Raw genomic sequence first — 112,433 nt, forward strand, 5'->3', positions numbered from 1 at the left:
GCCGTCGTGCTCGCGAAACGGCACGGCGGACGGCGGCGCCGGCGGCGGCGCGAAGGCCGGCGCCGGCATCGCGCGTGAGCCGTCGGCGCCGGTCAGCGCCAGCGCGAACGCATCGATCTCGACGGCCGACACCGGCTGCGCCTGCGGATCGGCGACGCGCACCAGCAGGTCGACGCCGGCGAGCAGCACGTCGACGTGCGTGGCCGTCAGCACGATCGTGCCGGCCTGCGCGGCGACGAAGCATTCTTCCATCCGGCCCGCGATGTCGACGCCGAGCGGCACGCCGACGATCCGCGCGGCGCCCTTCAACGAATGCGCGGCGCGCATGCAGGCCTCGAGCGCGGCGGCGTCCGGCTCGCCCGCTTCGAGCGCGAGCAGGCGCTCGGACAACGCCTGGGTCTGCGTGCGCGTTTCCTCGCGATACAGCTCGAGCAACGACAGGTGGCTCAGATCGTCGTCGCCGCTCATCGCATGCTCCGTGTGACGGCGTCGAACAGCCGATCGTCGTCGAGCAGGCCCACCGACTTGCCGCGCCACGACAGCACGCCGCGCGACAGCCCGGCGCTCGCGCGCCCGACCGTCGCCGGCACGGGCACCCACTCGGACGCGCCGAAGCGCAGCACGCCCTCGACTTCGTCGACCGGAAACACCACCGGCTCGCCGTGGTGCGCGGCGACGAGCAGCCGCGTGAAACGGCCATCGGCGCCGCGTTCTCCGCTCCTGCCCGCGTCGAGGCCGAGCAGCGCGCCGATCGAGATCGCGATGCGCAGCGTGCCGCGAATGTTGACCACGCCGCGCACGGCCGAATGACGGCGATACGGCAGCGAATGGATTGGGCGCGTGCCGGCGATCTCGCGCAGCACGCCGATCGGCAGCGCGAGCCATTCGTCGGCGACGCGAAACGCGAGCGCGGCGTGGCGCGTATCGTCGTCGGCGTGTGCGCGCGGCGCGTCGGCCGCGCTGATCCGCTGCGTGGCGTCGGCCATCTCGGCCGCGCCGAGCGGACGCTCGAGCAGCTTCGCCGCGTGATACGCGTAGACCGGGCAGTTCAGGCAGCGCAGGCAGTCGGCCAGCCGCTCGCACGAGCGGTCGCCCCGCGTGCCGATCCGGTTCCAGCAGTCGTCGACGCCGATCGTCGTGACGTCAGCGGCCACGGCGTCGCGGTTCATTGTTTCGTCGGTCATCCCGATGTCGGCTCCCAACCCGTCTTCTCATCATCCGGCCGAGCGCCGTGCGCGCTCGAGCAGCCATTGCGCGCCGGCGCCGTCGCCGACGACGTCCAGCAACGTCGCGAGATGCGTCAGCGCTTCGTGATGCGTCGGCCGCAGATACAACGCCTTCCGGTAGAAATCGCCCGCTTCGGCGGCGCGTCCGCGCGCGTCCGCGATCAGCCCGTTCAGGTAGAACGCGTCCGCGTGCGGCCCGGCATGCGCGGAGAACCGTGCGAGCACGCGCTCGGCCTCGTCGAACGCGCCCGCGTTCGCCAGCGCCTGCGCTTCCTCGAGCGTCGGCGCGGTGCTGTCGGCGAGCGGAGCGGCGGGCGCGTCGGCTGCATGCACGACATTCGCGACGTTCGCCGCGTTGATCGCATTGGCCGCGTTGATCGCGTTGATCGCGTTGATCGCGTTGATCGCATCGCGCGGCGAGCCGCCACGGATGTCGGCCGGCGGCTCGAACGCCGTCGCGCGCTCGGCCGGCGCACGCGCGCCGAACACCGGCGCGGCGCCCGCCCATGCCGGCGGCACGTCAGCCCGCAACGGCCGTGTCGCGGCCGGCGGCGCGACCGCGAAGCGCTCCGCGCGCCGGTATGGCGCGGGCGCCGGCATCGGCGCCGCATGCCCGGCCGCATAACCGTCCGCCGTGCCGCCGTGCGCGCGATGGAACGCGAATGCGAGCGGCACGCGCGCCGAGCGCATTCCGTGCCGCATCGCGACGCCCGTTTCGGCCGGACCGACGAACAGCATGCCGTCATCGACGAGCCGGCTTTCCAGCGAACCGATCACGCGATCCTGCGCGTCGCGGTCGAAATAGATCAGCACGTTGCGGCAGAACACGAAGTCGTAGCGGATGCCCGTATCGGCACCCGGCTCGATCAGGTTCGCCTGACGAAACTGCACGCACGCACGTACGCGTTCGTCGAGCAGCCAGCCGTCCGCGACCGGCGTGAAGTAGCGGCTGCGAAACTCGGTCGCCGTGCCGCGGAATGCGTTGCGCCCGTAACAGCCGAGCCGCGCGTGCTCGATCGCGCGCGTGCTCAGGTCCATCGCGTCGATCGCGAAGCTGGCCGGATCGAGCCCGGCGTCGAGCAGCGCCATCGCCGCCGAATACGGCTCCTCGCCGGTCGAGCATGGCGCGCTCAGCACGCGAATCACGCGCCCGGGCGTGGCGGCGACGCGCTCGGCTGCAAGCCGCGCGAGCGTCGAGAATGCTTCGCGGTCGCGGAAGAACCACGTTTCCGGCACGACGAACAGCTCGATCAGCGCGCGCCGCTCGTCGGCCGACGCGTTGAGCTGCTGCCAGTACGCATCGAGCGCTTCCGGCGTGAGCGGCGCGCGCGCCGCCGACGGCAGCCGTTCGCCGTCGCCCTGCAGCGCGTGCACGCGTTCCGTCAGCGCGCGGAGCAGGAAATCGTTGCCGAGCGAATCGGGATCGATGCCGGTTTCGCGCAGCAGCCAGTCGCGAAATCGCGAATCGGACGCTTTCATGTGGACTCCCCCCGGTGGCCCGGCAGACCGTCGAGCAGATACGGGCGCGCGACGTCGCCGATCAGTTCGGACACCGACACCTGCTGCACGATCCCGTCGGGCGTGTGCGCGACGCGCCCGAGCCAGCGCGTGCGCGCGGTCGAGATGCCGCTCGCGCGGAACGCCGTGCGGTCGATCCGCAGCGTCTGCGTCGCGCGCTCGACGATCAGCCCGATCACACGCGCACGATCGAGCGGCTCGGCGCGGTAGCGCACCATCACCAGCCGCGTGGAACGCAGCGCATGCGCACGCCGTCCGAGCGCGAGCATCGGCACGTCGATCACGGGCACCGGCTGGCCGCCTCGCATCAGCAGCCCGGCGATCCATTCGGGCGCGCCGGGCACGGCCTTGGCGGCCGCGAGCGGCAGCACCGCGTCGATGTCGGCCGCGTCGAGCGCATAGCGCTCGCCGTCGAGGTCGAACATCAGGAACAGCGCGTGCGCGCCGCCGTGCGGCTCGGCGCGCATCATGCGTCGACCTTGAAGCGCGACACGCTGGTGCGCAGCTGGTTCGCGACGAGCGTCAGGTCGTCGATCGCCTGCGACGATTGCCGCAGCGATTCGGCCGTCTGCTGCGCGGCCTCCGACAGCTGCGACAGCGCCTGCGTGATCTGCTCGGCGCCGTTCGCCTGTGTCTGCATCCCTTCGTTGACCATCTGGAAGCGCGGCGCGAGCGTCTGCACCTCGGCGATGATCTGCGACAGCTGGCCGCCGACCTGCTGCACGTCCAGCATCCCGCGGCGTACTTCCTCGGAGAACTTGTCCATCCCCATCACGCCCGCCGACACGGCCGACTGGATCTCCTTCACCGTCTGCTCGATGTCGTAGGTCGCCACCGCCGTCTGGTCGGCCAGGCGGCGGATCTCCGTCGCGACGACCGCGAAGCCGCGGCCGTATTCGCCGGCCTTCTCGGCCTCGATCGCCGCGTTCAGCGACAGCAGGTTGGTCTGGTCGGCCACCTTGGTGATCGTCGCGACGACCTGGTTGATGTTCAGCGCCTTCTCGTTGAGGATCGCGAGCTTCGCGTTCACCGAGCCGGCCGCGTCCATCACGCTGCGCATCGTCTCGCCCATCCGCGTGAGGCCGCTCTGGCTCACGCCCGCGAGCGTCGCAGACTGTTCGGCCACGCCGGCCACCTCGTTCATCGTGCGCAGCAGGTCGCGCGACGTCGCGAAGATCTCGCGGGACGTCGCGCCGATCTCGGTCGTCGTCGCCGCGGTTTCGTTGGCGGTCGCCTGCTGCTCGCGCGACGTCGCCGCGATTTCGGCGACCGACGTCGTCACCTGCAGCGACGACTGCTGCGCACGCGCGACCAGCTCGGTCAGTTCGTCGGCCATCCGGTTGAAGCCCGTCTCCAGCGTGCCGAACTCGTCGCGGCGACGCAGGTCGAGACGGCGCGTCAGGTTGCCGGTGCGCATCACGTCGTGCACCTCGACGAGCCGCGCCATCGGCACGGTGATCGCGCGGAACAGCCCGTAGCCGAGCGCGAGCGCGGACAGCAGCACGACGCCGAGCGCGGCCGCGAGCACGATCTCGGTATCCTGCACCGACCCGCGGATCAGCTTCGCGGACTGGTCGGCGAACTTGCGGTTCTCCTGCACCAGCGTATTCGCGTTGCGCACGACCTCGGCCCACGCGGGTTGCACCTTCGCGTACGCGGCGACGGCTTCTTCGTGCGACAACCGGTGTTTTTCGAGCGCATCGTTCAACAGCGGCAGGTAGCGGTCGAACGATGCGCGGAACGTCGCGAAGCGCTGGCGGTCGTCGTCGCGGAACGTGGTGTTCTGGTAATCGACCGACAGCGACTCGACGTCCTTCACCGCATCGCCGATCTTCGCGAGATCGCGTTGCACGGCCTCGGGATCGCTTTCGACGAACGTCGCCTGCTGCAGCAGCGTGAAGGATTCGTTGACCGCCGCGCGCAACGACGCCGCGAGATAGACGCCGGGCAGCGAGTCGCGCTCGATGCTGACGGCTTCCGCGTTGATCGCGCGCAGACGCTCGTAGGACACGCCGGCGGTCACGAGCATCAGCACGAACAGCACGCCGAAGCTGAGCAGAATGCGGTTGCCGAGCGTCAGCCGGGCGGCGCCGCCGATCGTCGGATGCAGGCTTTCATTGGTCGCGCGAGGTGTCACGGTGGCCATGTTCGTTATGGGCTTTCTAAATTTCAGCGTTGAAAAAATCCGCGCCCGCCCGCGCGCCGCACGGCACGCCACGAGCACATCGGGGTCTCTCGGGCAGCGCGGCACCGGCAGGCCGCGCCACGGCATCACCGCTCCGCCTGCGCCGGCAACCGCAGCGCGACCATGAAGCCGCGCGCCGTATTGCGCATCAGGATCTGGCCGCGATGCCGCGCGGCCGTCGCGCGGACGAACGCGAGCCCGAGGCCGAAGCCGCTGCGCGCCGCGCCGTGCGCGGATTCGAGCCGCACGAACGACTCGGTCGCGGCCGTGCGCTGCTCGGGCGCGATGCCGGCGCCGGCGTCCTCGACACCGATCAGCCACGCGCCGCCGTCGCCGCTCAGCGTGCAGTGCACGTCCGTGCCGGCCGGCCCGTACTTCAGCGCGTTGTCGATCAGGTTCGCGACCGCGCGCGTGAGCATCATGCGATCGCCCATCGTCACGCATTCGGTGCCGGGCACGTGCGCGACGACGCGGCTGCCGAAGCCGGCCGCCTTCTCCCACAGCTGGTCGACGGCATCGAGCACGATCTCGTTCAGGCTGACGACCTCGTGCGCGCGACGCTCCGACTGCGCGCGGGTCAGATGGATGAAACCGTCGGCGAGCGCGAGCGCGCGCCGCGCATGGCCGGCAATGCGCTCCATGATCGCCGGCATGTCGCCGTGCTCGTTCCGGTAGACCTCGAGCAGCGCGAGGATCGACGTCTGCGGCGAGCGCATGTCGTGCGACAGGAAATCCAGCGCCTCGTCGCGCTGGCGCGACATCAGATATGAATTCGAGTGATAGCGGATGCGCGCGGTCAGTTCCATCGCATCGGGGAGCTTCACGAGATAGTCGTTCGCGCCGGCGATGAACGCCTCGCGCTTGACGATCGGCTCCTCCTTCGCCGACAGCACGATGATCGGCACGCGCGCGGTATCGGCGTCGGCGCGCCATGCGCGAACGAGATCGAGACCGTCGATGTCCGGCATCACGAGATCCTGCAGGATGACCGTCGGCTTCACGTCGCGCGCGACCGCCATCGCCCGGTGCGCATCGGTGCATACATGCAGGTCGATATCGTGCTCGCCGCGCAGCGCGCGGCGGATCACCTCGCCGACGAACGGCTGATCGTCGACGAGCAGAACCGACAGCCCCGATTCAAGACAATCCGGCGCATTTTCACCGCTCGATTCTTTCATAAATACCGTTTCAAACGCCAAATCTCCAATTGATTCTTTCATGGGAGTTGTTTATCCGACTTGGACGCCATCTTAATTTGGCGGTCGAGAAATCCGCCTGTGGTTGCCGATCTGGCCCGTCGGCATTGGCTCGCGGAGATCCGAACGCCGATTTTCCCCCGACGACGGTCGCATTACCTCCGCGCGCTTTCTCTAAATAAAGATAACCGGCTGATTCTAAATGAAATTAGAACACAGCATCTATCTCGTTACGGTTTAGTTTTGCCAAATATGGTGAAAGTCCGGGATTCAGATAAATCGGATCATTTCCCGACGCGAAAGACGATAACGTTTGCGAAGCCGGCGCCACGAGGCTTGCATGCGCTGCAAGGGTGGCGGGTGGGATCGTATCGGGGCCGGATTCCGGCAACGCGCAATCCGGCAAGATGGACGAGAAGCCGGGGCGCCGCGACCGGCTCGGCCGCAGCGCGAACGCGTCGACGTGCGGTTGAGCGCGGGCGCGGGGGTGGCGCGCGCCGTACCGCCCGCGCACCAGGCGCGTGACTGGCTTACCCGCGCGCGTGCTGCGCGGACACTTCCTGCAGGTCGAGATCGCGCTCGACCATGTGCAGCATCTCGTCGTGAATGCGGCCGGAACGATGCAGGCGCAACAATTCCGCGCGGCCGGCCTTGATCGCCGCGAGCACGACGTCGTAGTGCGCGACGCGGACCTCCGCCGGATACTCGGGCTCGTTCTTCGCGCGCTCGGTCAGCTCCGCGCGATACGTGTATTGCTCGAGCAGCCGCGGATGAATCACGTTGCCGCTGTCGTCGCGCACCAGCGGCTGAATCGCCGCAAGCTGCGCCGCCTCGATATAGGCCCACGTCTGCGGCTCGGTCAGGTGATGCGCGGCGCGCGCTTCGCTCGGCGGCACGCGCAGCAGCCGGATCAGCGGCCCGATGGTCGTGCCCTGCAGCAGCACGGTGACGAGGATCACCGCGAACGACGCGACCAGGATCACGTCGCGGCCTGGCATCGCCTCGGGCAGCGACAGCGCGATCGCCAGCGTCACGACGCCGCGCATGCCGGCCCAGCTCATGATCGTCGCGGCCTTCCAGTCGGGCGCGCCGCCGCGCCGCACGATCCCGCGCACCGGCCACTTCAGCGCCTCGATCGCATAGACCCACACGAAGCGCGACACGATCACGGCGGCGAGCACCGCAAGCACCGCCGGCATCATCGTGCCGAGCACCTGCTCGAAGCCGCCGAGCCGATGAATCGCGCCGCGCAGCGACAGCCCGATCAGCACGAACACCATCGCCTCGAGCAGGAACACGATGACTTGCCAGAATGCCGTGCCGCGCGTGCGCACGGCGGCCGAAAACACTTCGTGCTGGTGCCAGCCGATGATCATCCCGGCCGTGACCGTTGCGATCACGCCCGACACCTCGACCATTTCACCGGCGATGTACGCGATCCAGCCGGCGATCACCGCGACGGTGATCGTCAGATAGTCGTCGTCGAGCTGCTTCAGGAACCACACGACGAGCTTGCCGACCAGGAAGCCGACCACGACACCGCCGAGCCCGAGTTCGGCGAAGCGCACGACCGCGTGCTCGAAGCTGAACGCGCCCGTCAGCGCGGCCGCGACCGCAAAGCGGAACAGCACCAGGCCGGCCGCGTCGTTCAACAGGCTCTCGCCTTCGAGCAGCACCATCAGCCGGCGCGGCAGCGCGACCCGTTCGAGCACCGCCTTCGCGGCCACCGCATCGGGCGGCGACACGATCGCGCCGAGCGCGAAGCACGCGGCCCACGGCAGCGACGGCGCGACCCAGTGCACCGCGAAGCCGACCGCGAACGTCGTGAACACGACCGCGCCGATCGCAAGCAACAGGATGCCGCCGACATTGCGCTTGAACTCCTCCCACACGGTGAAGTACGCCCCGTCCATCAGCAGCGGCGGCAGGAACACGAGCAGCACGAGTTCCGGATCGAGATTGACGGGCGGCAGGCCGGGAATGAACGCGATGCCGATGCCGCCGATCAGCAGCGCGGCCGCGGGCGGCAATCGCAACCGCTTGGCGATGCACTCGAGTGCGACGATCGCGAGGAATGACAGCAGAACCAGCTTGAATGCCGAGACGGGGGACATCGATCGACCTCGTGAAGAATGAATGCGCACGCCAGCAGGTGTCGTACCCCGGATGGCCGTGTCGCGCGATTACATCACGATGCGATGCCCGCAGTCGAGCGCGTTGGGGCGTTGGTGCATTGGGTGCGTTGGCACGGGCGACCTCATGCGCCGTCACGCGCACACGTGCGAACCCCCCGCCGCTCGCCCGCGTGCGTGCGCCGAAACGAAAACGGCACGCGGGCCGGCGCGATCGCTCGCCCGCGTGCCGTGCCGCTGCGGCACCGCGCCGCCCGCCGTCTCGCTAGCGGCGCCGCACGACCATCAGCCGCGGCTCGGTCATGTCCTCGATCGCGTAGCGGATCCCTTCGCGGCCGAGCCCGGAATCCTTCACGCCGCCGTACGGCATGTTGTCGACGCGGAACGACGGCACGTCGTTGATCACGACCCCGCCAACCTCGAGCTCGTCCCACGCGCGCTGCGCATGCGCGAGCGAATCGGTGAACACGCCGGCCTGCAACCCGAAGTCGCTGTCGTTCACGCGCGCAAGCGCATCGTCGAAGCGGTCGAACTTCTCGAGGATCGCGACGGGGCCGAACGCCTCCTTGCGGTACAGATCCTGATCGCGGCCGACGTTCTCCAGCAGCGTTGCCTCGAACATCGCGCCGTCGACCTTGCCGCCCGCGACGATCTTCGCGCCCGCCGCCACGGCCGCATCCATCCAGCCCGACAACCGGCGCGATTCGGATTCGGAGATCATCGGGCCGACGAACGTCGACGGATCCTTCGGATCGCCCATCTTCAGCGAACGCGTCTTCGCGATCAGCTTGTCGCGCAGCGCGTCGTACAGATCCGCATGCACGAGGATCCGCTGCACGCCGATGCAGCTCTGGCCCGACTGGTAGTACGCGCCGAACGCGAGACGATCGACCACGTAGTCGAGCTGGTCGCGCTGATCCGCGTCGACGATCGCCGCCGCGTTGCCGCCGAGCTCCAGCACCACCTTCTTCTTGCCGGCCTTCTCCTTCAGCGCCCAGCCGACGGCCGGCGAGCCCGTGAACGACAGCAGCCGGAAGCGCTCGTCCGTCGTGAACAGGTCGGCGCCGTCGCGATGCGCGGGCAGCACCGAGAACGCCCCCTTCGGCAGATCGGTTTCCGCGAGCACCTCGCCGATGATCAGCGCGCCGACCGGCGTGCGGCTCGCGGGCTTCAGCACGAACGGACAGCCGGCGGCCAGCGCGGGCGCGACCTTGTGCGCGGCGAGGTTCAGCGGAAAGTTGAACGGCGAGATGAACGAGCACGGGCCGATCGGCACGCGCCGCGTATAGCCGGTGTAGCCTTGCGCGCGTGCCGAGATCTCGAGGTTGAGCACTTCGCCGTCGATGCGCACCGCCTCTTCGGACGCGACGCGGAACGTATCGATCAGCCGCGTCACTTCGCCCTTCGAATCGTTGATCGGCTTGCCGGCCTCGATGCACAGCGCTTCGGCCAGCTCGTCGAAGCGCTCGCGAAAACGCGCGACGCAGTGGTCGAGCACCGCCTGCCGCTTGTAGGCCGGCAGTTCGCGCATCGGCTTCGTCGCGTCGACCGCCGCGCCGATGGCCGCATCGATCGCGTTCGCATCGGCGAGCGCGACGCGCGTCGCGACCTTGCCGCTGAACTTGTCGGTCACTTCCAGATCGGTGTTCGCGTAGACGGCCTCGTTGGCCAGGTAGTACGGATAGGTGTCCTTCAGCATGGAACGCTCCTTCCAGTGAACTGCGGATTCAGAGTTGCGCGGACAGGCGCTTGATTTCGCGGTTGAGCACGCGCTCGTTGTCCGAATAGTCGATCGGCACGTCGATCAAGTGCACGCCCGGCGTCGCGAAGCAGTCGCGCAGCAGCGGCTCGAGATCGTCGGCCGCGCCGATGCGATGCCCGTGCGCGCCGTAGCTTTGCGCATACGACACGAAATCGGGATTCTTCAGCGTCATCGCGAAATCGGGGAAGTTCATGTTTTCCTGCTTCCAGCGGATCATCCCGAACGCATCGTCGCGCAGGATCATCACGACGATGTCGAGCTTCAGCCGCACGGCCGTTTCGAGTTCCTGCGAATTCATCATGAAACCGCCGTCGCCGCACACGGCTATTACCTTGCGCTGCGGATGCACGATCTTCGTCGCGATCGCCGACGGCAGGCCTGCGCCCATCGACGCGAGCGCGTTGTCGAGCAGCAGCGAGTTCGGCTCGTGCGCACGCCAGTAGCGCGCGAACCAGATCTTGTACATCCCGTTGTCGAGGCAGACGATGCCATCGACCGGCAGCGCGTTGTACAGGTCGTTGACGATCCGCACCGGATACATCGGAAAGCGCGGATCGTGCTGGCCCTTCTGCAGATGCGCGTCGAAATGCTCCTTGATCATCGTGAAGCGCTCGAAATCCCAGTGCGGCTGCGGCGTCACCGCTTCCTTCATCTGCCACACCGCGTTCGCGATGTCGCCGACCACCTCGATCTGCGGGAAATAGACGGGATCGACCTGCGCGCCGAGGAAGTTCACGTGGATCACGGTCTTGTCGTCCGCGCGCATGAAGAACGGCGGCTTCTCGATCACGTCGTGGCCGACGTTGATGATGCAATCGGCATGCTCGATCGCGCGGTGCACGAAATCGCCGTCGGACAGCGTCGCGTTGCCGAGCCACAGCGGATGCGTTTCGTCGATCACGCCCTTGCCCATCTGCGTCGTGAAGAACGGGATGCCCGTCTTGTTAACGAATTCGAGCAGCATCTTGCAGGTCGTCTTGCGATTGCCGCCCGCGCCGATCATCAGCAGCGGATGACGCGCGGCCTGGATCGCGTCGATCGCGTGCGCGACCGCCTTCTCCTCGGCCACCGGCCGGCGGCTGTAGCTGCGCGGAATCGGCTTGCCGTCGCCCTCCTCGTGCGCGATGTCCTCCGGCAGTTCGAGGTGCGCGGCGCCCGGACGCTCCTCCTCCGCGCGGCGGAACGCCTCGCGCACGGCCGCCGGGATGTTGCCGATCGACACGATCTGCCGCGTGAACTTCGTGAGCGGCTGCATCATGTCGACGACGTCGACGATCTGGAAGTGGCCCTGCTTGCTCGACTTGATCGGCTTCTGGCCGGTGATCATCAGCATCGGCATGCCGCCGAGCTGCGCGTACGCGGCGGCGGTCACGAAGTTCGTCGCACCGGGCCCGAGCGTCGCGAGACACACGCCGGTACGGCCCGTCAGACGGCCGTAGGTGGCGGCCATGAACCCGGCCGCCTGCTCGTGCCGGGTCAGCACGAGCTTGATTTTCGATCGTCGCAGCGATTCGAGCAGATCGAGGTTTTCCTCGCCGGGAATGCCGAACACATACTCGACGCCTTCGGCTTCCAGCGCCTTCACGAACAGATCCGATGCTTTCATGGGTGGGGACTCTCGGTTGATGCCGCCTGCCCGGCTTACGGGCGCGCGACGTTCAGAACGCGCGCCGGCCTACGGCGCGCGGACGCTTTACCTACCGGATACAACCACTGCACTGCCCGCCGTGCGTCGCTCGGCGGCACGGCGGCGCCTCCCTGGGCGGGAGGACGAACGGATCCGCCCGCGCGCGGCAAACCAGGAAAGCATGCGCGGGCGGCAAGGACGTTTTTGATTGTAGACGGATTCGCGGCATTGCGACTTCGACCGGATGGCCAGGGCCGGCACCCCGCAGCATCGGCCTGACGGCCAATTCGGCCTCAAACCGCGCGCGCGGCCCTGCTGTAGCGGGAACCGAACGCTATTCAATCAATCTGTGAACCATGGTTTACATGCTGCGATCCATGCCCCACAGTGCGCCTGCGTACAGTATCCGGACCACCGACGCCTTCGACGCGTGGTTTGCCGGCCTCACCGCTCGCGTCGCGCGGCGGCGCATCCAGGCGCGCATCGACCGCCTGTCGATGCGCAGCCCGCGCGACTGGAAATCCGCCGGCTCGCCCGTCGTCGAAATGCGTATCGACCACGGCCCGAGCTATCGCGTCTACTACGCGAGGCGCGGAACCATATGGGTGATCCTGCTCTGCGGCGGCAACAAGTCGACGCAACAGGCGGACATCCGCGCCGCGCACGCGATGCTCGAGCGGCTCGACATGGAGTAAGCGATGGACAAGATCAAGACCCGGCCGCGGGATTCGGCCGAACACCTGAAAACCGACGACGACATGGCCGACTATTTCGAGGCCTGCCTGCAGGAAGCCGGCGACGACCCGGCCTTCATCGCGCATGCGCTCGGCGTGATCGCCCGCGCGCGCGGGATGTCGCAGGTCGCGCGCGACGCCGGCCTGTCGCGCGAAGGGCTGTACAAGGCGCTGTCGCACGACGGCAATCCGAGCTTCGGCACGATCCTGAAGGTGATCAAGGCACTCGGCCTGCAACTGCACGGCGCGAAAGCGCACGCGTGAATCGAGCGCGCGGCGGTCCGGCATCCGCGCGATGCGTGCAACCGCATCAATGCAGCCACGCGCCCGCCCAGCGCGGCACCAGCGACACCACGTACAGCCCGAGTCCGATCAGCCCGCCGACCAGCGTCCCGTTGATGCGGATGTACTGCAGGTCCTTGCCGATGTTCAGCTCGATCTGCCGCGACATCTCGCGCGCATCCCAGTTGCGCACCGTATCGCGGATGTGACGCATCAGGAAATCCGCGAAATCCGGCGCCATTTCGTGCACGGCCCGCTCGATGTGCTCGTTCAGCGACGCGCGCAGCGCCGGACTTTCCGCGAGCCGCGCGCCGAGCCAGCCGCCAAGCGTCGCGGCCTGCCGGTGCAGCGCCGAATCGGGGCGCGCGAGATCGGCCTTCAGCCATGCGCGCAACTGATCCCACAAGTCGCGCACATAGTCGTTGAACGCATCGCCATCGCGGATGTAGCGCTTGATCTCGTCGCCTTTCGCAATGAACACCGGGTCGTGCTTCAGCCGTTCGGTCAGCCGCACGACCGTGCGGTCGAAGCGCTGCCGCAGTTCGTGTTCGGGATCGGCCGCGACGCCCTTGAGCACGCGGCTCACCGCGCTCGCGAGCATCCGCGCGCCGTTCTCGCCGAACCACTGCGTCGGCATGATCTTCTCGACCTTCGGATATTGCGTCTTCAGCCATTCGACGATGAAGCCCGCGATCACCTCACGGTTTTCCTCCTTGTCGAGCACGTCGACCACCTGTTCGATCGCATCGTCGAGCAGCGCCTGATGGCGGCCGTCCTTCGTCAGCGTGTCGAGGACCGCGCCGGCCGATTGCGACAGGTCGATCCGGTCGATCACCGCGCGGAACGCGTCGTGGACGAACGACTGGATCCGCGCGTCGTCGGTCATGTCGAGCGCAAAGCTCATCAGCTTCGTCACGTAGCCGCCGAGCGCGTCGGTGTTCGCGGGCTCGCCGAGCCACGCGCCGAGCTTCTGCGCGGGATCGTGCTGGCGGATCTGCGCGGCGAGCGCGTCGGGACCGAGGAATTTCTCGCGCACGAACACCGCGAGATTGTCCGCGATCTTGTCCTTGTTCTTCGGGATGATTTCGGTGTGGCGCGACACGAACGGGATCGGCACGCGGCGAAACAGCGCGACGACCGCGAACCAGTCGGCGAGCGCGCCGACCATCGCGGCCTCGGCCACCGCCTTGAAGCCATCGACCCACGGGCCGCGCGGCAACAGGATCGTCGTCACGAATACCGCGACGGCGGCCAGCAGCAGCCAGAGCGCACGGCGCTTGCTGCGTTTCAGTTCGAGGGCTTTGTCTGGCGTCATGGGCGACCGGTGAAACGGCAATGCCGCTAATATGCACCGATCGCCGACCGACGACAAACCCGCATGCCAGGGCATGTCGTCCGCAGCGGGCGTCCGCCCGCGCGCCACTTGACGGACCAGGAAGCGATGCGCGAACGCAGCCATGCCGGCCGCGCTCGCGCATCGCGTCACAAAAACGTTTTCAGGTTCACCGCCGGATCGGCGAGCTTCGCCGGATCCGGCACGGCGCCTGCCGCGATCAGCCTGCGCGACGCGCCGATATCGCGCCCCAGGTTCGCGGCCGCCACCGCGACGATCCTCCCGTCGCCGCCGAGCCCGAACACCGTGAACGGTCCGTTCGCCGGATCGCCGCGCACGACGGTGGTCCGCTCGCCACCGAAAAGGCCGAGCATCTGCAGGTTGCAGTCATACTGATCGGACCACAGCCACGGCAGCTCGGCATACGTTTCGTCCGCGCCGAGCAGGTTCGCGGCCGCGACGGCCGGCTGGTTCTCCGCGACCTGCCACGACTCGATCCGCACGTGACGCCCGAGCAGCGGATTGAAATGCATCGTCACCTCGCCTGCCGCGAAGATCGCGCGATCGGCCGTGCGGCAGCCTGCATCGACACGGATGCCGTTGTCGACGTCGAGCGCGGCCGCGTGCGCGAGCTCGGCGTTCGGCACGACGCCGATGCCGACCACGACGACGTCGGCCCGCACGTCGCCGCGATCGGTCTCGACGATCGCGCCGCCCGCCGGCGCGCGGCGAATCGCACGCGGCAGCGTCGCCAGCTTGAAGACCACGCCGCGCGCGTCATGCAGTTGCCGCGCATACGCGCCGACGGCCTCCGGCAACGCACGCTGCAGCAGGCGCGGCGCCGGATCGATCACCGTCACGTCGCAGCCGAGCTGGCGCGCGGCCGCGGCCACTTCGAGGCCGATGAAGCCGCCGCCGAGCACCGCCACGCGGCGCCCCGGCGCGAGCTGCGCACGCAATGCGCGCGCATCGGCGACGGTCCGCACGTAATGCGCAACGACGCCTTCGTCGACCGGCCCGCCGAACGTGCGCACGCGCGATCCCGTCGCGAGCACGAGCTTCGCGTACGGCAGCGTCGCGCCGTCGTCGAGCCGCACCCGCTGCGCATCGCGCTCGATCGCGTCGACGCGCGTGCCGAGCCGCAGCTCGATGCGCTGCGCGTCGTACCATCCCGCGTCGCGGATGAACGCGCGCTGCTCGCCGCCGTCGCTCAGCAGCGCATCCTTCGACAGCACGGGGCGATCGTACGGCAACTCGCGTTCCGCGCCGATCATCACGATGCGCGCGGCGGCATCGCGCTCGCGCAGCGCCTCGGCCGTGCGCCGGGCCGCATGGCCGGCGCCGACGATCACGAACGGGTCAGTCGACATTCACTTCCACCTGCCCGTCGACGACACGGATCGGATAGACCCGCACCGGCTCGGTGATCGGCGCGCATTTCGGCGCGCCGGTGCGAATGTCGATCAGCCCCTGGTGCAGCGGACATTCGACGCAGCCGTCCTCCACATAGCCTTCCGACAGCCGCGCGTGACCATGCGAACACAGATCGTGCATCGCGAACAGTTCGTCGCCGATGCGGAATACCGCGATCGGCTTCTGGCCGGCGACGCGCGCCGCCGGTTCGTCTTCGGAGAATTCGTCGAATGCGCCCAGCGGATGCCATTGCGCGAGCGTTGCTTCAGTCATGTCGATTCCTTGCTTCGTCAGATCGGTCAGATCGGGGTCGCGAGCAGCGTCTGCACGCGCGACGTGTCGTAGATCACGCGCTTGGTCTTGTAGCGCAGCCCGTCGGGCGTGCGCACGACCGTGTCGTAATACTTGCCGGCCTGGTACACGTTCGATTCGCCGTTGCTGCGCGTCTGCACGACCACGTAGTTGCTCTCGGTGTCGATCTCGCCGTCGCGCTGCGCGACGATCGCCAGACCCGACGTCATGTGCCGGTACGTGTGCTCTTCATAGATGTTCGCGTGCCGCAGCGACACCACGCGATCGCGCAGCATCCGCTGGTTCGTGCAGTGGACGATCCCGACCGGCAGGCCGAGATCCGCGTTCTCCTTCGGCACGATCTCGTACGTGCAGTCCTCCGTGAACATCTCCGGCCAGTGCTCGAGCCGGTCGTTGTCGAGGTGGCCGATGTAGCGGTTCTGGAGCATGTAAATCTCGAACCACGTCTTCATGTCTTCCGTCAGGTTTTCCATCGTTGCGCGCTCCCGCTTCAATAGCCCATCAGCTTCTGATAACCGACCCAGAACTTGCGGATCAGGCTTTCGGTGATCACCGTGTCCTGCTGGTCCGGATTGCCGCGCGACATCTCGATCACCGACGTCGCGTCGGCGTCGCGCACGGTGCCGCGCTGCACCAGTTCGGTCGCCTCGGTGTCTTCCATCGAGATGTAGCCGGCCGGGCCGACCAAGTTGGCCTGCTTGATGCGCAGCGCGCGCAGCTCCGGCGTGTCGTCCGCGTAGCCGAAGAAGTGGAAGATCAGCTCGAAGTTGTCCGGCCCCTTCGGCAGGATCTGCCGCGCGACCAGCGTGTTGTGGATCTGCTGGATCACGAGCTGCGGGAAGATCGGCTGGATGTGGTTCGTGCAGTCCTCGTCGTATTCCGGCACGAGATCGAGGATCGATTCGTCCTCCAGATGGAAACCTTCGTCGAACGAGCGGATGTTCTGCTGCTTGTATGCGGCCGACGTGTCGTCGCCCGTCTTCGTCACCGTGATGATGCTGTGCAGCCCGTGGTTCGCATCCGGGATCGAGCGCGCCTTCATCCCGACGCGGAAGATGTTGAAGGTCGTATGGAACAGGTGCAGCATGCTCGCGTGATACGGATCCTTCACGTTCTCCATGTACAGCTTCCAGTTCGACTTCGAATACTGGCGCGTGCAGCCGAGATACTCGATCGGCTTGTGGAAGATCCGGTCGATCCACGGGCGCATCTGCTCGCCGAGATAATCGGGCAGCGGCGCGACTTCATCGCTGAAGGTCGCGAACACGAGCCCGCGATAGCTGTCGACGCGCAGCTTGCGCAGCCCGTGCTGCTTCGGGTCGAAGTCGGCCGGCATCCCGGTCATCCCCTTCTGGCCGCGCCGGAACGGCACGCCGAGCAGGTTGCCTTGGTTGTCGAAGCTCCATTGGTGGTACACGCACGTGTGCGAGCTCGCGTTGCCGCGCGACTTGCGGCACACCTGCGCGCCGCGATGCGCGCAGCGGTTCACCCACGCGGACAGCGCGCCGTCCTCCGTGCGCGTGACGACGACCGGCGTGTCGCCGACGAACGTGCTCTTGAAGTCGCCGGCGTTCGGAATCTCCGCCTCCAGCGCGACGAAGTTCCACGTCGGCCCGCGGAAGATGCGCTCCTGCTCGCGATCGTAGACGGCGCGCGAGCTGAACACCTTGTACGGCACGCGCGAACCGTCGTCGTGCGGAAAATGCACGCCGGATGCATCGTCGCGCGCGGCGAAGACGACGGGCGATTCTGTCTGCTCCATGTCGGACTCCTTGTGGTTCCGGTTCGTTGATTGCATGGACCCGATTTTTGAAAAGCTAATATTCGGCGTCTATCCGGAAAGTGCGATTGCGGCGGCGCAATATCCACTTTCGGCGGATTTCTGCGCTAGCATGGCGACACGCGCGAGCGGTGCACGATCGCGACTCGTTCGCCGGCGCGACGCGCGCGTCCACACCAAGGCCGATGCCCATGTCCCCAACGCCGTTCGAGCCGCTTGCGCTGCGCGCGCACCGGCTGTTCGAATCCCGCGATCTCGACGAGACACGCGAGCGGATCTCGCGCGTGATGCAACCGCACGCGCTGGTGCCGAGCGGCCGCGTGCAGCGCGCATCGCATATGGATTTCGTGCGGCTCGGCGGCCTCGGGATCGGCACGATCGCGTTCGGCGACGCGATGCGCGTGCAGGTCGACGCCGTCGACGGCTATTACCTGCTGATGTTCTGCCTGTCCGGGCAGGCCGAAGTCCATGCGATGGGGCGCCGGCTCGGCGTCGACGGGCAGACGGGCGTGCTGTGCGCGCCGGGCGAGCGCTTCGACGCGGCGCTGTCGGCCGACTGCGAGCAGTTCGTGCTGCGCATCGATGCGGCGACCGTCGGTTCGCTGACCGGCGACCCGCGCGCGACGCTCGACCCGGTGCTGCACATCAGCGACGCCGCGCTCGCTGCGTGGCGCCAGCAGCTGATGCTGGTCGCGCGCTCGCCCGAACTGCTCGAACGCGCGAACGCGAACCCGCGTGTCGCGTCGCAGCTCGAGCATCTGCTGATCGACCTGCTGATCGAAGGTCACCCGCCGTCGGTGCCGGAGCGCTCGCACCACGATCCGGCGCCGGGCTTCGTGCGGCGCGCGCAGGAGTTCATCGCCGCGCACTACGCGCAGCCGTTGCAGCTCGCCGATATCGTCCTGGCCGCGAACGTGCCGGAACGGACGTTGCGCGACGCTTTCCTGCAGTTCCGCGGAATGAGCCCGATGCAATATCTGCGCGCGACGCGGCTCGATCATGCGCGGGAGTTGCTGCGCGGATCGGGATCCGAGCGGCGGATCGCCGACATCGCGCTCGATTGCGGATTTACGCACCTCGGCCGGTTCGCGATCGCGTATCGGGAGAAGTTCGGCGAATCGCCGTCGGACACGCTCGACGGCCGGCGCTGAACCCGTACGCGCGCCGACCGGCGCGCCTGTCGTTGCGCATTACCGCCCGCCGGCGGGCCGCCGACGGGCCGCCCGTCACGAAAGCGCGTGCCCGCGCTGCGGCTCGGGACGGGGCGCGGCCGCCGCAGGCGGCGCGGCGGCCTCGCCGAGCCGCGCCGACGCGCATGCCAGCGCGCGTTCGACCTGTTCGGCCATCGTCCGCGTGGCCCGGCTGTCAGGACTTGCTTGCAGCAACAGCTCGAGCCATTTCAGCCGCCGCGCGAGCATCGGCACGACCAGCGTGCGCACGATCAGCCGCTGATCCTGATCAGACGAATCGAAGCGCGCACACGCGTCGATCAGCGCGTCCAGCGTAAGCACTGCGTGGGTCGGATGCGTCATGATCGTGCCCGCTCAAAACGCATGCCAATCGGCGGACCCGGCCGGCGCCTGCACGGCCTGCACAGCTGGCACAGCCGGCACCGGCGCCGCGGCCGGCGCTTTCGTCCGCACCCGCACCCGGACCGGGACCTGCGCAAGCGCGGGCGCGGGCGCCGCGTCGCCGCCCACTGCGGCAAGCTTGAACGCCGACATCGCCACCTGCAGATGGCCTGCCTGCTCCTCGAGCGAATGCGCGGCCGCGGCCGCCTGCTCGACGAGCGCCGCGTTCTGCTGCGTCACGCCCTCCATCTGACCGATCGCCACGTTGACCTGCTCGATCCCCTGGCTCTGCTCGTGCGACGCGGCCGCGATTTCGGCGACGATATCGGACACCTGCTTGATCGCGTGCTTTACCTGCCCCATCGTCTCGCCGACGTCCGTGGCCTGCTGCGCGCTGTCGCGGATCATGGACACGGACGCGCCGATCAGTTCCTTGATCTCCTTCGCGGCGGTCGCGGAACGCTGCGCGAGATTGCGCACCTCGCTCGCCACCACCGCGAAGCCGCGCCCTTGCTCGCCCGCCCGCGCCGCTTCGACCGCCGCGTTCAGCGCGAGGATATTGGTCTGGAACGCGATGGCCTCGATGACGCCGGTGATGTCGGAAATCTGGCTCGAGCTGCTGCTGATCCGCTCGATCGTCGCGACCATGTGCTGCACCGCATCGTTGCCGGCATCGGCCATCCCGGTCGCGCGCGTCGCGAGCGTATTGGCCTGCTGCGCGTTCTCGGCGTTCTGCTTCACCGTTTCGGTCAATTCCGTCATGCTCGCCGCGGTTTCCTCGAGCGCGCCCGCCTGCTGTTCCGTGCGGGCCGACAGATCGGTATTGCCGCTTGCGATCTGGTGCGACGCGATCGCGACCGATTCCGCGCTGCGCTTGATGCCGCGCACCGTCGTGCCGAGCTGCCGGTCCATCGCCGCCAGCGCACCGAGCAACTGGCCGAATTCGTCGTGCGAGTCGATGTCGATCCGATTGTCCAGCGTGCCGCCCGCGATCGAGTCGGCCACGCGCACGGCCTTGCCGAGCGGCGTCGAGATGTGCCGCAGCAGATGCGCCGACGCCCACGCCGCGATCAGCATGCCCGCGCCGATCAGGCCGAGCGCGATCCACAGAATGTTGCGGAAGGTCGACTCGCTGTCGTCGACGAACGACTTCGCCTGCTCGACGTTCAGCGCGATGTCGTCCTCCAGCGTCTGCCTGAGCAGGCGCGCGGCCGGCGACAGCCGCTCGATCGCCGCGCCGATCGCGTCATGGTCCCCGCCGCGCATCGCGTCGACCACGTCGCTCACGCCCGCCCTGAACTGCGGCAGCACGCCGCGGATGCGCTCGGCGATCTCACGTTCCTTGTCGCTCGTGATCGATTCGTCGTAATAGCGGTTCCAGACCGTGTCGAGCCGGTTTTGCTGCGCGCGGATGTCGTCGACGCCGGCGCGCGTGCGCGCGAGATCGCGCTCGGCCTGGATCCGGCGCATCTGCAGTTGCATGCCCAGCGCGATGGCGCGAATTTCGGTCAATTCGCAAATCGGCAGCGTATTGCCCGAATAGGCGCGATGGAGATTCGAATTCAATCGAGACAAGCCGAATACGCTGAACATGCCAATGATCATCATTAACGCGACGCACGCGGCCAGCGCGGAAAAAATCCTGAATTTAATGCTTTTTGCAAATCGACTCACGTCGCTTTCCCCCGGTTTCTCGGATCGATACGGGGCGGAAGCGCCCCTCCATGACCGGGGTTTACGGAGAAAAAACCGAATGGTTTAGTCGTCGGCCTCGAAATAATTGAAACGCAAAACAGCAAGAATCAGGAATTCAAGCCGATCCGATCTCCCTCTTTATCTCATTAACATCCCGTCCGCATTAATAGATTAAGCAAATCCGGACGAGAGTTGCTTCCATGCCATCGCCAACATATCCCATTAATAAACCCACCGGCGTTCGGACGGCGGCGCAATGCCACGGCGGCGAGCCGGATTTTCGTTCCGAAAGAGTCTGAGAGATAGGCCGTTAGTTGCAGTTCTTGGGGAGAACGGGGTCGCCACGGAGGCGGCTCCCGTTACGCCGCCGCGGCAATCATCTGCCGTGCAATCGCGCAGAACGCCGTCGTCGCCGCGCTTTCGCCGTGCAGCCGACGGCTCATGATGATCGGCGACGTCGCCGTGGGCTCAGGCAGCCGCCGGTACACGACGCCCCTCACCCGCACGCCGTCGACGCTTTCGGGCACGAGCGACACGCCGACCTGCGCGGCGACGAGCCCGAGCGCCGTCTGCAGCTCGCGCACCTCGTGAACGGCCGCCGGCACGAACGCGCCGTCGCGCAGCGCGGACAGCTGCTGATCGGCAAAGCTCGGCCGCGGCGTGCTCGGATAGACGATCAGCGTTTCGTTCGCGATGTCGGCGAGCGTCAGCGGCCGGCCGGGATCAGCCAGCGGGTGCCCCGCCGGCAGCGCCGCGATCAGCTTTTCCTCGATCAGCGCCTCGCGCACGAGCTGGTCGTCGTCGAAGCGCAGACGGCCGAACCCGACGTCGATCCGCCCGCCCTTCAGCGCGCCGAGCTGTTCGAGCGTGAACATTTCGACCAGCGACAGCTCGACGTCCGGCTGCGCGTCGCGAAACGCGCGGATCACGTCCGGCAGCGCGCCATAGAGCGTCGACGGCACGAACCCGATCACGATCCGCTCCGACAACTGCGCGAGCCGCCGCGTCAGCGGGCCGAGCTCGTCGGCCTGCTCGACCACGCGCTTCGCCTGCGCATAGAACACGCGGCCCGCGTCGGTCAGTTTCAGCGGCCGCGCGCCGCGCTCGAACAGCGGCAACCCGAGCGCCTCCTCGATCGCCTGAAGCTGGCGGCTGAGCGGCGGCTGCGTCATGTGCAGCCGCTCCGCCGCCCGCGTGATGTTCATTTCCTCCGCGACGGCGATGAAGTACCGGAGCTGGCGCAATTCCATTTCATGCCCCAAAGGTATGGAAGTAGTCGGAAAGAGTGTTGGACGACGCGCAGCGGAAATTCCTACCATGTGCGCCAACAGGAGGAATCGCATGATAGCAACAGCCGCCACCATCGAACGCGTCGAGACGCTGCTCGTCGACGTGCCGACGATTCGGCCCCACAAACTGTCGGTCGCGACGATGAATTGCCAGACGCTCGTGCTCGTCCGCGTTCGATGCACGGACGGTATCGAAGGCGTCGGCGAGGCGACGACGATCGGCGGTCTCGCGTACGGCGACGAGAGCCCCGAAAGCATCAAGGCCAACATCGACACGTACTTCGCCCCGCTGCTGCAACGCATGGACGCGACGCGGCCGGGAGCCGCGATGGCGCGTGCGCGCAAGCTGTTCCAGGGCAACCGCTTCGCGAAGTGCGCGCTCGAAACGGCGCTGTTCGACGCGCAGGCGCGCCGCGTCGGCGTGCCGCTGTCCGAGCTGTTCGGCGGCCGGACGACCGATGCGCTCGACGTTGCGTGGACGCTCGCGAGCGGCGACACGCAGCGCGACATCGCGGAAGCGGAGGCGATGCTGGACGCGCGCCGCCACCGCGCATTCAAGCTGAAGATCGGCTCGAACGCGGTCGACGACGACGTCGCGCACGTGATCGCGATCAAGCGCGCACTCGGCGAGCGCGGCGACGTTCGCGTCGACGTGAACCAGGCATGGAGCGAAACCGACGCGATCCGCGCCGGCGCGCGCCTCGCCGACGCCGGCGTGAGCCTCGTCGAACAGCCGATCGCCGCGGCCAATCGCGCGGGGCTGAAGCGGCTCACGCAGCTCGCGCACATCCCGATCATGGCCGACGAAGCGCTGCACGGCCCCGTCGACGCGTTAGCGCTCGCGCAGGACCGCGCGGCCGACGTGTTCGCGGTGAAGATCGCGCAATCGGGCGGCCTGCTCGGCGCGGCGGGCGTCGCATCGATCGCGACCGCGGCCGGCATCGATCTGTACGGCGGCACGATGCTCGAAGGCGCGGCCGGCACGATGGCGTCCGCGCAACTGTTCAGCACGTTCGGCGCGCTGAAATGGGGCACCGAGCTGTTCGGCCCGCTGCTGCTCACGGAGGAAATCCTCGTCGAGCCGCTGCGCTACGAGAATTTCAAGCTGCACCTGCCGGCCACGCCCGGCCTCGGCATCACCTTCGACTGGGCCCGCATCGAACGGATGCGACGCGGCGCCCGCTGATCCCACACGACACGACAACCGAACCTGGAGACACGGATGAACAAGCAAGCCATCGACGCGCTGCTGAAGACCTTCGACGACGCCGCGGAAAAGCCCGGCAACGCGCGCGTGCGCGCGATCGTCAACCGGATCGTGAGGGACATCTGCTACACGATCGAGGATTTCGACGTGCAGCCGAGCGAGTTCTGGACCGCGCTGAACTACCTGAACGAAGCCGGCCGCGAATTCGGGCTGATCGCGGCGGGCCTCGGCCTCGAGCGCTTCCTCGACGTGCGGATGGACGAGGCCGAGGAGAAGGCCGGCTTCCACGGCGGCACGCCGCGCACGATCGAAGGGCCGTTGTACGTCGCGGGCGCGCCGGAATCGGTCGGCCATGCGCGTCTCGACGACGGCACCGATCCCGGCCAGACGCTGGTCATGCGCGGCCGGGTGCTCGGCCAGGACGGCACGCCGCTCGCGAACGCGCTCGTCGAGGTGTGGCATGCGAACCATCTCGGCAACTACTCGTACTTCGACCCGTCGCAGCCGGCGTTCAACCTGCGCCGCTCGATCCGCACCGACGCCGAAGGCCGCTACAGCTTCCGCAGCGTGCTGCCCGTCGGCTACAGCGTGCCGCCCGGCAGCAAGACCGAGCAGTTGCTCGACCTGCTCGGCCGTCACGGCCATCGTCCGGCGCACATCCACTTCTTCGTTTCCGCGGACGGATATCGTAAGCTGACGACGCAGATCAACATCGAAGGCGATCCGCATATCTGGGACGACTTCGCATTCGCGACGCGCGAAGGGCTGATCCCGAAGATCGCGCGGGCCGAGGGCGCGGAAGGCAAGCCGTATGGCATCGACGGGCAGTTCGCGCTGATCGACTTCGATTTCACGCTTCTGAAGGACAAGCAGGACGTGCCGGCGAGCGAGGTCGAGCGGCCGCGCGCGCAGGCCTGAGCGGCCGTCCGGTTCGACGCATCGACAACGCAAGGAGCACAGGATGCTGTTTCATGTGGAAATGACCGTCCGTCTGCCGGCGGACATGGATCCGGTCAAGGCGGCCACGCTGAAGGCCGAAGAAAAGGCGATGTGCCAGCGGCTGATGAACGAAGGCGTGTGGCGGCATCTGTGGCGGATCGCGGGGCAGTACGCGAACGTCAGCATCTTCGACGTCGACAGCGTGCAGCAGCTGCATGACGTGCTGAGCCAGCTGCCGCTGTTTCCGTATATGGAGATGGAGGTGCGGGCGCTGTGCCGGCATCCGTCTTCGGTGCGCGACGACGATCGGTAGGCGGCGGTCAAGCGCGCGGCCGGCGGGCGGCCGCGGCACGCATCACACGGGCGGCCGGCGATTTTCTCGCCGGCCGCCCGCGTCGTTTTGCGGCGCGGGATTCCGGCGGCGCGCCGCATCACGGCGATGCGCCGGCGATCACCGCGCCGCGGCCAGATGCGCGGCAAACCCGACCGTCCCCGGCGCGATGTCCGGCTTCAGCGTCAGCGCAGGAATCTCGTAGTCGCCCGCGTTCTGCCGCCGGAACGGAATCGGCTGCACGGTCCACAACTCGTCCAGACGCTTGCCGAGCGCCGCCCGGATTTCATCGAAGCGCGCGTCGTTCATTTTTCCCGCGCGGTAGATCACGAACGGCGGCAGCACGTCGAACCCCGGGTAATACAGAATCCCGTGCTGGATCGGAAACAGCACGTCGTCGATCGGCCCGTTGATGCCGCGCGCGCTGTAGTGCGACTCCCATCCGCCCGTCGTCACGATCACCATCGCGCGCTTGCCCGCGAGCGAACCCTCGCCGTAACGATCGCCCCAATGCCGGTCGGAATGCTCGCCGACGCCGTACGCGAAACCGTACGCGTACACGCGCTCGACCCAGCCCTTCATGATCGCCGGCATCGAGAACCACCACAGCGGAAACTGCAGGATCACCGCGTCGGCCCAGTTGAGCTTTGCCTGTTCGCGCGCGATGTCGTCGCGCTGCGTGCCCGTCTCGAACGCGCGCTTCGAATCGAGCGCGGGATCGAAGCGTGCGTCGGACGCACGGTCGGTCACGTCATCGGCGTCGAACGCGGCCTTCCAGTTCATCGCATACAGATCGCTCACTTGCACCGCATGACCCGCCGCTTCGAGATGCGCGACGGCGAAGTCCCGCAACGCGCCGTTCAGCGATCGCGGCTCCGGATGGGCATAGACGATCAGCACATTCATGTTCGTTGCTCCGTGGATGGAATGACTGCAGGATGCCGCCACCAACGGTATATTTGAAATGAATTCCTGACATTCCAGGTATAGACATGAATAATCTCAGACGACTCGATCTGAACCTGCTGGTCACGCTCGATGTGCTGCTCGCCGAGCACAACGTCACGCGCGCCGCGGAAAAGCTGAACATGTCGCAGCCGTCGGTCAGCGTGCAGTTGCAGAAGCTGCGCGACCTGTTCGGCGATCCGCTGCTGCTGCCGGGGCCGCGCGGGATGCGGCCGACCGCGCGTGCGGAAACGCTGCGCGAGCCGCTGCGGGATGCGCTCGAGGCGGTCGAGCGCGCGGTGCTGACGGCCACGCCGTTCGATCCGGCGACCGCGACGAACACGTGGCGCGTGGCCGCGACCGACTACGGCGAATCGACGATCGTGCTGCCGGCGCTGAACACGCTGCGCTCGGCCGCTCCCGCGACCCGGCTCGCCGTCGTCGAGCTCGTGCCGCCGCGCATCGAGCAGGATGCCGAACGAAACGGCATCGACCTGGCGTTCCATACGTCCGAGGGCTCGCCGCAAGGGATGCGGCGCCTGCCGCTGTTCACCGAGCGCTACGTGCTCGTCGGCCGCGCCGGCCATCTGAAGCTGAAGCGGCGGCCCACGCTCGCGCAGTTCGGCACGCTGGAACACGTGATCGTGTCGCCGGACGGCGGCGGCTTTTTCGGCGTAACCGACGAAGTGCTCGCGCAAGCGGGCGCCACGCGGCGCGTCGTGCTGTCGGTCCCGCATTTCCTGTTCGTGATGTCGGCCATTGCCAGCACGGACCTCGTCGCGATGCTGCCGGAGCGGCTGGTGCGCAACACGCCGGCGCTGCGCGTCGTGGAGGCGCCGGTCGACGTCCCCGGCTACGAAATGTCGATGCTGTGGCACGAGCGCGTGCATCGCGATCCCGCACATCGCTGGCTGCGGGAGACGATCGCCGCATCGGTGTGAAAGACGCGGGTCCGGCGCGCGCGGCCGCACCGCGCGACCGGCCGGAAGCGGCCGCCGCACGCACACGTTCATTCGGGACTTGATACGGCGCCGAACACTGTATATATTTACAGTGCTTTTGCACCATTTGACCCGAATTCCGTCACTCATGACGGACGGACTTTTGTGAGGCGACCATGTTCCAGTCATCCGCATTCGATCCCGAGCAACCCGGCTTCAATCCCGCCCACTTCGAGCGCGCTGCGCAGCGGGCGGTCGTCGATCTGCAGCGTGTCGTCGGCGGCCCCGCGCAGCGCGCGCTCGGGCTGCGGCGCCGCACCCATCCGGCCGCCGCCCGGACGATGAGCTGGCAGGCGCTGCTGAACGTCGAGGAGCTCGCGTTCTCGAATGCCGGTTTCCTGAGCCGCAACGATCCGGCGGTCGTCGATGCATTCATCCGCCTGCGCGACAGCCGCCTCGTCGCGGCGGACCTCGACGAGCCGGTCGACTGGCGTCGCGACGACGACGACCTGCCGGCCGTCTACCTGATCGTCAGGGCAATGCTCGAAGCGGAAGAAGAAGAGCGGGCCGAAGCGGCGTGATGCATGCCGGCCACCAGCGGCGCCGGCTGCCGGAATCGCGCCGCCACGTCGCATCGCGACGCGGGCCGCATCCGTTCGACGTCGTCGGCATCGAACGGATACGAAATGGCTGGAGCGCGCGTCGCAGGCCATCGCGCGACGCGCTTCGCCGCGAAGGCCGGAACAGCGCCGCGTTACAACCGCGCGGCCAGCCGCGAGCCTTGGTCGATCGCACGCTTCGCGTCGAGTTCGGCGGCCAGTTCCGCGCCGCCGATCAGGTGCACCGGGCGTCCGGCCGCCTGCAGCGGCGCGAGTAGCGCACGCTGCGGCTCCTGCCCCGTGCACAGCACGATCGTGTCGGCCTCGATCAGTTCGTGATCGGTGCGCTGCTCGCCGTACGACACGTGCAGCCCGCGCGCATCGATCAGTTCGTAGTTCACGCCGCCGATCATCTTCACCTGCTTCATCTTCAGCGTCGCGCGGTGAATCCAGCCGGTCGTCTTGCCGAGCCCCTTGCCGAGCGGTGCGGCCTTGCGCTGCAGCAGCGTCACTTCGCGAGCGGGCGGCGCGACGTGCGCACGCGTCACGCCGCCGCGCGTCGCGGCCGGATCGGTCACGCCCCACTCCGCTTTCCATTCTGCGAGATCGAGCGTCGGCGACTGGCCGTCCTGCACCAGATATTCGGCAACATCGAAGCCGATACCGCCCGCGCCGACCACCGCGACACGCCGGCCGACCGGCTGGCGGCCGGCAAGCACGTCGATGTAGCTGAGCACGTTCGGCCCGTCCTGGCCGGGAATCTTCGGATCGCGCGGCGCGACGCCCGTCGCGAGCACGATCTCGTCGTAGCCGCCGGCGATCAGGTCGCTCGCATCGACGCGGCGATTCAGGTGCAGGTTCACGCCGGTCAACTCGATCTGCCGGCCGAAGTAACGCAGTGCTTCGTCGAACTCCTCCTTGCCCGGAATCCGCTTCGCCATGTTGAACTGGCCGCCGATCTCCGCCGCCGCGTCGAACAGGTCGACACGATGGCCGCGCTGCGCGAGCACGGTCGAGCACGCGAGCCCGGCCGGCCCCGCGCCGACCACCGCGATGCGCTTCGGCTGCCGCGCGGGCGCGTAGATCAGCTCGGTCTCGTGGCATGCGCGCGGGTTCAGCAGACATGACGCGATCTTGTTCTTGAACGCGTGGTCGAGACACGCCTGGTTGCAGCCGATGCAGGTGTTGATCTCGTCCGCGCGCCCCTGCGCGGCCTTGACGACGAATTCCGGATCCGCGAGCAGCGGGCGCGCCATCGACACCATGTCCGCGCAGCCGTCCGCGAGAATCTGCTCGGCCACTTCGGGCCGGTTGATCCGGTTGGTCGTCACGAGCGGAATGCCGACCTCGCCCTTCATCTTCTTCGTCACCCACGCGAACGCGCCGCGCGGCACCGACGTCGCGATCGTCGGCACGCGCGCCTCGTGCCAGCCGATCCCCGTGTTGATGATGGTCGCGCCGGCGCGCTCCACGGCCTTCGCGAGCTGCACGGTCTCGCTCCAGTCGCTGCCGTCCGGAATCAGGTCGAGCATCGACAGCCGGTAGATCAGGATGAAATCGCGCCCCACCGCTTCGCGCGTGCGCTCGACGATCTCGATCGGCAGGCGGATCCGGTTGTCGTACGAACCGCCCCACTGGTCGCGGCGCTTGTTGGTGTGCATCGAGATGAACTGGTTGATCAGGTAGCCCTCGGAGCCCATGATCTCGACGCCGTCGTAGCCGGCTTCGCGTGCAAGCTGCGCGCAGCGGACGAACGCGCGGATCTGCCGCTCGACGCCGCGCGCACTGAGTGCATGCGGCGCGAACGGCGAGATCGGCGACTTGATCTTCGACGGCGCGACCGCGAACGGATGGTAGCCGTAGCGGCCGGTATGCAGGATCTGCAGCGCGATCTTGCCGTCGTCCGCATGCACGGCGTCGGTGATCACGCGGTGCCGGCGCGCGCCGGCCGACGTCATCAGCGTGCCGCCGAACGGCTTGGTCCAGCCGGCCACGTTCGGCGCGAAGCCGCCGGTCACGATCAGGCCGACGCCGCCGCGCGCGCGTTCGGCGAAATAGTCGGCGAGCCGCGGCAGCGTCTTGCGGCTGTCCTCGAGGCCCGTGTGCATCGAACCCATCAGCACGCGATTCTTCAGCGTGGTGAAACCGAGGTCCAGCGGCGCGAGCAGGTGCGGAAAAGAGGTCGTCATCATCGTTCTGCGGTTGGGCGATGGATCAGATCGTAGGCCGCACGCCAGGTTGAACGTGAGGGGGCAAACAGCCATAATGCTTGTCATTTCCGGCCAAAAACACATGACCTCCCCGCGTCGCAAGGATCACCTCGGGCTGCGCCGGCCGACGATTCCGGTCGCCTATACGCGCCTGCTGCTGCAGGCGCTGGCCGCGCGCGGCGTCGATCTGGGCGCGGTGCGCGCGGGCACCGGGCTGCGCGACGCAGTACTGGCCGAACCGGACGCGCGCGTCGCGCCGTCGCAATGGGGGCGGCTCGTGCTCAACGCGATCGAGATCGGCGGCGATCCGGGCATCGGCCTCGCGTTCGGGTTGCTGCTGAAGCCGACCGTTCACGGCTTCCTCGGCTATGCGACGCTGACCGCGCCGGACATCCGCGCGGCGCTCGTCGTCACGCAGCGCTACTTCCGGATGCGCAACCGGCAATATCGCCTGACCTATGCGGAAGACGACCACGGCGCGACGCTCGAACTGCACGGCGTGCAGGCGAGCCCGGTGCTGCAGCATCACGTGATGTTCGAGTTCGTGCTGACCGGGCTCGCGCAGAACATCTCGCAGTGGTCCGGGCGCGCGTCGCCGCCGATCTCGCTGCGCTTCGCGTGGCCGGAGCCGGACTATTTCGCGCGTTATCGCGACCGGCTTCCGCCAGTCGAATTCGGCTGCGCGGCGAATGCGCTGTGGATCGCGCGCGACGTGCTCGACTGGCCGCTGCCGCTCGCCGACGAAGTCGCGCACCGGCAGGCGCTCGTGCAGGTCGAACGCGAATATGCGCAAGTGCGCCAGGAGGAAGGCGACCTGGTCGAGCGCGTGCGCGCGGAACTGGCGCGGACGGCCGGCCGCTATCCGAACCCCGACGCGCTCGCCGACGCGCTGCTCGTGTCGACGCGCACGTTGCGGCGCCGGCTCGAGGAAGCCGGTTCGAGCTATCGGCAACTGCTCGACGAAGCGCGGTTTCGCGACGCGAAGCAGTTGCTGTCCGCGTCGGATCTCGACCTGAAGACGATCGCCGAGCGGCTGCAATTCACCGACCCGGCGAACTTCACGCGGGCGTTCCGGCGCTGGGCCGGACAGACGCCGAGCGCGTATCGGGAAACGGCCGGCGCGCCGGCGCGCGAGTAGGCCGGGCGCTCAGCCGCCGACGCGGATCCGCGCGGCGCCGTCGCCTTCGCGTGCGTCGATCCGCACGCCGCCGCGCGCGGCGACGATCGCGTCGTACACGGCATCCGTCACGCACACGACCGGCACCGCGATCGCATACAGCTCGGCGGCGACGATCGCGCCGATCGAGATGATCAGGTCGCGCTCCTTCAGCACGATCCCGACGGGCCCCGTGCCGTTGCGCACCGCTTCCGCGAGCACGCTGCTGCTCGAGCTCGATCCCTTCGCGTGCGGCATCACCATGATCCGGCCGGCGAGGCTCGCGCCGGCCTGCGGATGCCCGCGATCGACGATCTTGCCGGCGCCGGAATCGTAGCCGCCCCAGAAGCTGAGCGGCTTGTCGAGGACGATCGTGTGCGCGCAGGCGCTGCCCGGCACGAGCGTATCGCCCGTCAGTGTTCGAACCATCGCGTCAGTCATCGAATCGCACCCTTCCTTCGAACGCGGAACGCACGCACTCGCGCATGCTGCCGTATGCAACCGTGACGCCGATGTTCGCGGGCGCATACGACGCCCATTTCCCCGAATTGGTCATCACGAGGCCCGACAGCTGCTTCATCACCGGCGTGATGTACGTGCAGGTGTCGACGACGATCTGCACGCCGCGCGCGTCGAATTTCTCCGCGAGCCCGAGCTCGCCGAGCTCCCACAGGATGAAGCGGCTCGTATTCACGTAGAAATCGCATTTCGGCCGGCCGTCGAACTGGTCGAGCAGCGCGTCGAGCGTGCGGAATTCGGCCAGCGAGAAATGCGGCGTGCCGAGCGCGACCGCGACGAGCGCGTCGCCGGCCGCGCCGTGGTTCAGCGTGCGGCGGATGTCGTCGAGATCGGCCATCGCGACGTCGACGATGCGCTCGGCCGCACGGCCGTGCAGCGCGGCGTCGAGCGTCGGCGCCTCGGGCGTGACGCCCACCGCATGGAACAGCGCGACGGCCCCGCTCGACGCGGCCGCCGCGCCGAGCGCCTTCAGTTCGTCTTCGGTGGTGTCCGCAGGCAGCCCGACGATCGCGGGCACGACCGCGCCCGCGATCCGGCCGATCAGCAGCCCGAGCGCCGCGAAGTAAATGTCGCGCGACGCGCGGCCGCCGAAATCCGGCGCGTTGAACACGATCCGCGCGGCGCGATTCGCTTCGACGTGCAGCCCTGCATACGGCGCGCGTCCGGTGATCGCGGCGGCCAGATCGAGAAAGTCGCCGTAGCGGCTGGTACGCGCGCCGAGCACCGAATTCGCGAACACGATCGCATTGGATTCGGCCCATGCGATCTGCTCGCCGAGCCGCGGACGATTCTTCAGCTGATACGGCGCGCACGTGAAGCTCGATTCGCAGCCGAGCTGCAGATGCGCATCCATCAGCCGCTGCGCGTCGCGCCGGATCGTGCGGTCGCCGCGATACAGCTCGGGATGGATCAGGTCGAGCGACCCGACGTTCAGCGTGGTCGGCACCGCGACCTGCGCGCCGGTGTCGACGAAATATTCGACGAAATCGAGGCTCGTCCGGCCGTGGTAAAGACAACCGTCGATATGCGCGGACGTGATGTCGATCAGGTGCGGCGCAGACATCACGTCGGCCGTGCGCGCGACGATCCGCATCGCGCGCGCGACGCCGTCGCCGAATGCGCCGCGCAACATCGCGTCGTCGCGCTCGCTCAACTGCAGCATGGGAGCTCCTCGTGTCTCGTCCGGTGGATCCGGATCGCTTTCGTCATACTACCGCGCGCGTCGCGCCTAACGCATCGCCGTCAGGCTGAACAGCTCGTCGCGCAGCGCCTTGGCCCGGCCGCGGCCGAACTGCGTCTCGAACTCGTCCTGCGCGGCCTGCCATGCGACTTTTGCGTGCGCGTAGGTGCGCTCGCCGAGCTTCGTCAGGCTCAGCGCATGCGCGCGCGCGTCATGCTCGGCTGCGGCCGCGGCCACGAGCCCGTCGCGCTGCAGCGGCTTGAGCGCACGCAGCAGCGTCGTGCGGTCCATCACGAGCGTCTCGGCGAGTTCGCTCATCACGAGACCAGGCTGACGCGCCAGGTTCGCCATGATCGAGAATTGCGCGGGCGTGACCCCGACGGGGGCCAGATGCCGCTCGTAGAGCTGCGTGACGAAACGCGCCGCCTGACGCAGCGCGAGGCAATTGCAGACCTGGGCTATCTGGGTATCGTTCATGTGCGGCAATTTATATGTGCATATGCATAAAGTCAATGTACACTCCGCGGTATCGTGGTGGGTCGGCCGCGTGCGCGAAGCGCCGCAGCGCCGGCTCGAGGAGACGGACATGGACTACATCGACAAGCTGCGGATCTTCCGGTCGGTGGTGGAAATGCGCAGCTTCACGCGCGCCGCCGACATGCACGGCCTCGCGCGGCCGGTCGTGTCGCGGGCGGTCGCGGATCTGGAGGCGCGCTTCGGCAGCCGCCTGCTGCACCGGACCACGCGCCAGGTCTCGCTGACCGAAACCGCCGAGCGCATCTACGAACGCTGCGCGGCCGTGCTCGACGAGCTCGATTCGCTGGAAGCGCAGGCGCAGTCGCACACGCGCGAGCCCGAAGGGCTGCTGCGTCTCGTCGCGCACACGACGGCCGCGCTGAACCGGCTCGTGCCGCTGATCGCCGGCTTCAAGGCCGCGCATCCGCAGGTGCGCCTCGACGTCACGCTGACCGAGCGCCCGGTCGATCTCGTCGGGGAAGGCTACGACATCGGCATCGTCGTGCCGTACATGCTGACGAGCGAGACGACCGTCGTGCGGCTGATCGAACGCATACCGGTCGTGATCGTCGCGACGCCTGCGTATCTGCGCGCGCATCCGCGCCCCGACACGCCAGCCGCGCTCGCCGGTCATGCGTTCGTGCCGATGTCGCCGTCGCTGCGCCGGCCCGCGCTGTCGTTCCGCGTCGACGGCGACACGCTGACCGTGCCGCTCGACTTCGACATCTCGTCGAACAGCCCCGTGTTCAATCGCGAAATGGTGATGCACGACTTCGGCATCGGCGTCGTGCCGAAGACGCTCGTCGAAGCCGAACTCGCGTCGGGCGCGCTCGTGCAGCTGCTCGAAGACGCGGACCTCGTCGACGCGTTCGTCGACATCAAGCTCGCTTACGCGAACCGCGCACTGCTGCCCGCGAAGGTCAAGGCGTTCATCGACTACACGGCCGCATACTCCGGCCGCGAAAGCGGGATTGTTCCGGCCGCTGCGTGATCCGGCGCGCAATCGCGGCGTTCCGCCGTCGATTGGTACAGCCGCGACACCAATCTGATCCCGCGCCGCCGCTCGCTTGCCGCCTGCAGCCCGCCTAATATGTGCACATGCACACGACCATGCTCACCGATGACGATTGCTTCGCGGTCCGGCAAGCCGCGCGGCGCATCTCGCAGTTCTACGAACGCTACCTGTCGCGCGCGGGCGTCACGCCGTCGCAGTACAGCATTCTCGCACTGCTGCGGGAGCGCCCGGGCCTGACGATGGCGACGCTGTCGGCGGTGCTGGTGATCGAGCGCACGGCGCTGTTGCGCGCGCTGAAGCCGCTGGTGGGCGCGGCGCTCGTGACGGGTCGGATCGAACCGCGTTGCCGCCGCCAGACGTTCGCGCTGACCGCGCACGGCGAAACGAAGATCGCCGCTGCGCACGTGCACTGGCTCGCCGCGCAGCAAGCGTTCGAGCAGCGGTTCGGGTCGGCCCGCGCGGCCCGCCTCCGGGACGAACTGTTCCGGATCACGCACCACCTGCCGGAACGCGATTGACGACTTCCCCGATCGGCGACGCGTCGCCGGTCGTTTCAATAAGTGCATATACATAGGTGATTCGATGGACACGACCCAGACCGCTGCCTCGCGCGAGGCAGCCACAATTGAACCGCCGGCGAAGCAGCAGCGCCGCGTGCCGTGGATGCGGATCGCGGTGGGCGCCGTCGTCGTCGCGGTCGCGGCCGCGACGCTCGACTGGCTGTTCGTGCTGCGCTTCCAGGAAAGCACCGACGATGCGTATGTCGGCGGCGACGTGACGGTGCTCGCGCCGAAGGTGAGCGGCTTCGTCGACAGGATTCTCGTGACCGACAACCAGCGCGTGAAGGCCGGCGACGTGCTCGTGCAGCTCGATGCGCGCGACTACGAGGCGAAGCTCGCGCAGGCCACCGCGGAAGTCGACAGCGCGCGCTCCGCGGTGACGGAGCTGGAAGCGAAGCAGCAGCTTCAGTACGCGGTGATCGGTCAGCATGCGGCGGACAGGAACGCGTCGGCGGCCGAACTCACGCGCGCGTCGTCCGATCGCGTGCGCTACCGCGAACTCGTCAAATCCGACGCGGTGTCGAACCAGATCGTCGAGCGCGCGGACGCCGACTATTCGAAGGCGGACGCGGCCGTCGTGCGCAGCGATGCCGCGCTGCTCGCCGCGAAGCGCCAGCTCGACGTGCTCGGCGCGCAGCTCGCCGATGCGCGGGCGCGCGTGAACACGGCGCTCGCCGCGCAACGCGTCGCGGCGCTGAACGTCGAATACACGACGATCCGCTCGCCGGTCGACGGCTACGTCGGCAACCGCACCGGCCGCGTCGGGATGCTCGCGAACGTCGGCGTGCCGCTGCTGACGGTCGTGCCGGCTGCCGGCCTGTGGATCGACGCGAACTTCAAGGAAGACCAGTTGCGCAAGATGCGCGCGGGCGATCGCGTCGACGTCGCGCTCGACGCATCGACCACGCGCCTGCACGGCCGCGTCGACAGCCTCGCGCCCGCGACCGGCGCGACGTTCAGCGTGCTGCCGCCCGAGAACGCGACGGGCAACTTCACGAAGATCGTGCAGCGCGTGCCGGTGCGCGTGCATCTCGATCCGCAGCCGGGAATCGAGCACGTGCTGCGCCCGGGCCTGTCCGCGGTCGTGACCGTGCATACCGGCCACCACGCGAGCTGAACGGGAGCCGACGATGACCACCGCGTTTTCCGGCGACCCCGCGTCGCAACCGACGAAGCAGCGCGTGTTCGCGTTCGCGCTGATGTGCGTCGGCTTCTTCATGGCGACGCTCGACATCCAGATCGTCGCGTCGTCGCTGCGCGACATCGGCGGCGGGCTGTCCGCGAGCCAGGACGAATTGTCGTGGGTGCAGACGGCCTACCTGATCGCCGAGATCATCGTGATCCCGATGTCGGGCTGGCTGTCGAAGGTGATGTCGACGCGCTGGCTGTTCGTCGCGTCGGCCGTCGGCTTCACGATCACGAGCATGCTGTGCGGGCTCGCGTGGGACATCAACTCGATGATCCTGTTCCGCGGGCTGCAAGGCGCACTCGGCGCCGCGATGATCCCGACAGTGTTCACGACCGCGTTCGTGCTGTTCCCGGGCAAGCAGCGGCTGATCGCGTCGACGACGATCGGCGCGCTCGCATCGCTCGCGCCGGCGATCGGGCCAGTGATCGGCGGCTGGATCACCGATCAATGGTCGTGGCACTGGCTGTTCTACCTGAACCTCGTGCCGGGCATCGTCGTGGCGGCGCTCGTGCCGCGCTACGTGCACATCGACGAACCGGACCCGAGCCTCGTCAAGCGCGGCGACTATCTCGGCATCGCGCTGATGTCGGGTTTCCTCGGCTGCCTCGAATACGTGCTGGAGGAAGGCCCGCGCAAGAACTGGTTCAGCGACGACGCGATCCTGTTCTGCGCGTGGATCTCCGCCATCTGCGGCTTCCTGTTCATCGTGCATGCGCTGACCGCGAAAGATCCGATCGTCGACCTGCGCGCACTGGCCGTGCGCAACTTCGGAATCGGCAGCCTGCTGTCGTTCGTGACGGGCATCGGGATCTTCGTGACGGTGTTCCTCACGCCGCTGTTTCTGGCGCAGGTGCGTGCGTTCAGCTCGCTGCAGATCGGCATCGCGCTGCTGTCGGTCGGCGTGTTCCAGCTGATTGCGCTCTGCGCGTACGCGTTCGCCGCGCGCCATTTCAGCATGCGCGCGCTGCTCGTGTTCGGGCTGATCTGCTTCGGCCTCGGCTGCTACATGTACACGCCGATCACGCACGACTGGGGCTGGCGCGAGCTGCTGCTGCCGCAGGCGCTGCGCGGAATCGGCCAGCAGTTCAGCGTGCCGCCGATCGTGACGATGGCGCTCGGCTCGCTGCCGCAGTCGCGGCTGAAATCGGCGAGCGGCCTGTTCAACCTGATGCGCAACCTCGGCGGCGCGATCGGCATCGCGGTGAGCGCGACGATGCTCAACGACCGCGTGAACTTCCACTATCTGCGCCTGAACGAGCACGTGAGCGCCGGCGAGCCGCAGGTCGCATCGCTGCTCGACCGTCAGGCCGCGTACTGGACGTCCGTGGCCGGCAACACGCTGGATACCGCGCAGGCCGGCCTCGCGAACCTGCACCGCCTGGTCTATCGCGAAGCGCTGACGCTCACCTACGCCGACGCGTACTACGCGCTGTCGCTGTGCTTCGTCGTCGCGCTGGCCGCCGTCGCGTTTTCGCGCCCCATCACCCTGAACGCGCCGCCGCCGGATGCGCATTGAAGCAGAGAGCCCCGATCATGAAAAAGCTACTCGTCGCGCTGGCCGTCAGCGCATTCGCCGCCGGCTGCGCGGTGCAGCCCGCGCAGCATCCCGCGCTGCACGACTCCGTTCAATCGCTCGCGCCGGCCGCGTGGGACATCGACGTGCCGCGCGCCGACATCGACGCCGCCGCGTGGTGGGCGCAGTTCGACGATCCCGTGCTCGACCGGCTGATCGCGACCGTGCTCGACGGCAACCTCGATCTGCAGGCCGCCGCCGAGCGCGTGAAGCAGGCGCAGGCGCTGACCGTGCAGAAGCGCGCGGTGCTGCTGCCCGAACTCGACGCGACCGCGCATGCGTCCGACGCGCGTCAGAACACGCCGCCGCCGCTCGGCTACGTGCGGCAGGCCGGTGCGGGGCTCGCGCTGAGCTGGTCGCCGGACGTGTTCGGCGGCGCACGGCTCGACCTGCTGGCCGCGCAGGCCGAGCTGGTCGGGCAGAAGCACGCGGAAGATGCGATGCGGCTCGCGCTCGCGGCCGATGCGGCGTCCGCGTATGTGGATCTGCGCTGGGCACAGCAGGAGCTGAAGATCCTGCAGGACAACGCGGCGATCCGCCGGCATGCGCTCGAACTCACGCGCAAGCGGCAGGCGTTCGGGCTGTCGACCGAACTCGACGTCACGCGCGCGCAGAACCAGCTCGATGCGCTCGAAGCGCGAATTCCGCCGACGCGCGCGCAGATCGCGCATCAGCTCAACCTGATCGCCGTGTATTCGGGCCGCACGCCGGAATCGGTCGACCGGCTCGTGCTCGCGCAGGGCGGCGCGATTCCGGCGCCGCCGGCCGGCTCGCCGGCTACGTTGCCGTCACAGGCGTTGCTGCGCCGGCCGGACGTGCTCGCCGCGTATGCGCAGGTCGAACGGCGCGCGGCGCAGGTCGGCGTCGCGAAGGCCGAGCGCTACCCGAAGTTCTCGCTGAACCTGGCGGACGGAATTCTGGCCGCGTCGTACCTCGGATTGCCGACGCTGACCGACAACCTGTTCAGCGCGGCGTTGAGCGCGACGAGCCCGATCTTCAATGCGGGGCGCATCACGGCCGACATCACGCAGAGCGAGAGCCGGATGCGCGAGTCGGAACTCGGGTTGCGGCAGACGATGCTGCAGGCACTGCGGGAAGTCGAGGATGCGCGAGCGAACCTCGTCAGCAGCGCTGACGCGACGCGGCGGCTCGATAGTGCGCTCGCCGCGTCGGACAAGGCGCTCGGGCTCGCGAACCAGCTCTACAAGGGCGGCGCGACGGATTTTCTGGACGTGCTGTCCGCGCAGGAGGTGTATCTGCGGGATTCGGACGCGCTCAATCAGGTCAGGCGCGAGCATGCGCTGGCGGCGGTCGCGCTGTATCGGTCGCTTGGCGGCGGATGGAGCCGGAACGATGCGGCGGGCGGGACGGAGACGGAAGCCGTGGCGGTAGCCACCACTGCCGCTACCACTGCCGCGGAGCATTGACGGCGGGCGTCCGGCGATAGCCGACGCAAGGTTTTACGCGTATCACGCGTGTCGGGCGCGCGGTGCAGGCTGGCGGCCGATGCAGGCCGCCGCCTGCACCGTCCGGCCGCAACGGGCGCAACGGGCGCACTGTCGCGACGAACGCGGGCGAGCGCGGCGCCCGGGCAGCGCAGACGAGTGGCTCGGCAATCGCTGCGCGGATCGATATGACGCGCTCAGCCGGCGTCGGGCCACCGGTAACCGATCACTTCGCCCAGCGGATACGCGAGCTCGCGCACCTCTTCCAGCTGGTTGCCGCCGAACAGGTGCACGTGCCGGTCGTCATGACGCAGATAGAAGCCGACGTGGCCCTTCCAGCTGGCCGGATCGTCGCGTGTGAGGATCGCGATGCAGCCGTACACCGGCCGCTCCAGCGGGCGGCCCCATTCGAGCCACGAACGCGCGAGCGCGGAACCCGTGCCGCGGATGCCGGCGTGCGTCATGCACCAGTTGACGAACGACGAGCACCACGAAATCTTGTCGTCGTAGCCGACGAGGTTCGTGTGGTTGTTGTATTCGACGATGCGGGGATTGATGCTGCCGGGCGGGAAACGGCGGATGCCCAGCTCGGCCAGCGCGACGGCCATCCACGGCGGATGGCCGGCTTGCGGGTTGCGCTCGGGGGGCGATCGGGTCACGGGGGTCTCGAGGTCGGGTGTCGGAGCGAAGCACCAATCTTCGCACGAACGATGCGACATGGCAGCGCGGTCCCGCCCGGTTGCACACGGGCTGTCATCGGCCGCCCGACCTTTCCGATCCTCGACACATCCGAAACAATGCGCCGGATTTTTTCTCTCCCGTTCGACCTCGGATGCCCAACGCGAGCCGCTCCTCGAGATCGACTACCATCCGAACAATCGCTCGACTTCGGAAACAGGCTCCGAAAAAGGAACCGCGCGCCATGACAACCCGCTTTGACGATACCTCGTCGTGCAGCCCCGATAACGCGTCGCACACATCACTGAGCCCGGGCACCGCCGCGACACCGCGCGTCATTACGTTGCCCGCCCATCTTCGGCACATACCGTCATGCAGCGGCATTCCGGACCGGTCCAGCACCTATGTGGCCAATATCGGCTTACTGCTGTTCTTCGGCACAATGTTCTGCGGGTTGCTCGTCGCGCCTTTCAAAGATGCGTCCTTCGCGCGGATCGGGCTTTTCGGGTTCGGACTATGGACCACCATGCTTGGGGTCGCCGCATGGGCAGTGGTGCTCGTCATTCGAGCCGCGATGAATATCGGCGCGTGGTTCGAGGTCGACTCAACCGGTTTCCGGTACGGCATCGGCAAGCGCGCGAATGCGAACGCCGTGCAGCAAGAGCAGCGCATCGAATGGCGGGAAATCGTGCCGAGCCCGGATCTTCGCTGCGACGTCGAGTACAACGCCGCCTCCCACGTGACCATGCGCCCGGCAAGCTTCCAGTTCTGGCGACGCGACGGCAAGCGCGAACCGGCAAAACGATATACGTTGCGCACGAATCTCGTGGATTACGGTTCGGACAACACCATTCTTTGCGTTCGCTTCAAGAATCGGCATGAACTGCTTGTCGCACTGCTGTGCGGCCTGGCGCATCAGGGGCTGCGTTTCAATCCGGAGACGTTCGTCGCCGCCGGAATTCACCCTGAAACCTGGCAACCGCTTGCGAAAGCACGGCGACCGGCTTTGCTCTGGCTTTTGGTCATCGTCGTGCTCGCGTCTCTCGCCTTCTGGGTATGGGGACGCATGTCGCTGCCTTTCTCCATGGCGATTCTGGTCGTGTCCTTCGGGTACTACTGGACCGCGGGCAAGTATGATTTCTCTCCGGATATCAAGCACTATCCGCGCGAGCCAATCATGTTCCGCGTCGATCGAGACACGCCTTTCGACGACGCGGAGGCTTGACGGCGCGGGCGATGTCGTTCGCCCGCCAACCCTCGTCCGGGACCAGCCACCCTGCGATGCGAGCGCCGGTGCCCCTCTCCCGTCACTCCACCGTCACCGATTTCGCGAGATTCCGCGGCTTGTCGATATCCGCGCCGCGCAGGCACGCGGCGTGATACGCGAGCAGTTGCAGCGGCACGACGTGCAGGATCGGCGACAACAGCCCGTAGTAATCCGGCATCCGCAGCACCGACACACCGTCGCCATTGTCGATCCGCGTGTCGGCATCGGCGAACACGTACAGCTGCCCGCCGCGCGCCCGCACTTCCTGCATGTTCGACTTCAGCTTCTCGAGCAGCGCGTCGTTGGGCGCGATCGTCGCGACCGGCATCGCGTGCGTGACGAGCGCGAGCGGCCCGTGCTTCAGCTCGCCGGCCGGATACGCTTCCGCGTGGATATACGAGATCTCCTTCAGCTTCAGCGCCCCCTCGAGCGCGATCGGGTAATGCAGCCCGCGCCCGAGAAACAGCGCGTTCTCGTGCCGCGAGAACTCCGCCGCCCAGCGCCCGATCTGCGGCTCGAGCGCGAGCACGTCCTCGAGCGCGTCCGGCAGCCGCCGCAGCTGCGTCGTGTAGCGCGCGAGTTGCGCGTCGTCCACGTAGCCGCGCAGCCGGCCCAGCGTGACCGCGAGGATGAACAGCGCGACGAGCTGCGTCGTGAACGCCTTGGTCGACGCGACGCCGATTTCCGGGCCCGCACGCGTGAGAAACCGCAGGCCGGTCTGACGCATCATCGCGCTGGTCGGCACGTTGCAGATCGCGAGCGTGTCCATGTGGCCGAGCGCCTGCGCGTACTTGAGCGCGGCGAGCGTGTCGGCGGTCTCGCCGGATTGCGACACGCCGACCACCAGCGTATTCGGCAATGCGAGCGCGTCGCTGTAGCGATATTCGCTCGCGATCTCGACCTGCGCGGGCAGCCGCGCGATCGTCTCGAGCCAGCGGCGCGCGGTCAGCCCCGAATAGTGGCTCGTCCCGCATGCGAGGATCAGCACGTTGTCGATCTGCCCGAACGCACGCGCGGCATCGGGGCCGAATGCCGCCGGATCGAACAGCCCCGCATCCGGAATCGTCGCGGCCACGGCCTGCGGCTGCTCGAAGATTTCCTTCTGCATGAAATGCCGGTACGGTCCGAGCTCGACGACGCCCTGCGTCGACGCGACGGTCTGGATCGGGCGCTCGACCGGCGTGCCGTCGCGTGCGAGCACCCGCACGCCGCCCGGCGTCAGTTCGACGATGTCGCCTTCCTCGAGAAAGATGAAGCGGTCGGTGATGCCGGCCAGTGCGAGCGCGTCGGATGCGAGAAAGCACTCGTCGTCCTTCAGCCCGACCACCAGCGGCGAACCGGCGCGCGCGCCGATCAGCCGCTGCGGCTCGTGCTTGCTGAACACCGCGATCGCGTACGCGCCGTGCAGCTGCGACGTCGCATCGCGCACGGCCGCGAGCAGGTCGCCGCGATACTTGCTGTGGATCAGGTGCGCGACGACCTCGGTGTCGGTCTGCCCGTCGAACTCGTAGTTCTCGTCGGATAGTTGCCTGCGCAACGTCTCATGATTCTCGATGATGCCGTTGTGCACGAGCGCGATCTCGTCGCGCGAGAAGATCGGATGCGCATTGCAGGTCGCGGGCGCGCCATGCGTTGCCCACCGTGTGTGCGCGATGCCGGTGCTGCCGGCGAGGCCGGCGCTGCGCACGTGCGCGTCGAGATCGGCGACGCGCGACACGCTGCGTTCGCGGCGCGCCTGGCCGTCGACGACGGTCGCCACCCCGCATGAGTCGTAGCCGCGATATTCGAGGCGGCGCAACCCTTCGATCAGAATCGGAACGATGTTCCGTTGCGCGACCGCGCCGACGATGCCACACATGACACGTCTCCTTCCCTTTGCCCTTTGATGGACCGTGCGCCGTCATATCAGCGCGATCCGGTCACCGTTGCATCTGCCGTCGTGAACCCGCAGGTGGCGGGTGCGAGCGGGTCGGTCATCCGGCTTTCGAATGCCAGGTACAGCGCCTCCTCCAGCACGTTCCAGTGCGCGCCGTGACGATACGGTCCCGAGCGCGCATACCAGCACGCGACGGTGCTCCAGTCGTTCATCTTGAATGCGACCAGCGCGATCAGCCCCCACGGAAAATCGGACCCCGCGAGCTGCATCCACGTCTTGCCGTACTTCTGCATCCACTGCGCATAGATCCGCTCGTTCGACTGATCGGGCACGTGAATGCCGGACAGGATCGGGAAGATCTGCGCGACCTTCGCCGGATAGAAGCTCGTGTCGCTGATCTTCTGCGTGCTCGCGCGGAAACCGGATTGCGTGCCGCGCCAGAACACCTTCACGATCGCCGACGCCAGCCGGTCGGCCCGCTGGGTCCACGGCGCCGCACGCGCGTTGTCGCCGTGGCGCAGGTAATACGCGGCGAGCGCCTGGAACGCGCTGTGCACTTCGACGTTGTCCATCAGCAGCGCGACGTGCAGCGTCGACGAGATCTGATAGACGCCGGTCGCCTTGTCGAGCAGCGTGTCGAGATGCGCACCCGCGCGGGTCAGGCTCGCTTCCCACGCGGCGGGCATCCCGTCGGGCGGCGCAAAGCGTGCGAGCAGCTCGATCCAGGTTGCCATCATCGCGTCGTCCGCATCGGCTTCCGCGCACGAGCCGACTTGACCGCCCTTCACGCAATAGCGGTCGAAACCGCCGTCCGGACGCTGGCGCGGCAATACCCATGCGATCCACGCAAGCGCGGACTGACGGGCGTCCATCCGCGTATCGGCCGCGGCCAGCAGCGCCTTCGCCGCGAAGTACGGGTCGATGCCGGCGCCGTTCAGGCGCACGGTAATCGCGCCGTCCGGGCGTTGATACAGCCCGTTGAGCTGGAGCTCGGCGGCGCCCGCGTGCGGCACGGAGCAGCACGCGGCGACGCAGCAGGCGACGCGCGCGAAACGCAGCAGCCTGGCGGTGGCCGCCGCGCATGCGCGGGCGGCGGGGAGAAGCGCGGGCCGGTTCATGATCGGGGCTCCTGCGCGGTAGTCCTGCGCAAATCGTCGCCGGGCGCGGCGTTGGCCGCACCGCGTCCGGCGAACGTGTCGACGTTGCGGCTCAGTTCATCTTGACGCTGGTGAACTTGAGGCTGGTCCCGCTGCTCGCGGTCACGAGCCAGTACTTCGAGTCGGTGATGCCGATGGTGCCGAGGCCTTGCGTGATGACCGGCGTACCGAACTTCGCCTTCGGCAGCAGCCACGTCATGTTCGCGAGACTCGTCGGGTGGCTGGCCGAGAATGCCCAGCTGGAGCCCGTGTCGGTGGCCGACCACGTGACGTTCAGGCGCGCGCGGTCGAACACCGTGATGTCGGTCATCGTGTACCAGCGGAACTGCCCGGTGAGCTTCAGCATATTCGCCTGCGAGAAGATCGCGGACAGCGTCGACGTGTACGACGACGCGCCGAGCGGGTGCGCGTAGATCAGCCGGCTCGTGCGGTTCGCGACGACGAAGTTCATCAGCGCGGCGTACCAGTTGTTCACGTCCGTCGTCGGCACCGCGTACTGCTGGAACTCCTCGAACGTCGCGTACTTGCCGAACGGCATCACCGGGTAGGCCCACAGGCCCGGGTTCAGCAGCGCACCGTTGCGATATGCGCGGGTCGGCGCCGAACCGGTGTGGCCGGTGAAGTAGTACCCGTTGAAGCCGTTGCTTTCGAGCCAGTTCACCGACCACGTCGGCGTGTTGCCTTCCGGCGCCGCGTATTCGACGTCCGGCTGCAGCGTCGCCGCCTGCACGGCCTGGTGGTTCATCACCAGGTATTGCGTGAACGTGCTTGCGTTCGTTTCGCTCGCATTCGCCCCCCAGTAGTCGTGGATCCACCCGCCGTGGCTGCCGACGCGATGGCCCTTGCTGACGAAGTACTTGAGGAGGTTCTGCGCGGTCGGGTTGTTCGCGAGATTGATGCCGCCGCCGTCACCGAAGGCCGCCTCGTCCGGGCCAGCCGTCACCACGAGCGAGAACGGGCCGTTGTTCCATACGCCGAGGTTCTTCAATTGAAGTGCCGGCTGGATCTGGTCGCCCGCGCAGAAGTGCCAGTTGAACACGAGGCCGGCCTGCGCGTTCGGCAGCGGCGACAGCGACGGCAGGTTCAGCAACTGCGTGCCGAAATAATGCAGGTAGCCGTGAATCAGCATCCCGTCGGTCTGCCCGTCGAGGTACGCGAGCGGCAGGTTGACGAACAGCACGCCGCCGTTGCCGTACGGGTTGTAGCCGGACACCAGCCCGAAGTTCGGCGACGTCAGGATCGTCGTGCCCGAATACGTGCCCTGCGTGACGAAGCTCGGATAGGTCAGGAAGCCGTACACGTAGCCGGAGATGCCTTCGAGCGTGTCGGTCGTGGTCGCAAGCGTCGACGCAAGCGCGGTGGCCGTCGTGCCCGTCGCGGTGCTCAGCAGCGAACCGGCGCTGTACGACGTGGTCTTTTTCAGCTTGCCGGTCACGGTGCCGGTCAGCTTCGGGAGCGTCTGGCTCACCAGCCCGCTGCCGGTCGGCGGCGTCGTGTACTGGAACCATGCGCCATGGTTGTAGTTGGCGAGGCCGCCCGGGTTCGACGGGCTCGCGGACAGGAACAGCGCGTTGGTGCCCGACGTCGACCCCGAAGTCTTCGACGTGCCCGAGCTGCTCGTCGACGCGAACGACGTCGTCGGGCTGGCGGCCGTGGTCGCCGAAGTGGTCGTCCATGGCATCGACTTGCCGGGAGGCACTTGCAGCGTGCGCAGCCAGCTGCTCATGCCGGTCACGTTGCCGAGGCCGATCATGTTGCCGCCGTATTGGTCATACAACACGTAGTCGACGCCGGCCATGCTGCTGAAGCGCGATTTCGGGCTCACGTAGAAGCCGGCGGAATTCAGCACGCCGAAATCGTAGACGAGCATCACCTTGCCGCCGTTCAGTGCGTAGTTCTGGATCGCCGTCACGAGCGTGTCGGCTGCCGTCGTATGCACCTGGTCCGGCAGGATCAGGCCCGGATACTGCGACAGCGTCGACCCGGCGGCCAGGAACTGGCTGTCGGTCATCACCTTGATCTGCAGCCCCTCTTCCTGTGCAGTGTCGAGCCACGCGGACACGCGAGGATCGGGCAGCGTCAGCGTGTCCGGCACCAACAGCAGCAACTGGTTGGTGGCCGCCCGAACGCCGCCCGGACTGAATGCGAATGCGAGCGCGAACAACGCGAACAGAATCCGCAACAACTTGCCTGACTTTGCCAACATGGTGTGCTCCTCGCTTAAGGAATGGGTTGTGCGCGGCAGCGGTGCGCGTGCCGGCCGATCAACCAACCTTGCCCGGTAGATGTGTGAGGCTGCCCAATTCGTCGAGCATCGAACGGCACCGGCCGCCGGCAGCCGGACCTGCGAACCGGCCCCGGCGAACCGCACCGTTTTCTCCGCTGAAAACGCATCGATGCGACGTGGTGAGTCAAGCGAACAACGTGCCATTGGCGCCGGAGGCCCGGTCGTGCGCGCTTCGTGTGCCGCGGCGCCGCGCGGGCGGGCCGAAAACGCGCGCGAATCGTTTCATCGCTGATACGGCGGCTTTTGTCGGCGCTGTCAGTGCGGGCCGTCGGACGGATTCGTCAGCGCGCCGGGCCAGCTCGCGCAGTACGTGTAGAGCGTGACCAGCAGGCCGATCAGCAGCGGGCCGCCGAGCAGGAAATAGCAGAACGGCAGGAACAGCAGCGAGCCGTGATGGATGACGACGGCGTGCAGCAGCATCACGAACGGCAGCGCGAACACGAAGTAGCCGACCACGAGCACCGACGCGGCGACCTTCTGCGGCAGCGAGAAATCGAGCGGATAGTAGAGCGCGGCCATCACCAGCGGAATCAGCGCGATCGCCGCGCCGTCCAGCACGAACATGTCGCGCAGGTGCAGCATCGGCACGTACGGAAACGCGCCCGGGGCGAGCCAGAAATACGCGCAAATCAGCATCTGCGTGAAGCTCGCGATACGTAACAGATATGCAACGGGCAGCCAGTTCGCGCGGCGGAAGAACGACGCGCCGAAGCCGGCCGCACAGATCGCCGCGGTGACGGCAAGTTGCGTGCCGCTCGGCATGCGCGCGGCGACGTCAATCGACAGCAGCGGCACGCGCGGCGCATCGGGCGGGTACCCGAGCACGACCACGTGCAGCGCCGGATCGATCTGCCGCGCGCCCCAGATCATGACGGCGCGCCAGTAGCGCCACGCGAGCGGCAAGCCGGCCCACAGCAGCGCGTAAAGCGTCGGCGTCAACAGCGCGATCGACAGCAGCCAGTGCTGCGGATGCGGATGAATCCGCAGCGAACGGTCGACGGGTGGACGGCCGGGATGCGTCTGCATGGCGCCCGCCCCCGTTACCAGCGATAGAACACGCTCAGCTCGCCGCCGATCCGTGAATAGTAGGGATTATGGTAGTAGTCGAATTCGAGCTGCGTGCCCCACTTGCGCGTGACCCAGTAGCGCCATTTCGCGATCACCTCGTGGCTGCGGAAGTCGGCGATCTGCGAACCGGAGCCCGTAACCTGGTATGCCTCGCGGCCGAACCCGGCGCGCAGCACGATCACGCTCTTGCCGACTTCGCCGTACGTCACGGCGCCGTAGTATTGGGGCGCCTTCACCGAGCCCGGCGAATCGACGGTGTAGTTCGTGCCCGCCTCGAAGATCCACTTCGGCAGCGCATACCAGATCACGCCCGCGTGATACAGCTGATCCTTGTGGCCGCTGCGGTTCCATGCGTAGCCGGCGCCGAGCGACACGATCAGCGACCGGTTGGACAGCAGCTTGCGGTTGATCGACAGGTCGACGCGCGCGCTCGGCAGGATCGTGCCGGACGTCGTGCCGGAAAAACCGATTCCGCCGAACCAGTCCGGTCCCAGATCCTGCACGTACGTCAGCGAGCCGAGCTGCGTGTTTTCGCCGAAGCGGTGCAATTGCGCGAGCTCGCCGAGTATCGTGCGGCCGCCGTCCTGATAGACGCCGCGCACGTGTACGCCGTACCAGTCGCCGTAGCCGTGCGTCAGGTGCGCGCTCGACACGCCGAGCGACATCTCGGCATGCGGTTCGCCCGGCGCCTGCACGTGCGCGATCACGGCGTCGGGCAGCGGCGGCCGGTTCGTTTCGTCTGGCGAGAATTCGGCGAGCGTCGTGCCGTCCGGCACGCCGTCGGGCGACACGCGCACGAATACGGGCCCGTCGAGCGTACGCGGCACGATGACGGGCGGTGCGGCGTCAGCCGCCTGCGCGGGTGGCGAAACGTCGGCGTCATCGGGCTGCGCCGCGCGCACCGGAAGCGGGCCGGCGGCGACGCCGCACAGCACCGCCAGGGCGGCGACCGGAGCGCGCGAGCCGCGACGGCGGGAACGATCGGACATGGGGCGCTCCTTAACGGGATGCGTGGAACCAGCCGCTGCGGCATGCGACGAGGTCGCCGTGCACGCACGCATGGCCGATCACCGAGACGTCGCGCGCGCACGCGCTGACAGGATGGCCGGCCACGCCGATGCGCGCGCCGGTCAGGCGCAGCAGGCCGCCGGCCGACACGACGCCGTCGATGCAGCTGCCGCTCGCGAGCAGCACGTCGTCGCGCGCGAACACGCCGCCATGCAGGAACGCGTGGCGTTCGAGTTCGACGCGATGCGCCTTCACGCTGCCGTGCAGCACGCAGCCGTCGCCGAGCACGAGCGTGCCGTCCACCACCAGATTGCCCTGCATGGCCGTATGCGCGGGCAGGCGCACGTCGCACGGCAGCAGATAGCGGCCGTGTACGTAACGATGCGGCAGCTTCGCGAAGTGGCGTGTCAGCGACACGGCGCGGCGCGGCGGATCGGGCAGGTCGGCGGACGCCGCGTCGAGCGCCGCGTCCGCGGTCTTGCCGAACACGATCGGCTCGCCGTACAGGCATGCGAAGCCGCCCGCGCCGTGCAGGACCATCGTGCCGCCGACCACGGCGCCGCGCAGCACCGCGTTGTCGACGTCGATGTGCGGCGCGTGCGCGAGCATGCCGACCGTCGCGCCGGCGCGAATGTCGATGCGCTGCTCGGCGAACGCATACGCGGCCCGCGTGCCGCCGTCGAGCGTGATCGTGCGCCGCGCGTACAGCACGTCGTCGCAGTGTTCGCCGCGCACGACGCGAATCTCGTCGTCGTCCCGCACCACGAGCCCGAGCGCGTGCCACGGCGGCGCGGCGGCCGGGTCGGCCGTAGCGGCGGGCTGCGCGCCGCCGGCGTGCATGCGCAGCGCATCGCGCCAGCGCGCGGCGAGCAGCGCCTGATCGACGAACGGTCCGTCGCCGATCGGCAGCGCGGCCACGTCGCTGCGCCGGATCAGTTCATGCAGCAGCGGCAGGAACGGCAGCGTAAGCACGCCGGCCACCGGCACCATCACGTTGAAGGTCGTCATCGTTCATCGCCCCGGTTTCAATTGCCGGCGAAAGCGCTCGGTCTTGTCCCATTTCAGTTCGCGACGAAACGCTGCGTCGAGCGCGAGCCCCCACAGCGCGGACACCACCGCCGCGATCGTCACGCAAAAGCCGACCACGTTGACCGGCACGAGCCGCAGCCGCGTCGCGCGGCCGTCGAGCCGGGCGGCGACGACGATCTCGAAGAACACGCCGAAGTTGCCGAAGGTGCTGAACCCGAACAACGCGAACAGCGACACGAGCAGGCCGAGCGCCGTCGAATTGACGCCGTTGAGCAGGTACAGCGCGATCGCGGTCGCCCATGCGATCGCGAGCAGCGCGGGCATCAGGAACACGCCGAGCAGCAGCGCGCCGTCGAGCCGGCAACGCCGCGAGATCAGCGGATTGCGCAACACCGGGCCCAGATAGCGCAGCAGCGTCTGGTTGTGCCCCTTCGCCCAGCGCGTCAGTTGCCGCGCGCGCACCGCCCAGCGCTCGGGCACTTCCTCGTAGCATTCGGCGTGATTCAGGTAGACCGTGCGCCAGTCGCTCAGCAACAGGCGGTACGTCATGTCGGTGTCCTCGGCCAGCGTGTCGTCGCACCAGCCGCCGACCGCATCGAGCGCGCCCTTGCGGATGCCGCCGACGGTGCCGCCGTACTGCGGCACCAGGTTCAGGTTGTTGCGTGCCTGCTGATTGACCTGGTAGCCGCCCGCGCGCTCGAGATCGAGCAGCCGCGCGAGCAGGTTGCTGTCGGCGTTCTGCGGCACGACGCGCCCCATCACCGCCCCCACTTCGGGATCGAAGAACGGCGCGACGAGCTCCTTCAGCAGGCCGGGGCGCGGCAGGTAGTCGGCGTCGAAGACGACCATGATGTCGCCGCGGATGAAGCGCAGCGCATCCTTGAGCGCGGCCGCCTTGCCGGGCTTGCCGCTTTCGCGGTGAAACGGCTTGATCAGGTCGGGCGCCAATGCTTGCACGTCGTCGATCAGCGCGCGCGTGTTGTCGGTCGAACGGTCGTTGACCGGAATGATCGTCAGCCGGTCGCGCGGATAGGTCGTCGCGAGCAGCGCCGTCAGGCAATCGACGACGACCGCTTCCTCGTTGTGCGCGGCGACGAACACCGTGAGCCGCGGCCACTCGCCGTGGGTAATCGTCTGATAAGGCGCGTGCTGCGGCTTGAACAGCCGGTCGAGACTGAACACGTAATGCCGCGCGGCGTACACGCAGGTGAGCAGCGTGAACAGCCACAGATACGCGACGCACGGGATCAGCAGTATGTCGGGATCGAACGCGATGCTTGCGGCGTCGGCGGGCGGCGGCTCGAGCAGCGCGTTCGCATCGGTCGATGCGCGCACCGCGAGCGGCTCGGGATCGACGTAGCCGGCGATGCGCCCCGCTGCATCGCCGGCCGGCATGCCGGCGCGCACCGCTTCGTCAAGCGGCCGCGGTGCGGTGTCGTGCAGCGCCTGCGAACACGCAAGCACGATCAGCAGCAGAATGCCTTCGGCGCAGAGCGACATCGTCCGACGATTCTTCATGTGCTGGCCCCCGTGCCGGCGACGGCGGCCGATGAACGCTGAGGCACGGGCCGTGAGTCGCGCGGATGTCAATGGGAAGCGGCACACGTTCGGCGCGCCGGCGCGGCCATGGGGCGCGCCTGACGAGCGTGTCGTGCCGCTTTCCGGATGCGTTGCTGTGGCGCCCGGTCCGTCTGCCGCGTTCGCACGCGTCGGGAAGCGCCTTGTGCGGCTAGAACAAGCAAGCGGCGAGCCATCGGCCGCGCGGCCCCGTGCGGCAAAGGCCTGCAGCCCCGCGGCCGGCGCGGGCCGGGTTGCGGCCGGGCTTTTTTGATTCACCGGCGAATCAGCTTTGGCGCACGCTCTGCGACCGCGTATCGCGAGCCGTTCGCATCGCGCGGCGAATCGTCTGCTGATCGCGCGCGCATCGCTTTGCACGACGCGGCTTCGGCATGCAATCAAACGTGAATCGCCAATGGACGGACCGTGACCGGAAGCCGCGCGCGCGGCCCGCCGTGGCGCGGCTTCGGCGACCGTCATACCGATATCGCGGCCGCGGCCCGCCCGTACGTTACAGATACGCAACATTTCGCAGCGGCCGGCCCGGACGGCACCGCGCAGCGCACGGCGGAGAAACCGTTGACGAACCACCGGAATCGGCCCATCGACGGCGCGCCCTGCATTGCCCATACGGAATTCGTAGAGCGAAGCGATTCAACGCGCTTCGAAAATTGCGTGCACGACGATCGGCCGTCGACACGCGACATGCGCGGCCATTCGTCGAACCACGCGGGCGAAGCGATTCCGCGATGCGTCGCACGTTTCCCTGTATCGCCGCGTGCCGCCGACACGGTGCCCGTAGCAGTTGTGAAACGTTCCGTAACGAACCGCGCGCGCCGCTCGAAGCGGACCCGTCAGCAGGGGCCGTTGGTTTGAATATTGCTGTATCGGAATCGGGATCACCTGTCGGACGCGCGGCCGCACGGCCCCGCGAACGATATGACGAAGACGTGGCGATCGACACAGCGAGGAACGCTCATGACGTGATTGATCAGGGCCAACGGGATGGCCGTCGTCCGACGATTGCGTGGCGCAGACCGCGCGGACAAGAACGGTGCGCTCGCCCCGCCACACCGCTGCTCGTCGCGCGGCCGGAAGGGGCCGGCGCGAGCCGCGCGTGAACGGGACGACCGCCTGCAACGATGCTTGGCGCCAGGCGCCGGATCTTCCGGCGCGAAGAAGCTCAACGAGGATAACGATGAAGAAGATCTTGCTTGTGTTCGGGACGCGCCCGGAAGCCATCAAGATGGCGCCGCTCGTCCGCGCGCTGAAGGCGCGCAAGGATGTGGACGCCAGAGTCTGCGTGACCGCGCAGCATCGCGAAATGCTGGACCAGGTGCTCACGTTGTTCGACATCAAGCCCGAATACGACCTCAATCTGATGCGTCAGAGCCAGACGCTGACCGACGTGACGACCGGCATTCTCCAGGCGATCGGCATCGTCTTCGACGACTTCAAGCCGGACGTCGTGCTGGTGCACGGCGATACGACCACGACGCTGGCCGTCAGTCTCGCCGCGTTCTACCGATATCTGCCGGTCGGCCACGTGGAAGCCGGCCTGCGCAGCGGCGACATCTGGTCGCCGTGGCCGGAGGAACTGAACCGCCGCGTGACCGACGCGGTGTCGTCATGGCATTTCGCGCCGACCGGTCAGGCGCGCGACAACCTGTTCAGCGAAGGCGTGCCGGTCGGTGCGGTGGTGATGACCGGCAATACCGTGATCGACGCGCTGCACGACGTCAAGCGAATGCTCGATCGCGATGCCGAGCTCCACGACAAGATCGCCGCGCATTTTCCGTTTCTCGAACCGTCGCGCCGCGTCGTGCTGATCACCGGCCATCGCCGCGAGAGCTTCGGCGAGCCGTTCCGGCATTTCTGCGCGGCGCTGTGCGCGCTCGCGAACCGCTATCCCGATGCGCAGTTTGTGTACCCGCTGCACCTGAATCCGAACGTGCGCGAGCCGGCGCGCGCGCTGCTCGGCGACGTGCCGAACATCTACCTGATCGAGCCGCAGGAATACCTGTCGTTCGTGTTCCTGATGTCGCGCGCGCATTTCATCATCACCGATTCGGGCGGCATCCAGGAAGAAGGGCCGGCGCTCGGCAAGCCCGTGCTCGTCACGCGCGAGACGACCGAGCGGCCCGAAGCGATCCAGGCCGGCACCGCGCGGCTCGTCGGCACCGATCAGGAGCGGATCCTGTGGGAGGCGTCGCGGCTGTTCGACAGCGAGAGCGCGTACGAGGAAATGGCGCGCGCGAGCAATCCTTATGGCGATGGGCATGCGAGCGAACGGATCGTCCACGCGCTGATGCACATGCCGGGCGCGAGCGCGAATGCGTCGAGCTTCCTGATGGGCAGTGCGGCGATGCCGTTGAACGCGCTCACACTCGGGCTGATGGCGTTGCGCTCGCCTTGAAGCCTCGCGTCCGGCCGCAGGAGCCTGTGAGACGGCGGCGCGATCGCGTCGCCGCCTGTCGTTCATCCGGCGTGAACGCCCCGCGCATCACGCGCCGTGCGGTCGGCGCGCACTCCGCCGGCGCCGCCGCGGCTTCTTCCGCTACGCGAGATACGCATCCGGCGGCGAGGCGATCACGTTCGTGCCGACCGCGGCGCGCACCGCCGCGATCACCCCGCCCCTGCGCCGGTCTTCAGTCCTGAAACGCGTTTCATCGTGATGACGTCGGCGCAGGCCGCGCCGGCAGCCGTTACCCGGACGCGTCATTCATCGACCTTGAACGCCGATACCAGACGCGTCAGTTCGGCCGCCTGCTGCTTCAGACTTTCCGCGGCCGCCGCGCTTTCCTCGACCAGCGCCGCGTTCTGCTGCGTCATCTGGTCGAGCGACTGCACCGCGTCGCCGATCTGGCCGATGCCGGCGCTCTGCTCGACGCTCGCCTCCGCGATCTCGCTCATCATCGCGCTGACGCCCCGCACCTGCGACACGACATCGCGCATGACCTTGCCCGCCTCGCCGACGAGCCGCGCCCCGGTGTTCACCGTGCCCGCGCTGTGCTCGATCAGCGCCTTGATCTCCTTCGCCGCGTGCGCGCTGCGCTGCGCGAGATTGCGCACCTCCGACGCGACCACCGCGAACCCGCGGCCCTGCTCGCCGGCCCGCGCGGCTTCCACCGCCGCGTTCAGCGCGAGAATGTTCGTCTGGAACGAGATGCTGTCGATCATCACGATGATCTCGGAGATCCGCTGCGACGCGTCGCTGATCTGCTCCATCGTCGTCACGACTTCGCCGACCACGTGCCCGCCGCGCGTCGCGGTATCCGCCGCGCCGGTGATCAGCTTCGCGGCCGTCGTCGCGGTTTCGGTGTTGTTGCGCACCACCGCCGTGATTTCCTCCATCGACGACGCCGTGCGCTCGAGGTTGCTCGACTGTCCTTCGGTGCGCCCGCTCAAGTCCGCATTGCCCGACGCGATCTGCGCGGAGCCGGTCGCGATCGACGCGGATGCCGTGCGGATCCGGTGCACGAGCGTCGACAGCGACGACACGAAACGGTTGAATGCGTCGGATAGCTGGCCGATTTCGTCGTGGCTCTCGACCGTCATCCGGCGCGTCAGGTCGCCCTGGCCGCTCGCGATCTCCGACAGCAGCGTCGCCGCACGCCGGATCGGCGCGGCGATCGCGCGCCCGACCAGCCAGATCACGACGAGCGCGACGCCGAGGCCGACGATCGCGGCGACCAGCGCCGCGCTGCGAATCGCCCGCGTCACCGGGCCGAGCAACTCCGCCTGCGGCACTTCGACGACCACGTACGCATTCAGCTCCGGGATGAACGACGTCGCGATGAATCGCGCAGCGCCGTCGCCGGCGACGCTCAGATACGCATACGGCTTGCCGGCCAGCAGCGTCGCCGATGCGTCGCCCGGCAAGCCCGGCGCGTCCTTCAGGAAATGCTTGCCGTCGATCAGCGACGTATCGCGATGCATCATGATCGCGCCGTCCGGCCGCACGAGATACGCGAACCCGGTGTCGCCGATCCGGTACGCGGCGATGCCCTTCGCGAGCGCGTCGACGGACAAGCTCATGCTGGCCGCGCCGACCGCCGCGCCGTCGAGCTCCACGCGGCTGTTGATGAACATCATGTAGCCGCCGAGCGTGACTTCGCGATCCATGTTCACGTCGTACGCCTTGCCCGACGCGAGGAAGCGGGTCAGCCACTGATCCTGGTCGGTGATCTTGCGCTGCAGGCCGGCCTCGTTGTAGTAGTTGCCGCTCTTGACCGACACCCACTGCACCGACGCGGCGTTCTGCTCGCCCTTCACGTTCTTCGCAAGCTGGATCCAGTTGCGCGTGCCGGCGTCGGGCTCGCCATCGGCTTCCCACTGCAGCAGGAACGCATCGCGCGCGAGGATGCGCGACGCGGCGATCGGCCCGGCCATTTGCCGCTGCACGTCGGCGCGGATACCGTTCACCGCGGTCGGCAGTTCTTCGCGGACGACGCGCTCGCGCACGGCGTCGCCGATCAACCGTACGCTCAACCCGCTCGAAATCGCGACGAACACGAGCAGGCAGCTCGTCATGCTGAGAATCAGCTTGTTCTGAATGGACAGCTTGCGCCAGAAGTGCATGGGGAATCCTCGATAACCGCTCGGTCTGAGCCAGCTTGGGTTATCGGCACGCGGCGCGCGAAATCGCATCGCCGGCGTCACATAACGGCCATGCGGGATCCGTTATGTCGCTGTCGTTGGCAAACGTGCATCGCGCGGCGATCGACCGTCGCGCGACGCACGCATCAGTACGCGACGAAGATCGTCACGCGCCGGTTGCGCGCTCGCGCGGCCGCATCGTCACCCGCGACGAGCGGCTGCGTATCGGCCCGGCCGATCGCCGCGAGCCGATGCGGCGCGACGCCGCGCTCGGCCAGATAGCGGACGACGCTGCCTGCGCGCGCGGACGACAGCTCCCAGTTCGATTCGTATTTCGCGTTCGCGATCGGCACGCTGTCGGTATGCCCCTCGACGAGGATGTCGCCGGTCGCGTGCGTGCTCAGCGCACGCGCGATCTCGCTCAGCACGGGCGCCGCATCCGGCAGCAGCCGCGCGTCGCCGACGTTGAACAGCACCTTCGCGTCGATTCCGATTTCGATCCCGTGCGACGCGCGCACGAGCGAAATGCGGCCGTTCGTCTTCAGTGCATCGAGCGAGGCGAGCCATGCAGGCGCACGATCCGGCAGCGCTGGCGCGGCGGCCGCCGCGCTCGCCGTGCCGCCGTCGTGCCGCGCGAGTGTCTGATACCGCGCATCGAGCGCGTTGTATTTCGCGAGCTGCAGCACGTACAGCGCGAGAAACAGCACCATCAGCGTCGTGATCAGGTCTGCGTACGAAATCAGCCAGCGCCCCGATTGCGCGCCTTCGGCTTCATCGTCGTCGCGCGCGGCCGCGGCCACGCCCGCGCGCGCCGCGTCAGTTCGAGCCGTCATGTCGAAGCTCCCCGTGCATCATGCGAGCGACTCCGACGCACGGCCGCGCACGTCGCCGGTCAGGCGCGTTTCGATCGTGTGCGGCGACTCCTTGCGCGAGATCGCGAGCAGGCCGTCGAGATACAGCTTGCGAAAACGCAGCTCGCTGTCGATCTGCGCGCGCAGCTTCCCGTAGAGCGGCAGAAACACGAGGTTCGCGAACGCGAGGCCGTACAGCGTCGCGATGAACGCGACCGCGATGCCCGGGCCGAGCTGCGCCGGTTCGAGGATATGGCTCGTCACCTGCACGAGCCCGAGCACCGAGCCGAGAATGCCGAACGTCGGCGCGTAGCCGCCCGCCTGCTGCCACACGCGCGCGGCGGCGAGCCGGCTGCGCTCGTACGCGTCCAGGTCACGATGCAGCGCGTCCTCGAGCACGGCCGTCGACACGCCGTTCGCGAGCAACTCCAGCCCGCGCCGCGCAAACGGATGAATGCCCGTCACGTCCATCGATTCGAATGCGAGCAGCCCGTCGAGCTTCGCGCGATCGCCCCATTCCAGCAGGTCGGTCAGGTGCTTGCGATCGACCTCCTGCGCGCGCACGAACGCGAGCCGCAGCTGCTTCACGGCGTCGAAGAAGCGCGCCCACGTGTTCTGGATCATCACTGCGCCGAGCGTGCCGCCGAGCACGATCACGAGCGCCTCGAGCTGGAACAGCGTCGAAAAATGCCCGCCTTCGAGCGCGAAGCCGAACACGATCGCCGCGCCGCCGACTACCACGCCCACCAGGGTCAACAGGTCCATATGCGTCTCCGTCGTGCGTGCGTCATGCGTCGGACGAAGCCAGCGGCGCTGCGGCCGGCGCCTTGGCCGCGCGCACGGCATCCAGCACGCGCCGCTCGATCTCGTCGACTTCGATCGGATCGAGCTTCAGCTCGCGGCGCATCACCCACGACACCTCGTTGCGCCGCGCTTCCGTCATCACGGAGAACAGCTTGTCGGCCACCGCGCGATCGTCGAGGCTCGCGATCAGCTTCGCGAGATCGTACGTGTCGAATGCGCTGATCACGTCGAACAGCGTGCGCTGGTCGACCCACACGATGTCCTCGAGCGCGCGCACGTCGCCGCCGGCACGCGGGCTGCGCCGTGAAAAATACGCGACGCCCTTCTGCTCGACGTAGCCGAGCACCTTCGACTTGCGGAACGCGAACACCTCGTCCGCGATCTCGCCGTGCGACAGCTTGTTGAGCAGCAGCTTCCGGTCGACGCCGATCAGCGCCTCGAGATCGGCGAGCTCGATGACCTCGAGCTCGCTGTTGATCGATACGTCGAGATCGTGATCGGCAACCTGCTGCGCGCGATCGACCACGCGCGCGGCGTCGAACGTGACGACCTGACGCGCATCCGCCGACACGCCATGATCGGCCGCACCGCCGGCGTGGTCGGCGTGCGCGGCGCCGATCGTGACGAGATTGAGCTTCTCCATGCGGCGCAGCATCGCGAGCACGTGCGGGCGCGAATGACCGGCGATCGCGCGGCAGCGGCGGATCACGTCCGCGAGCGGCACCGACGTTTCCGCCGCGTGGGCCTGCATCGGCCGGCGCGACCATGCGTCATCCGAGCCGCGCGTGTCGGCGCCCGCCATCAGCGACAGCACGTGCGCATACGACAGCACACCCGGCATGAAGTCCGCATGCGTATAGGTCGCGAGCTGATCGTCCTTGCGCTTCACGCGGCGGATCATCGTGCGCACGATATGACGCAGCAGCGCGGACACGTGCTCGATTTCGTCGTCGAGCATCGCCGCCGGCACGACCGTGAGCTGACAGAACGACAGCGCCTTCGCGGTATGCGCGCGCGGCTCAGCGGCGAGTAGCGCGGATTCGCCGAAGAACTCGCCGCGCCCGAGTGTCGCGACGACGACGCGCTTGTCGTCGCAGCGGGTCGACAACTCGACCTTGCCGTCGGCGATCAGAAAGATGACGGGCTCACCGGCGAAGCCCTCCGAGTAGATGATCTCTCCGGGCGCGGCCGTACGCGTCCACGATTGCTGACGATTCAAGTTGGTTCCCCTGCTGCGCTGGTTGTTGCAGACTGCGCGTCGCATGTCGGATGCGTGCGATCGCGAGTCGTCCCCGTGACCCGTTTACGTCATCGCGCGCAACATCCTTTAGGGAATTCGCACTCGTTTCGGTGCGCAATCGAAGCCAAACGTTTGCGAACCGATCGATCGCAGAGGCAGTTCGTTTCGATGCCCGCTTGTCAGAACTCCATGTCGAGTTCGTCGATGTCCTCGTGCTCCGCCTTCGCCGCATCGATCCACTCCGCAACGAACGGATGCGCGAGCATGCGCATGCAGTAGTCGGCGACATCGGGCGGCAGTTTCACGTCGTAGGTCAGGAATCGGGTGACGACGGGCGCGTACATGGCATCCGCGATGCCGATCTGCGCGCCGAACAGCCACGGGCCGCCATATGCGGACAGACATTCGCGCCAGATCGTCACGATCCGCTCGATGTCGTGCTGCGCACGCGACCAGATCCGGAAACCCGGAAAATGCGCACGCAGGTTCATCGGCAACGCGGAGCGCAACGCGTGGAAACCCGAATGCATTTCGCCGCAGATCGAACGGCAATGCGCACGCGCACGCCGATCGTCGGGCAGCAGCCGCGCCTGCGGGCGGATCTCGTTCAGATATTCGGCAATCGCGAGCGTGTCCCACACCGTGCTGCCGTCGTGCGTCAGGCACGGCACGAGGATCGACGGCGACAGCAGCAGCAGCTCCGCGCGCGATGCCGCATCGATCGGCACGCTGACCGTCTCGAACGCGAGCCCGCTCAGCTTCGCGAGCAGCCAGCCGCGCATCGACCACGACGAATAATTGCGGCTGCTGATGGTCAACGTCGTCTGTCGGGTCGATTCCATGTCACTCCCCTGCTGATTGCCGTTCGTGCCCCTGCACCGAAAGCGCACGCCGCGCCGTGCGAACCGCACCACGCCCGTGCGGCGCATTCGCCGAAGTGGCGCAATCTCGCACGGCGCAGCGGACGGATCGGCACGCATGCGGCACGTGCGGCCGTGCGCCGCGTGCGCGCATGCGGTCGCACGTGCCGCATGCGCGCCGCCGTTCGCGCCGCGTTGCGGAACTGCTGCAACCGGCGTGCCAGCGCACTGCTGGCACACCGCTTGCCTCGCTCAATGCAACGTGACGCACCGAGCGACGGCCATGAACCTGCTTGCCTATCCGCTTTACCAATGGTCTGCAGAATGCCTGCGCCCGGCGCGCGCATGGGCGGCCGCCACCCGCGCGGCGATGTCGGTGTGGCCGCCCGCCACGTCGACACCGGCGGGCCGCATGATCGACGCGCTGTGCGAGCTGCTCGAATGCTGCGCGTTTTCGCACCGGCGCCCGCCGTTCGGAATCGCGTCGATCGTCGTCGACGGCAACACGATACCCGTCGTCGAGGAAGCCGCCGCGGCGACGCCGTTCGGCACGCTGCTGCATTTCCGCAAGGCGCGAACGATGGCACGCCAGCCACGCGTGCTGATCGTCGCGCCGATGTCCGGGCATTTCGCGACGCTGTTGCGCGGCACGGTCAGCACGATGCTCGCCGATCACGACGTGTACATCACCGACTGGCACAACCCGCGCGACATCCCGCTATCGGCCGGACGCTTCGGCTTCGACGAATACGTCGAGCACGTGATCGATTTCATTCGGCACATTGGCCCGGACGCGCACGTGCTCGCGATCTGCCAGCCGACCGTCGCCGCGCTTTCGGCGGTCGCGCTGATGGCCGCCGCCGGCGATCCGGCACAGCCCGCGAGCCTGACGCTGATGGCGGGGCCGATCGACTGCCGCGTGAATCCGACGAAGGTCAACGCGCTCGCGACGAGCCGGCCGATCGAGTGGTTCGCGCGCAACCTGATCAGCGTGGTGCCGCCCGGTTTCGTCGGCGCGCAGCGTTGCGTGTATCCGGGCTTCGTGCAGGTCGGCGCGTTCATGTCGATGAATCCGGATCGCCATGCCGCGTCGTTTGCCGATCTGTACTTCGAGCGTGCGAAAGGCGATCCGGCGAAGGCCGACACGCTGCGCCGCTTCTACGACGAATACTTCGCGACGGCCGATCTCACCGCGGAGTTCTATCTGGAGACGGTCGAGAAAGTGTTTCAGCAATACGCGCTCGCGCGCGGCGAACTGACCGTCGGCGACCGGCTGGTGGAGCCTGCGGCGATCCACCGCACCGCGCTGCTGACGATCGAAGGCGAAAAGGACGACATCTGCGCGGTGGGCCAGACCGTGGCCGCGCAGGAGCTGTGTTCGGGGTTGCCGTCGTATCTGAAAACGCACCACGTGCAGACGGGCGCGGGCCACTACGGCGTGTTCAACGGCAGCCGCTGGGAAACGCAGATCTATCCGATCGTGCGTGCGACGATCCACGACAACGAGCCGTACGACCGCACCGCTGATTCCGACGGCGATGCGAGCGGTGCGCACTACGTGACGCTGCGCGCATTGCTCGATACGCGTGCGACGCTTCGCGACTCGGCAACGCCCGTCACGTAAGCCGCTGCCGTGCGCTGAACGCGTGCTGTCGCGACGCGTGGCGCGGCGCTCGATATCGCGGCGAATCTCCCCGCCGAGCCGACGGCGGGGCGCAATGCCCGGCGGTGCGCGGGCGGGGACGGCCCGCGCGTGCCGCCGGTGTTACGAACAGCCCTTGCCGTGCGACGCGTGATAGCCCTTGGCCTTCGCGTCGGCTTCCGACATGTAGCTGCCGTGCTTGGTCTTGCCGTAGTATTTGTCGGTCGAGCAGTGGTAGACCTTCGTGCTGTCGTTGGCCCACACCTTGCCCGCTCCGCCGCCGGGCGCTGCCGCGGCGGTCGTCGCGGGCGCGTTCTTCGCCGGTGCGGCGCCGGGTGCCGCCGACGCGGACGCTGCCGCCGCAGGCGCCGCGGCCGGCGCGCTGGCCGCGACGGCCGACGACGCGCCGTACCATGCCTTCACACCCTTGTGACCGGCGCACGCGCCCTTCTTCGACGCACCCGAATAGAACGACCCGTCCTTGCACAGGCCGGTCGTGCCGGCCGGCGCGCTCGCCGGAACCTGCGCGAACGCACCGAGCGACACACCCATGCCGGCGACGAGCGCGGCGATCAACATCGTCTTTTTCATGATCCTCTCCTGATTTGCCTGAATGCTGGAAGCATCCCGACGCGATGTCGGGCATGCCGCGTCGCGGGTCAACGTACCCAGCGGCAGATGCGGTGATGGTGGTGGTCGAAATGGCACACGCGGTGCGAATGGGCTTCGGCCAGCGCCGGCGTGAGGACGGCGCATGCGACGGCCGCCACGGTCAGAATCTTCGCGATGCGGGTCATGACTTTCTCCTGGTTGGTCAGCCGGTGGCCCGGCTGTCCTTCCTTAACGCCCGTCGCGCTGACGCCGTGCACGGCAGGGCGTCGAATTGACCATCTTTGACACGGTGTAACGAAACATCACGCGAAGCCGACGATCCGCTGACTGTTTTTTCATTTTCATGACGTGCCCGATGCGTTCGGATCCCGAAGGACCGGCGCGGCACGGACGCGCCCGACCAAGGCCTGTCGCAGCCTGCGGATGCCCCGCGCGCAAAGCGACGACGACTTACGCGCCCGCGTCGCCCCACGGCGTCGGCGCGGGCACGTCGCACGGCCCTTCGACGTCGATCGACTTGAAATCGGCCGGCCCGACGATTTCCAGGTACTCCATGTCCGGCGAGTAGTCGAACAGGTAATGGACGATGCCCGGCGCCTGGTGCACGCAGTCGCCGGCATTCACCAGCGTCTCGCGCTCGCCGTACATGAAGCGCGCCCAGCCTTTCAGCATGATCACGATGTGGAAGTCGGCCTCGTGACGGTGCCAGCCGGTGCCCGCCGCCGGTGCATGATTCGCCCTGACGAGTTGCGCGACGACCCGGCCATTGGTCGCGCCCGCGATGCCGAGATCGCGATACAGGAAGAAGTCGCGCAGGCCTTCGCCTTGATACGGCGTGTCCTGCGGCTTCACGTGGGAAAACGCGGTAGGGGTCGGCGTGCTCATCGCGGCGCTCCTCGATCGAAAGAGTCGTCCGGGACAAGCATTTACCGTTCCAGTTTCAGCAACGCCCGCTTACTTCAGCCGCCCGGACAGGAACTGCCCGAGCCGCTCGCTCTTCGGGTCGACGAGAATCTGCTGCGGATCGCCCTCTTCCTCGATCTTGCCCTGGTGCAGGAAGATCACGTGGTTCGACACGTTGCGCGCGAAGCCCATCTCGTGCGTGACGACGACCATCGTGCGGCCTTCCTCGGCGAGCTGCTGCATCACCTTCAGCACTTCGCCGACGAGCTCCGGGTCGAGCGCCGACGTCGGCTCGTCGAACAGCATCACTTCGGGCTCCATCGCGAGCGCACGCGCGATCGCGACGCGCTGCTGCTGGCCGCCCGACAGGTGCGACGGATACATCCGTTCGACGCGCGGCGCGAGCCCGACCTTCTCCAGATACTTGCGTGCGCGCGCGACGGCCTCGTCCTTGCCGATCCCGAGCACGGCCATCGGCGCCTCGATCACGTTCTCGAGCACCGTCATGTGCGACCACAGATTGAAGTGCTGGAACACCATCGACAGCTTCGTGCGCATTCGTTGCAGCTGCTTCGGGTCGGCCACGCGCAACGAGCCGTTGCGGTCGCGCGCGGTATGGATCGGCTCGGCGCCGATCGTGATCTGCCCCGAGCACGGCTGCTCGAGGAAGTTGATGCAGCGCAGGAACGTGCTCTTGCCGGAGCCGCTCGAGCCGATGATGCTGATCACGTCGCCGGCCTTCGCCTTCATCGACACGCCCTTCAACACCTCGTTGTCGCCGAACTTCTTGTGCAGGTTTTCAACGGTGAGCTTGTACATCCCTGATCTTCCTTGCGAATCGTTCGAATGCGTTAGCGGCCGCGCGGCGCGAGGTACGCGAGCCAGCGCGTCTCGAGCTTGCGGAACGCCCAGATGAGCGCGAACACGACCACGGCATACAGCACGGCTGCGATGCCGTACGCCTGGAACGACATGTACGTCGCGGAGTTCACGTCGCGCGTGACCTTCAGGATGTCGGGCACGGTCGCGGTGAATGCGAGCGTCGTCGCATGCAGCATCAGGATCACTTCGTTGCTGTAGCTCGGCAGCGAACGGCGCAGCGCGGACGGCAGGATGATCCGCATGTAGAGCTTGAAGCGCGACATCCCGTATGCCATCCCGGCCTCGATCTCGCCGGCCGGCGTCGCCCTGATCGCGCCCGCGAAGATCTCGGTCGCATACGCGCATTCGTTCAGCACGAACGCGAGCAATGTGCAATTCATCGCGTTGCGGAAGAACGTGTCGAGCAGCACGTGGTCGTGCACGACCTGCAGGCTGTAGATGCCGGTGTAGCACATCAGCAGTTGCACGTAGAGCGGCGTGCCGCGGAACACGTACGTATAGAGCCACACCGGCCCGGCGATCCAGCGGTTCGACGATGCGCGCGCGATCGCGAGCGGCACGGCGAGCGCGAAGCCGAGCGCGATCGATACGACCAGCAGCCACAGCGTGATCGCGAGGCCGCTGAAGCGGTAGCCGTCGGTATACAGAAAGTTTTGCCAGTACTGGCTGACGAGTTCGATCACAGTGCAAGCCTCCGGACGCCGGCGGAATAACGCTTCTCGAGGTGGTGCAGCACGACGTTCGACACCGTCGTGATCGCGAGATAGATCGCACCGGCCGCGAGCGTGAAGAAGAAGAAATCCAGCGTGCTCTTGCCGGCGTCCTGCGATGCCTTCACGACGTCGGCAAGCCCGATGATCGACACGAGCGCGGTCGCCTTCACGAGCACCTGCCAGTTGTTGCCGATGCCCGGCAGCGCGAAGCGCATCATCTGCGGGAACAGGATGCGGTGGAACACGCGCCAGCCGCTCATCCCGTATGCGAAGCCGGCTTCGAGCTGGCCGCGCGGCACCGCGAGAAACGCGCCGCGGAACGTCTCGGTGAAGTACGCGCCATAGATGAAGCCGAGCGTCACGACGCCGGCCACGAACGGGTCGATGTCGATCTGGTCCCAGCCGAGCAGGTCGGTCACGTTGTTCAGCAGGATCTGGATCCCGTAGAACAGCAGCAGCATCAGCACCAGGTCGGGCACCGCGCGGATCAGCGTCGTATAGAACGTGCCGAGCGACTTGAGCATGCGGTTGGCCGACAGTTTCGCGGCCGCCCCCGCGAGGCCCAGTACGAGCGACGCGGCGAGCGACAGCACCGCGAGCTTCACGGTCTCGACCGTGCCGGCCCACAGCAGCGGGCCAAATCCTTGGAAGATCATGTAAGGGGTCCAGAACGATGTGGCTGGATTGTCGGCAGCCATTAACCGCGCATCAAACGAGTTCTGCGCACGACGTGATGCGGGCGGCTCATCAAGCCGGGACATCGCGCGAAACGCACGGGCGCCGTCCGCCGGCACCGCCGCGAACGCGTCCAACCCGGACGCCGCCGGGTCGAACGACGCCCCAAGTTGTACATACAACTTTGCCTTTTTACGCCTGGCACCAGCAATCCGTGTTTATCTCTAATTGTCGGCGGATTGTTTCCATGGGCGGATTTACCCCGAGATTTCAATTCGCCACGCATTCCGTTTCGCTGAAACGCTGCTTTCGGCGATGGTCCGAGCCGCCGTCGGCCGCTGCGCATTTGTCTATACTTTTGGCTTTGCCGGATTCTGGCGGCCGCCGGCCGCGCGATCCGCCAGCGGAGCGCGCGGCTGCCGCTTGCGGTCGCAGGAAGGCCGGATTAACCCGGATCACCGGCCTACAGGCCGGCCCGCGCGGCGTCGAACCCGGTACACTCGCCCGGGCACCGCACGAAGGCCGCGCTGCGACGGCACGCGGCCGCCGTCTCTTGAACAGCAATGCAATGACCACACCGATCTATCAGGAAATCAAGGATTTCATCCTCGCGCGCATCCATGCGGGCGAGTGGGCGGAAGGCGACCAGGTGCCGTCGGAGAACGAACTCGCGCGCGAATTCAACGTCGCGCGGATGACGGTCAATCGCGCGCTGCGCGAGCTGACGGCCGAGCAGGTGCTCACGCGTACGCGCGGCTCCGGCACGTACGTCGCGTCGCCGAAATACGAATCGACGCTGGTCGCGATCCGCAGCATCTCCGACGAAGTGGCCGCGCGCGGCCATGCGTATCGCGCGCAGGTGCTGCAGGTGGGTGCGGCCGTCGCCGACGCGAAGCTCGCCGACGAACTGCGGCTCGACACGGGCAGCCCGATCTTCCATTCGCGCGTGCTGCACTTCGAAAACGACACGCCCGTGCAGCTCGAAGAGCGCTGGGTCAATCCGGCCTGCGCGCCCGAATACGCATTGCAGGACTTCACGACGACGACGCCGAACCAGTACCTGACGCGCGTCGCGCCGCTGCAGCGCGTCGAATACCGGATCGAGGCCGCGATGCCCGATGCGGAAACGCACCGCCATCTGGCGATGGACGAACGCGAGCCGTGCCTGCTGCTGCATCGGCGCACGTGGTCGCAGGGAATGGTCGCGTCGGTCGCGAACCTGTGGCACCCGGGCAGCCGTTACCGCTTCACCGGGCATTTCTGACGCGCGGCCCGCGCGATGAGCGCGTTCAGCCCCCGCCGCGGCGCGCCCAGCGCTCGACCGCGTCCACCGCTCGCCGCAGCCCGTCCTCGCGCGCGATTCGCGCACCCAGTTCGGCGGCACGCGCCTGCGTGTCGGCACGCGCCGCGAACGCGATCGCGCGGACGAGCGCGGCGCCGTTCACGCGACGCCCGGCCACCGGCGCATCCGCGACACCGAGCCGCCGCAGCCGATCGGCCCAGAAGAACTGATCGCCCGCGAACGGCACGACGACCGAAGGTTTCCCCGCCCGCGCGGCCGAGTGCGTCGTGCCCGAGCCGCCGTGATGGATCGCCATCGCGACATGCGGAAACAGCCAGTCGTGCGGCGTGTCGCCGATCACGTGCACGTGCGCGGGCAGCAGCGACGCATCGATGCCGCTCCAGCCCGGATAGAACAGTGCGCGCCGGCCGCCGAGCGCCTGCACCAGCGCGTGCGCCATCGCGGCCCGATCGAAGCCGGCCATGCTGCCGAAACCGATGTACACGGGCGGCTCGCCCGCTTCGAGAAAGGCCGACAGCGCGGCCGGCGGCGTCCACGCCTGCGCGTCGATGCGCCACTGTCCGCATGCCAGCGCGTTCGACGGCCAGTCGGCCGGGGCGGACAGCAACGCGGGCGACACGCCATACAGCATCGGATGATCGGTCCACACGCGCTCGCGCGGCGGCAGTCCGCACACGCTTGCGCGCGCCGCGTTGGTTGCGTTGCGGAACGCCCGCCACAGCAGCGCGTTCACGAACCGGTGGCTCGCGCGATTCAGCCAGCGCGGCAACTTGCCCGGCGGCAGGAACGGCGACGCGAATGCGGCCGTCGGCGTGATCGGAATCATCCCCGTGCCGATCGCCGGCACGCCACGATACTCGGCGACCGACAGCCCGGCGAACGACGCGAGCCCCGACACGAGGATCGCATCGCATTCGGCCGATGCGTCCGCGATCTCGCGCATCCATGCAGCGGTATTCGCATTCGCGATCGCCGCGAGCGCCTTCGACGTGTCGTTGAAGCCGCCGCGCCCGCGCACCGCATCGGACAACGGGCCGTCCGGCGCGATCGCCGCGCGGATATCGCCGGACAACGGCGCGCACGGCGCGCCGAGCGCGGCGGCGGAGCCGAGCGTCGCGGCATCGGCCAGCAACCGGACCTCGTGGCCGGCATTCAGCAACGCGCGGCCGAGCGCCGCGAGCGGGCGCGTGTCGCCTTCGGTGCCGTAGGTGGCGATGACGAACTTCATGCAGGACTCCTCGTTGCCGACGCAAACGGGTGGATTCGTAAAAATGCACGTCGTATACTAATGCAATTCGTACACTTTTCGTCAAGACCCGCGCCATGGAGCCATGCCGATGACGACCGACGATCCGGGCCGCCGCGCGCGCAAGCGCATCCAGATGCTCGCGCATCTCGCCGATACCGGCGCACGCCTGTTCGACGCACACGGCTACGACGCCGTCACGATGGAGCAGATCGCCGTGCATGCGGACGTCGCGAAGCGGACGCTGTACAACCACTTCGCGACGAAGGAAGCCGTGCTCGCGCACTGGCTGGAAAGTGAACTCGCGCGCGATCTCGCGCATCTGCAGCGCGACGTCGCGCGACGCAAGACGTTCGCATCGCGGCTTGCGTGCGTGCTCGACGCGTCGGCCGCGTGGTGCGAACAGCATCCCGTGTATCTGCTCGCGTACCTGCGGCACCGCTTCCTGAGCATCGGCGCGGCGCACGCGGAAGGCGCAAAGGAGAACGGCGCCGACATCGCGCTCGTGTGGCGGCAGCTGATCGCGGCGGGCCAGCAGGCGGGCGAACTGAATCCGGCGCTCGCCGCCGACCAGCTCGCCACGTGGTTCCATCATCTGTATCTCGCGGCGATGCTGCGCTGGCTGACGGTGCCCGGGTTGTCGCTGAAGCGGGAATTCCAGGCGGTGGCGAAGCTGTTCGTCGAAGGCGCGCAAGCGAAGGCGTGAACGCCGGCCGCCAAAAATGCCGCGCGCCGCGCAGGGTTTTTTACAACGAACTTGCGTGCGGGATGCGAAATTTCTCGCGCAGCAGTATGCTGATGTCGTACGGCCGCGCACGATGCATCGGGCACCCCCTTGGTCCGCACGTCGCCGCGCCGCCGTCGCGACCGCAATCATGCGTTGCAAGGAGGGCTTCGTGATGGCTACCACGCATCAGCACTTCCACCTCGAACTGCGGCACGCCACCGCGCCGACTTACTTCATCAGCTACCTGTTTCCCGCCCTGCTGTTCGTCTACGAACTGCTGCGCGTCGGTCAGTGGATCCGCGATCACGGGATGCAATTCGCCGCGTTCAAGCAGATGGGTTACGAGTATCTGCTGATGCTGTTGTTCGTCGGACTGCAGATCGTCGTCGAGGCAATCTTCCTGCTCGGCGCCGCGATGCGCCGCGACCATCGCGATTTCGAGCACCGCCTGCCGAACGTGGTGCTCGGCATCGGCTGCTCGATCGCGCTGCTCGCGATCGATCTCGCGATCCAGCTGTCGTTCTGAGCGACGGCGGGCTCGGCCCGCCAGTCGCGTCGGGCGCGAGCGTGCGCTCCGCTCACGCGGGCGCGTCGCGCAGCAACGTCGCGACCGCGGCGAGTACGTCGTCGGTCCGCTCGCGATGCGGCATGTGTCCGCATCCGTCGAGCAGCAGGTACGACGATGGCCCCGCGACGCGCGCGGCGATCCGCTTCGGATGCACGTCCGATCCGTATTCGTCCCGCGCACCGTGAATCGCGAGCGTCGCGCAGCGCACGCGCGGCAGCGTGTCGTCGAGGCTCCAGCCGCGAAACGCCGGCGACAGCCACGTGTCGACCCACGCGCGCAGCACCCATTCAGCCTTGTCGCCGTGATAGCGCGCGAGCCGGTCGAGCTGGCCGGGCGCGCCGAACTGCTGCGCTGCTTCGCGAATGCCGTCGCGCGTGCGGTCCTCGACGAATGCCTGCGCGGCGACCGTCACCAGCGCACGGCAGCGTTCAGGATGCGCGGCCGCGCAGCCGACCGCCATGCCGCCGCCGACGCTGTGCCCGAACGCGACGAACGACTCGATGCCGCACTGGTCGAGCAGCGCGCGGAATCCGTGATCGGCCTCGTCGCGCACGAACGTCGTCGCGAGCTTGCCCGGATGGCGATCGGAGCGGCCGAAGCCGAGCCGGTCGTACGCGATCACGTCGCGCTGCGCCGCATGTGCGAGCTGCGCGGGGAAGTCGCGCCATAGCTCGACGCAGCCGAGCGAATCGTGCAGCAGCACGATGGGTGCGGCCTGCACAGGTGCGACCTGCATGGGTGCGGCCGGCATAGGCGCGGCCTGCATAGGTGCGGCCCGCTCGGACACTGCCGCTTCCGCCGCACGCGGCACACGCCAGCGCTTCGCGAAGAGACGCCCTTGCGGCGTCTCGACCCAGGTGTCCTCGGTCACGATGTCGGTCATGTGTATGTCGTCGTCTGCATGAAGGCGGCCGCGCGCGCGTACCGCATCGAATTTCCGCGATGGCGGCCCGGCGGCGCGCGCCGCGTCAAGCAAGCCCTCAACGTCCGCGCGTTCATTGCGGCTGCGGCGGCAGATACTCCATCTGCGCTTCGTCGTAGAGCCGGTAGATCAGCGCCTGCATCGCGCGGATGTCCTCCGATTCGTCGAGCATCCGCATGCTCATGATGATTGGCGACACGAGGTTCGGATCGTCGAGCGGCTTGTAGCTGATGTCGTCGCGCTTCAGCCCGTACACGCTGTGCGGCACGACCGACACGCCCTCGCCCATCGCGACGAGTCCGAGCGCGATCTGCAGTTCGCGCGTCTCGTAGATGCGCCGCGGCTGCAGCGCGCGATCGTGGAACGCCGCGAGCACCTGATCCGCATAGCTCGGCCGCGGCGCCTTCGGAAAGATGATCAGCGTGTCGTTGACGAGATCGTGCAGCGACAGCACCGGCTTCGCGCCGTCGAGCGGATGACCGACCGGCAGCGCGACGATCATCCGTTCCTCGCGCAGCACGACGCGCCGCACGCTCGGATCCTCGTGACGAATACGCCCGAACCCGACGTCGATGCGCCCTTCCTTCAGCGCCTTGATCTGGTCCATCGTCGACATCTCGTGCAGGCTCAGCTCGACCGCCGGATACTCGCTGCGAAAGCGCCGGATGATCTTCGGCAGCATCCCGTACAGCGTCGAGCCGACGAAACCGACCGACATGCTGCGCTCGATCTTGCCGACCCGCTTCGTCATCGATTCGAGCTCGGCCGTCTGCGCGAGCAGCTGCACCGCATGCGAATAGAAAAACCGCCCCGCGTCGGTCAGCTTCAGCGGCCGCGCGTTGCGCTCGAACAGCGGCACGCCGAGCGCCTCCTCGAGCTGCTGGATCTGCCGGCTGAGCGGCGGCTGCGCGATGTGCAGACGCTCGGCCGCGCGCGTGAAGTTCCGCTCCTCGGCAACCGCGACGAAGTAGCGGAGATGTCTCAACTCCATGTTCGAATCCTCCCGGGCACGCAATGGACGCTCGTTCGGCCCCGCGCGGACAGCGCCCGCACCGGTCGCCGTCGCCGGCTGTCCGTGCCCGGCTTCGTCGATCGCCTGCTTCCCGATCCCGTCACGATACCTCAGCCGGCGCCGATCCCGCCGCGACGCGCAGCGCGGTCGCGGCGACGTCCCGCGCGCCGCGCAAAGCAAAACGGGAAGCCGCGAGGCTTCCCGTTCGTTCGCCGGCCCCGCACCGCGGCATCGTGCCGGCCGCGCGTCACGCCTCGGTCGCGTACAGCGCGTCGCGCTGCGCGTCGCTCAGCGAATCGAGCGGCACGTCCGGCAGCCGATAGCAGATCATCGCGCCGTACAGTTCGGCCAGGCAGTTGCTGCCGGCGTCGAGCGCGTAGCCGTCCTCGCCGTCCGGCGCCGGCGGATACACTTCGCGCCACGCATTGATCGCGGCTTCGATTCGCACGATGGAAACGGGTCCGGCCTTCCGCTCGGCGGGTGATGCGCTCATGGATTCCTCTGGGTTGCGCGCTCCGCCGGCCGTACACGCGCCGCCGGAGCGATGAAAACGCCGGGCGCCGCCGGCCGCCGCACGACGCGCGCGCCGGATGCCCGATCCACGCCGCGCTCGTCGCGCCGGCCGGGCTGCGGCCCGGTAGGGTCGGGAAATATAACCGGCTTTGACCCCGTGCAGCGAAAAGCCGACAAAAAAAACGGGTTGCGCGATCTTCGCGGACACGGCGCGGCGCTGGCCATCGGCGCGTGACGCCCGACACGGCGCACTACGCGGCAACGTCCGCCGGAAAACAAACGGGAAGCCCGTGGGCTTCCCGTCTTCAGTGCGTATCACGGCCCGTCGCGCGGCGCTCGCCGCGCCGGCATCAGCTTGCGGTTTCGCGGTTCGCGACGCGCTGCGCGTGCGCGCCGCGGTTCGCGGCGACCCACGGCGCGATTTCCATGTCCTCGTAGCGCACGAAACGGCTCCTGTTCAGCAGCCGGTAGCCGAGCCACACGACGACGAACAGCGGAATGCCGACGTACGTCGCGGCCACGCCGGCCCAATCGATCCGGTTCGCGAGGAACGCCTGATAGTCCTGGCCCAGCGCGATCACGAGACACAGTACGAACGCGAACAGCGGGCCGAACGGGAACCACTTCGACTGATACGGCAACTGGTCGAGCGCGTAACCCTGCTTCACGTAGCCCTTGCGGAACCGGTAGTGGCTGATCGCGATGCCGAGCCATGCGATGAAGCCCGTCATCCCCGACGTGTTCAGCAGCCACAGGTACACCGTCTTGTCGCCGTACAGCGACGTGAAGAAGCACAGCGCGCCGACGGCGGTCGTCGCATACAGCGCGTTGCGCGGCACGCCGCCCGGCGACAGCTTCGCGAACAGCTTCGGCGCGCGGCCTTCGGTCGCGAGGTTGTAGAGCATCCGCGTCGACGCGTACATGCCCGAGTTGCCGGCCGACAGCACGGCCGTCAGGATCACCGCGTTCATCACGCCGGCCGCGAACGCGAGACCCGCATGGCGGAACACGAGCGTGAACGGGCTCACGCCAATGTCGGTCACGTCGCTCTTCAGCAGGTTCGGGTCGGTGTACGGAATCAGCACGCCGATCACGAAGATCGCGAGCACGTAGAACAGCAGGATCCGCCAGAACACCTGACGCACCGCGCGCGGGATCGTCGTACGCGGGTTCTCCGATTCGCCGGCCGCGACGCCGATCAGCTCGGTGCCCTGGAACGAGAAGCCCGCGATCATCGCGACGCCCATCAGCGCCGGCAGGCCGCCGGCGAACGGCGCGTCGCCGACCGTCAGGTTGCCCCAGCCGTTGCCCGGCGCGCCCTTCAGAATACCGAAGATCATCAGCAGGCCCACGCCGATGAACGCGATCACGGTGACGACCTTGATCAGCGCGAACCAGTATTCGGCTTCGCCGAACCCGCGCACGGTCAATGCGTTGAGCAGGAACATCACCGCGAGGAACGCGGCGCTCCACCACACGCCCGGCACGTGCGGAAACCAGTAGTGCATCACGAGCTGCGCGGCGACGAGTTCGACCGCGATCGTCACGGCCCAGTTGTACCAGTAGTTCCAGCCGAGCGCGAAGCCGAAGCCTTCGTCGACGTATTTCGCGCCGTAGGTCGCGAACGAGCCCGACACCGGCATGAACGCGGCCATTTCCCCGAGGCTCGTCATCAGGAAATAGACCATCAGGCCGATCAGCATGTACGCGACCATCGCACCGCCTGGGCCGGCCTGCGAGATCGACGCGCCGGACGCGACGAACAGGCCCGTGCCGATCGAGCCGCCGATGGCGATCATCGTCAGGTGGCGCGCCTTCAGCGCGCGATGAAGCTTGGGTGGGTTCGCGGACGAACCGGGTTGGTCGGATTTCGGAAGTGCGGACATAAACGAGACGAACGTTGAGCGGGCCGGCATCCGGGGCCGGCGCATGCGAGGAGCGGGGCGCGGCGCGCCGCCTGCGATGCATTCGATGCGGCCCCGATACGCGTTGCGCGCGGGCGCCTGCGGCGAAGCGCGGATTCTACCTGATTCGTCATGGGGACAGCGCGGGTCCGGACGGCCCGGCCCTCGCACGCAGACACCGCAGAATCAACGAGTTGGATGCGTTATCCGCGACGCCAGCGGGCCGCTGCCACGCGCCGCGACAAAAGCCCGCCTGCATCGGCGCGGCGGGCCGCGATGCCGAGCGCATATTCGGAATGAATCGACATGAACGCCGGCCGTGGCGGTTTTAAAACGACAATTCAGCCGGCTCAGCGGGCAATAATCAGACGAATTTCCCGGCACCTGCATTTGCTTCAAATCAATCGTCCATGCGGATCACGTTAAACGATGCGTACCCATTTCGAATCGCCATTCGCACATGCATGTTTTGCATCGCGCGGCGAAATATACGAATTCGCGAGATAATGCGGATTAATTTGAAATATTCAGCGCGCGGAATCGTCGATGACGCAAAATATCCGCCGCCGCCCCGTGCCGAGGATGAAGTCATACCCGCTGCTCGCTGCGCTGCGCCGCCACACCGCGTTGGCCGTGGCGCGCATTCTGTCGCCCCGCGGCGTGCTGGCCGCCGGCATCGTGCTGCTGGTGTTCAGCTGGGGACTCTCCACGTCGCTGTTGATCGAGGCGCGCCACGACGCGTATGACCACGCGGTCGAAAATGCGCGCAACCTGATGCTGCTGATCGAGCGCGATATTTCCCGCAATATCGAACTGTATGATCTGTCGCTACAAAACGTCGTCGACGGTCTCGCGGATCCGGAATTGGCGACGCTGCCGCCGCACCAGCGCCACCGGCTGCTGTTCGATCGCGCCGCCACAGGCGCATTTCTCGGCGCCATTTTCGTGATGGACGCGCACGGCAATATCGTGATCGATTCGGCGGAGTCGCCGGCGCGGCAAGGCAATTTCGCCGACCGCGAATATTTCGCCGCGCACCGCGACGGGCTCGCAAAAGGCCTCTACATCAGCCGGCCCTACGCGTCACGGCTGCGCGGCGGCGCACTGACGATCGCACTCAGCCGGCGCATCACGCTCGCGGACGGCACGTTCGGCGGAATCGTCGTCGGCACGCTCAGCATCGACTACTTCCGCGCGCTGCTCGACGGGCTCGCCGTCGGCCGGCACGGCAGCGCGGCGATCGTCGAGGACAACGGCGCGCTGGTGTCGCGGCTGCCGTACGATCCGCGCACGGTTGGCGTCGACCTGCACAACTCGCCGCTGTTCATCGACGCGCAGCGCAGCAGGGAAGGCGCGCTCGCGGGCGTCGGCGCGATCGACGGCGTGCGACGCATCTATGTTTACAAGCATCTCGCGCATCTGCCGCTGATCGTCGACGTCGCGCCCGCCGAGGTCGACATCTATGCATCGTGGCGCCATCGCGCGATCTGGACCGCCGTGCTGATGGGGCTGTTTACCGCGTTCATCGCGTGGGGCTCGCTCGCGCTGTCGCGCGAACTCGAGCGCCGGCAGATCGCCGAATCGAAGCTGTACCGGCTCGCGCGCACCGACTCGCTGACCGGCCTCGACAACCGCGGCACGTTCGACGCGGTGCTCGCGAAGGAGGCACAGCACGCGTCGCGCAGCGGCCGCCCGCTGTCCGTGCTGTTCGTCGACGTCGATCATTTCAAGGCGTTCAACGACTATTACGGCCATCTCGCCGGCGACGACGTGCTGCGCCGTGTCGCGCAAGCCGCGTCGCGCTGCCTGCGCCGCGACAGCGACCACGTCGCGCGCTACGGCGGCGAGGAATTCGTCGTCACGCTGCCCGACACCGATGCGCAGGGCGCGGCGACCGTCGCCGAAGCGATCCGGCGCGCGATCGCGGGCCTCGACATCGCGCACGACCGCAGCCCGTACGGGCACGTGACCGCGAGCATCGGCATCGCGACTGCCGCCGACGGCCGCGCGAACGCCGCGACGCTGCTGCGCCAGGCCGACGACGCGCTGTACCGCGCGAAGTCCGGCGGCCGCAACCGCGTGGCGGACGCCGAGGAGGCGAGTGCGGCCGACGCGTGATGCGCGGTGATGCTGCGTAACACCGGGTGATGGCGTGCGACGCCGGGGTGCTGGGTGCTGGGTGCTGGACACCGGACACCGGACGCCGGACGCCGGACGCCGGACGCCGGACGCCGGACGCCGGGCAATACAGTGTGATGCCGCGTGACGCCAACCGACGCGATGCGATGCCGCCGCGTGACGGCTCCGCCGCGCCGCCGTGGACAGCCCGCGCGCGTTCGGCTAGCGTTACGTCAGCTGCGCGTGCGGCGCGGCGCCGGCCCGCGCAGCCCGCCCGCGCGTGTTCCGGCCACCCTCGCTCCGTCATGACCGCCCAGCTTCCTGCCCGACTGCCGCCTTTCCTGCGCCACGCGCTTCGCCCGCTCCTCGACCCGTACCGCCGCTACCGGCACGCGAAACTGATTCACGCGGCGCGCGTCGCGCTTGCGATCCTCGTGTCGATCGCGTTGTCGACGGGGCTGAACGTCCCGCATGGCGAGTGGTCGACGATCACCGTGCTGATCGTCGTCGGCGGGCTGCAGCACCACGGCAACATCCGCAAGAAGGCGGCCGAACGTGCGCTCGGCACGTCGATCGGCGCGCTCGCGGGGCTCGGGCTGATCGTGCTGTACTCCGTTCTGCACGCGCCGCTCGTGATCTACCTGCTGATGGCGATCGGCTGCGGCGTCTGCGCGTATCACGCGATCGGCAAGGCCGGCTATATCGCGCTGTTGTCGGCGATCACGATGGTGATCGTCGCCGGGCACGGCGACAACGAGATCGTCGACGGCCTGTGGCGCGCGGTGAACGTGCTGGCCGGCATCGTGATCGCACTGGCGTTCTCGTTCGCGCTGCCGCTCTATGCGACCTATTCGTGGCGCTACAAGCTCGCCGACGCGCTGCGCGCGTGCGCGGCCGTGCACGCGCGGCTCGCCGGCGACCGCCCCGTGAGCGACGACGCGCACCTGAAGGAAATGGCCGCGCTGAGCGCGCTGCTGGTGCAGCTGCGCTCGCTGATGCCGTCGGTGTCGAAGGAATGCGACATCCCGGTCGCGCACCTCGAAGCGATCCAGCGCAGCCTGCGTCTGTGCATCGGCTATCTGGAAATCCTGTCGAGCGCGGTGCCGGCCCGCGACGACCTCGCCGCCCGCGAATACATGCGCACCGCGATGAAGGCCGTGAACCGGCGCATCCGCGACACGCTGGTCGGCGCGAGCCGCGCGCTCAAGTTCGGCACGCCGAGCCGGCTCGCGCCGCGCCGCCGGCCCGCTGACGCGCCGCACGGCGTGCCGCCGCTGCAACTGTCCGGCTACGTGTCGATCACGGCGAAGCTGGCCGGTGAAGTGGATCAGTTGCGCGAGAAGCTGCTGGAAACCGCACGGGCGTGGAATATCTGAAGGCCGGGCCGAAGGCGGACGGGTTCCGCGCGGCACCGGACAATATTTCATTTTGCTTTCACCGAGACCGGCCGGCGCCTGGACTATGGCATCCGCGCCGCCCGAGCCGATCCGGCCCCGCAAAGAGAGCCGATGCGCCGCGCGCGTTTTCGCCCGTTTCCCCTTCCGTCCGGCACCGTTTCGCGACGGATTATCCGGCCGGTGAGCGGCCCGCCAGCCCCGCCGCGCCGGCCGCGGCGACGTATTGCCGCGAAAATCAGGTCTTGCCCCAACTTCCCGGACAGCCGATACTCGCATATTCCGCGAAATACGATCCCACCGGCTTCAATCCACGGTAATTCCTATGAGCACGATTCTCGAAAGCCTCCCGACCGGCCAGAAGGTCGGTATCGCCTTCTCCGGCGGCCTGGACACCAGCGCCGCGCTGCACTGGATGAAACTGAAGGGCGCCGTCCCGTACGCATACACGGCGAACCTCGGCCAGCCCGACGAAGACGATTACGACGCGATCCCGAAACGCGCGATCGAATACGGCGCAGCCGGCGCCCGCCTGATCGACTGCCGCGCGCAGCTCGTCGCCGAAGGCATCGCGGCGCTGCAAAGCGGTGCGTTCCACATCACGACCGCCGGCGTCACGTACTTCAACACGACGCCGATCGGCCGCGCCGTGACGGGCACGATGCTCGTCGCCGCGATGAAGGAAGACGGCGTCAACATCTGGGGCGACGGCAGCACGTACAAGGGCAACGACATCGAGCGCTTCTACCGCTACGGCCTGCTCGTGAATCCGGATCTGAAGATCTACAAGCCGTGGCTCGACCAGACGTTCATCGACGAGCTCGGCGGCCGTGCCGAAATGTCGGCGTTCATGAACCAGGCGGGCTTCGCGTACAAGATGTCGGCCGAGAAGGCGTATTCGACCGACTCGAACCTGCTCGGCGCGACGCACGAAGCGAAGGATCTCGAAAGCCTCGAAAGCGGCATCAAGATCGTGAACCCGATCATGGGCGTCGCGTTCTGGCGCGACGACGTGAAGATCGCCGCCGAGGAAGTGACGGTGCGCTTCGAAGCCGGCCAGCCGGTTGCGCTGAACGGCGTCGAGTTCAAGAACCCGGTCGAGCTGCTGCTCGAGGCGAACCGCATCGGCGGCCGCCACGGCCTCGGCATGAGCGACCAGATCGAAAACCGGATCATCGAGGCGAAGAGCCGCGGCATCTACGAAGCCCCGGGCCTCGCGCTGCTGTACATCGCGTACGAGCGTCTCGTCACCGGCATCCACAACGAAGACACGATCGAGCAATACCGCGAGAACGGCCGCCGTCTCGGCCGCCTGCTGTATCAGGGCCGCTGGTTCGACCCGCAGGCGATCATGCTGCGCGAAACGGCCCAGCGCTGGGTCGCGCGCGCGATCACCGGCGAAGTGAAGATCGAACTGCGCCGCGGCAACGACTACTCGATCCTGAGCACGAAGTCGCCGAACCTCACGTATCAGCCGGAACGCCTGTCGATGGAGAAGGTCGCATCGACGTTCTCGCCGCGCGACCGGATCGGCCAGCTGACGATGCGCAACCTCGACATCACCGATACGCGCGACAAGCTGCGCGTGTACACGCAAGTCGGCCTGCTGACGCCGGGTGAATCGTCGGCGCTGCCGCAGATCAAGGGCGACAGCGGCGAGTAAGCCCGTCGCTTTCGCAAGCGGCCGGGCGGCATGAAAACCGCCCGGCCGCGCGCAGTACTTCCCTCCCCGTCTCTTCGTCAGGCACTGCCGGATCCGGAACGCGCATCGCGACGCTCCTGCAGGCGCGCCGCGATCATTTCGATGCCGTGGCCGTCGCGGTCGGTGTGGCCGCAGTCGTCGTCAACGCCGTGGAAGCAGTCGCATTGGCCGGCGCCGATGTGGATGCAGATGCCGGCGTGCGCGCCAGATCCCGCCCGATCATGTCCGCGACCGACTTCTCGCACGACTTGATCCCCTCCACCGACTTGTCGAAATTCTTCTCGAGATCGCCGAAGCTGCCGTACGTGTAAGCGAAATCGCTGTCGATGTGCACGCTGTTCGCCTTGATGTCGTAGCCGCACGCGAACGTCTTGTAATAGATGTCCTGCTTCGTCTTCGCGTCCAGAATGCGCGCGCGGATGACCACCCACGGAATGTAGTCGGGCTGGTTCGGCGGCGAGATATAGCCGAACGACGTGAACCACACGTTCATGATCGCGTCCGCGTCGGTCTGGATCGCCGAGTAGTCGTCCGACTTGCCGTCGTCGGCGAGCTTCGCCTTCTGGCCGGCCAGCTTCACGACCTGATAGCCGTTGCCGGTCAGGCGGCCCGTCACGCCGTCCATGATGTCCGGGGCGAACACGATCTTGCCGGCCGTCACGTGATCGGTGTAGGTGCTCGTATGGCTTGCATTGACGGCCGCTTGCGCGAGCCCGCCGATCAGGCCGAAGCCGGCTGCCGCGCCGCCGAGATTGACGACCGCGACACGCTTCGGCTCGGTGACGTCGAGCATCGCGATCGAATGCAGCTTCTGGCGCGCTTCGGGCTTCATGTCCGTGTTCGGCAACGTCACGCAGCCGGACAGCAGCGTCACGAGCAGGCCGCAACCGAACAGGGTGGCTTTGGAGGAATTCTTCATTGGATGAGTGGCTTCTTGTTGTTGACGGAACGGTGAAACGACATCCGCGGAGAGGACGGCGCCATGCCACGGCAGACCGGCTGCGGCCACGCAACGGAAGACGACGCGTCGGCTGCATTGCGTGCGTGTGGAATCGAATCGGTGCGCCCCGTTTTCCGGTCATGCGCACGGCTTCGTCGGCCGGGCGCCCTCGGCTGTCTGGTCGTGTGGTTGTGCAGCTTCAGCAATACTTCGGTGAGCTACCGAGGAAGTAACGGCGGGCAATGACGGTTCTTTAGGGCGCTCGATCGAATAATTCTTCTGATCCGTTCGGAGCAGACATGACAAAAATATTTCGCGCCGGCGCACAATGCAGGCGTCCCGATCAGCCACGCCCTTCATGACTCGTCCATCGAACACGCCACTCACCGTCATCCACCTGAACGGACCGATCAACAGCGGCAAGACGACGATCGGACGCGCACTCGCACGCGTGCTGCCCGATACACGTTTCATCGACGGCGACGATCACGACGCGCCCGAAGACGCGCCGTTCGACGTCCAGTGGGCCATCGCGCTGGAGCGGCTGGTCACGCAGATCGCGCAAGCCCGTGCGCGCCACCTGGTAATCGCCTACCCGATCGGCGAAGCGGAATTCGAGCGGCTGCGCGCGGCGTGCAACGCGCGCGATGCGCGTCTTTTCGTCGTGACGCTCGCGCCGCCCGAAGCAGTCGCGGCGTCCGATCGCGGCGCGCGCGCACTGACTGACTGGGAGCGGCGACGGATCGCCGAGATGTATCGGGAAGGATATGCGTCGCGCGCGTTCAGCGATTGCGTGATCGATACGTCGAACGCGGCGCCCGATGCGTGCGCGACGGAGATCGCTCGCCGCGCGGTGCTGCCCGCCGATTGACACGGCGGCTTCGGCCACATGCGATCGTCGGCGCGCCACGCGTGCGTCCGGATGCATGAGCGCGGACGCGTGCCATCTTCAACGATGCTGCTGCACGCCCGGCACGACCTGCTCGCGCGCGGCGCTGCGGCTCAACATCAGCGTGACGACCGCCGACACCGCGAGCGTGCCCGCGACCACGTACAGCCCGGCCGCATATCCGCCCGTCACGTGCTTGAGCCAGCCGATCGCGAACGGCCCGACGAACCCGCCGAGGTTGCCGATCGAGTTGATCATCGCGATTCCGGCGGCCGCGCCGGCGCCGGACAGGAACGCGCTCGGCATCGCCCATAGCGGCGCCTTCGCGGCGCTGATCCCGATGTTGACGACGACCAGCGCGAGCACGGTCAGCAGCGCGGTGCTCGCCTGCCCCGCGAACACGAAGCCGATGCACGCGAGCACGCACGGCATCACGACGTGCCACGTGCGCTCGCCGGTGCGGTCCGAATGCCGCGCCCACAGGATCATCGCGACGACGGCAGCGATGCTCGGGATGCCGGTCAGGAGGCCGGTCTGCAACGCGGTGAAGCCGAACTGCTTGACCATCAGCGGCGCCCACAGCCCGAGCGTATAGAGCCCGGCCGACGTGCCGAAGTAGATCAGCGCGAGCGCCAGCACGCGCGGGTCGCGCAGCGCCTGCCACGCGCCGGCCGCATGCCTCGCATGCGTGTGCCGCGCGTCGGCCTCGGACTTCAGCTTCGCGATCAGCCACGCGCGCTCGTCGGGGCGCAGCCACGCGGCCTTCGACGGCGCATCGGTCAGGCATTTCAGCACGACGAAGCCGAGCACGACCGCGGGCAGCGCTTCGACGATGTACAGCATCTGCCAGTCGGCGAGCCCGAACATCGGCGGCATCTGCATGATCGCGCCCGACAGCGGCGAGCCGATCGCGGTCGAGATCGGCGCGGCGGCCATGAACCACGCGGCGGCCACCGCGCGCTGCTTCGCGGGAAACCACAGGCTCAGATACAGGATGATGCCGGGGAAGAAGCCGGCTTCCGCGATGCCGAGCAGGAAGCGCAGCACGTAGAAGCTCGTCGGCCCGACGGCGAACGCGGACACCGCCGACACGATGCCCCACGTGATCATCACGCGCGCGATCCAGATGCGCGCGCCGACGCGATGGAGAATCAGGTTGCTCGGGACTTCGAACAGAAAGTAGCCGATGAAGAACAGGCCGCCGCCGAGACCGAACGCGGTCGGCGACAGGCCGATCGCCTTGTTCATCGTCATCGCCGCGAAGCCGACGTTGACGCGATCGAGAAAGCTGACGAAGTACAGCAGCATCACGAACGGAATGATTCGCCACATCAGTTTCCGCGCGACGCGGGTTTCGAGATCCGCTTGCATGTGTCTCCTCCTTCGAGGTCGAGCCGTGGCGCTGTCCGCGCATGCTCGGTGGTGCGGCCCGGCATCACGACCAGCGTGAATTCCAGGCCGGCGCCCGGCTCGCGTCGAAATGCGCGAGTCGCGGGCAGGCCATTCCGGTTGTATGGCGGACCGGCGACGAACGGCCGCGCATGCGCGCCACCGCCCGCGCCGGCGCCGTCTCGTCAGGCCGCGACCGCCGCGTTCGCGACGTGCTCGCACACGGCAGCCGTCACCTGCGCGGTGGTCGCGCTGCCGCCGAGATCGCGCGTATGCAGCGACGCGTCGGCCGTCACGGCCTCGATCGCGCGCATCACGCGCGCGGCCGCCTCCGTCTCGCCGAGATGCTCGAGCAGCATCACGACCGACCAGAACGTGCCGACCGGGTTCGCGAGGCCCTTGCCCATGATGTCGAACGCGGAGCCGTGGATCGGCTCGAACATCGACGGATAGCGGCGTTCCGGATCGATGTTGCCAGTCGGGGCGATGCCGAGGCTGCCGGCGAGCGCCGCCGCGAGATCGCTGAGGATGTCCGCGTGCAGGTTCGTCGCGACGATCGTATCGAGCGACGCCGGTCGGTTCACCATGCGCGCGGTCGCCGCATCGACGAGTTCCTTGTCCCACGTGACGTCGGGGAATTCCTGCGCGACCTGCTTCGCGATCTCGTCCCACATCACCATCGCGTGACGCTGCGCGTTGCTCTTCGTGACGACGGTCAGCAGCTTGCGCGGACGCGACTGCGCGAGCCGGAACGCGAAGCGCATGATCCGTTCGACGCCGGCGCGCGTGAGGATCGACACGTCGGTCGCGGCCTCGATCGGATGGCCCTGGTGCACACGGCCGCCGACGCCCGCATATTCGCCCTCCGAGTTCTCGCGCACGATCACCCAGTTCAGGTCGTCCGGACCGCAGCGCTTCAGCGGCGCGTCGATGCCCGGCAGGATACGCGTCGGGCGCACGTTCGCGTATTGATCGAAGCCCTGGCAGATCTTCAGGCGCAGGCCCCACAGCGTCACGTGGTCGGGCACGTCCGGGTCGCCTGCGGAGCCGAACAGGATCGCGTCCTTGCCGCGCAGCGCGTCGAGGCCGTCGGCCGGCATCATCGCGCCGTGCCGGCGGTAGTAGTCGGCGCCCCAGTCGAAATCGTCGAACTCGAACGCAAAGCGGTCGCTGCCGCGCGCCAGCGCTTCCAGCACCTGCTTGCCGGCCGGCACCACTTCCTTGCCGATGCCGTCGCCGGGAATGGTCGCGATACGGTAGGTCTTCATGCGGACATCCTCGATTGAGCGTGAACGTGAACGCACTTTACCGAACCGGAAGTACCGCAACCGGCGCTATACTCAAAGCATCTTTAACTTTAATTCACGAATCTCGTCATGGCGGAAACCGTTCAGCCGGCCGATCTCGGCTTCTTCTCGACGCTGGCCGCGTCGGGCAGCCTGAGCGCGGCCGCGCGCGAACTCGGGCTGACCGCGGCGGCCGTCAGCAAGCGGCTTACGCAGATGGAGCGGCGCGCGGGCGTGACGCTCGTCAACCGCACGACGCGGCGCATGATGCTCACGCCCGAGGGCGACGTGTATCTCGAATACGCGCGCCGGATCCTCGACCAGATGGACGAACTCGGCGAACTGCTCGGCAGCGCGAAGCAGCGGCCGAAGGGGCTGCTTCGCGTGAACGCGACGCTCGGCTTCGGGCGCAGCCACGTCGGCCCGGCGATCTCGCGCTTCGTCGCGCGCTATCCGGAAGTGTCGGTGCAGCTGCAGTTGTCGGTGATGCCGCCACCGCTCACCGACGATGCGTTCGACGTATGCATCCGCTTCGGCGAGCCGCCCGACACGCGCGTCGTCGCGCGGCGGCTCGCGCCGAATCGCCGGCTGCTGTGCGCGGCGCCCGCGTATCTCGCGCGGCACGGCACCCCCGGCACGCCGCACGAACTGGCGCGGCACAACTGCATCGGCATCCGGCAGGGCGACGAAGGTTACGGCATCTGGCGGCTGACGAGCGGACGCGGCGCGGCGCGCAACACGGAAGCCGTGCGGATCGACGGCAACCTGACGACGAACGACGGCGAGATCGCGGTGAAATGGGCGCTCGACGGGCATGGGATCCTGATGCGCGCGGAATGGGATATCCGCGACTATCTGGCCGACGGACGGCTGGTCGTCGTGCTGCCGGACTACGAGACGCCGAGCGCCGACATCTATGCGGTGTATGCGCAGCGGCACCAGATGTCGGCGCGGATTCGCGCGTTCGTGGATTTTCTGGCGGGGGAGCTGGGCGGGTGACGATCGAGCGGGCAGCCGCGGACGCCCCCCGTTCGCGAACGGTTTCCGAAGGCCGTGCCAAGCAGCGTGATCGGCGATCCGACCGGATGATTGGCTCGGCCAAAAAACGCCGGAATGCCGGCGATTCAGATACGAAATCGCCGGAATAATCACGTTCTTGCGTGTGCCGGCGAGCTTGAAAAGGGCGTTCGGCACGCGCTCGCGACAACGTCGGCAGCCGTTCGCCGAACCGAATACAATGCGCCGATCGCCTGCCGCGCCAACCTGCCGGAGAGCCGCCATGTTCGACCTGACCACGCTGACCACCTTCACGGCCGTCGTTCTGGGCCTGTTCCTGATCCCCGGCCCCGCCGTGCTGCTCGTGCTGAGCCGTACCGTGCAAGGCGGCCGCAAGACCGGCATCCTGACCGGCCTCGGCGTCGCGAGCGGCGACTTCGTGCATACGCTGTTCGCGGCCGTCGGGCTGTCGGCGCTGCTGATGACGTCGGCGCTCGCGTTCAACGTCGTGAAGCTGGTCGGCGCCGCGTACCTGATCTATCTCGGCGTGCGCGCGCTGCTGGAGAAACCGTCCGATCCGTCGCTGCCGAAGGTGTCGTCCGTCACACCGCTGAAGGCGTACCTGCAGGCGATTCCCGCCGAAGTGCTGAATCCGAAAACCGCGCTGTTCTTCCTCGCGTTCATGCCGCAGTTCGTGCATCCGGAGCGCGGTTCGACGTTCGTGCAGTTCGCTGTGCTCGGGCTGATCTTCGTCGTGCTCAGCTCGCTCTACACGACGCTGATCGCGTGCTCGATCCGCCCGCTCGGCCGCGTCGTGAAGCGGCTCGCGTGGCTCGCGCGCTGGCAGGGGAAGATCATCGGCTCGATCTTCATCGCGCTCGGGCTGCGCGTCGCGGTGCAGCAGCGCTGACGCCCCGTTTCGCATGACGTCCGGCCCGGCACCTTCCGGCGAGCGCCTCTATAGCGACCCACGCCTCGTCGCGGTCTACGACTTGTTCAACGCCGGCGATCGCGACTTCGCGTTCTACACGTCGTGCATCGGCGCCGCGCGGCAACGGATTCTCGATCTCGGCTGCGGCACCGGCACGTTCGCGCGCCGGCTCGCGGCGGCCGGGCACGACGTGGTCGCGATCGATCCGGCACCGGCGATGATCGACCATGCGCGACGCCAGCCGGGCGCCGATGCGGTGCGCTGGCTCGCGTGCGATCTCGACGGCCTGCCGCCCGGTGCGCCGTTCGACGCCGTCGTGATGACCGGCCACGCGTTCCAGTGCCTGCTGACCGACGCCGACATCGACGCAACGCTGCGCGGCGTGCGGCGCGTGCTGGCCGACGGCGGCCGCTTCCTGTTCGACACACGCAATCCGCGCGTCGAGCCGTGGCGCAACTGGACGCCGCAGGCGTCGGCATCCCGCATCGAATCGCCCGAATTCGGCAGCGTGGAGTTGCATCATGAATTGATCGCCGTCGACGGCTCCATCGTGTCGTTCGACACGTATTACCGCTTCCGTCGCGACGACATGCAGTTGAAAAGCACGAGCCGGCTGCGCTTCATCACGCAGCGCGATCTGCAGGCACGCGTGGCGGCGGCGGGGTTTTCGTCGACGGACTGGTACGGCGACTGGGAGCACGCGCCGTTTGACGCAGCAACCAGCGCGGAAATCATCACGATCTGCCGCACGTGAGTATGCGTGCGTCGTCGCCGGAAACAGCTGCCGCGCCGCCATGAGCAGTCGAAGTTTTCACACACGATTACGACGCACGCTGACGAACGAACGGCGCGATGCCTGCGGGCATCGCGCCGTTCCCGTTTCTGCTTTCGTCCGGCCTGCTCGCACGAATCGTCGTCGCGGCAGCGGTATACTCATAGCCGTCCGGCCGCGCCGATTCACATCGATTCGCATCGATTCGCATCGCGCACTTACGATGCGCTTGCAACCACAGCAGCCGGACGTCCTCCCCTCTCCCGTCATCGCCGATACGAACCATCATGTTTCGTCATCTCCCGCTTGCGGTCGCCGTCACCCTGCTCACCGCGTCGCTGCCCGCCACCGCGCACGATCCCGCGCAACATCCGGTTGCGCGCGACTTCAAGAACTGGTCAGTCGTGTGCGACAACGCGAACCGCTGCATCGCGGAAGGCGGCAACGACGACATCGACGGCACGCGCGCCGGCATGATCGTGCGGCTCACGCGCGACGCAGGGCCCGATGCACGCCCGTCGCTGGAAGTCTTCGCATCGGCGCCGCTCGATCTGCGCACCGCGCGCGCCGACAGCCGGCCGTTCGATGCGCTGCCGGCCGAGTGGCACGCCGTCGCCAAAACGCGCGACGACGATGACGACGTCTATCCGTTCCACATCCGCACGAGCGATCCGGCGACGGTCGATGCTTGGCTGACCGTGTCGCACAGCGCGCAGATGCTGAATTTCGGCGACCCGGCCGCGGCGCGCACGCCGCGTGTTTCGTTGTCGGGGCTCAATGCCGCGCTGCTGCTGATCGACGACACGCAAGGCCGGATCGGCACCGTCACCGCGCTGCTGCGCAAGGGCACGCGGCCCGCGTCGTCGGTGCCGGCCGCGCCGGCGTTGCCGCCCGCCCCCGTTCCGGCGCCGCGTGCGGCCGACCTCACGCCCGCGGAACAACGCCCGCTCGTCGACGCGGCGTTCGACAAATTCGCCGGCAGCGTGAAGCGCTGCGCGGCCGATGCGGGCGACGAAATGTCGATGAACGACCGGCGCAAGACGGCGTCCGCGGTCGCGATCTCGGCCACCGACGCGATCGTGTCGATTCCATGCGAAACGAGCAGCGCCTACAACCATACCGACCTGTGGTATCGCGTCCATCGCACCGCGCCGTATGCGCCGGCGCCGCTGGACTTCGGCGAACACGCGAGCGCCGGGCTCGATCCAGCATCGTTCTCGAACCAGCTGACCGAAGCGAGCTACGATCCCGCGCGCGCGACGCTGTCGAGCGTCGATCGCGTGCGCGGCGCCGGCGATTGCGGATCGAGCGCGTCGTGGGTGTTCGACGGCAAGCGCTTCGTGCTGAACGATATCGCGATGCACGGCGCGTGCAACGGACTGTCCGTGGATCAGTGGCCGCGGCTGTATCGCACGGCCAGCGCGCCCGACGAGCCGCGCTGACGCGCGAGGGTCGCGTCAGCTGATCGGGATCGGGAGTCCATCGCGCACTTTCGCCGGCGGGGCACGGCGTGCCATGCGCCCCACGTCCATAAGCAACGCACCATTCGTTCTAAAGCGCACAACGGCGTGCTCCTATAATCGCCCGACGATCACAACAACAGACGGAGCACCCATGACCGGGAAGGCCTCTTCGAACTGGCGCCTCGAAACCATCGCCGTGCACGGCGGCTATCGCCCCGATCCGACCACGCGCGCGGTCGCGGTGCCGATCTACCAGACCGTCGCGTACGCATTCGACGACACGCAGCACGGCGCGGACCTGTTCGACCTGAAGGTGCAGGGCAACATCTACACGCGGATCATGAATCCGACGACGGACGTGCTCGAGCAGCGGATCGCCGCGCTCGAGGGCGGAATCGGCGCGCTCGCGCTGGCGTCGGGCCAGGCGGCCGTCACGTATGCGATCCAGACGATCGCGGAAGCCGGCGACAACATCGTGTCCGCGAGCTCGCTGTACGGCGGCACCTATAACCTGTTCGCGCATACGCTGCCGCAATACGGGATCACGGCGCGCTTCGCCGATCCGCGCGAACCTGCGTCGTTCGAGCCGCTGATCGATGCGCGCACCAAGGCGATCTTCGCGGAATCGGTCGGCAACCCGCTCGGCAACGTCACCGACATCGCCGCACTCGCCGATGTCGCGCATCGTCACGGCATCCCGCTGATCGTCGACAACACGGTGCCGTCGCCGTATCTGCTGCGCCCGTTCGAACACGGCGCGGACATCGTCGTGCATTCGCTGACGAAATATCTCGGCGGCCACGGCACGAGCCTCGGCGGCGCGATCGTGGATTCGGGCAAGTTCCCGTGGGCACAGCATGCGGACCGCTTCAAGCGTCTGAACGAGCCCGACGTCAGCTATCACGGCGTCGTCTATACGGAAGCATTCGGGCCGGCCGCGTATATCGGCCGCGCGCGCGTCGTGCCGCTGCGCAACATGGGTGCGGCGATCTCGCCGTTCAACGCGTTCCAGATCCTGCAAGGCATCGAGACGCTCGCGCTGCGCGTCGAGCGCATCAGCGACAACGCGCTGAATATCGCGCAACATCTCGCGCGTCACGAGCACGTCGAATGGGTGAACTACGCGGGGCTGCCCGATCACCCCGATCATCCGCTCGTCGCACGCTATCTGTCGGGCCGCGCGCCCGGCATCCTGACGTTCGGCGTGCGAGGCGGCCGCGACGGCGGCGCGAAGTTCCAGGACGCGCTGAAGCTGTTCACGCGGCTCGTCAACATCGGCGACACGAAGTCGCTCGCGACGCATCCGGCGTCGACGACGCACCGCCAGCTGTCGCCGGTCGAACTCGCGAAAGCCGGCGTGAAGGAGGAAACGGTGAGGCTGTCGATCGGCATCGAGCATATCGACGACCTGCTCGCCGACCTCGACCAGGCGCTCGCGCAGGTGTGAGCCGAAGCGGGCGGGCCGAGGGGCCGGAACGCTCGCATCAAACGTCCGCGTCGATTGCCTCGACCTTCGGCAGTTCCAAGGTGTTCGGCGCGGCAACGTACCGTCGTGCGGCATCCCGCGTCGGCGGTCAGGCAATCGGGCGGCTTCAGTGAGCGCGCCGCGCGAGCGCCGCACGGCACGAAGTGCAGTTCACGGACGCCTTACTTCGCGCGCCGGCGCCGCACCAGCCAGTCCAGCAGTTGCCGCCCGTCGCGCCCGCCGAACCATCGCGCATGCCCGATCAGATAACCGTCGTACGCGATATCGACGATATCCGGCGCATCGACGATACAGCCGAAATACGCGACCTCCGACAACGCGAACTCCGCATGCGCGATCGGCAGCATCGCGACCAGCGCCGCGTACGCGTCGTCGCTCAGCGGTTCGAGCGATTCGTAGCCGTCGAGCAGCGCATCGATCTGCTCGTATTCGACGCGGCGCGCATCGGCCGGCGCCATCCAGTCGATCGCGTTGCGTTCGATCGCGAGCGCGACGTCCATCACCGCGCACGTGCGATCCGACAAGCCAAAATCGAGCACGGTCCGCACCTGCGCGCCGGGCCCCGCGTCCGTCCACAGCAGGTTCGACGCATGCCAGTCGCCATGTGTCCACAGCGGCGGCAGCGCGGGCAGCAGCGGCACGAGGCGCGCGTGATACGGGCCGATCGCGTCCGCGACGTCGCCGCGCCAGTCGCGCGCGCCGAGCGCGCGCACCAGCAGCGGCTGCGCGTCGACCCAGCGCTCGAGCGCGCCCGCCAGATCGGCCGACGACAGCACACGAAAACTCGACAGCAGCGTACGCACGGGCCGCGCCGGCGCGTCGTAACCGGCCGACGCGCGATGCAGCGCGGCCAGCGCCCGGCCGGCCGCGTACGCATGCGACGGATGCGCGAACGGCTTCCACGACATCACGCCGCGATACGCGTCCACGCCGGGTGCGACGACATGCACTTCATACGTCCAGTCGCCAGACGCGAACGCAGTCGCCCCGTCGCGGCCGGCGAGCACGTTGGCGACCGGCACGCCGCGCTCGCGCAGATGCGCGATGAAACGATGCTCTTCGTCGAGCGCGGCGACATCGCGCAGGCTCGCGTGATGACGCTTGACGAACAGCGCGCGCTCGTCGGCGGTGCGCACCAGCACGGCCGCCGAGAAGGGCCGCGGGCTGTGCCACGTGAGCCGTGCCGGCGCGCCGACGCCGTCGATCCGCGCGAGCACGCCGGCGACTTCGTCGTGCGTCATCAGCGGCCAGTCGCGTTCGGCCTGCTCGCCGTCGACGCCGAACTGCGGCGGCGCGACGTCGCGCGTGTCGGCGGCGTCGCGCGCTGCACGTGCGTCCGGCTCCAGTGGAAATGACATGAACGACGTTGCTCCGTAGTGAATCGGTCCGTGACGCGGCCCGGCGATCAGCCGGCCGCGCCCGCCGTTGCGCGCAGCGCCTGTGCCGTGCGGCTCCAGTCGCGCCAGCCGATCACGGCCAGCGCGATGAACAGCGCATAGAGCCCGGCCGTCAGATACAGTTCCTTGAACACGAACATCCCGACGTATACGACGTTCACGACGATCCAGAGCCCCCACGACGCGATGTAGCGCCGCGCGGTCCAGTATTGCGCGACGAGGCTGAACGCGGTCAGCGACGCATCGACGAACGGCAGCGCCGCGTCGGTCCAGCGCGCCATCATCCCGCCGAGCAGCGCGCTGCCGATGACGGCCGCGATCAGGTCCGGCAGCATCTGGCGCGGCCGCACGCCGGTGACGGGCGCGACGTCGCCTTGCGGCGCCGCTGCGCCGCCGCTCGCTTCGAACGTACGCTGCGCGATCCAGCGGCGCCAGCCGTACACCTGCAGCACCGCGAACGCGCCTTGCAACAGCATGTCCGAATACAGCTTCGCATCGAAGAAGATCCAGCCGTACAGCGCGACCGACGCGAGCCCGACCGGCCAGCACAGCATGCGCCGCTTCGCGGTCAGCCAGATCGCGAGCGCGCTGACGATCACGCCGGCGATTTCGAGTGGGGACATCGTCTGTGCTCTCCTGGTAGGCTGCCGGGGCCGCACGTCATGCGGCCGGATCCGGACGGTCAGAAATCATAGGTCAACGATACGCGCGCGGTGCGCGGCGCGCCCGGAAACAGGTACGCGTCGCCCTGCTGCTCGCCCGCGTCGCGCCAGTAGAACTTGTTGAACAGGTTGTCCACCGACACGCGCAGCACCGTACGATGGCCGCCGATCTTCGTCGTATAGCGCGCGCCGAGATTGAACACGAACCACGACGGCACGCGCGCCGTGCCCTCTTCGTTCGCGTTGCGGCCCGCGCTGTACTCGACGCCGCCGAGCATGTTCAGGCCCGCGACGCCCGGCACCGCGTAATCCGCATACAGCGACGCGCGCAGCGCCGGCACGTTGATGATCTGGTGTCCTTCGTACGCCGGCGAGCCCGAATCGTATGCGCGCGCCCGAATCGCCGCGGCGCTGGCCGTCAGCGACAGCCGCTCGGTGAGCCGGCCGGCCGCGCCGAGCTCGATCCCCTGGTGACGCTGCGTGCCGCGCTGCACGAACGTATAGCTCGTGCCGGATGCATCGGGGTCGGCGAACTGGAACGGCTTGCTGATCGAGAACACGGCGGCCGTGAGACTCAACCGGTCGAGCCAGTCGTATTTCGCGCCGAGTTCGACCTGATGCGATTCGACCGGCGGCAGGAACGCATACGCGTTGGTCGCGCGCACCGGCGCCTGGTCGCCCAGCGACAGCGCCTTGCTGTACGACGCGTACAGCGACAGCGCGTTCACCGGCTTGTAGACGAGCGCGACCTGCGGCAGAAACACCGAGCGGTCGGTGTGCGCCGCGTCGCCGTCGATGCTGTCCCAGCTGCGCTGGCGCAGCAACACTTCCTTGCCGCCCGCGAGCACCTGCCAGTGCTCGCCGAAGCTGATCCGGTCGAGCCCGAACACGCCATACTGCCACGCGTCGAGCCGCGGATACGACGGCCCCGGCGTATTCGGCGACGGCGCAAACGCGACGTCGGGCCCGTAGATGTTCTCGCTGCCGACGTAGTCGTACACCGCATCCGCCATGTGCACGACGCGGCGCTGCACGCTCACGCCGAGCGTCAGCTCGTGGCGCAGCGGGCCTGTCGCGAACTGGCCGGTCGTCACGGCGCGCACGTCGTCGTTGCGGCGGTATTCGCCGGGGCTGCGGAAGTCGTATACGTCGTAGTCGCCGTTCGCGCCGAAGAAGAACGGTGACGTCGCGCCGGCCGCGCAGCTCGCCGCGTAATAGCAGCCGTACGCGAACGCGCTGTTGTCGTCGATCATCGTGCGGCTGCGGCCGGCGGCGACGTAGGCCTTCCAGTCGTCGCTGAACTGGTAGTCGAAGCGCGCGTTCAGGTTCAGCGCGTCGGTCGTCACCGGCTTCGCCCACGGCTGCGTGCCGAGCGCCTTCGACGCCGTCTTCACCGACGGCACGACCGTGCCGCCGAGCAGCTGATAGCCGGGCGCGGAGCGCTGGATCCACTGCTGGAATTCCGCATTGAGCTGCAGGCTCGCGCGCGGGCCGATGTCCCAGTCGGCGGCGATCGAACCGAACGTGCGCCGTCCGTTCGTGCCGTCGACGTACGAGTGCATGTTCTCCTTCGCGGCATTGATCCGGAAACCGAACTGATGGTCGGGTCCGAAGCGGCGGCCGAGATCGACGGCCGCCGACGTCGAGCCGCGGCTGTCGATGCCGGCCGTCACGCTCGCGACGTTCGCCGAACGCTTCGTCACGAAGTTGATCACGCCGCCCGGCGCCACCACGCCGCTGTCGATGCCGGCGAGACCCTTCAGGATCTCGACGCGTTCCTTGTTTTCGAGCGGCACGTTCTGCTCGCCGGACACCGTCAGCCCGTCGATCCGGATCGCGCTCGCGAGATCGACCGGAAAGCCGCGGATCGCGAAGCCTTCGAAATAGCCGACCGGCGCATAGTCGTTGACGACCGATGCATCGTTACGTACGACGTCGCTCAGGCGCTTCGCCTGCTGATCGTCGAGCTGCGCGCGCGTGACGACGCTGACGGACGCCGGCGTGTCGCGCAGCGGCGCATCGTCGAGCCCCGCGACCGACGCTTCGCGCACGCGGAACGCGCTGCCGCGCTCGCCGCTGACCGTGATCGCCGGCAGCGTCGCGCTGCCTGCCGCATCGGCGGCCGGTGCGTCGCCCTGTGCCGCGGCCGTCTGCGCCGCGAAAAGCGTGATGCCGAGACCGACGCCAAGCCGGACCTTCGTGCGCCGCCGCCGTACGCGCGCCGCTGTTGTTCTATTCACCGTCATCGTTCTGGATGGAAAAACTCGCCACTCGACCCTGTCGAAACACTCGAAACCCGTCATGCACGCCCGTCACGCGACGGCCAAGCGCGCCCTCGCGCATGCACGCGTCACTGCCCGCGCCGATCGCCGCGCATACGCGTCGACACGGCATTCGTCGGATGACCCGAACGGTTCGGCCGCATGCGTGCCGATCGATCGGGAAAGCGCGGGATGAGCCATCGGATCCGGACGATGCGCCGGGCGCCGACGCCGGCGTCGATCCATCTCGGATTGGACGCCTGCCGGATAGCGGCTGCGTCGAGGTCTTGTCGTGCGGGGACGCTTCGGACGCCGCGGCGCGAGCGCCGGGCGTTTGCGCGCGCCGTTCATCGGAACGGCGGCATGCCCGTCGCGCGCGACAGCGCGGCTTGGCGCGCATTTTACCTTGGGCGGCGTTGCGGGCCGGCGAATCGGATGGAACGAGCGATGGCGGAGAACGCCATCAGGCGGGTCTTACGATGCGGCGACGCTGATCGTCACCTCGTCGCCGCGACCTGCGCCGCCGGCGGCGGCGCGACAGTGTGCCGGTCAGATCGCGCGAAGCAGAAACAGCGCGGCACCTCGCGCGCGAACCGGCGACGATTCGGAAGCCCTGCATCGTCGCGGTCGGATCGACGACGAAATGGACGACGCCGCAGATCACCACGCCGACCAGCACCGCGAGCACGGTCGCGACGAGCGGCAGCAGCGTGAAGCTGACGTTCGCGAGATCGGCCGCATGCGCGCCGCTGTCGCGCACACCGAAGAAACTCCACAGGACCAGGCGGATCATGCCGAACAGTTTCATGATCTTGCGCCTTTCAACTATCGGTTGACGCTATCGTCGCTCCGACGGCCCTTCGGAAAAGAAGCAGTTGCGCGCGGATTTTGCGCGGCGTGGCGCTGCGCGACCGCGTGCCGGCCGCTCGCCTGTCAGCGGTCGAGCACGAGCGGCTGCGCGGCTCCTTCGGCCGGTCGCGCGACGCACAGCAGCGCGCAGCCGGGTTCGACGTCGGCATCGTGCGGCTGCACGTAGTCGACCGCACCGGACAGCACGCGCGTCGCGCACGTACCGCACGACCCCGACCGGCATTCGGACGGCACCGTGACGCCCTGGCCCTCCGCGAATTCGAGCAGCGTGCCGTCGGCGGGCGTCCACGCGGCGTCGCGCGCGGTGCGGCGGAACACGACCGGCACGCTTGCCACCAGCGGGGCGCCTGTCGCAGCGTTCGCGCGACGTACGATGCTCGACGGGCCGAACGCCTCGAAGCGGATTCGTTCGTCCCGCACGTTCAGCGCGCGCAACCCGTCGTACAGATCGCGCATGAATGCGGACGGTCCGCACAGGTAGAAGTCGTAGTCGTCGAACGGCAGGAGGCGCTTCAGTTCTGCGATATCGACGCGGCGCGGCCGCGCGGCGCCGTCGGCCTGCGGCCGGCTGTCGAACCAGTGCAGCGAAACGCGGGCGTCGGCGGCCGCGACGCGCGTCAACTCCGCCGCGAACGGCCGGTCGGCCGGCTCGCGCGCGCCGTGCACGAACACCACCCGGCGCGACGGCGTGTCGTCGGCCAGCGCGCGATGCAGCATCGCGATCATCGGCGTGATGCCGATGCCGGCCGATACCAGCACGGCCGGACGCGGGCTCGCGATGTCGAACGTGAAACGCCCGCGCGGCATCTGCGCATCGAGCGTCATCCCGGCTCGCGCATGGTCGTGCAGCCACGACGACACGCGTCCTTCGCGCTTCACGGTGATCCGGTACTGCAGCGCGCCCGGCGCGTCCGACAGCGTGTAGCTGCGGATCACCGGCGCATCGCCGTCGGGCAGTGCCGCGCGCAGCGTCAGATGCTGACCGGCTTCGTAAGCCGGTAGCGCGCGGCCGTCCGCCGGTTCGAAGTAAAACGAACGGATTGCGCGCGCTTCGTCGACGATCTTCGCGATGCGCAGCGAGCGCCAGTTCGAAGGGGACACCCCCGCGGGGGTGGTCGTCGTTGCCGATGCCGAAGCCGACGCCGATGGCCGAACCAATGCCGCCGCTCCTTCCGCGCTATCCACCGCCTTCCGCACGAACTGCGGCGCCGGCTCGACCGCCGACCACCGAAACGGCAGCACGCCACGCGTGCGCCGGACTTCGCGCACATGAAACCGCACGACCCGCTGCGCACCGTCGAACGACGCGACGAGCGGCCCGTCCCACACGATCTCCGCCCGCGCGGCGACATACAGCAGCTCGCCGCTGTCGAAATCGACGAACAGCAGCCCCGCGCGCGGATCGTGCTGCAGATTGCCGAGCGTATTGAAGAAGCGGTTGCCGCTGAAATCCGGCGTCGTCAGCGTGTGTGCGTCGTCGACGCGCACGAAGCCCGGTATCCCGCCGCGATGCGATACGTCCGCGCCGCGTGCGGCGCCCGCATCGTCCAACGTATTCGCGCTCGCGACGAAGAACGTGTCGGCATGCGCGAGCAACGCGCGATCCGCGTCGCTCAGCCGATCGGACACGTCGGTGCCGACAGCGGCGCTGCTGTCGCGCGGCACGAACGTCGGCTGGCGCGCCTGGATGTACTTCGCGCAGTTGCCGAAGCTCTGCTCGACCGCGATCGTCAGCGCGCCGCCATCGACCGCGCGCACGACGCCGTTCACGCGATTGCGCCGGCGCGTATCGAACTCGATTCCCAGCCCGCCGAGCGGCGCGCCGGGCCGCCACGCGCCGGCGAGCGGATCGCCCGGCAGCGCGTCGCCGCCGATGCGCAGCGTGCGCGCGTCCGGCGCCGTCACGAAGCCGGGCATCCCGACCCGCAGCGTCGCCCACGGCTGGCCGTGCGCATCGACGCCGCCGAGCACGAAAAACGGCAGCTGGGTGAAAAACGTCCGGTGCTGATCCGGCATGAAGCGCCGGATCCCGCGCCGGCCGGCCGCGTTCGCGGCTTCCGCCACGCCCGCGCGCTGCTGCGCGGCGAGCTCGCCCGCATGAAACGGTGCATCGTCGAGCTCCCAACCCGGTACGGCGGCGGTCGGCGCGATCATTGCGTTCTCCCGGTAAAGATGCGGCTTCAGGCGGCGAGCAAGCCGGCGCGCGTCGCCGGCATCGCGACGAAGCCCGGCAGCGCCTCGACGCGTGCAAGCCACGCGCGCACGTGCGGATACGGTTCGAGCGACACGCCGCCTTCCGGCGCGTGCGCGATGTACGTGTACGCGGCGACGTCGGCAATCGTCGGCTGCGCGCCGGCGGCGAACGGCTTGCCGGCGAGTTCGCCGTCGATCGCGCCGAGCACCTTCGCGGCCGTGCGCTTGGCCGCGTCGTGATCGAGCGGCGCGCGAAACACGGTGACGAGCCGCGCGGCCGCCGGCCCCGACGCGATCGGCCCCGCCGCGTACGACAGCCAGCGCTGCACGGTCGCGGCGCCGACTGCGTCGTCGGGCAGCCAGTGCGCGTCGCCGTAGCGCTTCGCGAGGTAGACGAGGATCGCGTTGGAATCGGCGAGCACGATGCCGTCGTCGTCGATCACCGGCACCTGGCCGAGCGGATTGAGCGCAAGGAACGCCGGCTCGCGCTGCGCGCCGGCCGCGAGGTCGACGTCGACGGTCTCGAACGGCAGCCCGAGCAGCGACAGGAACAGCCGGACGCGATGCGCATGCCCCGACAGCGGGAACGAATAGACACGAACCGGACGGGCGGGCTTGCTGGCTGCGGACATGGACAGGCTCCTGGATCTCGCGGCGCCGGGAATCGGCGACGAACAACCCGAGCGTAGCGCTCGCCGTTCGCATCCAGAAGACGGATAATCGCTGAAACATTATCCGCTCTCATAGGACAATCGACGATGGCCGACCTGCGCGACGTGAACCTGAACCGGCTGGCGATCTTCGTCGCCGTGGTCGATGCCGGCTCGCTGACGGCCGCGGCCGAACGGCTCGGCCTCGCGAAGACGGTGGTCAGCACGCACATGCAGCGCCTCGAATCCGAGGTCGGCGCGAACCTGCTGGTGCGCACCACCCGGCGGCTGAGCGTGACCGATGCGGGGCGCGTGTTTTACGACGCGTGCCGAGACATCGTGCGCGCGACCGAATCGGCGCTCGACGCGGTGTCGTCCGATGCGGGACCGCTGCGCGGCACGCTGCGCGCGAGCGTGCCGATCGACTACGGCGCGCTGGTGGTCGCGCCGGCCGTCGTCGCGCTGCGCGACGCGCATCCGGGGCTCGACGTCGAACTGATCGCGAACGACCGCGTCGTCGATCTCGTCGCGGACAACATCGACGTCGCGATCCGCATCGGCCGGCTCGCGGATTCGAACTATCGCGCGGTGCAGCTCGGCGAATACGAGAAGTGGGTCGTCGCGAGCCCGGCGTTCGTCGCGCGGCACGGGCTACCGCGCGATCCGGACGCGCTGGCTGCGCTGCCGTTCGTGATGCTGTCGACGCTGCCCCGCCCGCATACGCTCGAACTCGACCACGCGAGCGGCGCGCATGCATCGGTGCGCTGCGTCGCGCCGATCGTGTCGAACACCGCGACGGCCTGCCGCGCGATCGCGCTCGCCGGCGGCGGCTTCGGGCTGCTGACGGATTTCTCGATCGCGGAGGATCTCGCGGCCGGCCGGCTCGTGCGGTTGCTGCCTGCGTGGCGTTCGGCGCGAGCCGGGATCCACGCGGTGTATCCGTCGACGCGGCTGCCGTCGCCGAAGGTGCGTGCGTTCATCGACGCGATGAAGGCGGGAATCGGCGAAACACGGCCCGCGGCACCGGCGAGGACGACGCGGCCGAGGCGCACCGGCGGCTGACGCGTGCGGTGTTGCCCCATTCGCGTGCATGCGCTGCTCATGAGACGCGCACGCAACGCGTCGACCGATGCGACAAACTGCGAGAAAGGGCTGATCCGTGCCGTATCCGGCAGGTGCGGATCCGTCAGCAATCACAGGAGGGGCGCAAGTTCGTCGACCAGTGTGGCGGGTGGCGACGGTTCGTACGGGACTGCCCGTGGAGCGCGCATGCACGAACCCTTGATGCGCGCTCATAAGCCGACGCATGAGCAAGGATTTCAGATCCTTGCGCGTATCGCAAACGATATGGACATAGGCCGTATCGCCGCGAACCTGACAGATGATGCGATTCATGCCGGCGATGATCTGCCGGTACTGCGTCAGACCGACATTCGTCAGTTCCTCGGGAATGCCGCCGCAATCTGGAAAGGTGCGAATGGCGGCAACCGCCCGCTTGATCTCGGCGTAGCTCGCCTGCCACGTCGTCGCACCGAAACTCGATGCGACGTAACGCTTCAATGCCCTCGAATCGTCTTCCGCCGAGCGAAGAAATACGATCGAAAGCGTCACCGATCGTCATCCTTGTCGAGATCCGCGAACACGTCGTCGGCAGAACGAAAGTGACCGTTTTCGATCTCTCGATTGCCCAGCGCAAGCAATTTGAGCAACGCCAGCGTCTCGTCGTGTTCCTCATACGATTTGACGTCCATGACGACGAGCTTTGCCTCGCCGTTCCGGATGAGCAGCATCGGTTCACGACTCTCGGAAATGTCCTTGACGGTTTCAGCCGCATGACTATCGAGATAGCTGATCGGTTTGACCTGGGTCGAAAATTTCATCGAACGCCCACTTTATTCGCCGCAATCGGACCGATCGTAGTCCGAATTTAGTCTCCTGCAGCGATGACGGCGCGCCATAGCCCCGCCCTACCCGGCTTCCCGCAACGTCCCGAGCAGCACCTTCCTGCAACTGGCGATCATCTGCGCCTCCGGATCGCGATAGCCGGTCAGCAGCCATGCGGCGCCGACGTTCGTCATCGCGCCGACCAGCGCGAGCCCGACGAGCCGCTGCTCGGTGCGCTCGGCGGGCGTCACGGGCTCACGCGTCGCGCCGATCGCCATGATCAGCTTGCCGAAGTCGATCAGCATCCGCTGATACGTCGTGTCGGTATCCGCACTCACGCCCATCACTTCGAGCAGCAGCACGCGCGCCGCGCACGGCTCGCGCAGGAACGCGAAGAACGCGGCGAGCCCCGCGTCGACGCTTTCGGTCAGATCGCCGCCGCGCTCGGCCACCGCGCGCGCGACTGCGTCATGCAGCCGCTGCGCATGATGCAGGTACGTGCAGCGCAGCAGATCCTCGGTGCTGTCGAACGCCGCATAGAAATAGCGATCGTTGAGCTTCGCTTCCTGGCAGATCGACCGCACGGTCGCCTTGCGAAAGCCGACCGTGCCGAATACCTGCGTCGCCGCGCGGATCAGCGCGTCGCGCCGCTCCGCGGCCCGTACCTCGGGCGCGACGCCGCCGTACGCGCGGCCCCGTTTTTCCGTTTCGAGTGCTTTCTCCATTTCGCTATTTGACATCAGGACGCCGGAAAACTAAAGTGGTGACGAACAACACCACAATAGAAGCGCCGCCGGCATGGCGCAAGCGGAACGGGAGGGACAACGGATGAAAGGTTTTTCCGGCAAGGTCGCCGCGATCACGGGCGCCGGTTCGGGCATGGGCCGCAGCCTCGCGGTCGAGCTCGCGCGGCGCGGCTGCGAAGTCGCGCTCGCCGACGTCAATGACGTCGGGCTCGCGGGCACGGCGGCCGCCTGCGCAACCTACGGCGTGCGCACGAGCACGCGCCGGCTCGACGTCGCCGATCGCGACGCCGTATTCGCGTGGGCCGGCTTCGTGCGCGCCGAACACGGCAAGGTCAACCTGATCTTCAACAACGCGGGCGTGTCGCTGGCCGCGAGTGCCGAAACCGCGAGCGTCGCCGATCTCGAATGGATCGTCGGCATCAACTTCTGGGGCGTCGTGCACGGCACGCAGGCGTTCCTGCCGCATCTGCGCGCGTCGGGCGACGGGCACGTGATCAACACGTCGAGCCTGTTCGGGCTCATCGCGATGCCGACGCAGAGCGCGTACAACGCGACCAAGTTCGCGGTGCGCGGTTTCACCGAGGCGTTGCGGATGGAGCTCGAACTCGACGGCGCGCCCGTCAGCGCGACGTGTGTGCATCCGGGCGGCGTGGCAACCAACATCGTCGATGCAAGCCGCGTCGACACGAGCATTCATGCGTTGACGGGCCAGGACGAAGCGACTCACCGCCGCCAGGCGAACCGCATGATCAACGCGACCACCGCCGACGACGCCGCGCGGCAGATCCTCGCCGGCGTCGAGCGCAACGCGCGCCGCGTGCTCGTCGGCGCCGACGCGCGCCGCCTCGACACGCTCGCGCGCCTGCTCGGGGCCGGCTATCAGCGGCTGGTGCTGCGCCACGTGCGCCGCGCCCGTGCGCGCAACCTTCGCCGGAGCGAAGTCTGCGCGGCACAACGCATGCCCGCGCCGCACGCGCTCGCGACCACCCCGACCAAGGATTCCGCATGACCTCGACGACGACCGACCGGCGCGACGCGCCGCCCGCCACCGGCGACAGCCGCGACCTGGACGTGCTGATCGTCGGCGCCGGCCTGTCCGGCATCGGCGCCGCGTATCACCTGCAAAAGCGCTGCCCGTACGCGAGCGTCGCGATCGTCGAGGCGCGCGACGCGATCGGCGGCACGTGGGACCTGTTCCGCTATCCGGGCGTCCGTTCGGATTCCGACATGTTCACGCTCGGCTACAGCTTCCGCCCGTGGCACAGCGACAAGGCGATCTCGGACGGCCAGACGATCCTCGACTACATCCGCGACACAGCGCGCGCGTACGACATCGACAAGACGATCCGTTACGGCCAGAAGGTCGTCGCCGCCGACTGGGATTCGCACCGCGCGCGCTGGACGGTGTGCGTCGAACGCACGCGCGACGGCGCGGTCGACACGCTCGTCTACACGTGCCGCTTCCTGTACATGTGCAGCGGCTATTACGACTACGACGGCGGCTACCTGCCCGACTGGGCCGGGATGGAATCGTTCGAAGGCCGCATCGTGCACCCGCAGCAATGGCCGAAGGACCTGTCGTACGCGAACCGGCGCGTCGTCGTGATCGGCAGCGGCGCGACGGCCGTCACGCTGGTGCCGTCGATGGCGGCCGACGCGCAGCACGTGACGATGCTGCAGCGCTCGCCGACCTACATCGTGTCGCTGCCCGCGCGCGACAAGATCGCGAACGCGCTGCGCCGCGTGCTGCCGTCGCGACTCGCGCACCGGTTCGTGCGCGTGAAGAACGTGCTGCTGACGATGTACCTGTACAACGTGTCGCGCCGCAAGCCCGAGCGCACGAAGCGGTTCATCATTCGTGCGGCAGCCAGGCAGCTCGGCCCCGGCTTCGACGTCGCGAGACATCTGACGCCGCGCTACATGCCGTGGGACCAGCGCGTGTGCCTCGTGCCGAACGGCGACCTGTTCAAGGCGATCCGCGCGGGCCGCGCATCGATCGTCACCGACGAGATCGAGCGCTTCACGCCGACCGGCCTGAAGCTGAAGAGCGGCCAGCAACTCGATGCGGACGTGATCGTCACCGCGACGGGGCTGAAGGTGAAGATGCTCGGCGGCGCGCGCGTCACGGTGGACGGCCGCGCGGTCGACCTGCCGCAAACGGTGTCCTATAAAGGGATGATGTACAGCGACGTGCCGAACCTCGCGTCGTCGTTCGGCTACACGAATGCGTCATGGACGCTCAAGGCCGAGCTGATCGCGCGCTACGTGTGCCGGCTGCTGAATCACATGCGCGCGCACGGCTACGACACCTGCGTGCCGCGGCTCGGGCCCGGCGATCTCGGCGACGTGCCGGCGGTGAACCTGAGCTCCGGGTACATCCAGCGCGCGGCCGGCATCCTGCCGAAGCAGGGGCACCGCAAGCCGTGGAAGTTCCATCAGAACTACGTGCTCGATCTGGCGTCGCTGAAGTTCAGCGGGCTCGCCGATTCCGCGATGCACTTCGAACGCCGCGCAAAAGCCGGCGCGGCCGCCGCGCCGGCTCGCGAACCCGTACTCGAAACCCGCTGAAACCCGTGAGGCCGACATGAGCCATACGCTTCATCTGATCCAGAACGTGCTGCTCGGCGCGGCCGCGGTGCTCGCCGCGCTCGCGCTGTTTTCCGGCTACGTCGCGCGGCGCGTCACGCGCGCGTTTCCGCCCGAAGGCCGCTTCGTCGACATCGGCGGCGATCGCATCCATTACGTCGAGTACGGCAGCGGATCGCCGATCGTGTTCGTGCACGGGCTCGCCGGGCAGTGGCGCAATTTCGCATACCTGCCGCTCACGCGGCTCGCGCAGCACCATCGCGTGATCTTCGTCGACCGCCCCGGCGCCGGCCGTTCGCTGCGCGGCGCCGGTTCGCAGGCGAACGTGTTCGCGCAGGCCCGCACGATCGCCGCGTTCATCGACGCGCTGAAGCTGGACCGCCCGGTGCTCGTCGGCCACTCGCTCGGCGGCGCGATCGCGCTCGCGGTCGGCCTGAACCATCCGGAGCGCGTGAGCCGGCTCGCGCTGATCGCGCCGCTGTCGCACGAGCAGACCGAACCGCCGGCGCCGTTCAAGCCGCTGCTGCTGCCGTCGCCGCTCGTGCGCCGCTTCGTGTCGTGGACCTTCGCGATCCCGCTGACGATCCTGACCGGTCGCGGCGCCGTCCGGCAGGTGTTCGCGCCGGAAGCCGTGCCGCGCGACTTCCCGGTGAAGGGCGGCGGCCTGCTCGGGCTGCGCCCGCACGTGTTCTACGCGACCGCGACGGACTTGCTGTCGGCGCCCGTCGACCTGCCCGAGATGGAGCGGCGCTACGCGGAACTGACGCTGCCGGTCGACGTGCTGTACGGGCGCGCCGATCCGATCCTGAACTGGCGCACGCACGGCGACGCGCTCGCGCAGAAGTCGGCGCGCGTGCGGCTGAAGGTGGTCGAAGGCGGGCACATGCTGCCGGTCACGATGCCGGACGCGACCGCGGACTGGCTGCTCGACGTCGCTGCCGCGCCGGTCGACGGCGCCGCGCAGCCGGTGCGCACGGCGTAGGGCGCGGCAGCGGAGCGAGGCCTGATTCCGCGCGGGGCATCCAACGCCGCGCCGGTATCAGGCGTCGTCGTCGGGTACCGACAGCCCCAGCTCCGACAGCACGTCGCGGGCGCTGCGGAATGCTTCGACCGCGGCCGGCGCGCCCGCATACAACGCGCTGTGCAGCAATACCTCGCGGATCTCGACGAGGCTCGCGCCGTTGTTCAGCGCGCCGCGAATATGTCCCTTCAGCTCCGTGCCGCGGCCGAGCGCCGCCAGCATCGCGCACGTGCAAAGGCTGCGCGTCTTCAGGTCGATCCCGCCGCGCTGCCAGGTGCTGCCCCATGCGTGCTCGTTCAGCCAGTTCTGCAGCGGACGGGAAAAGCCGTCGAGGTCGCGCATCGCGCGCTCGACGAATGCGTCGCCCATGACCTCGGCGCGTCGCGCCTTGCCTCGTTCCCTGTCCTGTTCGCTCATGTCGATGTCCTGTCCGATCGGGTGATGGCCGTCGTGACCGCGTCGGCGCGGCCTCGACGGCCGGTTGAGGTTCGCGTCATGTTCGCGGCGCGCGCGCGTTTCGTCAAAGAGCCGGCGTTCCGGGCGCGGGCGCCGGCGATCCGTCGCGCCCGGTCGAACGCTACGTAACATCCGCCGCGCGTTACGGCGGCTGACGGGAACATCACGGCAGCCGGTTGCGGCCCGACTGTCGCGTCACTCGCGTCAAACCGCCATTCCTCCGTTTAAATCGCGCCGATCTTCCCGATTCCCGCAACAAAGCGCCGGCGCGTCGCGCGAAAAATGCCATGGCGCGAAATTTGCAGTAATCGCCCGGGCACAACTTCCAATGTCGAGGGCACCATGCATCACTACTTCAAGAAAACGACGGTATCGCTGGCCGTCATGTCGCTCGTCACACTGTATGGCTGCGGCTCGGTCGACGGTCCGGTGACGCCGTCGGTCAAGCCGAGCACGTCGGGAACCTCGGGTACCTCGGGTACGTCCGGGACGTCGGGGACTTCGGGCGGGTCCGGGAACGTCTCGACGTCCGGCGGCGGCAGTTCGGGCACGTCCGGCGGCGGCTCGTCGGGTACTTCGGGTACATCCGGGACGTCGGGCACCTCGGGTACGTCCGGTACGTCGGGTACTTCCGGCACCTCGGGTACTTCCGGCACTTCGGGCACTTCGGGCACTTCGGGCACGTCGGGCACTTCGGGCACTTCGGGCACTTCGGGCACTTCGGGCACTTCGGGCACTTCGGGCACTTCCGGCACGTCGGGCACTTCCGGCACGTCGGGCACCTCAGGCACGTCGGGCACCTCAGGCACGTCGGGCACTTCCGGCACTTCCGGCACTTCCGGCACGTCGGGCACTTCGGGCACTTCGGGCACTTCGGGCACCTCAGGCACGTCGGGCACTTCCGGCACGTCGGGCACTTCCGGCACCTCGGGCACCTCGGGCACGTCGGGCACCTCCGGCACCAACGTCACCCCGCTCGGCAACGTCCTCCAGCAAACCGGCACGCTCGTCACCGGCCTCGGCACGTCAGTCGCGAACGGCGGTTCGCAGATCGGCGGCGTGCAGATTCCCGGCACGAACCCCACCACCGCCACCAGCGTCGGCAACGCGGTCGCGAGCCTCGGCAACGGCGTGCAGTCGCTCGGCAACGGCGTCGCGGCCGGCCTCGGCTCGATCGGCGTGTCGCCGAACCCGCTCGGCCCGACGCTCACGTCGACTACCGGCCTGCTGACCGGCGCCGGCGGTGCCGTCAACAACCTCGGCAATGCGGTGACGAGCCTCGGCACCGGTCCGCTGGCACCGCTCGCGCCGGCGACGACGCTGGTCGGCAGTCTCGTCAACACGGTCGGCACCGCGGTCAACTCGACCGCCTCGGCGCTGAACACCGCGCTGAACAGCGCGCCGGTGCAGCAGCTCGAGACCCAGCTCGGCAGCGTGATCAACCCGATCACGAACACGCTGACCGGCGGCGTCACGACGCCGGGCGCCACGCAGACGCTCGGCAACGTCACCCTGCTCGGCGCCCCGCTCAGCGGCCTGCTGAGCACGCTCGGCAGCGGCCTCGGCCTCGCCGGTTCGCAGGTAGGCGGCGCGACCGGCAACCCGGTCGGCACGAGCATCGGCGGCAACGTGTCGCAGCTGGGCAACACCGTCGCATCGGGCGGCGGCCTGCTGTCCAGCGGCAGCTCCAGCAGCGGCACCAACCCGCTCGCACCGATCACCGGCCTGCTCGGCACGCTGACGGGCGGGCTCGGCGGCGGCAGCAGCTCGAGCGGTTCCGGCGGCACCAGCGGAACGAGCGGCACCAGCGGCGGCCCGCTCGCGCCGATCACCGGCCTGCTCGGCACCGTGACGGGGGCGCTCGGCGGCCTCGGTTCGGGCGGTACGAGTGGCACGAGTGGCACGAGCGGTACGAGCGGCACCAGCGGCTCGGGCATCGGCGGCCTGCTGGCGCCGGTCACGGGCCTCGTCAACGCGTTGACGCCGCTCGGCGCGAGTCTGACCGGCACGGTCACGACGCCGGGCGGCAACCTGACCGGCAACCTCGGCGGTGCGCTGACGAGCGGTCCGGTCGGCACGCTGACGGGTTCGCTGACCTCCGCGGCCGGCTCGCTGGGCGCAGTCGGCACGGCCAGCCCGAGCGGCGCGGCCGGCACGGTGACGACGCCGTCCGGCAGCGGTACCGTCGCCGCCGGCCTGACGGGCAGTTCCACCGGCGCCGCCGGCAGCACGACCAATCTGCTCGCGCCGGTGACGAACCTGCTCGGCGGCCTGCTCGGCGGCACCGTCCCCAAGAAGTAACGCGTCACGCATCACAACCACAGGCCAATGGCCGGGCACATACCAAATCAAAGCCCGGCCGACGGCCGGCGCCACCCGCGAAGCGAGGGCGCCGGCCGTCATCCCGACGAGGATACGATCATGAACTCCACCATCGACGGCATCGCCGCGGTCCAGGACCGCCCGCCCCGTTCCGCCACGCCGTTGCGCGCCGGTCTGCTCGGCATCGCGGCCGGCCTGTTCGCGCTGTGGATCACGCGCGACCAGCCGGGCCTCGACGCCGCCGCGCGCGCGGTCATCGCCAGCGTCGCGATCATCGGCACGATCGCGCTGCACGAAATCTTCATCTCGCGGGTCTACCTGCGGCCGAGCGCGGGCTTGTCGCGGCAGGCCGTGCGGCCGCTCGGGCTCGCCCGCGTCGCGACGCGGCTCGGCGCACTGACATCGATCTATGCCGGCATCGGCATGATCTACTGGCTGCTGCCCGAATATCACGGCGCGTTCTACCTGCCGTTCTGGTCATTGCTGCGCTCGCTCGCGCCGTACGTGATCGTCGCCGCGCCGTTCTACTTCGCGTGGATGGATCGGCACCAGCGCGAGACCGACGACGCATACCTGCTGTGGGGCCGCTTCCTGTTCCGCCGCGAGAAGCCCGCGAGCTGGCAGCCGGTGCGCGAGATGCTCGCCGGCTGGGGCGTGAAGGCGTTCTTCCTGCCGCTGATGACCGTGTACCTGTCGAAGGATGCCGATCACCTGAGCGCGTCGCTCGCCAACGCGATGCACGCGCCGATGACGCTCGCGACGTTCGTGTTCCTGTACGACCTGTCGTTCACGATGGACCTGATGTTCGGCACCGTCGGCTATCTGTGCACGTTCCGCATCCTCGACAGCCACGTGCGCACCGTCGAACCGACGACGCTCGGCTGGGTCGCCGCGCTGATGTGCTACCAGCCGTTCTGGTCGCTGATCTCGAACAACTACATCCGCTACGAAGGCTCGCTGTTCTGGGACAACTGGCTGCTGTCCGCCCCGACGCTGCGCGTGATCTGGGGCGCGGTGATCATCCTGCTGCTGATGACGTACGCGCTGTCGACGATCTCGTTCGGGCTGCGTTTCTCGAACCTGACGAACCGCGGGATCATCACGTCGGGCCCGTATCGCTTCACGAAGCATCCGGCATACATCACGAAGAACCTGTCGTACTGGATGGTGTCGGTGCCGTTCGTCGAGCCGCTCGGCTGGCAGGTCGGGCTGATGCACTGCGCGGGGCTCGTCGCGGTCAACCTGATCTACTACACGCGGGCGAAGACCGAAGAACGTCATCTGATGCGCGACCCGGACTATCGCGCGTATGCGGAATGGATCGCGCAGCACGGAGTATTTGCGCGGATCAGGCAGGCGTTCGGGGCGCGGCACGCGGGGTAACGCGGCAACGGCCAGCCCCGTTGCGACCAATTGTCGCGAAACACCCCGATTCCCCGCGTTTCGTCGCTTTTGTCCCGCAGTGCGGTTGCCCGGCCACTGGCCGTCGCGTATGGTGCTGACCGTCCGCGTGCGCCCGTCGCCCGGACCTTCGACCGTCGTCCCGCACGACGGCCGCGCGGGCCGTGCCCGCCATCACCGTCTCCGCGGCAGCGCCCTGCGTCGCCGCGCGTTCTTGAGGGGAGAGGCGTGATCCACAAAGTCGTGATCCTGTTCGCACTCTGCATCGCGGGCCTCGCCGCGATCGCCGCCGGTTTCCAGCACATCCCCAGCTGATTCGCGGCCCCGGCTCGCTCGCCGAGCCCGGGGGCCGCTTCCATTTCTGTCCGCTGTTGCGACGAACCCCTTTCTCGATGCGCCCGGGACGGGCGCCTTTTGCCATGCGTATCGACGTACAGCATTCCCAGCACGACATCGACGATGAACTCGACACGCTTTACGCGCGTCTGCACCAGCCGGGTCATCGGCTGCACGGCCTGCCGGCCGTCGCGCTCGGCGACTCGGGTCTGCTCGCCCGCCACCGCGAAGCGGACGGCGAGTTCTTCCTTTACATCGAAGATCCGGCAGCGCGGCAACTCGCCGGCTACACGATCTTCAACCGGCTGCCCGAATTGCCCCGCCGCGCGGACCGCTACCTGCGGGCGCCGCATACGCGGCTGCGCGGGTCCGCGCAACGCAGAGGCGTCGCGACGACGCTGTATCGATGGGGGCTCGATGCGGGCCTGTGCCTGATCAGCAGCGCGCGGCAATCGGTCGGTGCGGCGCGGTTGTGGACGGCGCTCGCGAAGGATTACCGGCACGGCTTCGTCGACGTCGAAGGCCGCGCGCTGCGCTATCTCGGCGAAACCGTTGCGGACGACGTGCACGGCGCATTGCATACGCGCCGGCTGCTGCTCGGCAACGGATGGACACTGCGCGAGCTGGCACGCGCCGCCGGAATGGCCGGCGTCGATGCCGGCGGATGTCAGGACGGGAAATAATCCACGGGACGGACGCGCCCGGCATCACGTGCGCGGCGCGGCCCACGCTCGGCACGACGCTCGCGCACCGATGCGATAATCGGCCGGATCCGCGCGACGCCGTCGCGCCAGCGAACCGCAGGCACGCTCGCCGATGCTCGCCGAGCCCCACGCCGATTCCGCGCGCCGCATCGATATCGTCGCGCTGTGCGACAGTCTTCGTATGCAGTCGTACAACGCGACGCGACGCGTTGCGCGCATTGCGCGCGGCGATCGAAGAACAGTCCGCGGGCCACCACACGACGAACACCACGGCCGGAACGCGGCGTCCGCGTGCGTCACCGCGCTATCGCGTCCTGGCGCGCGCAGTCTTCTTCGCCGGCTTCGCCGCTTTCGCGGCCTTCGCGCGCGGCGCTTCCTTCTCCGGCTGCGCGGCGCCGCCGGCGAGATCCTCGAGCCACGCCAGCGCGTCGACGTACGACAGGAACTGCTGAAGGTATTCCGGCGACAGCTCGCGCATCGTCGCGAGCGACCGGTGCACGAGGCTGTTCGAATTGAGCGGCCCCGCGTTGCGCGGCACCTGGTCGAGCGACTGACGGTACTGCTGTTCGGTACGCACCTTCGACCACATCGTGCGGAAGTAGTCGATCAGGTCGGGATCGATTCCGCGCCGGTCGGCCTGCGCGTCGCGTGCGAGCTGCGCGACGAGTTCGCGAAGGCGGCTGCGCGCCGGCGCCGCGTTCGCCGGTTCTTCCGACGCGTCATCCGCTCGCGCAACGATTTGCGCATAAGCGTCGAGCAGCGTCGCGAGCCGCGCATCGAGCAACGCGCGCGCGTCGCCGTCGAGCGCGGCCGCGCGCCTCTCGAGCGCGTCGAGCCGATGAAAGCGCACCGGATCGAGCCGGTCGGCGCCCCGATCGCGCCACGCGTCGAGCGTCACGCGCACGTGCGTCGCGTCGCCGGTCACTTCGCGTTCCCTCCGCTCGACGCAGCCTTGCGCGGCACCGGCGCGATTTCGACGCGACGGTTCTTCGCGCGGCCTTCATCGTCGGCATTCGAGCTGACCGGCTGCTCGGAGCCGAATGCGGCCGCGAACACCGAGCGCGCCGGCACGCCGGCATCGATCAGCGCGCGCGTGACCGTCAGCGCACGCTTGGCCGACAGTTCCCAGTTGTCCGCGAACAGGCGGTTGCCGGCGCGCACCTGCTGATCGTCGGCGAAGCCGGAGATCATCAGGATCTCGTCGCGCGTCTTCAGGTATGCGGAGAGCGGCCCGGCCAGCGTCTTCAGCAGATCGCGGCCGTCGGGCTGCAGCTGGTCGGAGTTCAACGCGAACAGCACGGCGCCGCTGATGCCGATGCGCCCGTTCACGAACGTCACGCGGCCGGCCGCGAGCGGCCCGGCGAGCGCCTTTTCGAGCGACTCGCGCCGTTGCGCTTCCTGCTGGCGGGCGCGCACGGCTTCCTCGAGCTTCGACGTGAGCTGCAACTGCATGCCGATCACGCCGACGAGAATCAGCACGAACGCGCCGAGCAGCACCGACATCAGGTCGGCGAACGCGGGCCACACCGGCGCGGCCGGCGCGCCGTCGTCGATTTCGTCGTGCATGCGTTACGCTCCGACCGATGCGCGCCGACCGGCGAGATGCTGCAGGTCTTCGACGATCTGCTTCTGCGACATCATGCTCAGGTCGATCACCTCGCGCGCCTGCGCGACGTAATACTCGAGCTGCTCGTCGCTGCGCGCGAGCGACTTCTCGAGCGCGGCCTCGATGCGCTGCAGGTGATTCAGCAGCTTGTCGTTCGACTCGCCGAACACTTGCACGGCCGCACCGAAGGCGTCGCCGAGGCTCGCGACCTCGACCGCGCCTGCCGTCACCTGCGCGGCAACCGAATCGAGCTTGCGGGTTTCGGCATCGACGGTTTCGTTGAAGCGCGCGCCGACGCGATCGAGCAGGTCGGCCGACGTGCTGACGAGCGCGTCGATCGCGGCGCGCTGTTCGGTCGACGCGTGGTTGACCGCGCCGAGCAGCGTTTCGAGCGTCGCGAGCAGGCGGCTGCGCTCCTCGAGCATCGCGGTATCGCGCACCATGCTGTCGGACAGGCGCTGGCGCAGTTCGGCGACGACGTCGGCCGCGGCCTTCGGCGCTTCGGAAGCGGCCTGCACGAGGCGCGAGATTTCGTTGATGGTGTCGCTTGCGTGCACCTGAGCCTGCGCGGTGATTGCGTTCGCGGTGCGGGTCAGCGTGTCGCAGATGTCCTGCTGGCGCGCGGCGGCCTGTGCACTCGTCTGCGCCCATTCGTCGCGCAGCGCGGCAGCCATGGCCGCCAGCGAGTCGCTCCATGCGGACAGGCGTGCTTCGTCGCGCGCGGCCAGTTGCGCTTGCAGGCCCGCGTGCGAATCGCGAATCGCCGACAGCAGATCGTTCGAGCGCTGTTCGAACGTGGACGCTTGCGCGGCGAGATCGCGCGTCGTTTGGGCGAGCGCGTCGCAGATTTCCTGCTGACGGCCGGCGCTGTGCACGCCCGCGCGCTGCCATTCGTCGCCGAGCTTCGCGGCCATCGCGGCCAGCGACGCGTTCCATGCGGACAGGCGTTCTTCGTCGCGCGCGGCGAGTTGCGTCTGCAGGCCCGCGTGCGAATCGCGAATCGTCGACAGCAGATCGTTCGAGCGTTGTTCGAACGCGGACGCTTGCGCGGCGAGATCGCGCGTCGTTCGGGCGAGCGCGTCGCAGATTTCCTGCTGACGGCCGGCACTGTGCACGCCCGCGCGTTGCCATTCGTCGCCGAGCTTCGCGGCCATCGCGGCCAGCGACGCGTGCCATGCGGACAGACGTTCTTCGTCGCGCGCGGCCAGTTGCGTCTGCAGGCCCGCATGCGAATCGCGAATCGCCGACAGCAGATCGTTCGAGCGTTGTTCGAACGCGGACGCTTGCGCGGCGAGATCGCGCGCCGTTTGGGCGAGCGCGTCGCAGATTTCCTGCTGACGCCCGGCGCTGTGCACGCCCGCGCGTTGCCATTCGTCGCCGAGCTTCGCGGCCATCGCGGCCAGCGACGCGTGCCACGCCGCCAGGCGTTCCTCGTCGCGCGCGGCCAGTTGCGTCTGCAGTTCCGCGTGCGACTCGCGCATCGCGGCAAGCGCCGCGCCCGAATGCCGCTCGAACGTCGCGGCGGCTTCGCCCAGCGCCTTCGCATGCTGGCCGGCCAGCGTCTCGCCGACTTGCTCCTGGCGCGCGAGCGCGTCGCGCCACGCGTCAGACAGGCGGCTTTCGGTCGATTCGAGGCGCGTCGCGACGCCGTCGAGCAGGTCCGTCGAACGCTGCGCGAACGTGTCGGTGAACTGGCCGAGCGTCGTCTGCCACTGCTGCGCGGCGGCGTCACTCGCGTGGCGCTGCGCGTCGAGCGCGCGGTGCCAGACGGCCGTCACGTTCGCGGTGGCCTTCTCGAAGCCGTCGGTCAGCCCGTCGAGCTGACGCTGCACGGCACCCGTCACGGTGTCGCGCAGCGCCGCCATCTCGTGCGCGAGCCCGGCCATCGTCGCCGCGACGACCGGCTGCAGCGCGGCACCGGCGACGCGCGCGCTTTCGGCCGCGCTTTCCTTCAGCGCGTCGCCGACGTTCGACGCGAGCCCCGCATACGCGCGCTCGGTGCGATCGAAGAACGCCTGCTGGCTTTCGAGCTGGCGATCGTGCAGCGCGACGCTGCGCGCCTCGAGCGTCGTCATCATCGTTTGCAGCCGGTCGACCAGCGCCGGCATCACGTCGGCCTGACGCTGCAGCAGCCGGAACGATTCGTCGCGCTGATGGGCGGACGAATGCACGCGCAGCGTCGTCGCGATCTTCGCGTCGAGTTGCTGGCCCGCGTCGAGCCGTTCGCGGCGCACGAGCGCGGACAGCAGGCCGAGCATCGCGGACGTCGCGACGCCCGCGATCGACGTGCCGAACGCGAAGCCGAGCCCCTTCACCGGCGCGATCAGCGATGCGCGGATCGCGTCGAGGTCGGTCGCACTTTCGAGCGCGGCGCCGGTGCCCTTCAGCGTCACGACCATCCCGAGCAACGTGCCGAGCATCCCGAGCAGCACGAGCAGGCCGACGAGGTACGGCGTCAGCGACGGGCCCGGCAGCGCGACGCGCGCGCCGTCGATGCGCGCACGCACGGCGCCGCGCAGCCCCGGATGCACCGTATCGAGCCACGTGTCGAGCGTCGCCGGCGGCTCGGTCAGGCCGGCCACCGCGCGCGACAGCGTGGCGGTCGCCTGCCGGTAGCGCAGCAGCTCCCATGCACCGGCGACGTAGCACGCGCCGATCAGCAGCGTGACGGCCGTCGCGAGCGGGTTCGACGCGATATAGCCGGCGCCGATCCAGCCCACTGCGAGCAAACCGGCGATGAAGACAACGAGATCAAGACGAATTCTGGACATAGCGTATCGATTAGCAGGTACGAAGGGCCGCGAGCAGCCCGTCTACCGTTTGAAACCGGACTTCGAGTTCGGCGAGCAGGATGCTTTGCATCTCGTCGCGGAACGTGTCGAGCCACGTGCCGGGCACGATCGCCGCGGCCGGCGGCGCATCGCCGTCGCCGGCCGCGCCGGCGGCCGCTTGCGCGTCGGCGAGCGCGTGCCGCTCCGCGTCGCGCAGCCGCTCGAAACGCGTGCCGAGCAGCGCGGGCACCGCGGACAGCAGGCTGCGCTCGCGCGCGCCCAGCACGCGCTCCATGATCGCGTCGAGCGTCGCGAGCCGCGCCATCCCGGACGAACGCGCGGCGAGCGCGACCCGCAGACGGCCGCGCAACTGGCCGATCGCGGTCTCCATCTCCTGCTGCAGGGACAGACAGCTCTGGCGGAAGTCCGCGAAATCGGCGGTATCGGCGGGCGGCGGCGCCAGCTCGCCGGGACGCCGCCGCGTGCGCGGCCGGTGGGCGGCCGTGATCGCCTGCGCGAGATCGTGGCGCACGCGCGCGCAGTCGCGTTCGGCGTCGTAACCGCGCACGCCGGCCGCGACGGCGGGCGGGCTCGCGGTCAGCGCGGACGACAGCGTGATCGCGTCGGTCCAGCCGAGCCACTGGCTCAGGCGGTCCGACAGCGTCTGCCGGGATTCGGCGACGTCGGCATCGGTCAGGCGCGCGAGCAGCCGGACGAGCGTCGGGCCGCTCAGCGCCGGGCGCGGGGGTGCTTGCACCATGCTGCAAACCGTCAAAAAAGGCAGCAGTTTACACGTCGCCGGGCGGCCGGCCGCCAGAATCGGGGAAGCGGCTCCGCACCGCGCGCCGCGCATCCGGCGCGAACGCCCGCCCCACAAGGCTTGCGGCGGCCCGGCCGCGGCTGCGGGGCACGGCCGGC

Annotated in this window: 99 protein-coding genes and 1 pseudogene; 36 read left to right on the forward strand and 64 right to left on the reverse strand. The window is 68.2% G+C overall.

Annotation, left to right across the window (positions count from 1 at the left end; all coding sequences use genetic code 11):
- From BSE24067_RS14065 to BSE24067_RS14105, 9 genes are all read right to left on the reverse strand, one after another.
- Nucleotides 1-468: Hpt domain-containing protein (locus tag BSE24067_RS14065; protein ID WP_174904783.1), on the reverse strand; the 468-nt coding region annotated here is incomplete at its 3' end.
- The gene (locus BSE24067_RS14070) at nt 465-1,169 is read right to left on the reverse strand and encodes a chemotaxis protein CheW (RefSeq protein WP_151068773.1); all 705 of its coding nucleotides are present in this window, start codon (nt 1,167-1,169) and stop codon (nt 465-467) included. The genes BSE24067_RS14070 and BSE24067_RS14065, both read right to left, overlap by 4 nt.
- A gap of 45 nt (nt 1,170-1,214) precedes the next feature.
- Complete coding sequence (locus BSE24067_RS14075) at nt 1,215-2,705, reverse strand: CheR family methyltransferase (RefSeq protein WP_174904784.1); 1,491 nt, start codon at nt 2,703-2,705, stop codon at nt 1,215-1,217.
- Nucleotides 2,702-3,214 (reverse strand): chemotaxis protein CheW, encoded by a 513-nt coding sequence (locus BSE24067_RS14080; RefSeq protein WP_151067911.1) that lies wholly within the window; start codon nt 3,212-3,214, stop codon nt 2,702-2,704. Before BSE24067_RS14080 ends, BSE24067_RS14075 begins: the two co-directional genes overlap by 4 nt.
- Complete coding sequence (locus BSE24067_RS14085) at nt 3,211-4,890, reverse strand: methyl-accepting chemotaxis protein (RefSeq protein ID WP_151067913.1); 1,680 nt, start codon at nt 4,888-4,890, stop codon at nt 3,211-3,213. Before BSE24067_RS14085 ends, BSE24067_RS14080 begins: the two co-directional genes overlap by 4 nt.
- A 125-nt stretch (nt 4,891-5,015) precedes the next feature.
- Nucleotides 5,016-6,149 (reverse strand): hybrid sensor histidine kinase/response regulator, encoded by a 1,134-nt coding sequence (locus BSE24067_RS14090; RefSeq protein ID WP_151067915.1) that lies wholly within the window; start codon nt 6,147-6,149, stop codon nt 5,016-5,018.
- A 506-nt stretch (nt 6,150-6,655) separates the two neighbouring features.
- Nucleotides 6,656-8,239 carry a Na+/H+ antiporter gene (locus BSE24067_RS14095; RefSeq protein ID WP_151067917.1) on the reverse strand — a complete coding sequence of 528 codons (1,584 nt, stop codon included), beginning with the start codon at nt 8,237-8,239 and terminating at the stop codon, nt 6,656-6,658.
- A gap of 283 nt (nt 8,240-8,522) precedes the next feature.
- Nucleotides 8,523-9,956, reverse strand: coding sequence for an aldehyde dehydrogenase family protein (locus BSE24067_RS14100; RefSeq protein ID WP_151067919.1), 1,434 nt, complete (start codon nt 9,954-9,956; stop codon nt 8,523-8,525).
- Nucleotides 9,957-9,984: 28 nt separating this feature from the next.
- Nucleotides 9,985-11,625: an acetolactate synthase large subunit gene (locus tag BSE24067_RS14105; RefSeq protein ID WP_151067921.1), complete on the reverse strand. Its 1,641-nt coding sequence runs from the start codon at nt 11,623-11,625 to the stop codon at nt 9,985-9,987.
- Nucleotides 11,626-12,023: 398 nt separating this feature from the next.
- Between BSE24067_RS14105 and BSE24067_RS14110 the strand changes: the two genes are divergently transcribed.
- Together BSE24067_RS14110 and BSE24067_RS14115 are read left to right on the forward strand one after the other, a co-directional pair.
- Entirely contained in the window at nt 12,024-12,341 is a 318-nt protein-coding gene (locus BSE24067_RS14110; RefSeq protein ID WP_151067923.1) for a type II toxin-antitoxin system RelE/ParE family toxin, read from the forward strand.
- Nucleotides 12,342-12,344: 3 nt separating this feature from the next.
- Nucleotides 12,345-12,644 carry an addiction module antidote protein gene (locus tag BSE24067_RS14115; RefSeq protein ID WP_151067925.1) on the forward strand — a complete coding sequence of 100 codons (300 nt, stop codon included), beginning with the start codon at nt 12,345-12,347 and terminating at the stop codon, nt 12,642-12,644.
- A gap of 46 nt (nt 12,645-12,690) precedes the next feature.
- On the opposite strand, the gene BSE24067_RS14120 is transcribed toward BSE24067_RS14115, so the two are convergent.
- The 5 genes from BSE24067_RS14120 to andAc all read right to left on the reverse strand — a co-directional run bounded on the left by BSE24067_RS14120 (nt 12,691) and on the right by andAc (nt 17,482).
- Nucleotides 12,691-13,977 (reverse strand): DUF445 domain-containing protein, encoded by a 1,287-nt coding sequence (locus BSE24067_RS14120; protein WP_151067927.1) that lies wholly within the window; start codon nt 13,975-13,977, stop codon nt 12,691-12,693.
- Nucleotides 13,978-14,144: 167 nt separating this feature from the next.
- Nucleotides 14,145-15,365, reverse strand: a complete 1,221-nt coding sequence (andAa, locus tag BSE24067_RS14125; protein ID WP_151067929.1) for an anthranilate 1,2-dioxygenase system ferredoxin--NAD(+) reductase — start codon at nt 15,363-15,365, stop codon at nt 14,145-14,147.
- Complete coding sequence (andAb, locus tag BSE24067_RS14130) at nt 15,355-15,681, reverse strand: anthranilate 1,2-dioxygenase ferredoxin subunit AndAb (protein WP_151067931.1); 327 nt, start codon at nt 15,679-15,681, stop codon at nt 15,355-15,357. Before andAb ends, andAa begins: the two co-directional genes overlap by 11 nt.
- A gap of 26 nt (nt 15,682-15,707) precedes the next feature.
- Nucleotides 15,708-16,193, reverse strand: a complete 486-nt coding sequence (gene andAd, locus BSE24067_RS14135; protein WP_151067933.1) for an anthranilate 1,2-dioxygenase small subunit AndAd — start codon at nt 16,191-16,193, stop codon at nt 15,708-15,710.
- 17 nt (nt 16,194-16,210) lie between these two features.
- Nucleotides 16,211-17,482, reverse strand: coding sequence for an anthranilate 1,2-dioxygenase large subunit AndAc (gene andAc, locus BSE24067_RS14140; protein ID WP_151067935.1), 1,272 nt, complete (start codon nt 17,480-17,482; stop codon nt 16,211-16,213).
- A gap of 209 nt (nt 17,483-17,691) precedes the next feature.
- On the opposite strand from andAc, the gene andR reads away from it, so the two are divergent.
- On the forward strand, nt 17,692-18,651 hold the full coding sequence (gene andR / locus BSE24067_RS14145) for an anthranilate 1,2-dioxygenase regulatory protein AndR (protein ID WP_151067937.1): 960 nt from the start codon (nt 17,692-17,694) through the stop codon (nt 18,649-18,651).
- A gap of 75 nt (nt 18,652-18,726) precedes the next feature.
- Here andR and BSE24067_RS14150 read toward each other — a convergent pair whose 3' ends face one another.
- The 3 genes from BSE24067_RS14150 to BSE24067_RS14160 form a co-directional block, all read right to left on the reverse strand.
- Entirely contained in the window at nt 18,727-19,032 is a 306-nt protein-coding gene (locus BSE24067_RS14150; protein ID WP_244122161.1) for a hypothetical protein, read from the reverse strand.
- 12 nt (nt 19,033-19,044) lie between these two features.
- The gene (locus BSE24067_RS14155; RefSeq protein WP_151065881.1) at nt 19,045-20,745 is read right to left on the reverse strand and encodes a methyl-accepting chemotaxis protein; all 1,701 of its coding nucleotides are present in this window, start codon (nt 20,743-20,745) and stop codon (nt 19,045-19,047) included.
- A 380-nt stretch (nt 20,746-21,125) separates the two neighbouring features.
- A complete protein-coding gene (locus BSE24067_RS14160; protein ID WP_151065882.1) occupies nt 21,126-22,016 on the reverse strand; it encodes a LysR family transcriptional regulator in 891 nt (296 codons plus the stop codon).
- A 91-nt stretch (nt 22,017-22,107) separates the two neighbouring features.
- On the opposite strand from BSE24067_RS14160, the gene BSE24067_RS14165 reads away from it, so the two are divergent.
- From BSE24067_RS14165 to catC, 3 genes are read left to right on the forward strand one after another with little or no spacing between them, the layout of a single operon-like run.
- Entirely contained in the window at nt 22,108-23,241 is a 1,134-nt protein-coding gene (locus BSE24067_RS14165) for a muconate/chloromuconate family cycloisomerase (RefSeq protein ID WP_151065883.1), read from the forward strand.
- Nucleotides 23,242-23,277: 36 nt separating this feature from the next.
- Nucleotides 23,278-24,180, forward strand: coding sequence for a catechol 1,2-dioxygenase (catA, locus tag BSE24067_RS14170; protein ID WP_151065884.1), 903 nt, complete (start codon nt 23,278-23,280; stop codon nt 24,178-24,180).
- A 43-nt stretch (nt 24,181-24,223) separates the two neighbouring features.
- Nucleotides 24,224-24,514, forward strand: coding sequence for a muconolactone Delta-isomerase (gene catC / locus BSE24067_RS14175; RefSeq protein WP_151065885.1), 291 nt, complete (start codon nt 24,224-24,226; stop codon nt 24,512-24,514).
- 138 nt (nt 24,515-24,652) lie between these two features.
- Here catC and BSE24067_RS14180 read toward each other — a convergent pair whose 3' ends face one another.
- On the reverse strand, nt 24,653-25,438 hold the full coding sequence (locus BSE24067_RS14180; protein WP_151065886.1) for an NAD(P)H-dependent oxidoreductase: 786 nt from the start codon (nt 25,436-25,438) through the stop codon (nt 24,653-24,655).
- Nucleotides 25,439-25,524: 86 nt separating this feature from the next.
- Between BSE24067_RS14180 and BSE24067_RS14185 the strand changes: the two genes are divergently transcribed.
- Both BSE24067_RS14185 and BSE24067_RS14190 read left to right on the forward strand, forming a co-directional pair.
- The gene (locus BSE24067_RS14185) at nt 25,525-26,418 is read left to right on the forward strand and encodes a LysR family transcriptional regulator (RefSeq protein ID WP_151065887.1); all 894 of its coding nucleotides are present in this window, start codon (nt 25,525-25,527) and stop codon (nt 26,416-26,418) included.
- Nucleotides 26,419-26,594: 176 nt separating this feature from the next.
- Nucleotides 26,595-26,999: a DUF2471 family protein gene (locus tag BSE24067_RS14190; RefSeq protein ID WP_151065888.1), complete on the forward strand. Its 405-nt coding sequence runs from the start codon at nt 26,595-26,597 to the stop codon at nt 26,997-26,999.
- Nucleotides 27,000-27,172: 173 nt separating this feature from the next.
- Here the strand turns inward: BSE24067_RS14190 and BSE24067_RS14195 are convergent, their stop codons facing one another.
- Nucleotides 27,173-29,206, reverse strand: a complete 2,034-nt coding sequence (locus BSE24067_RS14195; protein WP_151065889.1) for an NADPH-dependent 2,4-dienoyl-CoA reductase — start codon at nt 29,204-29,206, stop codon at nt 27,173-27,175.
- A gap of 76 nt (nt 29,207-29,282) precedes the next feature.
- Here BSE24067_RS14195 and BSE24067_RS14200 point away from each other — a divergent pair, with 76 nt between their 5' ends.
- A complete protein-coding gene (locus BSE24067_RS14200) occupies nt 29,283-30,365 on the forward strand; it encodes an AraC family transcriptional regulator (protein WP_151065890.1) in 1,083 nt (360 codons plus the stop codon).
- A gap of 9 nt (nt 30,366-30,374) precedes the next feature.
- Here BSE24067_RS14200 and BSE24067_RS14205 read toward each other — a convergent pair whose 3' ends face one another.
- From BSE24067_RS14205 to BSE24067_RS14215, 3 genes are all read right to left on the reverse strand, one after another.
- The gene (locus BSE24067_RS14205) at nt 30,375-30,824 is read right to left on the reverse strand and encodes an aconitase X swivel domain-containing protein (protein WP_151065891.1); all 450 of its coding nucleotides are present in this window, start codon (nt 30,822-30,824) and stop codon (nt 30,375-30,377) included.
- A complete protein-coding gene (locus BSE24067_RS14210) occupies nt 30,817-32,064 on the reverse strand; it encodes an aconitase X (protein ID WP_151065892.1) in 1,248 nt (415 codons plus the stop codon). Before BSE24067_RS14210 ends, BSE24067_RS14205 begins: the two co-directional genes overlap by 8 nt.
- Before the next feature lie 66 nt (nt 32,065-32,130).
- On the reverse strand, nt 32,131-32,559 hold the full coding sequence (locus BSE24067_RS14215; RefSeq protein WP_151065893.1) for a MarR family winged helix-turn-helix transcriptional regulator: 429 nt from the start codon (nt 32,557-32,559) through the stop codon (nt 32,131-32,133).
- Between the two features lie 109 nt (nt 32,560-32,668).
- Here BSE24067_RS14215 and BSE24067_RS14220 point away from each other — a divergent pair, with 109 nt between their 5' ends.
- From BSE24067_RS14220 to BSE24067_RS14240, 5 genes are all read left to right on the forward strand, one after another.
- On the forward strand, nt 32,669-33,589 hold the full coding sequence (locus BSE24067_RS14220; RefSeq protein WP_151065894.1) for a LysR family transcriptional regulator: 921 nt from the start codon (nt 32,669-32,671) through the stop codon (nt 33,587-33,589).
- A 107-nt stretch (nt 33,590-33,696) separates the two neighbouring features.
- Nucleotides 33,697-34,131 (forward strand): MarR family winged helix-turn-helix transcriptional regulator, encoded by a 435-nt coding sequence (locus BSE24067_RS14225; protein WP_151065895.1) that lies wholly within the window; start codon nt 33,697-33,699, stop codon nt 34,129-34,131.
- Nucleotides 34,132-34,195: 64 nt separating this feature from the next.
- Nucleotides 34,196-35,290, forward strand: coding sequence for an HlyD family secretion protein (locus BSE24067_RS14230; RefSeq protein WP_151065896.1), 1,095 nt, complete (start codon nt 34,196-34,198; stop codon nt 35,288-35,290).
- 13 nt (nt 35,291-35,303) lie between these two features.
- Complete coding sequence (locus tag BSE24067_RS14235) at nt 35,304-36,878, forward strand: DHA2 family efflux MFS transporter permease subunit (protein ID WP_151065897.1); 1,575 nt, start codon at nt 35,304-35,306, stop codon at nt 36,876-36,878.
- Nucleotides 36,879-36,895: 17 nt separating this feature from the next.
- Nucleotides 36,896-38,362 carry an efflux transporter outer membrane subunit gene (locus BSE24067_RS14240; RefSeq protein ID WP_151065898.1) on the forward strand — a complete coding sequence of 489 codons (1,467 nt, stop codon included), beginning with the start codon at nt 36,896-36,898 and terminating at the stop codon, nt 38,360-38,362.
- A 215-nt stretch (nt 38,363-38,577) separates the two neighbouring features.
- On the opposite strand, the gene BSE24067_RS14245 is transcribed toward BSE24067_RS14240, so the two are convergent.
- Nucleotides 38,578-38,988 carry a TIGR02594 family protein gene (locus BSE24067_RS14245; RefSeq protein WP_151065915.1) on the reverse strand — a complete coding sequence of 137 codons (411 nt, stop codon included), beginning with the start codon at nt 38,986-38,988 and terminating at the stop codon, nt 38,578-38,580.
- 314 nt (nt 38,989-39,302) lie between these two features.
- On the opposite strand from BSE24067_RS14245, the gene BSE24067_RS14250 reads away from it, so the two are divergent.
- Nucleotides 39,303-40,283 (forward strand): hypothetical protein, encoded by a 981-nt coding sequence (locus BSE24067_RS14250; protein ID WP_151065899.1) that lies wholly within the window; start codon nt 39,303-39,305, stop codon nt 40,281-40,283.
- Nucleotides 40,284-40,365: 82 nt separating this feature from the next.
- Here the strand turns inward: BSE24067_RS14250 and glmS are convergent, their stop codons facing one another.
- The 7 genes from glmS to BSE24067_RS14285 form a co-directional block, all read right to left on the reverse strand.
- Nucleotides 40,366-42,183 (reverse strand): glutamine--fructose-6-phosphate transaminase (isomerizing), encoded by a 1,818-nt coding sequence (gene glmS, locus BSE24067_RS14255; RefSeq protein ID WP_151065900.1) that lies wholly within the window; start codon nt 42,181-42,183, stop codon nt 40,366-40,368.
- A gap of 47 nt (nt 42,184-42,230) precedes the next feature.
- Nucleotides 42,231-43,319, reverse strand: a complete 1,089-nt coding sequence (locus BSE24067_RS14260; protein WP_151065901.1) for a hypothetical protein — start codon at nt 43,317-43,319, stop codon at nt 42,231-42,233.
- Between the two features lie 91 nt (nt 43,320-43,410).
- On the reverse strand, nt 43,411-45,564 hold the full coding sequence (locus BSE24067_RS14265) for a polysaccharide deacetylase family protein (protein ID WP_151065902.1): 2,154 nt from the start codon (nt 45,562-45,564) through the stop codon (nt 43,411-43,413).
- 336 nt (nt 45,565-45,900) lie between these two features.
- A complete protein-coding gene (locus BSE24067_RS14270; RefSeq protein ID WP_151065903.1) occupies nt 45,901-46,671 on the reverse strand; it encodes a hypothetical protein in 771 nt (256 codons plus the stop codon).
- Nucleotides 46,672-46,685: 14 nt separating this feature from the next.
- Nucleotides 46,686-47,702: a YaiO family outer membrane beta-barrel protein gene (locus BSE24067_RS14275; protein WP_151065904.1), complete on the reverse strand. Its 1,017-nt coding sequence runs from the start codon at nt 47,700-47,702 to the stop codon at nt 46,686-46,688.
- Nucleotides 47,703-47,712: 10 nt separating this feature from the next.
- Entirely contained in the window at nt 47,713-48,729 is a 1,017-nt protein-coding gene (locus BSE24067_RS14280; RefSeq protein ID WP_151065905.1) for a bactofilin family protein, read from the reverse strand.
- A 3-nt stretch (nt 48,730-48,732) separates the two neighbouring features.
- A complete protein-coding gene (locus BSE24067_RS14285; protein WP_151065906.1) occupies nt 48,733-50,268 on the reverse strand; it encodes a glycosyltransferase family 2 protein in 1,536 nt (511 codons plus the stop codon).
- A gap of 1,237 nt (nt 50,269-51,505) precedes the next feature.
- On the opposite strand from BSE24067_RS14285, the gene wecB reads away from it, so the two are divergent.
- The gene (gene wecB, locus BSE24067_RS14290; protein WP_151065907.1) at nt 51,506-52,723 is read left to right on the forward strand and encodes a non-hydrolyzing UDP-N-acetylglucosamine 2-epimerase; all 1,218 of its coding nucleotides are present in this window, start codon (nt 51,506-51,508) and stop codon (nt 52,721-52,723) included.
- Nucleotides 52,724-53,025: 302 nt separating this feature from the next.
- Here wecB and BSE24067_RS14295 read toward each other — a convergent pair whose 3' ends face one another.
- From BSE24067_RS14295 to BSE24067_RS14315, 5 genes are all read right to left on the reverse strand, one after another.
- A complete protein-coding gene (locus BSE24067_RS14295) occupies nt 53,026-54,888 on the reverse strand; it encodes a methyl-accepting chemotaxis protein (RefSeq protein WP_151065908.1) in 1,863 nt (620 codons plus the stop codon).
- A gap of 164 nt (nt 54,889-55,052) precedes the next feature.
- The gene (locus BSE24067_RS14300) at nt 55,053-55,739 is read right to left on the reverse strand and encodes an OmpA/MotB family protein (RefSeq protein ID WP_151065909.1); all 687 of its coding nucleotides are present in this window, start codon (nt 55,737-55,739) and stop codon (nt 55,053-55,055) included.
- Nucleotides 55,740-55,757: 18 nt separating this feature from the next.
- A complete protein-coding gene (locus BSE24067_RS14305) occupies nt 55,758-56,522 on the reverse strand; it encodes a flagellar motor protein (RefSeq protein ID WP_151065910.1) in 765 nt (254 codons plus the stop codon).
- 22 nt (nt 56,523-56,544) lie between these two features.
- The gene (locus tag BSE24067_RS14310; RefSeq protein WP_151065911.1) at nt 56,545-57,780 is read right to left on the reverse strand and encodes a Crp/Fnr family transcriptional regulator; all 1,236 of its coding nucleotides are present in this window, start codon (nt 57,778-57,780) and stop codon (nt 56,545-56,547) included.
- 200 nt (nt 57,781-57,980) lie between these two features.
- Nucleotides 57,981-58,643, reverse strand: coding sequence for a glutathione S-transferase family protein (locus tag BSE24067_RS14315; protein ID WP_151065912.1), 663 nt, complete (start codon nt 58,641-58,643; stop codon nt 57,981-57,983).
- A gap of 301 nt (nt 58,644-58,944) precedes the next feature.
- Between BSE24067_RS14315 and BSE24067_RS14320 the strand changes: the two genes are divergently transcribed.
- On the forward strand, nt 58,945-60,285 hold the full coding sequence (locus BSE24067_RS14320; protein ID WP_151065913.1) for a polyhydroxyalkanoate depolymerase: 1,341 nt from the start codon (nt 58,945-58,947) through the stop codon (nt 60,283-60,285).
- Nucleotides 60,286-60,426: 141 nt separating this feature from the next.
- Here the strand turns inward: BSE24067_RS14320 and BSE24067_RS14325 are convergent, their stop codons facing one another.
- The 6 genes from BSE24067_RS14325 to BSE24067_RS14350 all read right to left on the reverse strand — a co-directional run bounded on the left by BSE24067_RS14325 (nt 60,427) and on the right by BSE24067_RS14350 (nt 64,069).
- Nucleotides 60,427-60,894 carry a hypothetical protein gene (locus BSE24067_RS14325; RefSeq protein ID WP_174904785.1) on the reverse strand — a complete coding sequence of 156 codons (468 nt, stop codon included), beginning with the start codon at nt 60,892-60,894 and terminating at the stop codon, nt 60,427-60,429.
- Between the two features lie 68 nt (nt 60,895-60,962).
- On the reverse strand, nt 60,963-61,100 hold the full coding sequence (locus BSE24067_RS14330; protein ID WP_170297489.1) for an HHHH-motif protein: 138 nt from the start codon (nt 61,098-61,100) through the stop codon (nt 60,963-60,965).
- Nucleotides 61,101-61,365: 265 nt separating this feature from the next.
- Nucleotides 61,366-61,800 carry a cupin domain-containing protein gene (locus tag BSE24067_RS14335; RefSeq protein ID WP_151065338.1) on the reverse strand — a complete coding sequence of 145 codons (435 nt, stop codon included), beginning with the start codon at nt 61,798-61,800 and terminating at the stop codon, nt 61,366-61,368.
- 69 nt (nt 61,801-61,869) lie between these two features.
- Nucleotides 61,870-62,637 (reverse strand): ABC transporter ATP-binding protein, encoded by a 768-nt coding sequence (locus BSE24067_RS14340; RefSeq protein WP_151065339.1) that lies wholly within the window; start codon nt 62,635-62,637, stop codon nt 61,870-61,872.
- A gap of 32 nt (nt 62,638-62,669) precedes the next feature.
- Nucleotides 62,670-63,383, reverse strand: a complete 714-nt coding sequence (locus tag BSE24067_RS14345) for an ABC transporter permease (RefSeq protein WP_151065340.1) — start codon at nt 63,381-63,383, stop codon at nt 62,670-62,672.
- A complete protein-coding gene (locus tag BSE24067_RS14350; protein WP_151065341.1) occupies nt 63,380-64,069 on the reverse strand; it encodes an ABC transporter permease in 690 nt (229 codons plus the stop codon). Before BSE24067_RS14350 ends, BSE24067_RS14345 begins: the two co-directional genes overlap by 4 nt.
- 587 nt (nt 64,070-64,656) lie before the next feature.
- On the opposite strand from BSE24067_RS14350, the gene hutC reads away from it, so the two are divergent.
- Nucleotides 64,657-65,352 carry a histidine utilization repressor gene (hutC, locus tag BSE24067_RS14355; protein ID WP_151065342.1) on the forward strand — a complete coding sequence of 232 codons (696 nt, stop codon included), beginning with the start codon at nt 64,657-64,659 and terminating at the stop codon, nt 65,350-65,352.
- Between the two features lie 25 nt (nt 65,353-65,377).
- On the opposite strand, the gene BSE24067_RS14360 is transcribed toward hutC, so the two are convergent.
- Nucleotides 65,378-66,619, reverse strand: a complete 1,242-nt coding sequence (locus tag BSE24067_RS14360) for a glycosyltransferase (protein WP_151065343.1) — start codon at nt 66,617-66,619, stop codon at nt 65,378-65,380.
- Between the two features lie 103 nt (nt 66,620-66,722).
- On the opposite strand from BSE24067_RS14360, the gene BSE24067_RS14365 reads away from it, so the two are divergent.
- Both BSE24067_RS14365 and BSE24067_RS14370 read left to right on the forward strand, forming a co-directional pair.
- Nucleotides 66,723-67,343, forward strand: a complete 621-nt coding sequence (locus tag BSE24067_RS14365) for a TetR/AcrR family transcriptional regulator (RefSeq protein ID WP_151065344.1) — start codon at nt 66,723-66,725, stop codon at nt 67,341-67,343.
- Between the two features lie 193 nt (nt 67,344-67,536).
- On the forward strand, nt 67,537-67,890 hold the full coding sequence (locus BSE24067_RS14370) for a hypothetical protein (RefSeq protein ID WP_057925770.1): 354 nt from the start codon (nt 67,537-67,539) through the stop codon (nt 67,888-67,890).
- A 52-nt stretch (nt 67,891-67,942) separates the two neighbouring features.
- On the opposite strand, the gene BSE24067_RS14375 is transcribed toward BSE24067_RS14370, so the two are convergent.
- The 5 genes from BSE24067_RS14375 to BSE24067_RS14395 form a co-directional block, all read right to left on the reverse strand.
- Nucleotides 67,943-68,815, reverse strand: a complete 873-nt coding sequence (locus BSE24067_RS14375; RefSeq protein ID WP_151065345.1) for an alpha/beta fold hydrolase — start codon at nt 68,813-68,815, stop codon at nt 67,943-67,945.
- 112 nt (nt 68,816-68,927) lie between these two features.
- Nucleotides 68,928-69,845, reverse strand: coding sequence for a LysR family transcriptional regulator (locus BSE24067_RS14380; RefSeq protein WP_151065346.1), 918 nt, complete (start codon nt 69,843-69,845; stop codon nt 68,928-68,930).
- Nucleotides 69,846-70,113: 268 nt separating this feature from the next.
- On the reverse strand, nt 70,114-70,359 hold the full coding sequence (locus BSE24067_RS14385) for a DUF3717 domain-containing protein (RefSeq protein WP_006761486.1): 246 nt from the start codon (nt 70,357-70,359) through the stop codon (nt 70,114-70,116).
- A 370-nt stretch (nt 70,360-70,729) separates the two neighbouring features.
- Nucleotides 70,730-72,265, reverse strand: coding sequence for an amino acid permease (locus BSE24067_RS14390; RefSeq protein WP_151065347.1), 1,536 nt, complete (start codon nt 72,263-72,265; stop codon nt 70,730-70,732).
- A 418-nt stretch (nt 72,266-72,683) separates the two neighbouring features.
- Entirely contained in the window at nt 72,684-72,875 is a 192-nt protein-coding gene (locus BSE24067_RS14395; RefSeq protein ID WP_151065348.1) for a hypothetical protein, read from the reverse strand.
- Here BSE24067_RS14395 and BSE24067_RS14400 point away from each other — a divergent pair.
- The 3 genes from BSE24067_RS14400 (at nt 72,866) to argG (ending at nt 77,458) form a co-directional block, all read left to right on the forward strand.
- On the forward strand, nt 72,866-74,401 hold the full coding sequence (locus tag BSE24067_RS14400; RefSeq protein ID WP_151065349.1) for a GGDEF domain-containing protein: 1,536 nt from the start codon (nt 72,866-72,868) through the stop codon (nt 74,399-74,401). The two genes, BSE24067_RS14395 and BSE24067_RS14400, sit on opposite strands and share 10 nt — an antisense overlap.
- A 305-nt stretch (nt 74,402-74,706) precedes the next feature.
- A complete protein-coding gene (locus tag BSE24067_RS14405; RefSeq protein WP_151065350.1) occupies nt 74,707-75,777 on the forward strand; it encodes an FUSC family protein in 1,071 nt (356 codons plus the stop codon).
- Nucleotides 75,778-76,120: 343 nt separating this feature from the next.
- On the forward strand, nt 76,121-77,458 hold the full coding sequence (gene argG, locus BSE24067_RS14410) for an argininosuccinate synthase (RefSeq protein ID WP_151065351.1): 1,338 nt from the start codon (nt 76,121-76,123) through the stop codon (nt 77,456-77,458).
- Nucleotides 77,459-77,591: 133 nt separating this feature from the next.
- Here argG and BSE24067_RS14415 read toward each other — a convergent pair whose 3' ends face one another.
- Nucleotides 77,592-78,416 carry a hypothetical protein gene (locus tag BSE24067_RS14415; protein WP_151065352.1) on the reverse strand — a complete coding sequence of 275 codons (825 nt, stop codon included), beginning with the start codon at nt 78,414-78,416 and terminating at the stop codon, nt 77,592-77,594.
- Between the two features lie 379 nt (nt 78,417-78,795).
- Between BSE24067_RS14415 and BSE24067_RS14420 the strand changes: the two genes are divergently transcribed.
- Nucleotides 78,796-79,308: an AAA family ATPase gene (locus tag BSE24067_RS14420; RefSeq protein ID WP_244130463.1), complete on the forward strand. Its 513-nt coding sequence runs from the start codon at nt 78,796-78,798 to the stop codon at nt 79,306-79,308.
- 78 nt (nt 79,309-79,386) lie between these two features.
- Here BSE24067_RS14420 and BSE24067_RS14425 read toward each other — a convergent pair whose 3' ends face one another.
- Nucleotides 79,387-80,697 (reverse strand): MFS transporter, encoded by a 1,311-nt coding sequence (locus BSE24067_RS14425; protein ID WP_151065354.1) that lies wholly within the window; start codon nt 80,695-80,697, stop codon nt 79,387-79,389.
- Nucleotides 80,698-80,900: 203 nt separating this feature from the next.
- Nucleotides 80,901-81,983 carry a tartrate dehydrogenase gene (locus BSE24067_RS14430; protein WP_151065355.1) on the reverse strand — a complete coding sequence of 361 codons (1,083 nt, stop codon included), beginning with the start codon at nt 81,981-81,983 and terminating at the stop codon, nt 80,901-80,903.
- A gap of 108 nt (nt 81,984-82,091) precedes the next feature.
- Between BSE24067_RS14430 and BSE24067_RS14435 the strand changes: the two genes are divergently transcribed.
- The 3 genes from BSE24067_RS14435 (at nt 82,092) to BSE24067_RS14445 (ending at nt 84,682) form a co-directional block, all read left to right on the forward strand.
- The gene (locus tag BSE24067_RS14435) at nt 82,092-83,000 is read left to right on the forward strand and encodes a LysR substrate-binding domain-containing protein (protein WP_151065356.1); all 909 of its coding nucleotides are present in this window, start codon (nt 82,092-82,094) and stop codon (nt 82,998-83,000) included.
- A 280-nt stretch (nt 83,001-83,280) separates the two neighbouring features.
- Nucleotides 83,281-83,907 (forward strand): LysE family translocator, encoded by a 627-nt coding sequence (locus BSE24067_RS14440; protein WP_151065357.1) that lies wholly within the window; start codon nt 83,281-83,283, stop codon nt 83,905-83,907.
- A gap of 13 nt (nt 83,908-83,920) precedes the next feature.
- Nucleotides 83,921-84,682 carry a class I SAM-dependent methyltransferase gene (locus tag BSE24067_RS14445; protein WP_151065358.1) on the forward strand — a complete coding sequence of 254 codons (762 nt, stop codon included), beginning with the start codon at nt 83,921-83,923 and terminating at the stop codon, nt 84,680-84,682.
- A 67-nt stretch (nt 84,683-84,749) separates the two neighbouring features.
- Here the strand turns inward: BSE24067_RS14445 and BSE24067_RS14450 are convergent, their stop codons facing one another.
- The gene (locus tag BSE24067_RS14450) at nt 84,750-84,989 is read right to left on the reverse strand and encodes a hypothetical protein (RefSeq protein WP_151065359.1); all 240 of its coding nucleotides are present in this window, start codon (nt 84,987-84,989) and stop codon (nt 84,750-84,752) included.
- Between BSE24067_RS14450 and BSE24067_RS14455 the strand changes: the two genes are divergently transcribed.
- On the forward strand, nt 84,988-86,142 hold the full coding sequence (locus tag BSE24067_RS14455) for a DUF1176 domain-containing protein (RefSeq protein ID WP_151065360.1): 1,155 nt from the start codon (nt 84,988-84,990) through the stop codon (nt 86,140-86,142). The genes BSE24067_RS14450 and BSE24067_RS14455 overlap by 2 nt on opposite strands.
- Before the next feature lie 172 nt (nt 86,143-86,314).
- Complete coding sequence (locus BSE24067_RS14460; protein WP_151065361.1) at nt 86,315-87,610, forward strand: O-acetylhomoserine aminocarboxypropyltransferase/cysteine synthase family protein; 1,296 nt, start codon at nt 86,315-86,317, stop codon at nt 87,608-87,610.
- A gap of 200 nt (nt 87,611-87,810) precedes the next feature.
- On the opposite strand, the gene BSE24067_RS14465 is transcribed toward BSE24067_RS14460, so the two are convergent.
- The 6 genes and pseudogenes from BSE24067_RS14465 to BSE24067_RS14490 all read right to left on the reverse strand — a co-directional run bounded on the left by BSE24067_RS14465 (nt 87,811) and on the right by BSE24067_RS14490 (nt 95,664).
- On the reverse strand, nt 87,811-89,007 hold the full coding sequence (locus BSE24067_RS14465) for a phosphotransferase enzyme family protein (RefSeq protein ID WP_151065362.1): 1,197 nt from the start codon (nt 89,005-89,007) through the stop codon (nt 87,811-87,813).
- Nucleotides 89,008-89,054: 47 nt separating this feature from the next.
- Nucleotides 89,055-89,669: a nicotinamide riboside transporter PnuC gene (gene pnuC, locus BSE24067_RS14470; protein ID WP_151065363.1), complete on the reverse strand. Its 615-nt coding sequence runs from the start codon at nt 89,667-89,669 to the stop codon at nt 89,055-89,057.
- 59 nt (nt 89,670-89,728) lie between these two features.
- The gene (locus BSE24067_RS14475) at nt 89,729-91,954 is read right to left on the reverse strand and encodes a TonB-dependent siderophore receptor (protein WP_151065364.1); all 2,226 of its coding nucleotides are present in this window, start codon (nt 91,952-91,954) and stop codon (nt 89,729-89,731) included.
- A gap of 622 nt (nt 91,955-92,576) precedes the next feature.
- Nucleotides 92,577-92,777, reverse strand: a pseudogene (locus BSE24067_RS32525) (DUF2970 domain-containing protein); the annotation flags it as partial.
- Nucleotides 92,778-92,902: 125 nt separating this feature from the next.
- On the reverse strand, nt 92,903-94,993 hold the full coding sequence (locus BSE24067_RS14485) for a pyridoxamine 5'-phosphate oxidase family protein (RefSeq protein ID WP_151065366.1): 2,091 nt from the start codon (nt 94,991-94,993) through the stop codon (nt 92,903-92,905).
- A 26-nt stretch (nt 94,994-95,019) separates the two neighbouring features.
- Nucleotides 95,020-95,664 carry a glutathione S-transferase family protein gene (locus BSE24067_RS14490; RefSeq protein WP_151065367.1) on the reverse strand — a complete coding sequence of 215 codons (645 nt, stop codon included), beginning with the start codon at nt 95,662-95,664 and terminating at the stop codon, nt 95,020-95,022.
- 126 nt (nt 95,665-95,790) lie between these two features.
- On the opposite strand from BSE24067_RS14490, the gene BSE24067_RS14495 reads away from it, so the two are divergent.
- Nucleotides 95,791-96,744: a LysR family transcriptional regulator gene (locus tag BSE24067_RS14495; RefSeq protein WP_151065368.1), complete on the forward strand. Its 954-nt coding sequence runs from the start codon at nt 95,791-95,793 to the stop codon at nt 96,742-96,744.
- Nucleotides 96,745-97,289: 545 nt separating this feature from the next.
- On the opposite strand, the gene BSE24067_RS14500 is transcribed toward BSE24067_RS14495, so the two are convergent.
- Together BSE24067_RS14500 and BSE24067_RS14505 are read right to left on the reverse strand one after the other, a co-directional pair.
- On the reverse strand, nt 97,290-97,562 hold the full coding sequence (locus BSE24067_RS14500; RefSeq protein WP_151065369.1) for a type II toxin-antitoxin system Phd/YefM family antitoxin: 273 nt from the start codon (nt 97,560-97,562) through the stop codon (nt 97,290-97,292).
- Between the two features lie 87 nt (nt 97,563-97,649).
- Nucleotides 97,650-98,306: a TetR/AcrR family transcriptional regulator gene (locus tag BSE24067_RS14505; RefSeq protein ID WP_151065370.1), complete on the reverse strand. Its 657-nt coding sequence runs from the start codon at nt 98,304-98,306 to the stop codon at nt 97,650-97,652.
- 88 nt (nt 98,307-98,394) lie between these two features.
- Here BSE24067_RS14505 and BSE24067_RS14510 point away from each other — a divergent pair, with 88 nt between their 5' ends.
- From BSE24067_RS14510 to BSE24067_RS14520, 3 genes are read left to right on the forward strand one after another with little or no spacing between them, the layout of a single operon-like run.
- Nucleotides 98,395-99,321, forward strand: a complete 927-nt coding sequence (locus tag BSE24067_RS14510) for an SDR family NAD(P)-dependent oxidoreductase (protein ID WP_151065371.1) — start codon at nt 98,395-98,397, stop codon at nt 99,319-99,321.
- A complete protein-coding gene (locus BSE24067_RS14515) occupies nt 99,318-100,880 on the forward strand; it encodes a flavin-containing monooxygenase (protein WP_151065372.1) in 1,563 nt (520 codons plus the stop codon). Before BSE24067_RS14510 ends, BSE24067_RS14515 begins: the two co-directional genes overlap by 4 nt.
- Nucleotides 100,881-100,896: 16 nt before the next feature.
- Nucleotides 100,897-101,880, forward strand: coding sequence for an alpha/beta fold hydrolase (locus BSE24067_RS14520; protein ID WP_151065373.1), 984 nt, complete (start codon nt 100,897-100,899; stop codon nt 101,878-101,880).
- Nucleotides 101,881-101,937: 57 nt separating this feature from the next.
- Here the strand turns inward: BSE24067_RS14520 and BSE24067_RS14525 are convergent, their stop codons facing one another.
- Nucleotides 101,938-102,336 (reverse strand): carboxymuconolactone decarboxylase family protein, encoded by a 399-nt coding sequence (locus tag BSE24067_RS14525; protein WP_151065374.1) that lies wholly within the window; start codon nt 102,334-102,336, stop codon nt 101,938-101,940.
- 381 nt (nt 102,337-102,717) lie between these two features.
- On the opposite strand from BSE24067_RS14525, the gene BSE24067_RS14530 reads away from it, so the two are divergent.
- From BSE24067_RS14530 to BSE24067_RS14540, 3 genes are all read left to right on the forward strand, one after another.
- Entirely contained in the window at nt 102,718-104,676 is a 1,959-nt protein-coding gene (locus tag BSE24067_RS14530; RefSeq protein WP_174904786.1) for a collagen-like triple helix repeat-containing protein, read from the forward strand.
- Nucleotides 104,677-104,796: 120 nt separating this feature from the next.
- The gene (locus BSE24067_RS14535) at nt 104,797-106,080 is read left to right on the forward strand and encodes an isoprenylcysteine carboxylmethyltransferase family protein (protein ID WP_151065376.1); all 1,284 of its coding nucleotides are present in this window, start codon (nt 104,797-104,799) and stop codon (nt 106,078-106,080) included.
- A gap of 437 nt (nt 106,081-106,517) precedes the next feature.
- Nucleotides 106,518-107,117 (forward strand): histone acetyltransferase, encoded by a 600-nt coding sequence (locus BSE24067_RS14540; protein ID WP_174904787.1) that lies wholly within the window; start codon nt 106,518-106,520, stop codon nt 107,115-107,117.
- 325 nt (nt 107,118-107,442) lie between these two features.
- Here BSE24067_RS14540 and BSE24067_RS14545 read toward each other — a convergent pair whose 3' ends face one another.
- Genes BSE24067_RS14545 through BSE24067_RS14560 form a run of 4 tightly spaced genes read right to left on the reverse strand, consistent with a single transcriptional unit; the run spans nt 107,443 to nt 112,275 of the window.
- Nucleotides 107,443-108,063: a DUF2894 domain-containing protein gene (locus tag BSE24067_RS14545; protein WP_151065378.1), complete on the reverse strand. Its 621-nt coding sequence runs from the start codon at nt 108,061-108,063 to the stop codon at nt 107,443-107,445.
- Entirely contained in the window at nt 108,060-108,704 is a 645-nt protein-coding gene (locus tag BSE24067_RS14550; RefSeq protein ID WP_151065379.1) for an OmpA family protein, read from the reverse strand. Before BSE24067_RS14550 ends, BSE24067_RS14545 begins: the two co-directional genes overlap by 4 nt.
- A gap of 3 nt (nt 108,705-108,707) precedes the next feature.
- A complete protein-coding gene (locus BSE24067_RS14555; protein WP_151065380.1) occupies nt 108,708-111,515 on the reverse strand; it encodes a DUF802 domain-containing protein in 2,808 nt (935 codons plus the stop codon).
- A 10-nt stretch (nt 111,516-111,525) separates the two neighbouring features.
- Entirely contained in the window at nt 111,526-112,275 is a 750-nt protein-coding gene (locus BSE24067_RS14560; RefSeq protein ID WP_174904788.1) for a DUF3348 domain-containing protein, read from the reverse strand.
- Nucleotides 112,276-112,433: the final 158 nt, after the last annotated feature.

The organism is Burkholderia latens (genome assembly GCF_902499045.1).
Classification (GTDB): Bacteria; Pseudomonadota; Gammaproteobacteria; order Burkholderiales; family Burkholderiaceae; genus Burkholderia; species Burkholderia latens.

Bases quoted from the DNA above. Each gene is read 5' to 3' on its own strand.
- BSE24067_RS14070 (WP_151068773.1), bottom strand. From the start codon at position 1,169: ATGAACCGCGACGCCGTGGCCGCTGACGTCACGACGATCGGCGTCGAC.
- BSE24067_RS14075 (WP_174904784.1), bottom strand. From the start codon at position 2,705: ATGAAAGCGTCCGATTCGCGATTTCGCGACTGGCTGCTGCGCGAAACC.
- BSE24067_RS14080 (WP_151067911.1), bottom strand. From the start codon at position 3,214: ATGATGCGCGCCGAGCCGCACGGCGGCGCGCACGCGCTGTTCCTGATG.
- BSE24067_RS14085 (WP_151067913.1), bottom strand. From the start codon at position 4,890: ATGGCCACCGTGACACCTCGCGCGACCAATGAAAGCCTGCATCCGACG.
- BSE24067_RS14090 (WP_151067915.1), bottom strand. From the start codon at position 6,149: ATGAAAGAATCAATTGGAGATTTGGCGTTTGAAACGGTATTTATGAAA.
- BSE24067_RS14095 (WP_151067917.1), bottom strand. From the start codon at position 8,239: ATGTCCCCCGTCTCGGCATTCAAGCTGGTTCTGCTGTCATTCCTCGCG.
- BSE24067_RS14100 (WP_151067919.1), bottom strand. From the start codon at position 9,956: ATGCTGAAGGACACCTATCCGTACTACCTGGCCAACGAGGCCGTCTAC.
- BSE24067_RS14105 (WP_151067921.1), bottom strand. From the start codon at position 11,625: ATGAAAGCATCGGATCTGTTCGTGAAGGCGCTGGAAGCCGAAGGCGTC.
- BSE24067_RS14110 (WP_151067923.1), top strand. From the start codon at position 12,024: ATGCCCCACAGTGCGCCTGCGTACAGTATCCGGACCACCGACGCCTTC.
- BSE24067_RS14115 (WP_151067925.1), top strand. From the start codon at position 12,345: ATGGACAAGATCAAGACCCGGCCGCGGGATTCGGCCGAACACCTGAAA.
- BSE24067_RS14120 (WP_151067927.1), bottom strand. From the start codon at position 13,977: ATGACGCCAGACAAAGCCCTCGAACTGAAACGCAGCAAGCGCCGTGCG.
- andAa (WP_151067929.1), bottom strand. From the start codon at position 15,365: ATGTCGACTGACCCGTTCGTGATCGTCGGCGCCGGCCATGCGGCCCGG.
- andAb (WP_151067931.1), bottom strand. From the start codon at position 15,681: ATGACTGAAGCAACGCTCGCGCAATGGCATCCGCTGGGCGCATTCGAC.
- andAd (WP_151067933.1), bottom strand. From the start codon at position 16,193: ATGGAAAACCTGACGGAAGACATGAAGACGTGGTTCGAGATTTACATG.
- andAc (WP_151067935.1), bottom strand. From the start codon at position 17,482: ATGGAGCAGACAGAATCGCCCGTCGTCTTCGCCGCGCGCGACGATGCA.
- andR (WP_151067937.1), top strand. From the start codon at position 17,692: ATGTCCCCAACGCCGTTCGAGCCGCTTGCGCTGCGCGCGCACCGGCTG.
- BSE24067_RS14150 (WP_244122161.1), bottom strand. From the start codon at position 19,032: ATGACGCATCCGACCCACGCAGTGCTTACGCTGGACGCGCTGATCGAC.
- BSE24067_RS14160 (WP_151065882.1), bottom strand. From the start codon at position 22,016: ATGGAATTGCGCCAGCTCCGGTACTTCATCGCCGTCGCGGAGGAAATG.
- BSE24067_RS14165 (WP_151065883.1), top strand. From the start codon at position 22,108: ATGATAGCAACAGCCGCCACCATCGAACGCGTCGAGACGCTGCTCGTC.
- catA (WP_151065884.1), top strand. From the start codon at position 23,278: ATGAACAAGCAAGCCATCGACGCGCTGCTGAAGACCTTCGACGACGCC.
- catC (WP_151065885.1), top strand. From the start codon at position 24,224: ATGCTGTTTCATGTGGAAATGACCGTCCGTCTGCCGGCGGACATGGAT.
- BSE24067_RS14180 (WP_151065886.1), bottom strand. From the start codon at position 25,438: ATGAATGTGCTGATCGTCTATGCCCATCCGGAGCCGCGATCGCTGAAC.
- BSE24067_RS14185 (WP_151065887.1), top strand. From the start codon at position 25,525: ATGAATAATCTCAGACGACTCGATCTGAACCTGCTGGTCACGCTCGAT.
- BSE24067_RS14190 (WP_151065888.1), top strand. From the start codon at position 26,595: ATGTTCCAGTCATCCGCATTCGATCCCGAGCAACCCGGCTTCAATCCC.
- BSE24067_RS14195 (WP_151065889.1), bottom strand. From the start codon at position 29,206: ATGACGACCTCTTTTCCGCACCTGCTCGCGCCGCTGGACCTCGGTTTC.
- BSE24067_RS14200 (WP_151065890.1), top strand. From the start codon at position 29,283: ATGCTTGTCATTTCCGGCCAAAAACACATGACCTCCCCGCGTCGCAAG.
- BSE24067_RS14205 (WP_151065891.1), bottom strand. From the start codon at position 30,824: ATGACTGACGCGATGGTTCGAACACTGACGGGCGATACGCTCGTGCCG.
- BSE24067_RS14210 (WP_151065892.1), bottom strand. From the start codon at position 32,064: ATGCTGCAGTTGAGCGAGCGCGACGACGCGATGTTGCGCGGCGCATTC.
- BSE24067_RS14215 (WP_151065893.1), bottom strand. From the start codon at position 32,559: ATGAACGATACCCAGATAGCCCAGGTCTGCAATTGCCTCGCGCTGCGT.
- BSE24067_RS14220 (WP_151065894.1), top strand. From the start codon at position 32,669: ATGGACTACATCGACAAGCTGCGGATCTTCCGGTCGGTGGTGGAAATG.
- BSE24067_RS14225 (WP_151065895.1), top strand. From the start codon at position 33,697: ATGCACACGACCATGCTCACCGATGACGATTGCTTCGCGGTCCGGCAA.
- BSE24067_RS14230 (WP_151065896.1), top strand. From the start codon at position 34,196: ATGGACACGACCCAGACCGCTGCCTCGCGCGAGGCAGCCACAATTGAA.
- BSE24067_RS14235 (WP_151065897.1), top strand. From the start codon at position 35,304: ATGACCACCGCGTTTTCCGGCGACCCCGCGTCGCAACCGACGAAGCAG.
- BSE24067_RS14240 (WP_151065898.1), top strand. From the start codon at position 36,896: ATGAAAAAGCTACTCGTCGCGCTGGCCGTCAGCGCATTCGCCGCCGGC.
- BSE24067_RS14245 (WP_151065915.1), bottom strand. From the start codon at position 38,988: ATGGCCGTCGCGCTGGCCGAGCTGGGCATCCGCCGTTTCCCGCCCGGC.
- BSE24067_RS14250 (WP_151065899.1), top strand. From the start codon at position 39,303: ATGACAACCCGCTTTGACGATACCTCGTCGTGCAGCCCCGATAACGCG.
- glmS (WP_151065900.1), bottom strand. From the start codon at position 42,183: ATGTGTGGCATCGTCGGCGCGGTCGCGCAACGGAACATCGTTCCGATT.
- BSE24067_RS14260 (WP_151065901.1), bottom strand. From the start codon at position 43,319: ATGAACCGGCCCGCGCTTCTCCCCGCCGCCCGCGCATGCGCGGCGGCC.
- BSE24067_RS14265 (WP_151065902.1), bottom strand. From the start codon at position 45,564: ATGTTGGCAAAGTCAGGCAAGTTGTTGCGGATTCTGTTCGCGTTGTTC.
- BSE24067_RS14270 (WP_151065903.1), bottom strand. From the start codon at position 46,671: ATGCAGACGCATCCCGGCCGTCCACCCGTCGACCGTTCGCTGCGGATT.
- BSE24067_RS14275 (WP_151065904.1), bottom strand. From the start codon at position 47,702: ATGTCCGATCGTTCCCGCCGTCGCGGCTCGCGCGCTCCGGTCGCCGCC.
- BSE24067_RS14280 (WP_151065905.1), bottom strand. From the start codon at position 48,729: ATGACGACCTTCAACGTGATGGTGCCGGTGGCCGGCGTGCTTACGCTG.
- BSE24067_RS14285 (WP_151065906.1), bottom strand. From the start codon at position 50,268: ATGAAGAATCGTCGGACGATGTCGCTCTGCGCCGAAGGCATTCTGCTG.
- wecB (WP_151065907.1), top strand. From the start codon at position 51,506: ATGAAGAAGATCTTGCTTGTGTTCGGGACGCGCCCGGAAGCCATCAAG.
- BSE24067_RS14295 (WP_151065908.1), bottom strand. From the start codon at position 54,888: ATGCACTTCTGGCGCAAGCTGTCCATTCAGAACAAGCTGATTCTCAGC.
- BSE24067_RS14300 (WP_151065909.1), bottom strand. From the start codon at position 55,739: ATGACGGCTCGAACTGACGCGGCGCGCGCGGGCGTGGCCGCGGCCGCG.
- BSE24067_RS14305 (WP_151065910.1), bottom strand. From the start codon at position 56,522: ATGGACCTGTTGACCCTGGTGGGCGTGGTAGTCGGCGGCGCGGCGATC.
- BSE24067_RS14315 (WP_151065912.1), bottom strand. From the start codon at position 58,643: ATGGAATCGACCCGACAGACGACGTTGACCATCAGCAGCCGCAATTAT.
- BSE24067_RS14320 (WP_151065913.1), top strand. From the start codon at position 58,945: ATGAACCTGCTTGCCTATCCGCTTTACCAATGGTCTGCAGAATGCCTG.
- BSE24067_RS14325 (WP_174904785.1), bottom strand. From the start codon at position 60,894: ATGAAAAAGACGATGTTGATCGCCGCGCTCGTCGCCGGCATGGGTGTG.
- BSE24067_RS14330 (WP_170297489.1), bottom strand. From the start codon at position 61,100: ATGACCCGCATCGCGAAGATTCTGACCGTGGCGGCCGTCGCATGCGCC.
- BSE24067_RS14335 (WP_151065338.1), bottom strand. From the start codon at position 61,800: ATGAGCACGCCGACCCCTACCGCGTTTTCCCACGTGAAGCCGCAGGAC.
- BSE24067_RS14340 (WP_151065339.1), bottom strand. From the start codon at position 62,637: ATGTACAAGCTCACCGTTGAAAACCTGCACAAGAAGTTCGGCGACAAC.
- BSE24067_RS14350 (WP_151065341.1), bottom strand. From the start codon at position 64,069: ATGATCTTCCAAGGATTTGGCCCGCTGCTGTGGGCCGGCACGGTCGAG.
- hutC (WP_151065342.1), top strand. From the start codon at position 64,657: ATGACCACACCGATCTATCAGGAAATCAAGGATTTCATCCTCGCGCGC.
- BSE24067_RS14360 (WP_151065343.1), bottom strand. From the start codon at position 66,619: ATGAAGTTCGTCATCGCCACCTACGGCACCGAAGGCGACACGCGCCCG.
- BSE24067_RS14365 (WP_151065344.1), top strand. From the start codon at position 66,723: ATGCCGATGACGACCGACGATCCGGGCCGCCGCGCGCGCAAGCGCATC.
- BSE24067_RS14370 (WP_057925770.1), top strand. From the start codon at position 67,537: ATGGCTACCACGCATCAGCACTTCCACCTCGAACTGCGGCACGCCACC.
- BSE24067_RS14375 (WP_151065345.1), bottom strand. From the start codon at position 68,815: ATGACCGACATCGTGACCGAGGACACCTGGGTCGAGACGCCGCAAGGG.
- BSE24067_RS14380 (WP_151065346.1), bottom strand. From the start codon at position 69,845: ATGGAGTTGAGACATCTCCGCTACTTCGTCGCGGTTGCCGAGGAGCGG.
- BSE24067_RS14385 (WP_006761486.1), bottom strand. From the start codon at position 70,359: ATGAGCGCATCACCCGCCGAGCGGAAGGCCGGACCCGTTTCCATCGTG.
- BSE24067_RS14390 (WP_151065347.1), bottom strand. From the start codon at position 72,265: ATGTCCGCACTTCCGAAATCCGACCAACCCGGTTCGTCCGCGAACCCA.
- BSE24067_RS14400 (WP_151065349.1), top strand. From the start codon at position 72,866: ATGAAGTCATACCCGCTGCTCGCTGCGCTGCGCCGCCACACCGCGTTG.
- BSE24067_RS14395 (WP_151065348.1), bottom strand. From the start codon at position 72,875: ATGACTTCATCCTCGGCACGGGGCGGCGGCGGATATTTTGCGTCATCG.
- BSE24067_RS14405 (WP_151065350.1), top strand. From the start codon at position 74,707: ATGACCGCCCAGCTTCCTGCCCGACTGCCGCCTTTCCTGCGCCACGCG.
- argG (WP_151065351.1), top strand. From the start codon at position 76,121: ATGAGCACGATTCTCGAAAGCCTCCCGACCGGCCAGAAGGTCGGTATC.
- BSE24067_RS14415 (WP_151065352.1), bottom strand. From the start codon at position 78,416: ATGAAGAATTCCTCCAAAGCCACCCTGTTCGGTTGCGGCCTGCTCGTG.
- BSE24067_RS14420 (WP_244130463.1), top strand. From the start codon at position 78,796: ATGACTCGTCCATCGAACACGCCACTCACCGTCATCCACCTGAACGGA.
- BSE24067_RS14425 (WP_151065354.1), bottom strand. From the start codon at position 80,697: ATGCAAGCGGATCTCGAAACCCGCGTCGCGCGGAAACTGATGTGGCGA.
- BSE24067_RS14430 (WP_151065355.1), bottom strand. From the start codon at position 81,983: ATGAAGACCTACCGTATCGCGACCATTCCCGGCGACGGCATCGGCAAG.
- BSE24067_RS14435 (WP_151065356.1), top strand. From the start codon at position 82,092: ATGGCGGAAACCGTTCAGCCGGCCGATCTCGGCTTCTTCTCGACGCTG.
- BSE24067_RS14440 (WP_151065357.1), top strand. From the start codon at position 83,281: ATGTTCGACCTGACCACGCTGACCACCTTCACGGCCGTCGTTCTGGGC.
- BSE24067_RS14445 (WP_151065358.1), top strand. From the start codon at position 83,921: ATGACGTCCGGCCCGGCACCTTCCGGCGAGCGCCTCTATAGCGACCCA.
- BSE24067_RS14455 (WP_151065360.1), top strand. From the start codon at position 84,988: ATGTTTCGTCATCTCCCGCTTGCGGTCGCCGTCACCCTGCTCACCGCG.
- BSE24067_RS14450 (WP_151065359.1), bottom strand. From the start codon at position 84,989: ATGATGGTTCGTATCGGCGATGACGGGAGAGGGGAGGACGTCCGGCTG.
- BSE24067_RS14460 (WP_151065361.1), top strand. From the start codon at position 86,315: ATGACCGGGAAGGCCTCTTCGAACTGGCGCCTCGAAACCATCGCCGTG.
- BSE24067_RS14465 (WP_151065362.1), bottom strand. From the start codon at position 89,007: ATGTCATTTCCACTGGAGCCGGACGCACGTGCAGCGCGCGACGCCGCC.
- pnuC (WP_151065363.1), bottom strand. From the start codon at position 89,669: ATGTCCCCACTCGAAATCGCCGGCGTGATCGTCAGCGCGCTCGCGATC.
- BSE24067_RS14475 (WP_151065364.1), bottom strand. From the start codon at position 91,954: ATGACGGTGAATAGAACAACAGCGGCGCGCGTACGGCGGCGGCGCACG.
- BSE24067_RS14485 (WP_151065366.1), bottom strand. From the start codon at position 94,993: ATGATCGCGCCGACCGCCGCCGTACCGGGTTGGGAGCTCGACGATGCA.
- BSE24067_RS14490 (WP_151065367.1), bottom strand. From the start codon at position 95,664: ATGTCCGCAGCCAGCAAGCCCGCCCGTCCGGTTCGTGTCTATTCGTTC.
- BSE24067_RS14495 (WP_151065368.1), top strand. From the start codon at position 95,791: ATGGCCGACCTGCGCGACGTGAACCTGAACCGGCTGGCGATCTTCGTC.
- BSE24067_RS14500 (WP_151065369.1), bottom strand. From the start codon at position 97,562: ATGAAATTTTCGACCCAGGTCAAACCGATCAGCTATCTCGATAGTCAT.
- BSE24067_RS14505 (WP_151065370.1), bottom strand. From the start codon at position 98,306: ATGTCAAATAGCGAAATGGAGAAAGCACTCGAAACGGAAAAACGGGGC.
- BSE24067_RS14510 (WP_151065371.1), top strand. From the start codon at position 98,395: ATGAAAGGTTTTTCCGGCAAGGTCGCCGCGATCACGGGCGCCGGTTCG.
- BSE24067_RS14515 (WP_151065372.1), top strand. From the start codon at position 99,318: ATGACCTCGACGACGACCGACCGGCGCGACGCGCCGCCCGCCACCGGC.
- BSE24067_RS14520 (WP_151065373.1), top strand. From the start codon at position 100,897: ATGAGCCATACGCTTCATCTGATCCAGAACGTGCTGCTCGGCGCGGCC.
- BSE24067_RS14525 (WP_151065374.1), bottom strand. From the start codon at position 102,336: ATGAGCGAACAGGACAGGGAACGAGGCAAGGCGCGACGCGCCGAGGTC.
- BSE24067_RS14530 (WP_174904786.1), top strand. From the start codon at position 102,718: ATGCATCACTACTTCAAGAAAACGACGGTATCGCTGGCCGTCATGTCG.
- BSE24067_RS14535 (WP_151065376.1), top strand. From the start codon at position 104,797: ATGAACTCCACCATCGACGGCATCGCCGCGGTCCAGGACCGCCCGCCC.
- BSE24067_RS14540 (WP_174904787.1), top strand. From the start codon at position 106,518: ATGCGTATCGACGTACAGCATTCCCAGCACGACATCGACGATGAACTC.
- BSE24067_RS14550 (WP_151065379.1), bottom strand. From the start codon at position 108,704: ATGCACGACGAAATCGACGACGGCGCGCCGGCCGCGCCGGTGTGGCCC.
- BSE24067_RS14555 (WP_151065380.1), bottom strand. From the start codon at position 111,515: ATGTCCAGAATTCGTCTTGATCTCGTTGTCTTCATCGCCGGTTTGCTC.
- BSE24067_RS14560 (WP_174904788.1), bottom strand. From the start codon at position 112,275: ATGGTGCAAGCACCCCCGCGCCCGGCGCTGAGCGGCCCGACGCTCGTC.